We start from the raw sequence: 115,343 nt of genomic DNA on the forward strand, positions 1-115,343 counted from the left end.
TTATGAGAAACGGGATTAATGATAATTCTTTGCTTACAACTATAGTTAATTTTTTTGAAAATGAAGGTTTTACCGTGTTGCCGGCTGAATATATAGCTCAGGATATAGTGGTAAGAAGCGGCCATATTACCAAGACTAAACCAAGTAAAGAAGCTTGGGAGGATATTAAAAAGGGTACTAAAATATTAAAAGGAATTGCTGAGTTTGATGTCGGGCAGGCGCTCGTGATACAAGAAGGATTAGTACTCGGAGTTGAAGCTGCCGAAGGGACTGACCGGTTAATTGAGCGTTGCGGCGGTATTCAACAAAAAGAAGAGCATGGGGCTATTTTAATAAAAGTTTCTAAGCCCGATCAGGATAAAAGGGTAGATCTGCCGTGTATAGGAATAAATACGGTAAAAGAATTACATAAAAACGGTTTAATCGGGGTTGCAATTGAAGCAGGTTCGGCATTAATTATTGATGAAAAAGCGACTGTAAAAGAAGCGGATAGACTAGGTATATTTATATTCGGTATTTAAATTTTAATAATATAATTTATGACAGTTATTATTGCAATTGACGGCCCCTCTGCTTCAGGCAAAGGTACTTTATCCAAAGGTTTAGCGAGAAAGTTGGGCTTTGATAATTTAGATACCGGCTCTTTATACAGAATTTTAGCATATTATGCCTTAGAAGCTGAACTTGCTTCAAATGATGCAGAAAAAATAGTCGCTTTAGTCCCCGGTATTGATTTCAGCCAGCCTAAAAACTTAATCCTTACCAGTGATAAAGTAAGTAAAATGGCATCTGAAATCGCAAGCCAACCAAAAGTGCGAGAAGCCCTGAATTCTATGCAGAAAAACTTCCCTTTAGGCAAGGCGGGAGTGGTGATAGACGGTAGAGATATCGGCACCGTAATATTTCCTGATGCTGATTGTAAATTTTTTATCACAGCAGATTTAGGAGTAAGAGCTGAGAGAAGATATAAACAGTTGCAAAGCGGGAGAAAAGATATTATATTCGACCAAGTCTTGCAAAGTCTGAAGGAGCGTGATGAACTGGATAGAAATAGGGCAATAGCACCTACTTTACCTGCCGATGATGCCATCATCATTGATAATTCCGATCTTAATGCTGATGAAGTATTACAAGTAGTACTTGAAAAGACTCTGGAGACATTAAAACATAAAAATATTAATATTAACCTTTTTTAACCAGGAGTGTCATATAATATATGGCTATCAAATCAAATATAAACAAAAATGAAGAAATAAACTTTACTGAAAGTTTTGCTCAATTGTTTGAAGACTCAATTCAAAATGAAAAGAAAGAAGGTACCGTAATCAAGGGGCAGGTTGTCGGGATTGAAAGGGATGCTGTTCTTATAGATGTAGGATTAAAAAGTGAAGGCAGAGTTCCGCTTAAAGAATTTGCATTAGACGGAGAAGAGCCGAATATTAACATCGGTGATACAGTTGATGTGTTTGTTGAAAGACTTGAAGGTAAATCAGGCAGAACTGTTTTAAGTAGAGAAAAAGCTTTACGTGAAGAAGCTTGGGTGAAGTTTGAAGAATTACAAAATAAAGATGTGAATGTTGATGGTAAAGTAATCGGCAGAGTTAAAGGCGGTTTTGCCGTTGATTTAGGCGGCTTAATTGCGTTTTTACCCGGGAGCCAGGTTGATATTCGTCCCGTAAAAGATGCTTCCGTGCTTATGAATATTTCTCAACCGTTTAAAATTTTAAAAATGGATAGAGATCAAGGTAACGTGGTTGTTTCCAGAAGAGCTATTCTTGAAGAATCGAGAGCGGAAGCCAGAAATGAATTATTATCTAATATTTCAGAAGGTTCAATCCTTGAAGGTGTGGTTAAAAATATCACTGATTATGGTGCGTTCATTGACCTTGGTTCATTAGACGGCTTACTGCATATAACTGATATTTCATGGAATAAAATTTCTCATCCTTCCGAAGTATTAAGTTTAGGACAGCAAATTAAAGTAATGGTTATTAAATATAATCCGGAAACCAAAAGAGTTTCATTAGGGCTCAAGCAACTGGAATCAAATCCGTGGGATGGCCTATCTGATAAGTATCAATCGGGTATGAGATTCACCGGAAGTGTAACTACCGTTACCGACTATGGTGCGTTTGTTGAACTTGCGCAAGGTGTTGAAGGCTTAGTATATCATACTGAAATTAGCTGGAATGCTAAAAATATTCACCCGAGAAAACTATTGAAAGCCGGTGACGAGATAGAAGTAGTTGTTCTTGAAATTGATATTTCCAAGCACCGTATAAGCTTGAGTATGAAGCAATGTAAACCGAACCCGTGGCAGAAATTTACCGATGAAAATCCGATCGGTACAATTGTTGAAGGTGTAGTTAAAAATATTGCTGATTTCGGTTTATTCGTGACTGTTAACGAAGAAAATCCGGATGCTGCAATTGATGCACTGGTTCCTGCCGTTGAGCTTACCTGGAGTGATAACCCGGAGGAAGAGCTTAAAAATTATAAAAAAGGCGATATAGTTAAAGGAATCGTACTTACTTCCGATGTTGAAAGAGAAAGAGTTACTTTAGGTATCAAACAACTTTCTACGGATCACTTTACCGAAGCTGCTGATAAGCTCGATAGGAACAGTATTGTAACTTGCACGGTAACTGATGTTAAGAGCGATGGTATCGAAGTTGAAGTCTCTGAAAATATTAAAGCTTTCATTAAGAAAGGTGATATTTCCAAGCATAAAGCTGAACAAAGACCTGAAAGGTTTGCGGTTGGCGACAGGGTCGATGCTATGGTAGTTGCTGTTGATAAAAATACTCGTAAAGTTAACATCTCTATTAAGGCTTTAGAAGCTGACCAAGAGAAAAAAGCAATTGCCGAATACGGTTCAACTGATAGCGGTGCAAGCTTAGGTGATATCTTAGGTGCAGCACTTGGCCAATCACAAAACAAAGATAAAGAATAATATTCTTTATAAAGTTAATTGTAACAAGAAGCCCTTTTGCTAATGTGGAGGGGCTTTTTTAGTGTTTTGATTTGATAAACTAATTCAAAAGACATTGCGGCTTTTATACTTTTAAATGAAAGTAAGCTAAATTTTTATTAAAATACAAAATATAGTATATAAAAAATATATTTTAAAAACCTAAATGGTAATGAATAGGGTTTTAGTATCAACCATTGTCTCAGGAGTAAATAGAATGTTGGCAAAAGATAATAGCATTAATAAATTACCTACCTTAGTTATATGTAATCATCATTATGAGGTAAAGGTAATGGAATATTTGCAAACGATGTTACCTACCTTAATTAAGGCCGGTTATAAAACTTTATGTATTGAAGGGGATCTTAGTATGAAAATAGACTTTGATCTTATTAATAAAGCTGAAGTAAATTATCTTAAACAAATAGGTATGCTTGGCATTTCAATAGATACTCTTAAAAAAATGACTTTAGAAGATTTGTATAATTTTTTAAACAATAAAAATATACAATCAGATAATATGTCAGGTTTACTTCAGCAACTTATTGAGTTGCCTGCCCATCTAGAGATATACAAAATATTTAGAACTGCTTTAGAAAACCAAATGGAGATAAAACCCGTAGAAATAAATTATCATAAACTTCCTCATGATATATTAGGGGATGATGTAGTTATGAAATTCAGAGAAAATTTGATGGCCAATCAACTTGTTAATATAAGAGTAAATTCACCGGGAATTTTATTTATTGTAGGAGTTAGTCATTATAAAGGATTAAGACAAGAATTATCAAAACTTGGTGTAGAGTTAACAAATAACTATGAATTTTTATACCCTTATACAAATAGGCTTGTCCACACATCTCAAAAGGATGAAGAATGGATGGCTTATCGCTCTGATATTGATCAAGACATAAAAGCGTTTGATCTTGATAAAAAGAATCAGGTCAATAGTCTAACCTGGATTATTGAAAATAAAATAGCAGAATATTGCGCCCGGCAAACAGATCCGATAATTATAGGTAAGCCTATTAAAAGACAGCAAGTAGCAATGCTACTAAGCGCTTTGACAGGAAAATGCTTTCAAGCTTATTTAAGGGAAGGAGATAATTTTATTGTTGATGCTTTATATAAACTACCTTTAACTAAAACTGACCCTGAAAACTATATGCGATATTTATCAGAAAAAGTTAAATTACCTTTTTCTTTGTACATACAAGATGATGCTACATACTTATTAATTAAAGATATCAATAATCCTAAGGTAGCTGACCTTATTGCAGAAAGATCTAAACAACTTAAAGAGAGCGGTAGAAGTTATTAATGAATTGCTAAGATATAAATTTATATTTAGTTTTAACTTTAAAACAGTAAGCTTATATGGATCAAACATGGGAAAGAAGAAACGGATTTTATAATCTTACTATTAATCAAATTTAAAATTTGTCTAAAAAAGCTCTAAATAGGGATGATATAATTGATGCCTCTCTTGTGCGCCGATTAATTGCCGCACAATTCCCGCAGTGGGCGGATCTTCCGATTAAACTAATGCGGCCTGAAGGATGGGACAATAAAACTTTTCGCCTTGGTGATCAGATGACTATTCGCCTTCCTAAGGCTAGAGAATATTCTCACCAAGTTGAAAAAGAGCAGTATTGGTTACCAAAACTTGCGCTGCTACTGCCGCTTCCTATTCCCGCTCCCTTGGCAATGGGTAAGCCAACTAAAGAGTTCCTTGGCATTGGTCTATTTACCAATGGCTTATAGGTGAAACTGCCTCACCTGAAAGTATTATAAATTTAAATGAATTTGCCGTTGCGCTTGCGGGCTTTTTGATTTCTTTACAAAAAATTAATACTGATGGCGCACCCAAAGCAGGAATACATAACTTTTATCGCGGCAGAGATATTTCTATATATGATGCTGAAACTCGACAAGCTATTTCAATTTTGAATAATAAAATTGATGTTAAGCTAGCGACGGAAATATGGGATAAAGCTCTGACATCAAGCCGGCAAGGTTTTCCGGTTTGGGTTAACCGGGGATATCAGTATTGGTAACCTATTGCTAAAAAAACAGTCAACTAAGTGTGGTCATTGATTTGTGTATTGGTGACGCTATTTGTGATTTAGCGATTGCTTGAATTTAAAATAGTGAGAATGGAGGCTCAATTATCTTTTTATTAGAAAGAAGAATTGTAAATCTTATTTCTTAATTGCTTAGCAACAATTAAATTTCTAAGCCAAAATGTTAAAGTTAGCATGTATTTATTGCTTAAAAATAGATATAGAGGATGCGTGCAATATCTACGTATTTTATCTGGTAAAGATTTATATAATATAAATGGAAATGCGGCAAGGTGATAATGATAAAACTCTGCTAGTTCAACTTTTACTTCTTTTATTATATTTACATTCCAATATTCTTGCCAGCGTATAACAAAATTATCATTAAGTATATTATTATGAGAAATATTTAAGTTATATTCCTTAACGTACTCAGCAAGATTTATGCTGCTATTTTCTTTCTCATATAGTGCATGAAGCCTGATTGTAACTTTGTCATATAAAGTAAAAACTTGATTATCCTTAATTATTAAGTCTTTTGGTGGAATGTTGGATAATTTAAATATAAAAGGGGTTTTATCTAAATTATAAAGAGATAATGTTTGCTGAAACTTTTGACTTTTACAACGGGGATAAGCTGTGATGGATAAAACTATATTATAAAAATTAAGCCTGTCTTTCGCCTTTATATATATAGCAAAAACTATTTTGACTTCCAGGAAAGTTATAGGGTAGATAAAGACTATAATCTATATATTAACTTAATGAATGCCATTTCTTGCAAGAATTATAATAATTCCAGTAATATGCATTTGATACAATATATGCTCTTTTAAACAAAAATTCGGTAATTTTTTTCCAAGCAAATTTAATTGGGTGTATAAATATTCCTATCGGTGCATCTGCCATTCTTATTTATATGTTAATCATTAATAATCAAAGTGAGTAAGAATATAATTCTATATCATATTAAAACCAAGCAAATCTTTGTAAAATTAATCTAGAGAGCACTTTCTATGTTAATTAAAAGATGATAATACAAGTATTTAATACTTTAAGTTTTATAGATTATAAAATTTTTAATTTTAGAATGGATTAAGATTTATTTAAAGCTATATTTTTATTTAAATAAAACTTAGTTTCTGCTAAAATTCTGGTTTTTGGGTCTAATCCACCATATCGATCTGATTAATTCATAAAATAAATCTCTACTCAAGGGACGCTTTGCTAAACCATTGACTAAAAATTTATAATACGAAGAAAATGGCGGATGGAGTGGGATTCGAACCCACGGTACGCGCGAACGTACGTCGGTTTTCAAGACCGGTGCCTTAAACCGCTCGGCCATCCATCCGGGATTTGTTTTATCAAACTCCAGCCATATTAGCAAGCATAAAAATTATAATTTTAGGTAAAAATATATTATTTTGTTACCTTAGATTATCCGGTAGCCCGTTTAATTTTAGCGCCGCAAGCACTAAGCTTATCATCAAGATGTTCATAACCTCTATCAAGGTGATAAATTCTACTGATAACGGATCCTCCGTTTGCTGAAAGCGCCGCAAGCACTAAAGCCATTGAAGCTCTGAGGTCGGTTGCCATCACTTCCGCTGATTTCAGCTCCTCAACTCCTTCAACAATCGCAAGGTTACCTTCAACTAAAATCTTTGCTCCCATCCTATTGAGCTCAGGAACATGCATAAACCTGTTTTCAAAAATATTTTCTCTTACATGGGAAGTGCCTTCGGCAATTGCAAGTAGAGTCATCATCTGCGCTTGTAAATCTGTAGAAAAATTCGGGTATGGTTCAGTTTTAATATCGGTTTTATGGAATTTGCCTTCGCCTGAAATAATTACATTATGTTCACCTTCTTCAATTCCTATCCCGATTTCTTTAAAATGTACTAATTGTGAGCGAAGCATCTCCGGTTCTATACCTTTTAAGTTGATTTTTCCTCTTGTTATAGCAGCAGCAACTGCATAACTTCCGGCTTCAATCCGATCTCCGATTACTTCATGTTCCGTGCTTGAAAGATTATCCACTCCTTCTACTGTGATAATATCCGTACCTTCTCCGGAAATAATTGCTCCCATGGATTTTAAAAACTTGGCTAAATCAACAATTTCTGGTTCTCTTGCCGCATTATGCATAATAGTTTTTCCTTCAGCTAAAACCGCAGCCATCATGATGTTTTCGGTAGCACCGACAGAGACTTTATCAAAAAATATTTCAGCGCCTTTTAATTTTCCGCTTACTTTAGCTATTATATAGCCTTCTGATAATTCAACCTCAGCTCCCATTTCTTGAATAGCCTTAATATGCATATCAACCGGCCTAGTCCCGATTGCACAACCTCCAGGTAATGAAACTTTGGCTTCTCCAAACCTGGCAAGCAATGGACCTAAAACTAAAATTGATGCTCTCATTTTGCTGACAAGTTCATATGGTGCAACTAAATTAGTAATATTTTTAGCATCCAGTATTATACTTCTATTCTTACTTCCCAGCTCAATATTTGACGTTCCTTCATTTGTTACTTTAACCCCGTGCTGAGCGAGTAATGCAGTCATGCTTTCAATATCTTTCAAATCAGGGATGTTAGAAATTTTAACCTCTCTATCACACAAAATAGAAGCTGCCAGAATAGGAAGTGCAGCATTTTTAGAACCGCTTATATTAATTTCTCCGTAAAGCGGAATGCCGCCTTCAACTAAAATGATATCCATAAATGACTCAAACAATTAATTTTGCACTAAGCTAGCAAAATTATTAAAAATTATCAATCAGAGTACTTGATTAATTTGCACTTGCTAACTATTTCTTTATACAAATTAATTTTTCTTAGAATATAATGAGTAAGCAAGATTACTATCAAACTTTAGGCGTATCTAAGTCCGCAAGCAAAGAAGAACTTAAAAAAGCGTACAGAAAACTTGCGATGCAATATCACCCCGATCGCAATCAAGGTGATAAGGAGGCTGAAAAAAAATTCAAAGAAATTAATGAAGCTTATGAAATTCTAAAAGATGATGATAAAAAAGCTGCTTATGACAGATTTGGTCATTCGGCATTCCAAAACGGGGGTGGCGGAGGAGCCGGAAGCAGAGGAAATGGAGGAGGGTTTGACTATTCCGGAGACTTTTCCGATCTTAATGATTTATTCGGTGGAATATTTAATGAATTCATGGGCGGAGGCGCACGGACTGCTAGCAGAGATATCGGGCGAGGCTCCGATTTAAGATACAACTTGAGCATTTCATTAGAAGAAGCTTATTCGGGCGCTAAACAAAACATTAAATATAAAACTGCGGTTAAGTGCGAGACTTGCAGCGGCAAAGGAAGTAAGAGCGGCAATGTTGCAAACTGCTCGACTTGTAACGGAAGCGGAAGAATTAGGGCACAACAGGGCTTCTTTACGGTTGAAAGAACATGCCATACATGTTCGGGTACTGGTAAGATTATTAAAGATCCTTGCACAAGCTGTCGAGGAGAAGGAAGGGTTATTAAAGAAAAAACTATTTTAGTTAATATACCGGCAGGTGTTGAAGACGGCATGCGAATAAGAGTAGCCAACGAAGGAGAAGCCGGATTAAGGAATGCACCTTCGGGTGATCTATATATATTTGTTTCCGTAAAAAATCATAAATTCTTTGAAAGGGAAGGGTACCAATTATTTTGTTCCATACCTATAAAAATGACTACTGCAGCTCTCGGGGGCGTTTTAGAAGTACCTACTCTTGACGGCAAGTCTGCTAAGATAACTATACCGCAAGGCACTCAGAGCGGCACGCAATTCAGGTTAAAAGGCAAAGGCATGCCTATCATGAAAACTCCGGGGCATGGAGACTTGATTGTGAAAGTTATAGTAGAGATTCCGGTGAAACTTTCTAAAAAACAAAAAGAGCTATTAGAAGAATTTGAAAAAGAAAACAGTTCTGGTTGTAATCCTCAAACAGAAAGTTTTTTTGCAAAAGTTAAAGGGCTATGGGATGATTTGAAAAGCTAGTACCTTTAATATAAATTCCATAAAATTTTTAAAAATTTAAACCGAATATTACTGCTTAACCTACAGTAATATAACAGATAATATTGCTTTTTTTTAGGTGAAATGTATTTATTTATTAGTATCTTAGAGGTAAAAATATTTTTAATCGTCTGGACTCATAAAGTTGTCTGATATTAACCAAAGTCAACTATTTTATTTGCATAAAACAAAATTATATTTCTTTACCAAATCACTTTGGTAGGGCACATATATAAAACAAATTTAATCAATTTATGTTTTTTAGTTGCGGTGGAACGTTATGGGCAAATATAGCGGGGATATAGCTTTATCTAAAGCTTGGGATATTTTGACAAATAGCCCTAATTCCTTCTTAATTGATGTAAGAACAATAGAAGAGTGTATCTTCGTAGGAGCTCCATGGCTTAAGGAGATAGGTAAAGAAACTGTTCATATGCCATGGCGCTTATTTCCGAATATGGAGATTAACCCGCATTTTATTACGGGTATTACTAAAATAGTTCCGGATATTAATTCGGAATTGCTTTTTATTTGCCGTAGCGGAGCACGATCCGGAGAAGCTGCTCAAAACTTAGCGGAACACGGATATAAATATTGTTATAATATTACTGAAGGATTTGAGGGGAACTTAAATAATAAATACCAACGCGGAAACTTAAGCGGCTGGAAAGCGGCTAATCTTCCTTGGAGGCAAAATTAGTATGAAGCATACTAATCTACAAGAAAGGCTCCCTGCCTCAATAGCAGCCGACCACGAGGAATTGTGGGTATCAGTACTTGAGAATTTAAAAGATGAATATGGGCTAGCTACTTTTAATTCATGGTTTACTCATTTATCATTCCATGAAATAAAAGACAGTACATTAAAAATTACCGCTCCCAGTAAGTTTATCAGGGAATGCGTAATCAATAACTATTTCAGAAAAATTAAGCAGCTCGTTTCCGATCTTGACCCCAATATTAAAATTATTGACCTTAGGGTTAAACAAAACAGACCTTCCTTAGTAACGAAAGAGAAAAAGCCATCGCTTAATGATAATTCAGTTATAAGAGTTGAGGAATATGAGTCCTCCACCCTTGCATCAAATTTGGACAGAAAACTTATTTTTGATAATTTTGTGGTCGGTAACTCGAATAAATTAGCTTTCATGGCTTCAAAGGCAGTTGCGGAAGGCAGGAGTAATAACCCGACCAATGTACTATATATCCATGGTGCGGTCGGTATGGGAAAAACTCATTTACTTCAAGCTATCGCTGAATATATAGGTAACAATCAGCCGAATAGGAATGTGGCTTATCTAAGTGCAGAAAAATTTATGCATCAATATATTTTATCTCTTAAGAATAATTCCAGTTTGGGTTTTAGGGAGCATTTAAGAAGTTTAGACATACTGCTTATTGACGATATACAGTTCATTTGCGGCAAAAGCAGCACGCAACAGGAATTTGCCAATACTTTTAACGCTCTTGTCGAGAGCGGAAGAATGGTGGTAATTTCATGCGACAGATCCCCATATCAGTTGGAGCTTGATGGTAGAACAAAATCTCGCTTGGCGGGAGGGTTATCGGTTGAAATTAAACCTGCGGACTTTGCTCTTCGCTATGAGATTTTAAAAACTAAAGCTAATATGCTTAATTTGAATTTAAGTAAAGATATATTGGAATTTATAGCACAAAGCGTTACTTCAAGTATTAGAGAACTGGAAGGGGCTTTAAACAATTTATCCCTTTACGCTAATAACTTTGGTATAGAGCTTAACCTTCACAATATAAAAGAAATATTAAAGGATTGTATTCTTGCTCATGAAGTAAGTGTTACTGTAGATAAAATTATTGAAGTAGTAGCTAATTTTTACGGGGTTACTGCTAAAGAAATATTTTCGAAAAGCAGAGAATCAAAATATGTGCTGCCGCGGCAGGTTTCAGCTTTCATATCAAAGCAGCTTACCGATAAGAGCTTAAAAGATATTGGGCAAGCTTTAGGCAAGCGTGATCACGCGACCGTTATATACTCAATTAAAAAATTAGAAGAGAGAATGGCTAACGATAAGTCGGTTAACGAAGATATTACTAAAATTATCGATATGATCGGTGCACGATAAAATATTCTATTAGCAAAATTTCCAAAAGATTAAAATTAATCATATTTTGCTAATAAAGCTAAATTCTTTTGTTATTTTATTATTCGTAAATATTTTTTTAATATAGTTGTGATATAATTTTTTCGAATTATATTAATATAGAATTATATGAAAAGAAAAGAGCCGGATAAAAAAGGTAAAAAGGTTAGTACCAATGCTAATAACTCTCAACCTAATAAGAGACTAAATGTAGAAGAAAATAAAGATAGTGGTATAATAGCGGGCGCTTCACTTCTTATGACTCAAGAAAAGCTGTTAAGAAAAAAAGTAAATGAATCACCGTACTTTCTTGAATTAACAAAAACATATATTAATAACGAAGTGAATCTCATGCAGCTGTATCCACTATCTAAAGATTTGGTGAATACTATAAATACTGCCAAAAACATGCCGGAACCAGTACAAGGTATAAAACAATTTTTTATTCAAGAACTTAGCGCATTTTTAAATAATTTACGTAACGGACTCGAACTACAATTATCTTCTAGCAAGTTTGGTATAATAAAAATTTCAAAGCTATTACACGAAACTAATTTATCAGGCTTACCTGATATAATTCAAACTTTTAAAATTATTCTTTCTTATAGCACATTGCATGTTAATGAGATTATATCAGTATTCAGCTTATTTGAAAAAGTTAGTCCGGATGAAAAGTTTGATAGTTTTTATTCAATACAAGAAGCAATTGATCATACTATAAATGCATATATTGAGAAGAAAGATCATTACAGTTTATTAGCTTTAAGTAAATGCTATTTAGAACTGTTTAAAAACTTTCCGCAAAGAGAAGTTATTGAGACAATAAACAAGGTAATTATAGCTGTATCTAGTGAGACTAATGACCAAAATATTTTTAGTGAATTATTTAAGTTAAATGAACCATTAAAAATCTGGAATAATTTAGAATATAATGAGAATAAAGAATTAATTTTCAAGTTATTGGCTGATAAGGTAAAAATCTACGCAAACAATTATGATTTTATTAATGCTTATGAATTAGATAAAGCATATAATAATTTTAATTTCTTGTTTAATGATGAAATAACAATTAGTGAGCATGTATGTTTTGTTAATGAATGTTTAGTAAAAGCTATCGAAGAATGGGTAAAAAATGAAGATCTGACAAGTTTGAGTTTAAATCAACAAGTAATAAGTAATAAGAAATGGTTATCTGCTGATACTATTCTTACCTTGTGTCGATTTTATATGAAATCAAACTTTTTATATGAAGCAGGTGTATATATAAATAAAGCAATAAGCGAAGCTGAAGATAATATTTTTATTGAAGGTTTTGAAACTACTGATAAAGAAAATTTTTTGCTTATAGAAAAATTTTTAGAGGAAGTAGTTTATAGTGAAGATGTTGAAAGGGTAATGGGTTTATATAACGAGATAGAATCTAAAGAACTAAAGAGGAAATTTTTAGAGCTTATTAAGGATGCTTGCCATAAAAAGATAACTAATTGTATTGAAGGAAATGATTACAAAGAAGCAAACAGACTTCTTACAATAGTATCCGATAAATTGGAGTTAAATGAAGCAGTATTGCTGCTATTAATGCAATTAAACATTAATGGAAATCAATATATCGAAGCTAATAAATATTTAACGTTAATATTGGAAAGGGATTCTTATAATGAAAACATTTTGGAATCAGTTCGAGTTATTTTAGATGATACGCTTAGAAGCTACCAATTAGAGCGTGATTATGAAAATTTCAATGAGATGATTGAGCTTATCAGGAAAGCTTGGAGTGATAAAAAACTAAATTATAACCCAATTATTATTTTAATTGAAACTTGTGAAAAGCTTATAAACCCCTCTGATGAAACTCTGTATTCTATAGAAAAGTTAATTCATGAGATAACGCCTAATAATATAGGTAATATAAAAAGATTACATTATATTTGTTATGATCTTAAAAAATATGAAGAAGCTTTAGGGTACGCCCATAAAGTTGTAGCCCAAGAACCGGAAAATCAATTGTTTCAACTGAAACTAATAGAGATATATTCTAATACTAAACAATATAATTATATTATTGATAATCAGGTGGGTTTATTAGAAAAGTTTAAAGATTACGATAAATTCAAGAGAGCGAGATTAATAAACTTTATTTGTATTTCATATAATAAATTATACTTTGATTCAAATGTTACACAAATTACTCCGGAGCTAAAAGCTGAATATCTAAAAAAAATGATAGAATATATTAATCAAGCTATAGGATTATATCCTTATTTAGATTACTTATGGTCAAATGGTGCAAATTATTTTAAAAAATTTAATGAATTAAGTATATCAGGCTATGAAGCGGAAAAAGAAAAGTACAGAAGTTTAATATCTCCATTTAATACAGTTGCTGAAGAATACGAAAAGATTTTTAAAGCTGGGAATAATAAGGATACTTTGCAATGTCAAAAAGAACTTGGAGAAATATTTAGTGAATTACCATTTATAAAAAACCACTTTGCCAGACAAAAAGTAGCTGATTACTTTTATTACATTTTTCCAAATAGTTCTCAGGTATTTCAAGAGTATCTCCAATCTTTTTTAAAAGACAATAAAAATGCGGAATCATTAAAACAAGCAAGGGGGATATGTTTAAAAGAGCTAATGAAACCGTACACTGAAGGCGATAAATATGATGCCAACACGCACGTGCATATTTACAATATCGCTAAAACAGAGTTTTTTATGCTGACAATGCGAGAAATAACAATAGGAGAACCAAGAGCTCTTAGGGTGCTTGCAACTATTAAAGTGCTTGAAAATTGTAATAGCGCTGCCCTTTCTAATACTGATAATGAAATTATAAAAACAAATTTAATTGATTTAGCTAAAGAGGAAAGGAAATTTAATACTTCTCCATTTATTACTAAAAAAATTATATATCCTTTAAAAACAAATTGTGGAGATACGGTTAAAGATCGGCAGAGTGAATCAAACACTAGAAAAGTATCCAGGGGATAAAAAAAGATCCCTTTTTAAGCAATTAGGCAAAAAGCTTCACTGATAGATTAGAATTTTATTGAATACTAATTTTAAATATATTATCTTGTGCAGTAATTCACATGTAGGCTTAATATTTTGGTGTCTTAAAGATTTCGCCTACAGAGGTTTAACCAAAATTATTTATATAGGACAAAACTTATATGCAAAATTTCACTATAAGCCAGCTACTTGATGCCGGTGTACACTTCGGACATAAAAAAAACCTTTGGAACCCTAAGATGGCGCAATACATCTATGGTATCAGAAACGGGGTTCATATTGTAGATCTTCAACAAACTGCTACAATACTCGCTCATGCATTAAATGTTTTAAGAGAAGTTGCTTCTAAAAACGGAAGAATTCTTTTCGTCGGTACAAAAACTCAAGCGACCGATATTTTGGCTGAATACGCACAAAAGTGCGGCCAATATTATGTTAACCATCGTTGGTTAGGCGGAATGCTTACTAACTGGCCGACAGTTTCAGCTTCATTAAAAACTATGAGAGAATACGAAGAGTTATTAGAAAATGAAAATTTAACTCTTACTAAGAAAGAAAGACTGGATATTTCCAGAAAGCATAATAATCTGGAAAAAGTTTTAGGCGGGATTAAGAATATGGGCGGTATGCCTGATCTTTTATTTGTTATTGATACAAATAAAGAATCTCTTGCAATAAAAGAAGCGAACAAGCTTGGTATACCGATTGTGGCTATTTGTGATACAAATACTTCTCCCGACGGCATCGATTATGTGGTTCCGGGAAATGATGATGCAAGAAAAGCTATTCTTTTATATTGCCAACTTGCCAGTGATGCTATCCTTCAAGGAATGCAGGCAAGTATGTCTAAATCCGGTGTGGATATCGGTGCTTCCGCCGAAATCAACGAGAGTACTTTCTCTTTAAATAAGGAAAGTGATCAGGATGAAAGTTCAGAATCTGAAGTAACCGAATAGTAGGTAAATAATATGACAAATATTAATGCATCCAGCGTAAAAGATTTAAGAGAAAAAACCGGTGCCGGCATGATGGACTGTAAGAAGGCTCTTACCGAATGTAATGGAGATTTTGAAGCTGCCATAGATTGGCTTAGAAAAAAAGGTTTATCGGCTGCAGGTAAAAAAGCGGATAGAATTGCAGCGGAGGGTTTAATAGCTATTTATACCGAAAATACTCGCGGAACAGTTCTTGAGCTTAACTCTGAGACCGATTTTGTTGCCAGAAACGAAAAGTTTCAAAGCTTAGCAAAAAGTTTAGTACACAATGCTTTAAACTTTAAAGGAAGTGTTGAGGAATTGAAATCTTCTAAACTTGAAGGCGGCAAAACCGTAAATGAAGAAGTTATTGAGCATGTGGCGGTAATCGGTGAGAATTTAAGCTTAAGACGCTTTGAGACTTTATCGGTAAACAGCGGCGCGGTTGTAAGTTACATCCATAATGCAGTTGCAGAAGGGCTTGGAAAAATCGGGGTTTTAGTTGCATTAGAGTCTGAAGCTAAATATGAAGATTTACTTCCCGTCGGTAAACAAATTGCTATGCATATTGCAGCAGCTAAGCCTGAAGCATTAAATGTTGAGCAGTTGGATCCCGCTAAGGTAGAAAAAGAAAAAAGCATACTTAGTGAACAAGCTTTAGCTTCCGGGAAGCCTAAAGAAGTTGTTGAGAAAATGCTTGAAGGCAGAATTAGAAAATACTACGAAGAGGTAGTATTGCTTGAGCAGGTATTTATCATGGATAACAAGATGAAGATATCTCAGGTAATTGAAAATGCCGGAAGGCAAATCGGAAAACCGATTAAACTTACAGCATTTGTAAGATATGCTCTTGGTGAGGGTATCGAGAAAACGGCGGAAAATTAATTTAAGTAAAAAAGGGGCTTTAAGCCTCTTTTTTTATAACTAATTTTATTTGGATATAAGTTATAATGGTAAAGAAGTATAATAGAATATTACTAAAGCTTTCCGGGGAAGCATTAATGGGGGCGCAGAAATTCGGCCAGGATCCGGAAACAATTAGCAGAATTTGTTCTGATATAAAAGAAGTTAGAGAAGCAGGATATGAAATATGCGTAGTAGTGGGCGGCGGCAATATTTGTCGCGGTGCTGAAATATCAAAAATGGGAATTGAAAGGGCGAGTGCGGATTATATGGGAATGCTCGGCACGGTAATTAATGCTCTTGCTATTCAAAGCATACTTGAAAGCATGGGGGTTTATACGAGAGTGCAATCCGCTATCCCGATGACCACCATTTGCGAGCCACTAATCAGACGTAGAGCAATCAGGCATATGGAAAAGGGTAGGGTAGTAATTTTTGCCTCAGGAACCGGTAACCCGTATTTCACAACTGATAGCGGAGCAGCTTTAAGAGCGGCAGAAATGCATTGCGATGCTATTATTAAAGGAACGCAAATCGATGGAGTTTACTCTGCTGATCCTAAGCTTGATAAGAGTGCAACCAGGTATGATAGGATAAGCTACAAGGATGTAATAAATAATGATTTGGCAGTTATGGATATAGCAGCTATTACCCTTGCAAGAGAAAATAAAATTCCTATACTGGTATTCAACCTGCATGAAAAAGGTGCATTACTTGAAGTTTTAAAAGGAAAAGGAACATTTACAATTATTGAATAGGAGAAAATGAAATGAACACGCCGGCTGAAATAATTTCTGATGTAAAAAAAAGAATGGATGGAGGCTTAAACTCCCTAAAACATTCGTTAAACAGCTTAAGAACAGGAAGAGCGAGTATTTCATTATTAGACCCGATCAAGGCGGAAGTTTACGGTAGCTTAATGCCGCTTAACCAACTCGGTACGGTTTCAGCTCCCGAGCCCCGCTTAATTGTTGTGCAGGTTTGGGATAAAGAATCAGCTAAAGCTGTTGAAAAAGCGATTGCAAATGCAGGCCTTGGCCTTAACCCTATTGCTGAAGGAAATGTGATCAGAGTTCCGATTCCTGATTTAAGCGAAGAAAGAAGAAAGGAATTTGTGAAAAAAGCTAATGAGTATTGCGAGCAGGCAAAAATTGCGCTTAGAAATGTTAGACGTGACGGCATAGAAGTGATAAAGAAATTAGAAAAAGATAAGCAAATCTCCGAAGATGATATGAAGCATTATTCTGACGAAATCCAAAAAATAACCGATGATCATGTTAAAAAAGCTGATGAAGCTACTCAAGCTAAAGCTAAAGAAATAATGAGCGTGTAGGGAGAATTTATTTTTAAATATATCTTTATAACGCATATTTCAGTTTAATAATTTTTTATGGCTGGTATATCATCCAAGTAGTATTATGTATGCTTATATCAAAAAATAGTTGTTAAGTTAGTTGATATAGAATTAAATGGGTTTAGATGGTGAGTTACTTAAATTAAACTAAAAGCTAACTCACCTTAATAATGTCCTATTTATAAATAGCTAAATGCTCGGAATTATAGTTACTTTCATGTAAAATCGCATATGTGAATTCAAGAATTCATAATCGCATCTCTTCGTGCTCCGAAGGAGCATTCATGCTCCCCAGGCACGTGCTTACTCTTCTTCCCTATAACTATAATGTTACAAAATTGATTTTGATTATTCCTATTTACATGTCGGGTATTGTGATTAAAAACTAAATAGAGCTTATGTTTTAAATAAGCAAAAACATGCTAATCGGCATATCTCTCTTTATAAATAAAATGAAAAAAATAATAGTATATTGTCTTCGTTACCTAGTAAGGAGGGGTGCTTAGCCTTCCTTGCATGCATTTATTCTAATCTTGATTTATAAAAAAGTTGCCGTGCTTTCATAAAGCTTTATTATCATTAATACTCTTAATGCTTTTACCATATCCAATATTAGCCTGTTTATGTTGATTTAAGTTTTTTAAGGAGGCTAAAACATCCTTATATGCTTCAATTGAGGTTTTATTCAATTGATGTAAGTGATTAGTTAGCTCGCTAATCTCATTACCGAGTTCAGAAAAACAATTATGCTTGGAAATCTCTTGAAACACATTAACCAATTTTTGGTTTATGGGCTGAAAATCTTGCACTTCACCTAAATTTACATTTTGATGAAAATCTTGGATTTCCTCTTTTAGGGAAGTAATCTGCTGACGGATATGTTGCATGGTACCGCTTTATTTTTTATAATTTGTTTCAATTGCTTGGCGTGCTAGTTTATCGGCAATTTCATTATATTTATCACCGCTGTGTCCCCTCACCCAATTCCATTCTATTATAAATTTTTGTGATATGTCATCAAGCTTTTGCCATAAATCAACATTTTTAATTTTTCCGCCGTTCCATTTATTTCTTTTCCAAGTAGAAATCCAATCGGTAATTCCGCGCATTACATAAGTACTATCAGTATAAATTTTAATCTTTACAGGTCGGCTGACTTGCTTTAATGCCTCTATTGCAGCAGTAAGTTCCATTCTGTTATTAGTGCTGGTGTTCTCATAACCGGAAATTTCTTTTATACTATCACCCCAAATCAATACTGCACCCCAACCACCCGGACCCGGATTACCGCTGCACGCCCCGTCACAATAAATCACTAGAAAATTTTGCATGAATAAGTTAACTTAATCGATAAAAAATTATTATTATAATAAAGAATAATTAAAATCAAGCAAGATAGAGGTTAACATTATGGATGAAACTTTACCTAAGGTTGCAATACCTCGCTCAATTAAAGTCGAGGTAAAAGAAGGAGAAAGATGTTATTATTGCACCTGTGGTTTAAGTAAAAGCCAACCGTTTTGTGACGATTCTCACCAAGGAACCGGCTTTTCACCATTGGAGTATACGGCAGATAGCAACGGGATAGTAAGCTTCTGCGGGTGCAAGCATACTAAAAAACCCCCATTTTGTGATGGGGCACATAAAACATTAGCTTGAAAACTCTTTTTTTATTAATAAAATAAACTTTTTTGGCTAAACATATATTTATGAAAAACTCTAAAACTATTAAGCAATTCGGGAGAGTCGTAATATTTATAATAATTTTATTCATATTAGTCCCTGTTTCCTTTTCAAAAAACCAATCTGCTTTTAATATATTTTCTTCAGGCAAAGAAGACAAAAGCAATTTAAAATTTTTTAAAGAAGTATTAGATAGAGTTAAAAAAGAATATATTACTGAAGTTGATGATAAGCAATTAATTGAAAATGCGCTTGATGGTATGCTTTCTTCGCTGGATCCGCACTCGGGGTTTTTTGATCAGAAAGCTTATAAAGAGTTCAAGACCATAACTTCCGGAGAATTCGTCGGCTTAGGTATTGAAGTAATGATGGAAAATGGATTTATAAAAGTGATATCCCCTTATGATGGTAGCCCCGCCGAAAAGGCTGGTTTAAAAACCAATGATTATATTACTGCAATTGAAGGTGAGGTAGTTCGCGGTATGAAACTTAGTGAGGCGGTTGAAAAGTTAAAAGGTGCGCCTAATACTAAAGTGAATATTACGGTTTTTCGAGAATCTACCGGGCAAAATCTGCAAATGAGTATTACCAGAAAGTTAGTTCCTCTTATTCCGCTTAAAGCAAGAATTATTTCGGAAGATGTATTATATGTTAAAATTTTAAATTTTAATGAAAAAGTATCAGCTGACTTAAAATCGGAAGTCAAGAAATTAATTGGCATGAACGGAGAGATAAAAGGCGCGGTATTAGATTTAAGATCAAACCCGGGTGGCCTGCTTGATCAGGCCTGTGAAGTAAGTGATTTATTCTTAAATGAAGGGGAGATAGTCACGATAAAAGGTAGAGACCCGAGTAAGATCAAAGTATATAAAGCTCTTCCGGGAGATATTATTAATAACTTGCCAATGGTAGTTTTGATTAATGCCGGCACTGCTTCGGCTCCTGAGATTGTCGCTGGCGCATTACAAGATAATAAAAGAGCTATCATAGTTGGTGAAAAGTCGTTCGGTAAAGGTTCCGTACAAAGCACGATACCATTTTCAAACGGTACGGCAATCAAGCTAACCACTGCTAAATATTATACTCCTTCAGGTAGGTCAATTCAAGCCGAAGGAATAAAGCCTGATATTTATATTGAAGAGGCGGTGGTTAAACCGGTGGATAAAACTAATATACTATACAAATCCGAGCAATCGCTAAAAGGGCATTTACAAAATGAGCATAAAATTAATGCTGCGGAGAAAAAAGATGTTCGAAACAATACTAAAATAGAGCTGAAAATTGAAGAGGATTTTCAATTGCTTAGGGCAGTAGACCTGATTAAAGGGATGACAATATATAACCAACTAAAAAGAGTTAATCAATGAAAAACTTAAAAATAATTTTTGCTATACTACTTTTTAATCTTTTATTCTCTTTAAAAGCTTATGCTTTTGAATTAAAAGAAATTACGCCTTCACAATTTCCGGGTGTAGTAGAAAGTAAAAAGATAAGATTAATATATATATTTACTTCATGGTGTTCAGTTTGTAAGCGTGTGTTTCCTGAAGTTGTCGAGTTATATAAAGATTTTAACCCTAAGGATGTTGATATCATGTTGATTTCTTTAGATGATAATGATGAAGTGGTTAACGAAGCATTTAAGCTTTATAAAGATCAAAACTTTGTCATTTATCGAATCAGTCAGGATAGCCCGCAGGAAGTAATGCAAGGATTGTTAAAAGCAGGAATCCTCTATAAAGGCAGTGTTCCGCATTCAACAATTATTGATGAAAAAGATAATATAGTTGTTAACGGAAGCTATAAAATTCACTCACTTAAAAAAGCCGTTGAGTATTTAGTTAAGAATAAATAATCATAGCCTAATTTCATTTGTTTAAAAATTGGTATGCATTTTACTATATAATATTGATGATAAAAACCGAATATCATTTTGAAAGCAAAACATACGAAATTAATGATAACGGTAATATACCTACAGGCGCAGGAGGATCCGATAGCTTAAGCCCGGTAAGTATTCAGCAGTTAGTAAATTAAGCAACCGCTGTAGGTAATATCGGTATATTGAGTAGTGTGAGTGATGATAGATTTAAAGCGGTATTTATCGGCAATAAAAAAACAATAATTTTAGAAAAGAACAAACTAACTAAAGAAGATATTAAAGCAGATATAATATGTGGCTTCGGAAGAAAACCACTATATGGGTTGCCATTTGGTGATAATGATAATTTGCTTTCAGACAATGGTATATTGCTAAATTAGTCTCAATGTATTCTATTAAACCGTTCAGCTCTGCAACATGGCATATTAAGGCAAAATTTGAATTTTAAAATAAAATTTATACAGTTAAAAATCCATGCAAAGATAAATCTCCCTACCTGCAGGAAGAAATAAATTCTGATGAATATGCGGTTAAAAATACTGAACCTGCATTAGTTAATGAAAATTATGAATTTTAAAAAATAATAATATGTATACTACCGATTTTTTTGAAATTGGCATGTATATTGCTTAATAGATGTTATATAGATTACAGATAGGGGGAAATTATGGGTAATCAAGCTATTACAACGGCGGTAACAGGGTTATCGGCTGCTGAGAAATCGGTTTCGTTAATAAGCGGAAACATAGCTAATGAGCATACGGACGGTTATAAAGCATTCCAACAGATGCTAGGCTCAAATGCTAATGCGGACGGGAGGTCAAGCTCAGGAGTAACGGGTTATATTAGAGCAAATATTGATACACAAGGTAGCATGAAAAATACCGAAGTATCAACTGATATAGCTATAAACGGAAACGGTATGTTTGCAGTCGGTGATGCTAATGCAGGGGGCGGTAAGAATTCAATATTATTTGCACGAGCCGGCTCATTTAGAGCAGATGAAAAAGGGAATTTATCATTGCCCTCGGGAGAAGCACTGTTAGGATGGTCATTGGATGATGCCGGTAATATGCCTCCGGGTGCAGGAACAACAGATAGCTTAAGTCCTGTAAGTATTCAGCAACTAGTTTCTCAAGCGACTGCTACAAGTAATATTACATTTAAACCGAACCTTAATTCTACCGAGATAGTAACCGGTGATAGGCAAGTAACTATTGATATAGCCAATAGCGGGTCTAAAGCTTCACCTCATAATGCATTTATCAAAGCAAAAGATGTTCTTTATGCAAACCCTGCTAACTCATTAAAAGTAGGCGAAGGTTTTAGCGTTACTATGCCGGTATTGCAAAGTGACGGAAAAACATTAAAAATGACCCCGACACATTTTACTTACGGTGGATTTTCTCAAACTAACCTTTTAGGAGATGCGGGCGCGGATTTAGTAGGAACGGTAACTGATAATATAACGATTACAGTCGGGAACAATACGGCAACCCTTACTAGGGGTGCAGGAACTACTAATTTAGAAGTTATGCAAAATGTAGTTAATCAAATTAACAATATATATAACACATTTTTAAGTGCCAGAATTGTAAGTGAAGGGGGTAATTCTACAATCCTTATATCTCCGCTTGATGCTAACCAGGCGATGAATTTTTCCGGTACCGGTGATTTACAATCAAAATTAGGATTAACTACTAATACTACAGCAGGCGTTAATAGATTTGCTTCATTACAAAACATTACCGACGCATTAAATAAAATTACCGGGATTGAAGCAAAAGTAAGTAGTGGCGATAATGCGGGTATTACTATATCTTCTGCAAAAGCAATGTATCTTGATAACTATCAGCCGCTTGGAGCAGGAAGTGATTTCCTTTCGGAATTTAATATTACTCCCGGATATATTGATTCATTGTATAACCCGTATGATTTAAATAATAATATGGCTAATGGAGCATTTATTCCTGCTTATAAAGAAGATATAGTTATATATGATGCAATGGGTAATGCTTATAATTTTGTAGTAAGCTTCCTTAAGATAGGGGTTAACTCATGGGCTTCCGAGGTTTATTCTTTAGATAAAACCGTGATAAATAATGGAAGAACTGATGGTTTAGTGCAGGCCGGAATAGTGAATTTTGATAATACCGGCAAATTGCAAGGCTATGTTCAAGCTGTACAAAGCACAACCAGCACCAATATTTTAAATCCCGGTACATCACTTGGGGCAACAAACGGCCAGAATATGACCATTCAAAGCGGTACTACTACTCACGCTTTCACCTATGATGAGGCAATAGTTACCGGCGCTACCACATTAGGCGCAGGTATTACTCTTGTTGGTACGGCTACCGATACTTTAGACATCAGTGTCGGCGGAGCGACTTATAATTTTGCGAGGGGAGGCGGTGCAACCAATTTAGCCGTATTAAATAATATAGCTGCACAAATTAACTCAACTAGGGGAGAAAATGCTTTAAAAGCAACAGTTAAAAATTTAGGTGCTGGCAACTATGAATTGAATATTAGTCCAACCGATATCACTAAAGATATTACTATTGCGACAACTGCATTAGGAACTGACCTTGGTATTCTTAATACTGACAGCATATTAGCTGACCCTGCGCGATATAGTACTTTATATGAATTAGCTGAAAGGATTAATGAAACTTCGTCAACTACAGATTCTTTAAAAGCATCAGTGATTCTAAACGGCGCTGGTTCATACCAACTTAAGATAGAGCCGGTTAATCCTGCGTCTTATCTGACATTCGGCGGTACGAGTGGAGTAATTAATACTCCACTCGGAACCGGTGCAACTGATACCATATTCTCTGCTTTAGGCCTTCAAAATACAAATACTGCAAAGGAATTAGCAGCATTAGGTGAGTCAGTAACTATTAATTGGTCTGATTCTATCAAAGCTGCTCCTAATGTGGTAACCATTAATTTCGGTTTGCCCGGTGACCCTGAAGCAATAAGCCAAATTAATCAGGATTTTATTGTAAGAAAGAAAGAAAATGATGGTGCAGTAACCGGTGAACTGAGTTCTATTGAGATTGATAGGGAAGGTAACATAGTTGCTAATTTTACTAATGGAAAAGTAAGGAAAATATATAAAATAGCAATTGCTTCTTTTACTAATTATAATGGACTTACTGCAGTTTCAGATACCTTATTTACCACAAGTAAGGATTCTGGTGCGTTAGATTTAAAACAAGCAGGTGGAAATGGTGTAGGTGAAGTAAGATCAGGTACATTAGAAGGTTCAAATGTTAATGTTGCTGATGAGCTTGCTCATCTGATTCAAGCGCAAACTTGGTATCAGGCTAATGCTAAAGTAATTAATATTGCCAATAGCCTTTTTGACGAACTAATCCATAGAACTTACGCTTAATATTATACAAGAGCTTATCAATAAAAGGTAAGCTCTCTTTAAAAAAACTGCTTCTAACCTTTGCAAGTTAAAACTTTTATTAAATCCTATTTTATATAAAATATTTAAAGATAAATTATTAAGTATTTCTTATTTAATTCGTGTTTATCATAAGTATTCTCAAAATTGGTAACTTAATTTTATTAAGAATTATATGAGGTTAGGCAATGGAATATAGCGAAAGCATTTTTAAAGCTTTACGAGAACAGCTGGTATTAGATGAGTTACAAAGCCAAGGAATAAATAATCAAAATGTTTTAGATGCAATGCTTAAGGTTCCAAGACAAGAATTTGTTCCTGAGCAAGAAAAGCATTTAGCTTATATAAATACTGCATTGCCGATAGGTTATGCTCAAACGATTTCACAGCCATTTATTGTGGCAACAATGACTCAAGCGGCAAATTTAGATAAAGATTCCAAGGTACTGGAAATTGGTACCGGAAGCGGTTATCAAGCTGCAATTTTAGGTAGTATATGTAAGGAAGTTTATTCAATAGAAGTAGTTGAGCCGTTAGCAAAGCAAGCTATACAAATACTGGAAAAATTGGGATATAATAACATACATATTCGTGTTGGAGACGGATATTATGGTTGGAAGGAAAAAGCGCCGTTTGATGCTGTTATTGTTACCGCAGTTATTTCAAAAGTACCGGAGCCGCTTCTTTTGCAACTTAAAATCGGAGGTAAGCTTATCATTCCCATTGGTGAGGAATATGGTGACCAGGAATTGTTTGCAATCACTAAAACAAATAAAGGCTACAAAACTACATACCTAATGCCGGTTAAATTCGTACCTTTTACTTAAAAATAAGTTTATTAGAAACTTATTTGGCCTTCAAAACACTTAACTGCCGAACCGGTCATTAACACTTCTAAATCTTTGGTTATTTCTATTAATAATGTTCCGCCCGGTAAATCAACCTTACATTTATTATTAATTAGCTTTTTAGTATATGCAATAACAGCAGTTGCACAAGCGCCGCTTCCGCAGGCAAGGGTTATGCCTGCTCCTCTTTCATACACGGTAAGAGCAATGTGATTATTATCTAAAATATGTGCAAAGTTAACATTTACCGCTTGAGGAAATAGTTCATGGTTTTCAAAAAGCGCACCATACTTAGCAACGCTTTCAAGCTCTAATGGAATTGAAGAAAAAAATACTAAGTGAGGATTACCCATACTAAGTGCAGCTCCTTGTTGAAATCCTTCTATCTCAAAATTTAAATTTAACGGGTCAACCGGAATGGAGAGCGGAATTTTATCCCAAGCAAATTCAGGTTTACCCATATTAACCGTATACCGGGGTTCATTACTTAAAGAAGGCAGTTTCTTAAAAAATAATAATCTTTCGCCTACTTCAATTGCACCGTTATCTTTACCGGTCAAATCAGCTACACATCTTGCAGCATTTCCGCAAGTCTCCGCAGCTGAGCCGTCTGCATTATAAATAGACATTTTTATATCCGCTCTATCAGAATTAGAAAGTATTATAAGTTGATCAAAGCCGATTCCCTTGTTCCTGTTGCTCATTTTTTTAATAACTTGGGAAGAAAAGCTTATCTTTCCCTCTCGCTCATCGAAGATAGCAAAGTCATTGCCAACACCATGCATTTTTATAAAATTAAACATTACGAGTATATAAAGGTTTTATTTTTTTATATTAGCTTTTTGAGAGAGAAGCAAGGTAATAGACTTTAGTTATAAATGGTTAGAAGAAAGTATAATGCCAGCCTTTATATTGGTATTTTTAGCCGGTTAATTGTTTATTAACTAATTTATTTTAAAATTAAGAAATAATCAATACGGGAAGAGTTATGAAAGGCGGTGGAGATAAAAATAGATATGCGACAAGCTATATTGCGGGCGATGACGGTATAGCTTATGCTATAAATATGGCTTATCCAAAGGAAATAATGGAAGATGAGCTTAAAAAGCGGATTGAGCTTGGGGTAAGACCTGAAGGTCAAGATCCCATAGCATGGATGGTTAGAAACAAGATTCCGTTGGTTGTAGCAACAAACCCTAGAACTATAAAAGATCCTATAAGTTGGGCAGTCGATAATGAGATGGGAATTGATGGAAATAACCCTGTAGTTTGGGCAATTGATAATGAAGCGCAAATTGACGGAAAGGCTCCTATAGAATGGGCAATTGAAAACAAAAAGACAATTGAGAATACGGACCCTATAAAGTGGGCAATAATAAATGATAAAAAAATTAATCACCAGAGCGCTGTAATATGGGCAATAATAAATGATAAGCCGATTGAAGGCAAATCTCCTATGGAATGGGTAAGTACTCAAAAAGAGTTTCAGATAAAGTCGCTGATGGGTGAATCTGTGGAATTAGCTATAAAAGAAAGTAGAAAGATCGGAGGAAAAGATCCTGTAATTTATGCAATTGAGAATAATATTAAGATTGATTCAAAATACCCGATGGATTGGTTATTAACAAAAAATAAAAGAATTAGAGGGGAAGACATTAAAAGGGATTCTACGATTAATGGAATCGATGCCATAAAATGGGCAGTTGAAAATGATGTAAAAATTGGAAATAGATCAGCTTTATTTTGGGCAGTTAGTTATGAGCACAAAATAGAAGGAAAAGATCCTACAATTTGGGCAATTGAACAAGGAGTAAAAATAGAAGGAAAAGACCCGCTTGCTTGGGCTGCCAAAAGAGATAAGTGGATTGATAGGCAAGAACCTATTATCTGGGCGATAAAAAATAATAAAAAAATAGAAGGAAAAAACCCTATCATTTGGGCAATTGAAAATGATGTTGAATATGGGACAGCTTTAATTTGGACGGTAAATAATAACGTACTAATTAATGACCAAGACCCTGTAGAATGGGCATTAGCTAATAATCATAATATCCCGAAAGTACTAATAATATTTAATAAAATTATTAACGATGGAGTTATTGCAGATAAAGATAATGAAATATTTGTTAAAAATAATAATAAAATCCAAGGTAAAACTCTTATAGAACTGGCAATAGGAAAAAATAAAAGCATTGAAGGGAAGGAGCCCTTACAGTGGGCAGCTGAAAGGGGATTAAAGGTTAATGGAAAAGATGCTATAGAATGGGCGGTTGAAAAAAATAAAAGCATTGAAGGGAAGGAGCCCTTACAATGGGCAGCTGAAAAGGGATTAAAAATTAATGGAAAAGATGCTATAGTTTGGGCAATAGAAAAAAATAGAAAGATTGAAGAAAAGGAGCCGTTACAGTGGGCAGCTGAAAAGGGATTAAAAATTAATGGAAAAGATGCTACAGTTTGGGCAATAGAAAAAAATAAAAGCATTGAAGGGAAGGAGCCGTTACAATGGGCGGTTGAAAATGATGTAAAAATTGAACAGAAGGATGCTATAGTATGGGCTATAGGACAACCTAAAAAAATTGAAGCAAATAAATATCTAGATAATTTAGCAGAAACTGCAGTGCTAAGGGCAGTTGAAAATGATGCAAAAATTGGCGGCCAAGACCCGATAGATTGGGCGTTGAGCAATTCTATATGGCTCGAAGATAAGAACCCGATAGCATGGGCAGCTGAAAACAGAAAGCAAATTAATAATAAAAACCCGATAATATGGGTTGTTGATAACAAAAAGATGATAGAGAATAGGGATCCTATAAGATGGGCGGTTGAAAATGGTGTAAAAATTGAAGAGCAAGATGCTTTAGAGTGGGCGATTGAAAAAATACAAAGAATTGATTCCATGGATCCTATGGAGTGGGGTAAGGAATTTAAAGTAGAAAAAGGAAAAGAAGAAGCTTTAAAAAATGCTATTAGAAAAGGTAATAATGTTGATGGAAAAAATGCAATTGTTTGGGCAATGGAAAATGATCAAATAATTGCCGGGAAAGAACCTATATTATTTGCTTTAAAAGATTTACGTGATTCACCGCGCTACTATGATAAATTTATTATAGAATTTTGTGCCGCAAAAGGGTATGATTTATTATTAAAAATTGCGGAAGAGTATTCTTCAGTTAAAGCAGCGGGAAGAGAAGAAGATAAGGAATATTTAACGAAACTCAGTGATTTACATAAAATTATAGTTAGAGAAAAATCTATAAATCAAAGTGCACTAAACATAATTGATGAGGATAGTGCTTTAGGGAAAATGTTGCGTTCAAACAACCCTAAAACAATAGCAAGATTAATTGAAAAAGAAACGGCAGGTTTTAAAGAAACTGGGGGTATAACATTATCTTACGAACATATTATGGAGCACTGTAGCTTGGAATTAATTGATAAAATTAGAGAAGTTGGTGAAGTTCTGGAAAGTCGAAAAGATGGTAAGCTACAAAGTATAAAAGATGGATTAAATGCTTTTATAAATAAAGCAAAGATCTTACTCGGTATAGGGCACGGCATAAAGGATGAAGAACTGGCAGCAGCAGTTAAAGATCTGGCTGAGATAGCAAAAAGAGATATTAACCTCTCATCGGGGGAAATTAAGAATGAGAGTATGACTGAGCAAAAAGTAAAAAGTTTCGTGGATAAAGTTAGCTCATCATCTGGGCGAATAAATAGTGAAAAAAGAGAAAATCTATCTCAGGTAAGCAAATTGGAGAATTCCTCGGTTAGTACCGGGCACTGCTTATAACCCGCTTGCTTTTAATGATAAAACCTGATTTTATAGAGCATATTATCTTCAAATCAGGTTGAAAGAATATGACAACTCAATTTAAAGTAGGGGATAAGGTAAAGTGGAAATTTGTTTACGGGGAAACCGAGGGTGAAATAATAGAGGTACTTACCGAAAATCTTAAGACATCAGCTAAACCGGTAACCAGGTATAAAGTTAAAAGCTCAAAAACAGGTAAAACTGCTATCCATAAAGCCGAAGCTCTAACAAAGATTTAGAGCTTCGATTCCCTTCTGGCTGCTTTACAGCCCAAAGTAATTAGCACTATGAAACCGGTGACTAATTTGAGATCAGAAGGAGCAAACCCGATTGCAAGCGCTAAACCTTGAATTTGCTGATAGATAAGTGCTCCTATTATCGGTGCACCTACTACCTTGTGCATGGAATCAGTGCCGATCACACTTTCACCGATCATAAGTGCGGCAAGCGCATGTATAACTATCCCGATCCCCATTCCGATATCAGCATATTCCTGAATCTGTACGGTTAAACTCCCGGCTAAGCTTGCTAATGCATTGCCGGCAAATAAACCTAACATAATATATAAATTAACATTAGTACCCTGTTTCTCTGCAAATTCAGGATTTAATCCGACTGAACGAAACCGTAACCCTTTTTCAGTACTTAAAAAAAAGTAAGAAAGAGCAGCAATAATTAAGCAAATTAAGAGCAAGATGCTGATCTTAAGAAGTAGTGTTTGGGAAAAGCAGCTAAATAAACTGGGTTGATCAAATAACGCTATGTTCGGCTTACCCATAAGCCTTAAATTAACACTATAAAGCATGGTACTTAAAATTATTCCTGCTAAAAGCGTATCGATTTTAAGGCGGATATGTAAGAAAGCAGTGATTATACCTATTAATCCTCCGAATAATACCGCTGTAGCAGTCGCAAGAATCGGGTTTACTCCTAAAATAATAAGCGAGGCGTATACTGAGCCACCTAAGGTATAAGTACCTTCAGGGGTGAGATCGGCGAAATTAAGCAACCTAAAAGCAATTGCGATACCCGTTGCCACAATAGCAAGTAATAAACCTTGCTGTAATCCTGAAGGGAATAAATCTATAAAAACACTAATCATCACTTAACTCCCGTTAAAGTGTTATCTTCATAAGTGTGAAATAAGTCGAGCAGTTTAGTTATAGTTAAAGCATTCTTATCTTTATAATTAAAGTCTTCGACTATTTTTCCTCTATGCAGCATGATTAAGCGGTTGCCGTACTTTATTGCATCATTTAAATTATGGGTGATCATAAGAGTGGTAATTGCATTTTTCTCTACTAAGTTTGCCGTATAATCCATAAGAAAAGCTGAAGTTTTAGGATCAAGGGCGCTGGTGTGTTCATCAAGCAGGAGCAGGGAAGGGGGAGAAAAAGTTGCTGCGATAGTAGCAATCACTTGCTTTTGTCCACCTGATAAAGCTTCCATTTTGGTATCTAAAAACCTTTCTAAGCCTAAATTTAACTTTGTTAACTGCTCTCTAAGCTTCTTTGTTTTTCGTTTGTAAGGAAGAAGAGTGCTTGCTTTGCAACGCATCTCACTCAAAGCTAAATTCTCAAGCAATGTCATTTCTTTTACTATGCTTTTGTTAGTATCTTGAGTAATACTGTTTATAAGCTTAGCACGTTTATAAATACTCAAGTTAGTTAGCTCTCGGTTATGCAGTTTTATTGAGCCTGAATCAACTTTATAATCCCCTAGGATTACTTTAAAAAGCGTGGATTTCCCGGAGCCGTTGCTGCCAATCACTATACAAAAATCATTCTTATTTAATTTTAAATTAATCCCTTTTAATATCGGTTCGCAATCAACATTAAATGTCTTATATATATTTTTAATTTCTAACATAAAACTTACCTCAAAATCTCAACGTGCTCAATATATAGAGGTAAGGTGATACCAAGCTTATCAGCTTTTTGTTTTGATACAAAGCCGCTATGATCGTTTTTGCTCGGGTATATCGGAGCTATATTTTCAACTTTTTCTCCGGCTAGAATTCTACCTACTATTTGCGCGGTATTTATACCGACTTTAGTATAATTAACCCCGTAGCTACCCAATAATAAGTGCTTCTTTACTGCGCCCGAATCAGCATTGATAACCGGTATTTTCATTTGATCAGCTGAAGAAATAATCGCAGGCAGTGCCGGCTGAATTATCCCGCTTACCCCGACATATATAAAATCTGCCTTATCTTTAAAAGTGCGCATTCTGAAAGGGATATCCTTAGTCTGTTCAACCGGTACCAGGAGAATTTCCATATTATGAATTTTAGCAGCTTCGCTCATCATTTTAACTAATGCTAAGTCATTTGCCTCACTTGTTAAATAAAGCATCCCTACCTTTTTAGCATGGGGTAATAATTCTTCGGCAAATTTTAACATGAGCTTAAGGTCTTGCCGGTCTGATGCTCCGGTAATGTTATTCCTTGTATCAGGACTATTATTAATTAACCCTGCTTCGATCGGGTCAGTGATTCCGGTGAAGATAAGCGGGGTATCTTTAAAAGTACTTTTAGCTGCCTGAGCGACAGGAGTAGTAAGAGCTATCACTATTTTCGGGTTAGTGGCTTTTAACTTGGTTAACATCTGCATAATAAGAGTCGGCTCAAAATTTACATCTGCTATTTCAAAGTTAATCTGCTCACCTTCTTTAAAGCCAAGCCGCGATAGTTCGGTTTTTATACTTGAAATAATTTCGTGTAAAGATGAATGAGAGCCATAGTTAGCAATCGCAATAACCGGTAAGTCGGATTTTTCTCTTTGTTTGATAAATAATGAGAAGCAAATGAAGAAGATAACTATAGTAGCAGTTAGTAAATAACGTTTGGTTTTAAACATTTGAGTATCCTTTTATAAGTATGAATTTAATAAATAATCGGGTTAAACAGTTAGCTACGCCAACGCCACCATATTTTCATTAAATTATTAACTTTGAAGGACATCTTTTTAAAAATTAAATAGTATAATTATGCATATCATATCATATGTTATAGCAGGTAACAACACAATAAAATTTAGATATTGTTCTTTATATCTTTAAACCTAATCCCCACCTACACCAGGGCCTCTATCTTTGCTTTCAGTATCAGTGGTTTTATCATCGGCATGAGGGTCAACCTCTCTTTCAACTTCGGCTTCTTTAACATAAGCAGCGTATTTTTTAGTGATTGGCGGTATAATATTATTATCAGTGGTTTTAGCTTCTTTTGTTTTTTGCTCTGCCGGGTTTTTTATAATTGGGGTATTAGAAGTCATGCAGTACTCCTTTTAAATAAATAATAAATATTATTAGTTAAAAGACATGCCGCATAATATCCAGGTAAATTAAATTATATTTTAACTCGCCAATTAAATATATAAAAGGCAGTTAATCTGCTTTTGCACCTGAGCTTGCTATTTTTACTTCAATCACAGCCGGCGTTTTTTTATACTTTCTTCTTGCTTCGTACTGAATTAAATACAACCCTCCTAGGGTAATTATAAAGTAGCCGATCAACGAAAACCTATCCGGCACTTCACTAAATATAATATAACCTAGTATTCCGCCGAACACTAATCTGGTATAGTCATAAGGCATTACGGTAGAGATATCGGCATATTTAAATGCTTTAAACAATGCTGCGGAATGAATAAGATAACAAATTGCAAGAATTGCTAAATATTTAATATGCCAAAATTGAATAGGCTCCCAGGCTTGAAGAGCAAGAGGAAATGAAACTAGCGAGGAAACTAGTGTTACATAAAATAGCTGCCCTTTAGATCGCTCGGTTTTTCCTAGAACTTTTATGGTTATATTATTTCCTGCCCAAAAGAGAAGCGCCATGAAGAGATAAACATAATATCCGTTAAACTCTTGAAAGCCGGGTTTAATAATTAAAAGAGTACCTATTAAACCGCATAAGATGAATACGATTTTAGCAATATTAAGCTGTTCTTTAAAGAATATTACCCCTACGAAAACAATTAAAGCTTGCTCTAGGAAAGTAATGGCTGCTGCATCAAGTACATTTAGCTTCGATAGAGCAAAAAAGAAGCATAAAGAAGCCATGATGCTAAAGGTTCCTCTTGCAACATGAGTCCCCAATTTATTAGTTTTGAGATTTTTTTTAATCCCTCCTACAAAGCACCAGGGAATAATTGCAATAAGGATTGCAAATTTATATAGAAAAGCCACTTGGTTAGGGTGTAAAGTATGCATAAGTTTTTTAGAAACTACATACAATCCCGACATAGCGATTGCATGCACAATCATAAGCAATATTCCGGAACTTACCTTATCGTTTTTTAATTTAGTTTTTATTTTATGCATGCTCGTATTCCTCATTCAACTGCTCAATTTGATGTTGTATTTTTTTCTTCTTTCTACGTTTAGCTTCGGATCTTATCAAGATAAGACCTGAACCTACAATTAAGAGATATCCAATGTACGATACGGTTTCCGGAGTTTTGTCAAATATATAGAATTGTAAAATTCCTATGAATACAATCTTGCTGTATTCAAAAGGAATAACAGTGGATATTTCAGAGTATTTAAATGCCTTAAAGAAGGATATATTATGTATAAAGTAACAAAGCGCAATTACTGCTATGTATTTAAACAAATCAAAATCCAAGCCGATTTCTTCCAAAGTAATTAGCCTGTTCGGTGACCATATCTCTAGTCCGGCTAAGTTATTAATTCCCCATTCGATAAAAGCAAAGGGGAAAGCAAATATGCATGAGAAAAGAGTCACATAGAATAATTGAGTTTTAGTTTTCTCGGTTTTACCCATAACTTTTACTACTATACAATTCAATGTCCAGCAAGCTACCGCAAGTAAAGTAAATAAATAGAAAAAATTAAATTCTTTAAACCCGCCGTTCTTAAAGATAACCGGTATAAAATCGTCTTCAAACTTAAGCAGATCGGGATAGAGGATTATCGATGCCCCAATAAAGCTTGCAAATACGCAGAAAATCTTACTTTTAGTTGTGGTTTCTTTGAAGTAAAGCATACCGATTGCAACCAATAAAACCTGTTCTAAGTACCCCAAAGCTGTTGCATCAACCAGATCCACATATTTTAAGGCATACATATATGATAATGAGCCGCAAATGCTTAAAAATCCACGTATGAGATGAAGTTTTATTTGATCGGTAGCTATGGATTTAAATCCGTTTTTAAATATCCAAGGTAATATGGATATCAGTATAAGAAATTTATAAAAGAAAATTATCTGATTTGTGCTTATATCCTTAGATGCAAGTTTCATAACTGCGTAGAGTATTGCTAAAGCAGCCGCATTTAAGACCATAAATAAAATTCCATATATATTATTATGCTGGTTTGCTTGCATGATTCTCCTCATTTAATAGGTTGTTATGAAATAACTTTAAAGTGAAGCTAGCTAAAACTCCTTCTTCGTTATTTTGTATTGAAAGTGTGCCGCCGTGATCTTCTACGATTTTTTTAACAATTGAAAGCCCGAGGCCTGTGCCGGTAGATTTTGTGGTGATATAAGGTTCGGAAATTCTATCAATAAGCTCGAGCGGTATACCTTGGCCATTATCTTTTATAAACACTTTTACCAAGTTTAAATCCTCACTGATTTGATAATATATATGAATTTTAGGCCTGAAGGTTTGGTTTTGAGCTTTTGCTTCAATTGCTTCATTGGAATTCTTTATAAGATTAAATAAAACTTGTGTTATTTGTGCTCTGTCGCACTTTACATAACATTCTTCCAAAATATTGTCAAATTGATATTTTATATTTGGGTTAATGCTTTTTTGAGAAAAAATTACTTCGTTGATAATTTGTAGGAGATCATATCTTGCAAGTTTAGGGGAAGGAATACGCGCAAACCGGACAAATTCCTCTACCATCATACCAATATCCGAAACATGCCGGGTAATGGTATCTACATACTTTGTAAAGAGCTCAGGCTCGGATTTAATTTCTTTTAAGAATTTTCTCTTTAGCTGTTCGGCTGATAAATTAATAGGAGTAAGAGGGTTTTTAATTTCATGTGCAATTCTTCTGGCCACATCTGCCCAGGCGGCTGATCTTTGAGCCGCAATAAGTTTGGACATGTCATCTATGGTAATAATGAATCTTTCCAATTCCTGCTTAATATTAAACTCGGTTCCGATTCTAACAAACAGATAGGTTTTTTTATCTCCTCGTTCGAGGGTAATATTACCTTCAATAAGTTCTTGAGAGGAAGTAGAAGCTTTTTCCAAAAGTTCTGATATTTCGGGAAGTGAATCCTGGTAAGGTTTGTTTATAATCTTAGTTTCTTCTTTCTTTAAAAGTTTGGCAGCTGATTGGTTACAGAGTGTTATTAAACCTTTAGGGTTAATAACCAGAACGCCGCTCGAAACTTCGGTTAAAATTGCTTCTATGAACCTTCTCCTTTCATCTATAATATCTTTTGCACTGATAAGTTCATTAGTTTGCTCGGCAATTTTCTTAGTCATACTATTAAAAGCTTTGGCAAGAACGGCAGTTTCATCTCTAGCATGTTTTCTTTCGGGAACTCTGACGGAAAAGTCCCGCGCTTTAATTTTTGAAGTGGCCTCAACTAATTGGTTAATCGGGCGGGAAATAATATTTGCTAATTTTACTGCTGTAATGATTGAACCAAGGCATAGAATGATAGTGATAACAACAAAGGCAACTTCAAGCTTTACTTGAGTTCTATCTTTATCTTTAAGCATAGTTTTATAAAGATTAGCAGAACCTTTCGTTGTCGCTAAATAGTTAATAATTTCACTATCTACGTACCTTCCGACTAAAAGGTAGGTATCGATGAAGTTATCCAGCTTTATAATAGCTCTTACTTTATCTTCCTGCTCGGAGCTGATTATTATAAGTTTCCCGGTACTTGCCTCTTTTAAAGTCTCCTCAGGTAGTCTCTCAAAGGTCAAAGAAAAACTTAAATAGTTTTTACCTAATACTTGAGTAGGAGTAAAAACCATAGCTTCGGAAAGGTTCCTAAGCTCCGCTTCTTTATTTAGGAGTATGCTGAAATACTCCGGGCTTTCAGATAGTACCACCTGGTTTTTTGCAATACTGTTTGTAATGCCTAATATATCAGCTTTAATACTGTCTTTATGCTCCTTTAAATAGAGTTCCGCAATTTTAACGGTTTCCGATATTGCAAAGCCGATTTTATCATTAAATAATTTTTCTACGCCTAAAAAATAATAAATGAGTGCAAAAACTGCAACCAGAACCGTAGGTGTTATGGTAACTAAGCCACCTACTAAAAAAACTATTTTTCTTTTTAAAGTGGTATCGGAAAGTTTTCTGTAAAAGTACTTAAACACAATTTACAACATTAGTAGTTTAGGTTTTTTAGTTCTATACCACTTGGCAATTATAAGCTTTGTAAGTGAAACCGCCGTGAACATAGAGCAAAGTATACCGATTGTAAGCGTAACTGCAAACCCCTTAACCGGGCCTGTGCCAAATATATAAAGTATAATTGCAGCTAAAATTGTAGTTAAGTTTGAGTCTAAAATCGTGCTGAAAGCTAAGTTATAACCACTCTCAAGAGCAGAAAGAGGACTTTTTCCTTTTTTAACTTCTTCTTTTACTCTTTCGAAAATTAGCACATTAGCATCAACTGCCATTCCTAAAGTTAAAACCATTCCTGCAATGCCGGGGAGGGTGAGAGTAGCATTAAATAATGATAATGCGGCAATAGTCATAAGTAAGTTAAACACGAGCGCAAAATTAGCAACCATACCGAATAACCCGTAGAAAACAAACATAAGCAACATAACGAGGACGACTCCTGCAACTACGGCTTTTATTCCTGCTTCAATGGAATCGGCACCTAAGCTCGGTCCTACTGTTCTTTCTTCGATAATATTTATCGGTGCAGGCAAGGCTCCTGCTCTAAGCAGCAGTGCGAGTTCATTAGCTGATTGGATGCTGAAGTTACCGGAGATTGTTCCGCTTCCTCCTAAAATCGGCTCTCTGATTCCGGGCGCGCTGATAATTTTTCCGTCTAAAACAATAGCAAGAAGTTTGCCAGTATTTTTAGAAGTCAAATCCGCAAAAATTTTACTGCCTACACTGGTAAGTTTAAAGTGCACCACAGCTGAGCCGTTATTTACCGTAGTTTGAGCGTCGGTAAGCATATCACCGCTTAATGCCGCTCTACTTTTTACCACTAAAACACTTTTGCCGAAATTACCTCTTTCTTTTGTATCAAGAGGTAATAATTTCGAGCCGTAGGGCACTTTACCGTTTGCAGCATCTGAAAGCCTTACGCTATCATCTACTAAATGGAAGGAAAGTTTAGCTGTTTGCCCGAGTAGTCTTTTAATTTGTTCCGGATTCTCTAAGCCGGGAACTTGGAGAAGAATCTGATTATCGCCTTGCATTTGCAGATCTACTTCCTTGGTGCCGGTTTCATCAATTCTTCTTCTTATAATCTCTTGGGTCTGCGCCATTAAATTATTTTTAAGTCCGCTTTTAATAATTTGTGCTAAGGATAAAATAAGAACATTTTTATTTGTTTCAATTTGTGCGGTGTTGCCGAAAATATTATAAATTATTGTTTTAGTGTCATATACTGAGTCGGCAGAGGATAAATGGATAGTAATATAATCTTCGGTAATATCAAATTTCTCAAAGCCGATTTTTTCCATTCTCAGCTTGGTTTTTATCTGCTCTACGGTATTTTCTAGCTGCTCACTGAAATAATGTTTACTGTCAACCTCAAGTAATAATGAAGCGCCTCCTCTTAAATCTAAGCCTAAATTGACTTTATTAGCCGGAAAAGCAGACTTTAAGCTTGAATCCGCTATTTGCGGAAAAAGGGTAGGGATTGATAGATAGATACTAATAAGACAGGTAAATATAATGGTGTAAACTTTCCACTTAGGTATTGTCAGCATATTTTTTTACTTATTATCAAGCGTTGTTTTTAAAGCTTTTAATAGTAATAAGTGTTTTTATCAAGTAAGTATTTCCTTGAAGGATTGCTTTTTTTTTTCTAAGTTGTAAAAAAAATACGTTTTTACTTATGAATATCACGACTATAATACTTGCTGCGGGAAAGGGTAAGAGAATGAAAACAGCATTACCTAAGGTAATGCATAGTGTAGGCAATATGCCGCTTATTGAGCATATTATTAATTTAAGTCGGCAGATATCAACCGATATTAGGGTGGTCGCGAGCGAAACTTTAAAAGAGCATGCGGAATTCATGTTACTTGAAAATAAATATAATTTTGCTTCCTATATACAGGAAGAACAGCTGGGAACGGCGCATGCGTTGCAGTGTGCCGAGCTTGAAAATATCGGATCAGAATATATCTTAGTGTTATATGGAGATACTCCACTGGTTACCTACCAAACCTTAAACCAAATGATCGAGCGGGCAAAAAACAGTAACGCGACTATTACTGCTTTTGGTTTTTATGCGCAAAACCCTACCGGCTACGGTAGATTTATAACTGACCATGAGCAGAACTTATTAGATATAATAGAAGAAAAAGATGCCGCTCCTGAAGTTAAGCGCATTGATCTTTGCAACTCAGGCATAATGCTGATTAAAACTTCGGAAGCTATCCGGCTTATTAAAGAAATAAAAAATAATAATGCTTCGGGAGAATATTACCTTACAGATTTAATAAGAATTGCAAATGATAACGCATACTCTTGTAGTTATATTTTAGGCGATGAAGAGGAAGCCTTAGGAGTAAATGACCTAGCACAACTTGCCCGACTTGAAGAAATTTTTCAAAATAGGATGAGAAGAAAGATGATGAGTGAAGGGGTGATTCTGATTGCTCCTCATACTGTGCATTTTTCTGCTGATACCATAATTGTCGGTGGAAGCAAAATTTATCCTTATGTTTTTTTTGGGGCAGGGGTAGTGATAGAAAAAGATACAGAAATTTTCTCATTTTCTCATATTGAGCAATCAAAGATAGGAGCTAATTGCAAAATAGGTCCTTTTGCCAGGTTAAGGCCGAATAATGTTCTAAGCGGGGATAACAAGATAGGTAATTTTGTTGAGTTAAAGAATGCTAGGCTTGCGGAAGGAGCCAAAGCTTCTCATTTATCTTATATCGGGGATGCTGAAGTCGGGAAAAATTGTAACATTGGGGCAGGGACAATTTTTTGTAATTATGACGGTAAGAATAAGCATTTTTCCAAAGTAGGAAATGATGTATTTATCGGCTCCAATAGTGCTATCATTTCTCCCGTAAATATTGGGGATAATGCCTTGATCGGCGCAGGAAGTACAATTACTCAGGATGTTGAACCTAATGATCTAGCAATCGCCAGAGCCAGACAAGTTAATTTAAAGGGCAGGGGAAGGAAAAGAGGGTAGATTAGCATTAATTGCGCTAGGGGAAAAGAGTTAATCATATTTAATTAAGCAAAGTATAATTATGAAATAATAATAATAAGAAGAAGAGCAAAAAAGTAATATGAAATAATATCTTAGTAATTTTGATTAACAAGAAATATATAAATTAATTAAAAAAAATCTTGATTTTTTCTATATAATTTAATATTTATTTTTTTAATTAAATGAGAATAAAAATGAAATTGAAAAATAATAAACTTTTTATAGCTGTAATGAAGGCTACTGAAAAACCTAGAAAAGAACTTGCTGTTTACTTGCATATAACATTTTTTAATTATATAATAATGCTGCTTTCATTATTTTTTGTATTCATAGTTTATGAATATTTTCCTAAAGATATAGTGAAATATTATATTGATGTTAAGCTTGGTGTTCCTATAGTTGTACAATTTGTAATTGGATTTCTTTCAGCATATATAATGTTAACAACCATTATTCTACGGAATTTCAGGAAGTTTTTAGGCAACTTTTCTTCTAAATCATATATATTTACGCGACCTGATAGCATGTTAAACGATTTAAAATTTATCTCAACTTGGCTTGCATTCACGGGGATTGTAAACATAATTGTAAAGTTCTTTATTCAAGCACAAGGAGTATATAGCATTATCGCTGTTTACTTGGTGCAAAACTTAATTTTTTATTGGATGATAAAGAAAAATTTCTATAATTATAAAATTAGTAGAAAAGATAATTTTTAGTATTATACCCTATATTATCTGTGTTACCTTCTTTTGCTATATTAATTTTAACGCTTATTAAGTCTTCTTAAGCTGATTAACAAGCTGAGCCCTACAATCATTGAATTTAGCCCGATAAACAATGCCGAATAATAACCTGGATTATTTTGAACCAAGGAGCCTAAGATGAACCCTATACTAAGTGCTGTCGGTAAAACATATCTGAATTTTAATAATTGATATTTTTTATAATATAAATATAAAGGTAAGCCGAATACAAGTAAGCAGAAATATGAACAAGTTAAAACTATTAATAATGCCAAGAAAGCATACCCGCCTTTAATTGGTAATAATAAAAGAGAATATATTAGTGCTAACGGCCAAGGAGCTATTAAGAAAGCTGATAATGTTTCTCAGAATTTATTGGTTTTGTTCAAATTATTTATTTTCAATTCACCCTTTACTTTAAAAAGTATTAAATTCTTTATACTGCGATATACCGGGTATATTATTATTGATAAAACCTTAGATCAAAAAATAAGATGATTTTTTTGCTGAAGAGACCAATCGGAGTGCTAAGCAGAGTTAGGATATGAATAGCCTCTCTACCATAGTAAATTGATTCATCTACTTTTAACACCATGCCGTTATCAATATCCAGTCCTTTTGAGATAATCTCATTCATAAGAGTACTTGGCTTATGTGCATTTATAAAAGTTAAATTACCTATATCCTTTTTAATCTTAATCTCCGTGCAATACATTTCGCTTAAGGGGCATTCATAATCATAGATTAATCAAATATCTTTTTTAGCCGGTAAAATAGTGGTATTACTTATTTTTTAAATAATTGTATTTTTTTGGAAGAGTAGATTACTTATAGCAGTAATAATATAGTATTATTTAATTTGAACAAAATTACATGATTTTTCTATCTGGTTTGATTTATTATGCTGCTGAACTAAGCTTTTATCTTCTTTCTTTTCTTAAGTGCCGGGAAAGTTAGGATAAATTCAGTATACTTTCCTAAGCGTGACTTGCATTCAATATATCCGCCCATATCATGCATTATCATTTTGCAGAAGGCGAGACCTATACCGGTACCGCTTTTACTTTTTGAATAAAATTTATCAAATATATAAGGTATGTCCTCTTCCGATATGCCTTTACCGTTATCTCTGAAATACAGTTTATTATTTTTCGCTCTGATATTTATTATTACATTTCTTCCGCCGTACTTATATGCATTGTTAAGCAGATTAGAAAGTAAATGTTTAACATAATGCTTTGAGCCATAAAACAGGAAATTATCCGTAATGATAACCTCAATACCATCTTTCTCGGGGTTTAGAAGCTTGTATTCCAATATGCTTGCGGTAACACATTCTTCTATAGTAATATTCTTCTTATCATCGGCAATTACTGTGCTTTTAAGAGAAGCAAGAAGCCCATCAACCGTGCTTATACCCTGGGAACTAACTTTAGTTAGCATTTGAGTAAATTCTAATAAAGTATCCCCTTCTTCCTTATCAAATTTAATAGTATAAGTGTTATCTTTTACTTGTCTATTATCAAAGGCTCCCTGAAATAAATTATTTATGGTCACTGCACACATATTAAGCGTAGCAAGCGGGCTTTTTACTTCATGTGCCATAGCGCCGCCGAACATGTGCATGGTTTCTACTCTCTCTTCCTGTTCCCTCTCACGTTTACGTAGGAAAAACAGGGTAGCGAATAAGAAGAATAGGTATATGTATGCTATGCGGCCTGTAGTAGTGATCCCCTGGAATCCCTCTAAACTAAATCCGCTCTGCTTGAATAGAATGAATCCGCAAAGTGTGCCGATCGAATAGAGTAATAAGAACCTTCTTGCATCTACAAATAAGTATAAAGAAAAGGCGGATAATATACCGTTTACTACCCAGAACGGGTCATTAAACCCAATGAATAGCATATAACTTGAAACGAACGGCAAACAAAAGGTAATCAGGAAATACCAATAGTAATGCAAGTACTTTTCCAGAAATTTTTTGCTTACGATAAACTCTCTAAATAACAAAACCATGCAGAAGAAGTAGCCGATTGTTATAAGATAAGCAAATGTAACATGCCCCGGGCTTGAGGTAACATCAAGGCTATATAAAAAATAATAAGAAAGGGTAAAAGTGCAAAACTTTCTAATTTCTATTTTATGTTGCCCCGGGTTTTCTGCAAGTAACTTAATACTGGAGATTAAAAACTTATATGCATTTTTTATCGGGTCAAAAATAGCATTTGCAATCCTGCTTAGCATAGAATCTTTAATAACTTTAGGTGTTGCTTGTACTTGTAACCACCCTTTCGATACTTGATAATAATGCATACCGAATAAGCCGATAGCACTCCCTAAGATACCGAAGCTCCAACTCATAATAGCAAAATCTCCAACTATAATACCTGTAGATATAGTGAAAACAAGGGCGGTTGTTACACTTGCTAAGAATGATTTGCTATTAGTTTTAAATCCTAAAAATCCTGCTGTTGTGGGTACTAAAATTATAGGCTCCCAGAAGTTAGCAACATACCATATTAAATCTAAAATATTACTGCTTAATCTAATAATAGCTAAAGAAGAAATTGATAAAACTATAGTAGTAATACGAAGTGAAATGAGTTGTTTAGCATTACTTATGTTTGGGCGTAATACTTTAAAAACATCATTAACTAAAATAATACTCGCTGCATTAATTTTTGCTTCCGCCATAGACATAATAATTGCCATTAACCCGGATACCATTATCCCCTTAAGCACGGGAGGTAAAAGCGATATAAATTTTAGTAACGTTTCATTAGGTAATATTTCCGGATAAAAGGCTTTCATTTTATATGCAATTAAGCAAAGCGCAGCTGAAAATGGTATTGATATTAAAGCAATCATTTTTATTGCTTGAGTAAGCTGCTTGGTATCTTTTGCAATTAGACATCTTTGAATAAATGCGGGGTCTACCCCCGGTAAGAGAGAATATAACGCAAAACTAGCAAGTAAACTTATATTTTCATTAGATAACTTCACATCCAAATGAGATGCAGGTAGATAAGGAATTAACCCTTCAATCCCTCCCATTTCAGAGAAAATAACTATATATGATATTGGAATAATAAAGAAGAAGATAGCAAACTTAAAAATTTCTGTATGAATAACTGCTCTGATTCCTCCTAAAGCTGAATATACAGTAATAACCCCATAACCAATTAAGATACCATACCCTGTTTCAATGCCTAAGAAATAATTGAATACAAGACCTAATGCTAAGGCTTGTGCTGCTATGGTTCCAAAGCTATACATGGTTGATGCCAATGCCATTACCCATCTGCCAGGGGGTCCGTACAGTTTATGCATTATTTCCCCTAAAGTCATGCATTCTTTAAAACGAATTATATTACGAGCAATAACTTTAGAGGTAATTAACCAATATATAGGCCATAATAATTGTTGAATTATAAAAATTGCTCCGAATTCATAAGTTTTTCCTACTATACCTATTGTACTTCCTGCTCCTATATGAGAAGCAAAGATAGCACAAACTAATATTGTAATTGAAACACTTTTATATCCTATAGCAAATTCTTTTAAAGATTTTATTTTAGGGGATTTATATAAGCCAATTATTAAGCATATACTTAAGAAAGCTATAACAATAGATAAATCAATATAATTTAATTTTAGCATCTCATTTTCTTTATTAAGGAAAAGTTACTAAATTATAAGTCAAACGTTCATGTATTGCAAAAAATATTATGAAAACTTGAACAAAAGCAGTTAAATATTTTTAATAATATATTCTTAATATAAGTTCACTTACTTAAAACTTTATTAATTAAAAATAAATTGAAAGGGTAGACCTTCTTTATTACCCGTTCCTTTCTGGCAAAAAAGGCTGTTTTCTCCAAAGCCATTTTAATAACATTTTTAGCTACAAAAGTTTCTTGAATTGCCTTCTAATATAAAAATACACTAATAGGATGAAAATTAAAAATATTTTTTTAAATTTATTGATTAAAATATTAAATTTTTATTGTATGAATAATATTACCAATCTCTCTGACAAGAAAGGCTATTTTCCCCTAAAACTGACTCAACAACATTTTTAGCAACAAAAGTTCTTTTAGTAGCTTTTGAGGATGAGAATGCACAAACAACTAACGCTACAGCACTTAGAATAAAAGCTTTTTTAAAAATAGACATTTTGATTGCCTCACATTAATTTTGAATAAATAATAATATTATTATTACCAGTCTCTAGAGCAAGAAAGGCTATTTTTCCCTAAAACCGCTTCAATAGCATTTTTAGCTATAAAAGTTTCTTTAGTAGCTTTTGAATGAGAAAATGCACAAACAGTTAACGCAACAGCACCTAGTATAAAAGCTTTTTTAAAATTAGACATTTTGATTGCCTCATATTAATTTTGAATAAATTTTTTCTTAATTAAGAGCTTATACTTTAAATAAGATAATAATATTACCAGTTTCTCTGGCAAGAAAGGCTATTTTTCCCTAAAACCGTTTCAATAGCATTTTTAGCTACGAAAATTTCTTTAGTTGGTTTCGAATGTGAAAATGCACAAACAGTTAACGCAACAGCACCTAGTATAAAAGCTTTTTTAAAATTAGACATTTTGATTGCCTCAAAGTTATTTATTTACTTTGCAAGAGATTAAAGATTGTTAATTAATTTGACAATATGTATTTTATTAAGAATTAAATAATAAATAATTACCATTTGCTACGTTACGTCAAATAGCTATAAAAGATTAAAGTTTTGAAATATCTAATATATGTCTTACCTTATTATTATGTTAGTATAAGAGTTAAAAATTCAAAAAATAAGTAATATCCAACTTAAAAAATTTTTAACCAATGAATAAAGGTTTTTATACTATTATAAATATAATATTTTGGCTTAAGTAAGGTAAAGTAAGAAAAGATTTACTTAGATGCTATGGTCAAATATTGACGAGATACAGTAAAGTTTAAAAAATAATCTTAAAAAATATTTAAAAACATTTATTAAAAAACTCTTCATAAATATGTTTTTCTAAGATATCACATTTATTAAGAAATGAGTAATCAAAGGAAAGTTTTATATCTTTCAAAATAAAATAGATTTGTGCCCAGTTTAATATATTTCTTGTAGACATTAAAATAGTGATATCGCCGTTTATAAAACCTTGTCTTATAAGCTGAGCGAGAGTCACCATGCTTTTAAGTGTATCTTTAGGGATATCGGAAAGTTTTAATGCTAATACTTCAAGCTCTTTATCAGGGGGCATAAAATCAAGGTTGGTAATAATATTCCAGCGATCCAGCTGCGCCTGATTTATCGGGTTTGTTCCATGATAAAGGCCGGTCGGGTCGCCCAGGCCGATAGTGTTTGCGGTTGCAAAGATTCTAAAATGCTTATGTGGCTTTATTACGCTGTTTTGCTCAAGTAAAGTAAGTTTCCCGTTTGCCTCTAAAAGTTGTTGGATTACAAACATAACATCTGGTCTTCCTGCGTCATATTCATCAATGATAAGTGCGATAGGCTGTTTTAGGGCAAGAGGGATTATACCTTCCTGAAATGAAGTGATTTGTTTTCCTTCACTTAAGGTTATAGTATCACGGCCGATCAGTTCGGTTCTGGTAATGTGACCGTCAAGATTAATTCTAATACACGGCCAATTCAGTCTCGCTGCAACTTGTTCAACATGGCTTGATTTCCCGCTGCCGTGGTAACCGTTAATAAAAACTTTAAGGTTATGCTCAAAGCCCATAAGTATAGCTCTGGTTGTGTTTTCATCAAACACATAGCAATCATCTGTTTCAGGAACTAAATCGGATTTGCTGCTGAATTTATTTAATTCACCGAAATCAAAATCAAATAAACTTTTAGAATCTACTTTAATTTGTTCCATTAACTTGCATCCCTATATTGATCCAGCTTTTTCTTCAGCACCTTTATAGTTATGCCGAGAACATTAGCGGTTTTATCGTAATTTCCTTGAAATTTTTTCCAGGCATTTTCTATAGTTTCTTTTTCAGCCGCAGCTAATGTTTTTATTTCAATATTATCATTATTTACTATGGAATTATTGTAATCCGTAAGAGTTAATATTATGTCATTAGGAGAGATTTTTTCGTCTAAAGAGAGAAGTAATGCCCGGTGAATAGTATTTTCTAATTCTCTTACATTACCCGGCCAATTATAAGATAATAATTTTTCAGTTGCCTCATTCGACAGTTGCTTATAAGGGATAGAATTTAAGGCAGAAAACTTATTAAGGAAAACTTCCGCAAGGTCTAAAATATCATCTTTTCTTTCTTTTAAAGAAGGGAGCTTTAAATGAATAACGTTAAGTCTGTAAAATAAATCTTCCCTAAATCTCCCGGCTTTCACCTCCTCAGCTAAGTTTCTGTTTGAAGTAGCTAAGATTCTAATATCTAATTTTACCGGGGTACTTCCGCCGACTCTATATATTTCTCTTTCCTGTATTGCTCTAAGTAATTTTGCTTGAAGCCTTAACTCCATTTCACTTATTTCATCCAGTAGTATTGTCCCGCCCTGTGCCTCTTCAAATTTACCGATTCTGCGGTCAACGGCACCCGTAAATGCCCCCTTCTCATGCCCGAAAAGTTCCGATTCCAGTAAATTATCAGGGATAGCTGCGCAGTTAAGCGATATTAAATCTCTTTTACTACGTTTACTTCTATTGTGAATATATTTTGCTATAACTTCTTTGCCTACTCCCGATTCGCCTGTTATAAGAACGCTTGCCTCACTGGGAGAGATTTGGTCTGCTATTCTGATAGTTTCTTGAAATTCTTTTGATTTTGCAATCATCTTTGAAGGTTTATCACTTGTCGTAATCAATTCCAAAAGTGCAGAAATAATTTCTTCATCCGGTGGGAGAGAAATATATTCCTTAGCACCGGATTTAATAGCATATATAGCCTTTTCTTTATCAGCTTCGATTCCACAGGCAATCACCGGTATACTTATTCTTTCTTCTTTAAGGCTTTGGGTTAAAGATTTTATATCTTGTGAAACCTCAACCAATAATAAGTCCGCTCCCTTACCGGAGCGCAATGCCGCCAGAGCAGCTTTAATATCGGAGACATGAAAGATTTTTGCTCCACGTTTAGCCGCAATTTTACTTGCAGTAACTATCTGTTCACTCATTCCACCAATTACAATTAGTCTCATTGCTTACCGGTTCTAATGTTAGGATTATATAAAGATACTATATAAATAATTCAGATCTTTCAAATATTATAAACAACTTTAGAGTGTTTAGAAGTAGCATTGCTAATCTGAGTGTTTCCATTAGTAATCAAGATGTATTTTAACGTACTAAATATCATATAAAATGCTATGCATATTAAAATATGCAGCACAGCAGTACTACTTAACCCTAGAAATTTTATCGAAAAACCTACTTGCTCCAAACAACTGGCAAGTACTAATAAAAAAATTCCTAAAATTCCGGGTATAATTTTTTTTGATAAATTATTAGCAAAGCAAACTAAAAATATAACAAGCATATTAAAAGCAGCCATGCTGTAATAAAGAACCGCTATTACAAATTCACTACTTACTTCAACTACGGCTATAAAATAAAGTACTAAGGTTAGAATAGAAAAGATAAACATAATATAGGTAAATAATCTTGAGTTAAACATTGCCGCACACATATTCCAAGTAATGGCGACCGCTACTCCCAGGCAAACTAAATTCATATAATTCAGCGTCATTTTTAATAAATAATTTTTGCTATTAATCAGCACTCCTTCGTTTACTAAACCAAGTGAGGTTGAGATACTTATAAGTACTAAAAAAGAAATGATTAAATTTTTTAAAACCCGGTTCGTTGTTTCAATTTTATAAAAATCGATACTATAATATATGCATTGGACAACCAATACACTTAAAATTAAAATTATATCTATATACATCATAAATACTAAAAATACTTTTCCTTATTAGCAGAATTTTTTCTTTTTTTCAACGGGGCAATTACATAATTATATTATTTTTTAATATAAGGAGTTAGGTAAGATTTAAATAATTTCTTGCCTTTTTAATTTGAACGGGATTATAATTATAAAGGAAGTTAGTTGAGGGCAGCAAAGTTTGTAAATTTGGTCAGGTCTGAAAAGAAGCAGCCATAGCAAGTTAAACTGGGTCTTAGCTAGCTTCCACCTCAAATTTTATTCTCTTATAAAAAAAGTTCTATTTTGCTATCTTACTTAATTGATATTGAAAGTTGTAGAATATTGATTATTATGCTTTCAAAAGCAGATATTTAGGTTCTCCGTATGAAAATTGTTATAAAGAAGAGTAATTTACAGAAAGCTCTTAATCATGTTCAATCAATAGTAGAAAAGCGTAATGCTATTGCAATGCTCGCGAATGTTAAGATTGAAGCTAAGGATAGCCGCCTTGCTTTCACTACTACGGATATGGATATTTCAATAACTGATTTAGTTGAAGCTGAGGTTGACCAACCTTATTCAACTACTATTCCAGTGCTTACATTATATGAAATTGTTAAAAAAATCCCTGAGGATGCTGATATAACTTTCGAAGCATCAGCAGATAATATCAATCAGATTTTAGTTAAGTTTGCTTCCAGTAAATTCACTTTACCTTGTTTGCCGGCGGAAGAATTTCCTAATTTTGAACTTGGTGATACTACCCATAATTTTAAAATTAGCTCCGGTGCCTTAAAACTTTTATTAACTAAGACCCGCCATGCTATTTCCAATGAGGAAACAAGATATTATTTAAACGGAATTTATCTTCATAGTATTGAATCTGAGGGCTCTGGATTATTAAGAGCAGTTTCAACCGACGGCCATCGATTAGCAAGAGCGGAGGTAGCGCTTCCTGAAGGAGCGAAAAATATACCCGGTATCATTATTCCTAAAAAAACCGTAAATGAATTAATAAAGCTCGTGGAGGATTTTGATGATGATATAAATGTCGGTTTATCGGTTAATAAAGCAATATTTGAGATCGGTAATTCAAAATTAATTACTAAGCTGATTGATGGTAAGTTCCCGGACTATACTCGAGTTATTCCGACTAATAATGATAAGCAACTGGAAATTTCCTGTAAAGATTTGATTAAGTCCATTGAGCTTGTTATCTCAGTCTCAAGCGATAAAACAAGAGCAGTTAAGCTTGATATCGAGCCGTCAAAGGTGGTGCTTTCGGCAAGCAGCGAAATGAACGGTAATGCAAGCGGAACACAAATGCTTGCGGCTAATTATAATCTTGAACCAATTTCGATCGGTTTTAATTCAAAATATGTTTTAGATTCCTTAAATACTATGGAGGGTGACACAGTCAGATTCCTGCTTTCCAATAGTAGCGGGGCGGTAATTGCGTTAGATAGCGCTGATGATAAAAGCCTCTATATATTAATGCCTATGCAGGTTTAATCTTTGACGATATCTAAGCTTACATTAACCGGTTTTCGTAATCACATAAGCTTAAATTTAAGTCTCAACAGTAATTTTGTAGTTATTTGCGGGCAAAATGGAGTAGGAAAGACCAATGTATTGGAAGCCATATCATTCCTTGCGCCAGGGAAAGGTTTTAGAAATGCCGGCTCAGAGGATATTTTTAATAAGAATGATAACCGGCTTAATGAATGGGCGGTGAGTGCTGAGCTTGAGTGCGGTTATGATGATATCCGGATTACAACCGGTTGTAAGCTGGATACTTATCAAAATATTTCCCGAAGAATTATAAAAGTAAATGATGAGCTATCATATAAATCTTCAGAGTTGCTGAATTATCTTAAAGTAATTTGGATAACTCCTCAGACTGATAGAATATTTTTAGAATCACCGGGGGTAAGAAGGAAATTTTTAGATAGGGTAACTTATAACTTCTTTCCATTGCATGCCTCTCATATAGTCAACTATGAAAAATTGGTCAGATCCAGGTTAAAGATTATTCAACAATCTAAATTTGATGAAATTTGGGTAGCAGCACTTGAAAAACAACTCGCTACATTAAATTTTCAAATTTATCAAAATAGAACTAATTGTCTTAACATGATTAAGGAGTCGCTTAATTTAAATTCAAGTAATTTTCTTAAGCCCTCTATCGGCCTGATTGGCAGTATTGATAATTTTCTTATAGATATAAAAAATAATGAAGTTGAACAAATCCAAGAAAAGCTGAAATCTAACAGAAGAACTGATGCTTTAAGCGGTAGAACAAATTTCGGTATTCATAAAAGCGATATAGAAGCTTTTCATCCCATAAAGCACATTAAGGCAGACCAGTGTTCTACGGGCGAGCAAAAAGCTATGCTAATTTCAATTATATTAGCTCAAATCAAATCTATAAAGCAAATTAGCTCCACCCCGGTGATTTTATTGCTTGACGAAGTATTTTCTCACCTTGATATAAATTTTAGACAAAACTTAATTGAAGAATTATTTGCGCTTGAAGTTCAAGCATGGATTACTACGGCTAATGAGCATATAATTGAAGAAATTAATTATAAAAAAAATGTAGTATTAATTTAGTCTTAAAGTTTTCAGCTGTATATAACCGCATAATTTTAGAGATCTGAAGGTTTAACAGTCCTTGCAAAACTAAGTGCATGAACTTCACGTGCACCGTTTTGTTTCAGCACTTTGGCGCACTCATTTATTGTACTGCCTGTGGTAATTACATCATCAATGACTATTATTACCTTATCTCTTATAGCCTCTCTATAATTCTCATTGATTACAAAAGCGCTTTTCATATTTGCTCGCCTTAACTTTTGATTAAGACCGCTTTGTGAAGGCGTATCTTTAATTCTCTTAACTAAGTCGGGAATTAATTTTAACTTCGTATTTTTGGCAAGTTCTTTAGCAAGCACTAAAGACTGATTAAATTTTCGCTTCCTAAGTCGCATTTTATGTAAAGGTACCGGCATAAGTATATCTTAATTTCTTATCAGTTCTTCCCCGGCTATAAGCATTAATTTGGAGATGGTAAATTTAGCCTGTAAATTATCATTATATTTAAAATCATAGATTAAATGGTCTGAATGCTGATCATAAACCAAAGCAGCCCTAATTTTTGAGTAATAAGTTTTAAACTTATTACAGGGGCAGGAGCTATTTTCAAAATAAGGTATACCGCATCTATCACAAATGTTTTCAACAATAAAAGAAAGCTTTGACCAACACACTGCGCATAAGCTATTATCTTCAAAAGTTTCCGTTTTACATAATAAACATCTTGGTGAGAAAACAATCCAAGTAATTATACTTTTCAATTTTTTGAGCATAAAAATGCAAGTATCCGACTATAGCATATTTGATAGAGAATTTTATAAACTAAATATAAAAAGATGTGTAAAAAATTTTAAAAAACATGATTTTCTGGTTAACGAAGTATCCGAAAATGTGGCCGAAAGAATTAGGGAGTTTTCAAAAAGGTTTGATAATGCTTTAATCTATGGTTTGTTTGACCGATCGGTTCTAGATGAAAAGATTGATATTAAAAGAGGGTTTCCTGTTTATGAGTTCACTCAAACCTATAATCAGGGTGAATGCATTGTATTTGATGAAGAATATAATACTTGCATTGAAGATAGTTATGATCTCATCATTTCTAACCTCTCTCTTTCCTTTGTGAATGATTTGCCCGGAGCATTAATTCAATATAAAAAAATATTAAAAAAAGGAGGGGTATTTATCGCTACTCTCTTCGGCGGAGATACTCTAAAAGAATTAAAAGATGTGCTGATAAAAACCGATAGTAAGTTTTACGGTGGAAGCAGGCCGCATATAATACCTTTTATAGACATTAAAGACGGAGCTGCATTATTGCAAAGAGCAGGTTTTACGCAAGCTATCTCGGATTCATTTAATATAATTGGTAGATATTCATCTATATTCAACTTGCTTAGAGATATAAAAGGAATGGGGCAGAGCAATTGTCTAAGCGCCAGAAGTAAAATTATATTGCCTAAAAACTACTTTTCTGAAGCTGAAGAAATATATAAAAAAGACTACAATCTTGAAGCAACATTTGAAGTTATAACAATAACGGGTTTTAAAGCTTAATAAATACCTTGTTAAACTCATTGCATAATAAGTAATTTTATACTAAAAATCTCTTACAACATAATTTAAATCATCAATGTAATTTAATCATGCTTTCAAAACTTTTAGGTCTTTTTTCCTCTGATATGGCTATTGATCTCGGTACTGCTAATACTTTAGTTTATGTTCCAAAAAAAGGTATTGTTCTTAATGAGCCATCAGTGGTTGCATTGCTTAATGACAGAGGGAGTAGTATTCCTTATGCATTCGGTAGTCAAGCTAAGATGATGCTGGGAAAAACGCCGGCTGAAATTAATGCATTCAGGCCGCTTAAAGACGGCGTAATTGCTGATTTCAAAGGCGCCGAGGAAATGATTAAATACTTCATAAATGCGGTTCATAACAAACGTAGTTTCTTTGCACGTCCTCTGGTAATAGTATGTGTGCCGTCCGGTTCAACTGCTGTTGAACGCAGAGCTATTCAAGATGCTGTAGAAAGTGCTGGAGCTAGAGATGTATTTTTAATTGAAGAGCCGATGGCAGCTGCAATAGGAGCTAATTTGCCGGTTACCGAGCCGACCGGTTCTATGATAGTTGATATCGGAGGCGGCACCACGGAGGTTGCGGTAATTTCTTTAGGCGGAGTGGTTTATGCCAAGTCGGTTAGGGTCGGAGGAGACTCTTTGGATGAATCGATCATTTCATATATCAGAAGATATCATAATTTATTAATCGGTGAATCTACCGCAGAGAAAATTAAGAAAGAAATCGGTGCAGCTTGCAGGCCTGAGGGTGAGCCTAGGACTATGGAGATTAAGGGTAGGGATTTAATAAACGGTATACCTAAGGAAATCGTGCTTTCCGAAGCACAAATTTCCGATAGTTTAGAAGAGCCGGTCAAGCAAATTATTGAAGCTGTCAAGCTGGTACTGGAATCCGCTCCGCCTGAGTTATCATCCGATATAGTTGATAGAGGAATAGCGCTAACCGGAGGAGGAGCTTTACTTAGAGGGCTTGATAAAGTAATCAGAGAAGCGACCGGTCTTCCTGTTTTTGCTGCTGAGGAGCCGCTGAATTGCGTAGCTATGGGTACCGGAAAAGTTCTGGAAAACTTTGAGGAATTAAAACATGTTCTTTTTAAACAAGATTAATTGGTCTAATGAATATAAAATATAATAATGAAGACCTGCTTTTTGCCGCACTTGGCGGAGCAGGAGAAATCGGCATGAACTGTTACGTTTACTACCATAAAGGTAAATGGCTCGTGGTCGACTTAGGCATCGGATTCGCCGATGAGTCTTTGCCGGGTGTGGAGATTATCGTACCTAACATTAATTTCTTAATTAAAAATAAACATGATATTGCCGGGCTTGTGCTTACTCATGCACATGAAGATCATATAGGTGCCGTGCAATATTTATGGCCGGAACTAGAATGCCCGGTTTATACCACTAAATTTACTTCTGCTGTGCTTAAAGCAAAATTAGCGGATGTAGGATTAGAAAACGAAGTAGATATCACGGAAGTGCCTGAAAATAGTAAATTTTCTGTTGGTCCTTTTGATATAGAATTTTTTAATATTACTCACTCCATTCCTGAAATGCACGGGCTTATGCTTAGGACTGATAAGGGTAATATATTTCATACCGGAGATTGGAAACTTGATATTGACCCTATTATCGGTAATGCAACTAATGAAGAAGCATTAAAGAAATTCGGTGATGAAGGTATTCTTGCCCTTGTATGCGATTCAACCAATATATTTAACCAAGGCAGCTCAATTTCAGAAGGGGAGCTTCAAAAGAGCCTTCAAGATATCATTTGCGGATTTAAAAATAACTTGGTTATTGTTACGACTTTTGCATCTAACATTGCGAGAATTCACTCAATTGCAAAAGCTGCCGAGTCTGCGAACAGAAGAGTTGTTTTAATCGGTAGATCGCTCTGGAGAGTATATGAGGCTGCTAAACAATCCGGATATTTAGAAGATTTGCATCCTTTCTTAACCGATAGAGAAGCTAAACACTTAAAGCGTGAGGAAATGCTTGTTATCTGTACGGGTTGCCAAGGTGAGCCGCTGGCGGCCACCAATAAGATTGCAAACCATATACACCCGAGCATAAAAGCACAAAAAGGTGATGCAATAATTTTTGCTTCAAAAATTATCCCGGGCAATGAAAAGAAAATCTTTAAATTATTTAATCAATTCTGCAAACTAAGAATGGAAGTCTTAACTGAAAAAGACCATTTTGTCCATGTATCAGGGCACCCTGCAAGAGATGATGTTGCAAGGATGTATGAATTGCTTAGACCACAAATTGCCATACCTATGCACGGTGAAGCCGTTCATTTACATGAACATACGAAATTTGCACTTGAGCACGGCGCTAAACAAGCTGTGGAAGTTGAAAACGGAGATGTGATCAGTATTGAAGAAAACGGGGCTAATAAAATAGGAACCGTAACCAGCGGTAGTTTAGCGATCGACGGTAACTATATTTTGCTGCCGGATTCTAAACTGATAAAAGCCAGAAGAAAAATGCGCGATGAAGGCTTAGTAATTATTACCCTCTTAATCAACAGTAAAAGAAAGCCTTTCAGTTTACCCCTCGTGGTAGCTCCGGGAGTGCTTGACGAAAAGGATGACAGTGAGGTTATTGATGCGATTAAAGAAGAAATTTTCAATCATGTGAGTAAAGGTAAATTCCGTCATAGAATTGAAATTGAAAAATACATAGTTTCTACGGCAAAAAGGATAGTGAAGGCAGAAGCCGGCAAATATCCCGAAATAATAGTTCAAATTGAGCAAATTTAGGAAGCACATGAAGATTAGGGTGGGCACAAGAGAGAGTCAGCTTGCTCTTGCCCAAACAAATATAGTTATAAATGAAATTAAAAAACATTATCCTGAAGCAGAGTTTGAAATCATAAGGATTAAGACTACAGGGGACATGTTGTACAATAAAAATTTAGCACTGATTGGTGGTAAGGGACTATTTCTAAAAGAAATTGAGGAGAGTTTGATCGCTTCAAAAATTGATCTTGCCGTTCATTCCATGAAGGATGTACCTGCGGTTTTACCCGAATCATTAATTATTGATAGCGTGCTAGAAAGAGAAGATGTGAGAGATGCTTTTATTTCCGATAAATATAATTCCTTGGAGCAGCTTCCGTTTGGAGCCGTGGTCGGCACCTCTTCTTCCAGAAGAAAAGCGGCAATTTTGAGTAAAAGGCCTGATCTGATAGTTAAAAACTTTAGAGGAAACGTAATCACCAGGCTTGATAAGTTGGCAAAAGGTGAGGTTGATGCAACCATTCTTGCTTATGCAGGTTTAAAGAGGTTAGGACTGGAAAAGGTTGCAAAATATATTTTTGATTGTAAGGAAATGTTACCTGCAATTGCGCAAGGCGCAATCGGAATTGAAAGAAGAGTAGCTGATGAAAAAATGGCTGAAGTAATCGCAAAAGTGAACCATACGGAGACCATGACTTGTATTACGGCTGAAAGATCATTCTTATACCACCTCTCCGGGGATTGTACTACGCCTATCTCTGCTTATGCTACTTTAGCGGGTGAGCAACTAAGCCTAGTAGCGCAGCTCGCTGAAAGTGACGGCACAATATTATATTCTTCCTCGCAAACGGGTAGCAAAAAGCAGGCCTTAGAGATTGGTAAAGCTGCTGCCGATGAAATTAAGAATAAATCTGGTATTTTAAATTAATACTAAATATATTTATTAATTAGTATTAATTTATTAGCTACAAAAAAGGGGAGTAGGTAATGAGAGAAGCTAGAGTATTATATGAGCAACCGGCAAAAAGGAAATCGACTTTAGTATGCTTTGATTTTGATCAAACAATATTAAACGAGCATTCTCATAATCAAATTAAATGTAAGCAACTAAGTAATTTTAGTGAACATATTGAAGCGGATTACCTAGGAGAACTAATAAATCAAGAGCCTGATGGAGTGTTTAAAAATAGAGAAAAATTACTGGAAACTTTTAATCTCTTCTTTGAGCAGGGGCATAATATTGCAATAACTTCTTTTACTGAATATAAATCTTTGATAATTCCTGTTCTGAAGTTTTTGGGATTATCGAAAGAACAGCTTAGTAAAATTCATGTTGAAGCTTGGTTGCCGAAAACACAAGATTATATGTCCAAGTTTGGTAAAAACGGGCATATCAGAAAAGCAATGGATCATTTCAAGGTTAATGAATATCAACTTGTTATGTTAATTGATGATAGCATAAATAATATTGAAATAGCTAAGCATAACAATATCAAAACAGTATTAGTTTCTACAAAACATAATCCTGACCCGGCATATCTGGATGAATCAGTTAAGCTTGGCGAAGAGCTTATAAAGCAAGCTACCGCAAAAGATAATGAGCCGGAGGTTTTGACTTCGAAAGAAAAAAATACTTCTTGGGTTGCAAGAGAGAACGTTCGAAATTATAACCAATTGGGTTCAAATCAATTAGGTTTAAATTTATAATTAAATAATGTAAAAAATAACAGGTGATAATATATTCGAATTTTTCATATGCAGAAGCTTGATCTCAAATTTTTTGAGCGCCCAACTTTACTGGTTGCTGAAGAACTAATAGGAAAATATTTTATATTTAATGATAAAAAGCTAATTATTACCGAAACGGAGGCATACATTGGCCGAGATGATGAGGCATGTCATGCGGCAAGGGGCAAAACTAAGCGAACGGAGGTGATGTTCGGTAGAGCGGGGTGCTTATATATATATTTTATATACGGCATGTATTATTGCATGAATGTAGTTACCGAAGAGGAAGGATCGGCAGCGGCGGTTTTAATTCGTGGAGCTTTGGATATAAGTAAGCCTGAGCAGAAGCTCCTAAACGGCCCGGGTAAACTTTGTAAAAATTTATCAATTGATAAAACTTATAATACTTTAGATATAGTAGAAAACGACCGAATTTATTTCTTAGGTTCCGACTTAAAATATGAAATACAATCTACTCCGAGAATAGGGATCTCTAAAGCAAAAGATAAGCCCTGGAGGTTTATTGCAAATCTCTGAATAAAAATTTTTGCATTTGTTTCATGACGAGTGGAATTGCACTAAAATAAGGGTAGCCGTCTTTATTATATATATTAAGCCAGGATTTAGTTAAAACTTCCAAAGAAATAAGTGAATGAATATCAGTTTCCTTTTTAGTATCAATAAGATCAAAAAAGTCAGCTATTTCAGTTCCTATAATTTTTGAGGTTCCAACCACAGCATACTCTTTAATCATGGTATCTAAAAATATATTATTCTTCGGCATTAGCCATTTTTCATCATTTCTTAAAATTGCCTCACAAACCGGTTTAGAAAATTCCTCAGTAGATTTTTTTAATTGGAAGTACAGCCCACTTGAAAATATATCCATTTGCTCATGTGGAATGAAAGCATCGGGAAAAATATAAAGTTTAAGAAGTTCAAGAATATTATCAACCGAATCAATTGCTGCAGCAGAAATCCCAGCTCCGAGTTTTTTGCCGGTTATAGGAGATATATTTATACCTAAGATTGCCGCTCCGGCTGATAAGCGTGTATTTGTAATAAAGCGTTTAAACGCGATTATGTTATTAGCTTTAAATCCAAAATAATTTATTATGTCTTGGCTATTAATTTCTAATAAATCTTCTAACATCTTTATAAATATTAAACTGGAAGTCAGATGTGGATTAGAATAAACGCTAATAATGAAAAGAGTTATTGATCCTAAAGTATTTAAAGATTCATAACTTGGTAAAAAGCTTCTTATATACTCTTCACTAAGATGTGAATTTAGTTGTTCGGTTAATGAGGGAGTATTATTGGCAAAAATATCTAAATACTGATTAATGTCAGAGGAGGTAACGGTTTTATGACAATTTAAAATATTATCGTATTCTGGGGTATGAAAGTATATTTCTAATATTTCATCTTGTAATATATTATCAGTAGTTGCACTATATGCATCATCTATATTTTGATTATTTTCCATTATATCTTATAAAATCCGTTGCCGTTTTTTTATTTTATTTAAAAAATATGTATTTTATGTAATTAAAGTATTTTTTGCTCAAATGAGTTTGAGCAATTTTGCACCATGTTAGGACATGTTGTCAATAGGAAGCTTGATAAGAATTTATTTCAGTCAAACTAGGGAAAGTTTAAGCAACCAGCTTTGCAATTGAATAAGCTGCAGTTGCTGCAATGCCGCCAATGAAACAAGTATGTAGTGCTGATTTAAGTACGGATACTCCGGTACACGCACCTTTAAAAGCTCCGAATCCTAATAGTGCTATAGTTGTTGCAACTACCGAAATACTTAATGCCTTTTCAATACTACTTGTAAACATATAAGGTGATAATGGAACGAATCCTCCTATTGCATAAGCGGAACCTATTATAAACGGGCTTATTACCTCTCTGTTTTTATCAGGTTTCTCCAAATTTAATTCGAAACGCATCATAAAATCGCGCCATTTTTTCGGATCCTTTCTTAAAGAGTCCACAATAAGTTTTTTACTTTCAATCTCAGTAATCCCGAAATCTTCTATAATTGCTTCCACTTCCTTCGCCTCTATTTCCGGAACTTCTTCAATTTCTTTAGTCTCTCTGGCAAGCTCAGTCTCATAATGTTCCCTTTGAGTTTTCGCCGCCAAATATCCTCCCATCCCCATTGCTATTGTTCCCGCAGCAATCTCGGAAACCCCTGCAATCACAATGATATTCGAACAATCTATGGCACCGCTTAAGCCTGCAACAAGTGCAAAAGGGACGGTAAGACCATCTGCCATACCTAATACAAAATCCTGAAGATAGACCGAAGACTTAGAATGATGTTCTTGATGAAATTCACTATTTGATTGCAGCATACTACTAAAGTTAATAAACCTTTAAACGCTGAAGGTTAGAAATTTATAAGCATTTGTCAATAAGTAACTATGATTAAAGTTTTTTTAATAAATAAATTTTGTATAAAGATTTAGCTTGGTAAGGTTGTGCTTGACTTTAATCATCGTTTTATGTAAAAAGCTACTTTAAAGTAATTCAAATTTTTGAGATATTAATTAAATGGCAAATCATAAGTCTGCAAAAAAAGCTCATTTAACATCATTAGACAACAGAGCTAGAAATAAATCTGTGCTTAGCAGAATCAAAACTTTTATAACAAAAGTTGAAAATCTTATTACTTCAAATGATTCTAAAGAAGCTGAGCTGGCTTTAAGAAGTGCTGAATCGGAAATCATGAAAAGCGTTACAAAAGGTGTTTTAAAGCTTAATACCGCAGCTAGAAAAGTAAGTAAGCTTACTAAAAGAGTTAAATCAATGTCACAAGCTGCTTAATGAGTATTAAAAGTTGTTGAGGAAAGGTTTAAAAAATAATTCTCAACTTGCTTTTATAATTCTCTCAACGGTTTTATTAGTTTTTAGGTTATTTGCAATTAAAGTGAATAACCTTGAACTTTATGCTGATGAAGCCCAGTATTGGGTTTGGGCTCAGCACCCTGATTTCGGTTATTATTCTAAGCCTCCCCTTGTTGCATGGTTAATTGCTTTTTCTACTAAGTTGTTTGGTAATTGCGAATTTGCAATTAGGGTTTTTTCTCCCTTTCTTCATTTTATTACCGGGTTCATAGTTTATCTGATCGGGAAAAATTTTGGCAATAAAGTAGCCTTTCTGTCGGGTTGTGTATACATCACAACACCTGCTATATTCGTCTCTTCATTTATAATGTCAACTGATCCCGTTTTGATGATATTATGGGCACTTTCGTTTTACTTTTTCCTTAACGCATTAAATAGTAATAAATTTATCTATTGGGTATTATGCGGGGTGGCATCAGGCTTAGGAATGCTGGCAAAATATAATATGCTTTTCTTTTTGCTGTCTGCATTTTTATATATGTTTTATATAAGCAAATCTTTTAGATTTGTTTACTCCAAAAATTTTATAGCGGCTTTAATATCGGCTCTTCTAATTTTTAGCCCGAATTTACTCTGGAACATTAACAACATGTTTGTAAGTTTTATGCATACTGCTGATTTAGTGCAAGGGGATCCGAGTAGTAAATTCAATTTTAAAAAGTTAGCTGAATTTTTCTTCGCACAGTTCGGTGTATTCGGCATAATTACTTTCGGTTTTCTTAATGTTTCCGCCTATCTTTGGTGGAGAGGTAAACTCAATGATAACTATAAGATACTGTGCTTCTTCTCTATCCCGATTCTATCCTTTATGTTAATTATCGCCTTCATTTCCAGGGCGCATGCAAATTGGGCGGCTCCGATTTATATAACCTCTTCCGTTTTAGTAGTATTAACGGCTAAAGATTTAAATAAATTAAATTTAATAAAATTCAGCATAGGGCTACACCTTGTTGTCGGTTTGGGTATAATGTTTTATCAGCCTTTATGCCAAAAATTTGGTATGAAAATAGCGCCTAAATATGATGTTTATAAGCGCTTAAGGGGCGGAGAAGAGCTGGGGAGAAATATATTAAGAATTAAAGGAGATTATGATACTGCTATAATTGCAGTAGATACGAGAAAGGATTTATCATTGATAAATTATTATACTAAGCAAAGCAAAGTAGAAATTGTGAAGTGGAATCCTACCAAACGCATCTCGGATTATTATGCATTAACTACTGATGCAAATAAATTTATCGGTCAAGATATGTTAGTCGTGTTTCAATATTCTGATGAAGAAAGAAGGCTGAGTGATGAAAAATATTTAAGGAATTACGCAGAAAAGGTAAAGTTTATCGAGGTACTTGATAACTCTACTGCTCCTTCTCACCCTAAATACCAAATCTTTTATTTAAAAAAATTTAAAGGGTACTAATGATGTTAAATAAAATTATATTTTTAACAATATTTACTATTATAGCTATAGTGTTTTATAGAAATGGAAATATAGACTTGGCAGTTTCAGGTTATTTTTATGATCATTTACGTGGATTCTATTTAAAAGAAAGTTTGTTTGCAAAATTTACCCATAAAGTTGTGCCGTTAATTGTATGTATCTTTATTACGGGAGCAGTAATTTTGGGGACTAGAAAACTTTTAAAAGTAAAATCAGTAAACCCAAAACATTATATAAAAATTATTTATGTAATGTTAGTATGTATTACAGGTCCCGGTATAATAGTAAATATGGTGTTTAAAGAAAACTTCGGCAGGGCAAGGCCGGTCCAAGTTGAGGATTTCGGCGGAGCAGCAAAGTTTACTCCTGCATTTGTCATTGCTAATCAATGTAACACTAATTGCTCGTTCGTTTCTGGTCATGCATCAATAGGGTTTGTCTTTTTTGCTTTTGCCTTTATTAATAAGGGTAGAAAACGCATGATTTATAATATTTTAGCAATTAGCTTAGGTCTTATATTCGGTTTCGGGCGAATTATTCAAGGTGCACATTTTTTAAGTGATGTTATATTTTCAGGGGTCTTTGTATATATCACGGCATATGTTTTAGCTTTACTTATTTTGCCTAAGGAAGAAACTTCGTCTACATCTTAAAAAATTATTTTATACACTGTTAACTTTTTGTTAATAAATGCTTAAGTATACTATTTATTAAATAGGAATTAATAGTTGCATACCTGTAGTGAAAGAATTTAGTAAGAATAAAAAATTAATTATCAGCTATACAATCCCAATTATTTTAGTAATTCTAGTAGGTATTTATTACCTAAAAGAGGCCGGATACGTTGGGACTGATAACGCTTATATAAAAGCAGGAAAAATATATATCAGCTCTGAAGTAAACGGGAAAGTAGTAAACATAGCGGTTAAAGAAAATGAAAGAGTTGAAAAAGGGAGAGTTTTAATAACCATTGATGATGAGCCGTACCATATTGCTTTAAATCAGGCTAAAGCTAACCTTGATAGTACCATAAACGGTATAGAAGTATTAAAGGCACAGTATCTTGAAAATAGTGAAAGCTTAAAGCTTGCATCAATGAATAAAGATTACGCGCGGCGTGAGTTTTATAGAGCATCCGAACTTGCAAAGAAGCGTGCCGGAACTGAAGCTCAAGTAGATGCGGCCGCCAATAAACTCAATGGAACCAAGCAGCAGATTGCCATACTTGAGCAGGAGAAGAGACAATTAATAATTAATTTATCAGGTGACCCTCTAATTTCAGTTGAAAAGCACCCCAAATACATTGAAGCTAAAGCAAGCGTTGATCAGGCGGAACTAAATTTAAAGCGCACAGTATTAAGAGCTCCTAATAACGGCATAGTTAGCCAAGTTAGCACACTAAGTGTCGGAGACTATGTAGCAACCGGTTCATCTCTCTTTAGCATCGTGCTTTTGGATGATATTTGGGTTGAAGCGAACCTGAAAGAAACCGATTTAACGAATGTTAAAGCAGGACAAAAAACTAAAGTAATAATCGATACTTTTCCTAATTTGAAAGTAGAAGGTGTGGTTGAAAGTGTGGGTGCGGCAAGTGGCGCCGAATTTAGTATACTTCCTCCGCAAAATGCTACCGGAAATTGGGTGAAAATAGTGCAAAGAATACCGGTGCGTATATCAATTGAGCAGCCTGATAGCACTTTACCTTTACGTGTGGGTATGAGTGCAGTAATTGAGATTGATACTAAATCTTCGGTGGAATAAGAGATGAGAGTAGGGATACAAACACTCTTATCCAATCAGATATTAGTAACAATTTCAGTAATGCTTGCAGCTATAATGCAGACATTGGATACAACGATTGCAAACGTTGCCCTGCCTTATATGCAAAGTATATTATCCGCGACTCAGGATCAGATTACCTGGGTTTTAACTTCTTATATCGTTGCCGCGGCAATAATGACTTTGCCCACCGGTATATTAAGTATTAAGTTAGGTAGGAAGAAATATTTTATATGGTCAATAATTGGGTTCACGGTTTCTTCCATGTTATGCGGAACTGCTTTATCTTTAACTGAAATGGTTTTATTCAGGATGTTGCAAGGAGTGTTCGGTGCGGCACTGGTTCCCCTCTCTCAAGCAATTTTACTCGATAGCTATCCTAAAGAAAAGCACGGAGTTGCCATGGCTATGTGGGGTTTCGGCATTATGGTCGGTCCTATACTAGGGCCTACACTTGGGGGATATTTGACGGAATATTATAGTTGGCGTTGGGTGTTTTTTATAAATTTACCCTTTGGTATTTTAGCCTTGCTTGGAGTTATTGTTTCAGTTGCTGATGAAGCAAAATCGACTAACCAAAAATTTAATATTTCCGGGTTTTTACTTGTCAGCATAGCTGTCGGAGCACTGCAATTGATGCTGGATAGGGGGGAGATAAAAGGTTGGTTTTCTTCAACTGAAATTGTTATTGAAACTGCAATCGCATTTTTTGCATTTTATCTTTTTATCATGCATCTGTTTAACTCAAAAACACCTTTTATAACTCCCGGCCTGTTTCTTGACAGAAATTTTGTAGCAAGCGTAATCATGGTTTCAATAATAGGTATAATTTTATACGCTTCATTATCGCTACTCACACCTTTTCTGCAAAGCTTAAAAGGTTATCCCGTATTAACTACCGGCTTGGTGCTTGCGCCGAGAGGGGTAGGGACTATGGTAGCAATGATTATAGTCGGGCGTTTAATTACTAGGGTTGATACACGAATGCTTATTACCTTTGGGTTAGTTTTAATTTTATTTTCACTATGGCAAATGATAAACTTCTCGCTGGACGTTAATATCTCGCCTTTAGTTGAAAGCGGCTTAATTCAAGGCTTCGGTTTCGGCTTTGTATTTGTTCCTTTAAGTACTATTGCTTTCTCAACAATTAATTCCGCCCAAAGAACGGAAGCTGCTTCATTATATAGTTTAATGAGAAATATCGGAAGCAGTGTCGGTATATCGATATCAACCAATATTTTAGCGGAAAAAACGCAAATGATGCATGCCGTCATCTCAGAAAGTATAACACCGTTTAATCACCTTCTTCATTCTTCTTTATTCCCAAGCGCGTGGGATATCAATACTATAAAGGGACTGGCCAGTCTTAATAATGAGATTACCAAACAAGCGCAGTCAATTGCATATATTAACGACTTTGCATTCTTAATGTATATTTGTGCAGCCTCTCTGCCGCTTGTGCTTTTACTAAAAAAAACCGAGATAGAGAAGAAAGCGGATATAAGTGCAATCGCTGATTAAGACTGGCATTTCGGGCAGTAAAAGGTTGACCTGCCGGCCATTTTATTATTTAAAATTACTTCTTCACATATGTAACATTCTTGGCCTACTCTTCCATAAACCTTAAATTTATGTTGAAAGTAACCGATATCACCGCTTGACCTAACATAGTCCCTTAAAGTTGAACCGCCGGATTCTATAGCTTCAAATAAAATTATTTTAATCATTTCACAGAGAGTTGCAATTTCTCCCTCGTTTAATGATTTAGCTGCACGGAGAGGGGAAATCTTAGCTCTAAATAAGCTTTCCGCCGCATAAATATTACCTACGCCCACAATTAACGAGGCATCCATAAGCAAGGGCTTAATCGGAGCTGCTCTGTTTTTAAATATTTTATGTAAATAGCCCGGATTAAGGGCAGGGGTTAGCGGTTCGACCCCAAGGTTTTTGAATAGATTATGCGTATTGATTTCCGACCCCGGTATTACTGTATAAAGCCCGAACCTTCTTGCATCATTAAAAATTAATCTATTATCACCAGTTAAGTCAATTTCAAGGTGATTATGTTTATTATTATGAGTCTCAGTATTTAAAAGAATTTTACCGGACATTCCTAAATGAATTACTAATATATTTTCGTCCTCAAGGTGAATTAATATATATTTTGATCTTCTGGTGAGATCAGTAATTCTCTTATTTAAAAGTAAGTTGCAAAAGTTTGCGGGAGGGGTAATTCTAAACTTTTTACCTGAGGTATTAATGCTTAAAATTTTCTTACCAATTATAGGATAGAGAGAGTTTTTTACAGTTTCAACCTCAGGTAATTCAGGCATTTTATATCTCTATTTAATTAACTTTTGCTCTTCCTAATGATATATAAGTGAACCCTGAGCTACTCATTTCTTCTCTTGAATAAATATTCCTCAAATCAATTATTATCGGCTGTTGCATGCACTTCTGTAATCGGTGAAGATCAAGGGTTTTAAACTCAGCCCATTCGGTAATTATACAAAGTGCTTCCGCATTGTTTGCTGCGGTAAATAAATCATTACAATATTCGATACGATCGCCGAATATCTTCTTAGCTTCTTCCATACCTTTAGGGTCATATGCCTTAATTATAGCCCCCTTATTTTTAAGCACATTTATAATATCTATACTTGCGCTATCGCGCATATCATCAGTTTCAGCTTTAAAAGTCAGACCCAAGATTGCAATAGTCTTGCCGTTGATATCACCATTTAAGGCGGATATCACTTTACTTGCCATTTTTCGCTTACGTCTATCATTTGAATCGATGACCGCATTAATAATTAAACTTGGGATAGAAGCATCATTTGCCGTTTTCGCAAGGGCAAGAGTATCTTTCGGGAAGCATGAGCCGCCATATCCCGGACCCGGTTTTAAGAAGTGCTTACCGATTCTTTTATCTGATCCTATTCCGTTCGCAATATCTTCAATATTTCCGCCGAACTGCTCAGCTATATCGGAAATTTCATTAATAAATGCTACCTTCATAGCAAGGAATGCATTCGCGGCATATTTAATAATTTCAGCGGTGCTGTTATCTGTAAACTCAATATGTGTATCATTTGTTATGACAGGAGCATAAAGTTTTCTGGCGATTTCTTTTGATTCCTCGTCCATAGTGCCGATTACTATCCTATCAGGATAAAAGAAATCATTTACCGCCGAGCCTTCACGAAGGAATTCAGGGTTGGAAATAATACTGAATTTTAAATCCCGCCTCTTTTCTTCCAACGTTTTTTTAACCCTATTTGCGGTACCCACCGGAACGGTTGATTTTATAATGATATACTTATTATGGCTTACGTATTTTGCTATATCTTCCAACACCGAATCCAAGTAAGTCATATTAGCGTTGCCGTCTTTAGCGGCAGGAGTCCCGACTGCTATTACTAAAATATCTGCTTTATCAAGTAATGATTTATCAGTTGAAAAATGTAAGTGACCGTTTTTATTATTTTTGATTACCAGTTCTTCTAAACCCGGTTCGTAAATCGGGATTACACCTTCTTTGAGGGCATTAATTTTAGTAACATCATTATCAATGCAATTGACTTCAATACCGAAGTTGGCAAAACATGTGCCTGCAACCAACCCAACATAACCTGTGCCTATAACCGTAACTTTCATATAAAATATTTAATATAAAATTATTTTTGCAGATTAATAGATTTTTATTTTATTAGCAATTTTAGAATGATTTAAAACCATTTATTCTCTATAATTACGGATGTAAAAGATATAAACTGCTTATAAAATAATCTGCATGAAAATTAAAAGACTAACCGAAAAGACAATTAATAGAATAGCAGCGGGAGAAGTTATTGAAAGACCCCTTTCAGTGATTAAGGAGCTGGTAGAAAACTCAATAGATGCCGGTGCAAAGAATATAGTTATTGAGATTGAACGGGGAGGAAGGAACCTAATTATAATCACTGATGACGGGGAAGGGATTACTAAAGATGACCTTTTACTTGCTATTGAGCGCCATGCAACCTCAAAACTAAGTGAAGATGATATTTGCAATATAAATTTTCATGGTTTCAGAGGGGAAGCTTTGCCATCGATTGCTTCAGTTAGCAGAATGAAAATTACCAGCAGGCATATAACAAAAGACGAGGCATGGCAGATTGAAGTTTTAGGCGGTGAGGTACAGAACTTAGTTCCGGCCGGCTTAAAACAGGGTACCGTAGTAGAAGTTAGGGATTTATTTTATTTTACGCCCAATCGGCTTAAGTTTTTAAAATCCGAAAGTTCAGAAATTAGCGTATGTACTGATTTGATAAATCGTTTCGCGCTTTGCCATGCAAACATTTCTTTTAAGTTTATTTCAGACGGAAGAGTAGTATTAAATTATAAACCGAACCAAACCGACCTAAGCGGAGAGGATACCAGGGTAGGGGATATACTCGGTGCAGACTTTTTAAAAAATTCAGTAAAAGTAAGTTTTAGCCGGGATTATTTATCATTTAAAGGATACACTTCACTTCCCACCTATAGCAGAAAGACTTCAGTAAATTATTTAACCTATGTAAATAGAAGAATAATTAGGGATAAATTTTTTATAGGAGCCGTAAAAGCAGCTTATAATGGGCTAATACCACATGATAGATATCCTATGATTGCCCTATTTTTAGAAATTGACCCGTATGAAGTTGATGTTAACGTGCACCCGACTAAAGCAGAGGTACGCTTTAAGGATGAAAACTTTATTCGCGGGACTTTAATTTCCGAGATAAGAAAGGCAATTGCACAGGCAAGCGCTCCTCAGGCAAGTGGTGAAATAAATCCGTCTAAACTATATCATCCCCAGATTAATCTCTTACCACCAAGGCCGATAGTTCAGTCTTCGCTTAATATTAATCGATTTGTAGATGAAAGACCTCAGGCTAAAACTTTTAGTAATAATTTTAATCGTGAGGTTAGCACATCACAAATACATGATTCGATAACTGATAGCTTTAGGTCTGTAAACTTTGAGGTTGTGGAAAATAAATCGGTAGAAAAAGCGGAAGAGTCGAGTAGTAGTAGCGATTCTTTTCCCTTAGGTTTTGCTAAATGCCAAATCAATAATACCTTTATTATTTCGGAAAGTAAGGACGGGTTTATTATAGTTGACCAACATGCAGCACATGAGAGACTGGTGCTGGAAAAGATGAAAAAGGCAATGCAGGAAAATAGGGTAAAAAGCCAACCGTTACTCGTCCCGGAAGTGGTTGAGGTTGGGGCAGCCATGGCTGAAAAGATTCTGGAATTTTCTCTAAGCTTAAGAAAATTCGGTATTGTGATTGAAAGAAACGGGTTATCTCAGATTTTAGTCAGGGAAGTGCCGTATTTGCTTGGTAAGCTTGATATTAGAGGCTTTATCTTTGACCTGGCTGATAATATTTCGGAATATAATACAATTACAAATCTCGATGAAAAGCTTGATGAGATATGCGGCAATATTGCCTGCCATTCAAGTATAAGGGCAGGAAGAAAGCTATCCGTTGAGGAAATGAACGCAATACTAAGGGAAATGGAAAATACACCGTTCTCCTCGCAATGTAATCACGGTAGGCCAACTTTCAGGAAATTGACTCTAAAAGAACTTCATAATATGTTCGAAAGAACTTAATTATAAGTTTTAGGATAAATTTTAATATTAGCTTTAAAATTAACTTTAAGTTTTGGAAATATAATTTTAATATTTATTTACTTCTATATTTATATATAAATCTATATAATATAACAAATTAACAAATCGAATTTAATAATATGAAAAATAATACTCGGAAAAACTATTTACGTAAATTAGTAGAAGAATTTAAAGTTGTATGGATGAAAGGAGATATTAATGAGATTGATAATTTTATAGAAAATTATTCTAAATCTCTTAAAGACTTTAATTACTTTGTAGAGTGTTTAGAAAAATTACCCGAACTTTTTAAAAAAACTGTTATTTTATTATCTGATACTCATGATGGTTTGTTTTGTTATATTACAGAAAATACAGTGATAAATGGAAATTATAAATTATTGAAACTATGCTTAGAAGCTAATAAATCATTAAATCATATCAATGTGAACTATGATTATAACGGGGATGATGTAAAACCGATACTTCACCGTGCGGTTATCTCCGGTAGCATTGATTGTGTAAAGTTGCTACTTGAAGAAGGTGCAAATCCATATTTAAAAGATTATAAGGGGAGAATCCCGATCAATTATTCAAAAGATGAAGGCATAACAGAACTTTTACTTTCATGGATGAAAAAAGAACAAACTTCCAATAAACGTGATAGAGAAGACTTTGAAGGTTCTGATAAGAAAGAAGAAAACACTTCTAGTAAAAGAGTGAAAAGTGAAGAATGTTGTGAAGAGTTAGATTCTAAACAACGTGATGAGCAGATTGAAAAAAGGCGACTTGCAGCTGCTGCTGAAACACACAGTCAAGATATTACAAAATTTTTCAAGCCTCAAGATAAATCCCCGGTTGGTAAACATTCCGAAAGAATATCTAAGGAAAGTGAGGGCAAAGGTAAAGAGAAGGCTCTATAGAGTTATATGCGCTGTTTTTATACTTAATTTTTAATAAAAAGTCGGAATTTGTTTTATTGCCGACTTTTTTTATTCAGACTTTTTGCCGGTAAATGTACGAAAATTTTTCACATTAGTTAAATGCTTTTTATAAGTTTCGGAGAATTTATGGCCGCCGAGCCCGTCAGCAACAAAAAACAAATCCTTGGTATTAGCTGGGTGCAACACGGCAGCAATTGACCTAAGCCCCGGGTTCGCAATCGGGGTAGGCGGAAGCCCTTTTACTTTATACGTATTATATAATGAAGCGCTTTCCAGATCTTTATAAGTAAGACGTTTAGGAAAGGGCTCAACCCCGCCAGTCATGCCGTAAATTACTGTAGGGTCAGCTTGAAGCGGCATATTTATTTTTAAGCGATTAAGATAAACTCCGGCAACCAAAGGCTTTTCCGCATTTATACCGCTTTCCTTTTCAACAATAGAAGCTAGGGTTAAAAGTTCGTTAACATCTTTCAAAGGAATAGGTAAAGCTGAGGTAGAAATAAATAAGGTTAAGTGTTTCTCCATGCTTGAATGCATTCTTGCCAAAACGGATTCTTTTTTGGTACCGTATTTATATGAATAAGTTTCAGGTAACAAATAGCCTTCTTTATATTTCTCTTTATTTATACTGCCGCTTAAGCCATAGCTGTTATCTAATATTTTAAATACTTGGGAATTGGTTAACCCTTCGGGAATAGTAACTTTATGTATAATTACCTCCCCTCTTGTCAGCTTATGAATTACTTCTATCATCTTCATCCCGGCTTCAAACTTGTATTCTCCCGATTGTAAATATTCTTTTTTAAATGAATGTGCTTTGGAAAGTAGGATGAATAAGAGTTTGCTTTTAATTACATCTTTTTTATGAAGTAAATCAGCGATTTGATTGATTGAATAGTTCTTAGGAATTATGACAATTTTTTCTTGATGTACATGCGTTTTGTAAAACGTATTGTGATAAGAATAAACCACTGCTGTAATAAGTAGTAGTTTAAATATAAGATATATAATAAAAAATTTCTTTAACTTAGAATGCATTAAACTTTTTTAAATAATAAGCTGGCATTTGTTCCACCAAAACCAAACGAGTTTGAAAGCGCAACCTCAATTTTCTTTTCTTTTGCCGTATGGGCAACTAAATCAATATCACAACCTTCGGATGGATTATCAAGATTTAAAGTTGGAGGAATTATCCCATGCTGCATGCTAAGTATTGAAAAAATTGCTTCAACGCTTCCTGCTGCCCCAAGTAAATGTCCGATTGAGGATTTAGTTGATGACATCATCAGCTTATAAGCATGATCTTTAAACAATGTCTTAACCGCATTTAATTCGATTATATCTCCAAGCGGAGTAGAAGTGCCGTGAGCATTTATGTACCCCACTTCTTCCGGGTTAATTTCAGCTTTTTTCAATGCCATTTGCATAGATCTTAAACCGCCGTTACCGTCAGGCGCCGGAGCGGTCATATGATATGCATCACCGCTTAAACCATACCCGACCACTTCGGCATAAATCTTAGCGCCTCGCTTTTTGGCGTGCTCATATTCTTCAAGTACCACAACACCCGCACCTTCACCCATAACAAAGCCGTCACGGGCTTCATCCCAAGGTCTGGAAGCTTTTTCAGGCGTATCATTGAAATTAGTTGAAAGTGCTTTACAAGCATTAAAGCCTGCAATACCAAGCCTGCAAACTGCAGCTTCGCTTCCGCCGGCAACCATTACATCAGCATCACTTAAGGCAATAAGCCTTGCTGCATCTCCGATCGCATGTGCACCGGTGGAACATGCTGTTACAACGGCATGGTTAGGACCTTTAAATCCGTATTTTATTGAAATATGACCTGAGGCCAGGTTTATAAGGGAAGCGGGAATGAAAAAGGGACTGACTCTGCGTGCACCTTTTTCAGCTAAAATATTAGCTGTTTCCTCAATAACCGCTAACCCTCCGATACCGGAGCCAATTAATACTCCGGTCTGTTCTCTTTGCTCATCATTAGAAGGAACCCATCCCGCATCATCAACCGCTTGTGTTGCGGCCGCAATTGCATAATGAATGAATTTATCCATTTTACGAGTTTCCTTCAAAGGAATATATTTTTCCAGATCTAATCCGCATTGCTCATCTTTACCGGGAACCAGGCCGGCAATCCTGGTATTTAGGTCAGATGTATCAAATAGCTCAAGGGGAATTTTTTTAATTCCGGATTTACCGCGAATTAAATTTTCCCATGAGCTTTTTGCGTCAGCACCTAAAGGTGTAACTAAACCGATTCCCGTGATAACAATACGTCTCATAAAATGCTGCTAAGAAAAGTTAAACTTAGTTTTTTAGTTTAAGAAGCTTTATCAATTTGTGATTTTATAAAACTAACCGCATCTTCAACTTTAATGATTTTTTCCGCTGCATTGTCAGGTATTTCGATATTGAACTCTTCTTCAAATGCCATAACCAGTTCAACGGTATCCAGGCTATCTGCTCCGAGGTCATCGCTAAACCTTGCATCCGGCTTCACTTTAGACGCATCAACATCTAAATGCTCGGCAACTAATTTAATAACGCGGCTTTCGACGTCGCTCATAATTTCTCCTCTTTAGTTTCAAAAATAGCTTGAGCGCTTTAATATCATATTATTACTCAAGTTGCAAAGTTAAAATTTAAAACCGAGTTTATCAAGCATAATTTTACTTATTTTTAGGGCAGCAATGTTATATATAAATTGCGCAATTCATGAAGTTATTGTAGTAAATTATATAAGCTAATTATTTTTTATATAAAGTTATATGTTTGAAAACTTAATGTTGATTGTTGGTATTCTTGCCAAAATTTTAATCGTTGTTGTGCCGCTTATTGTTTGTGTTGCTTATCTCACCTATGCGGAAAGAAAGGTGATTGCCTCTATGCAACTTAGAGTAGGCCCTAGTGTGGTGGGGCCTTTCGGTTTATTACAGCCGCTTGCTGATGCATTAAAATTAATGTTTAAGGAACCTATTTTGCCTAAGAATGCTGATCGAGTGCTGTTTATGCTCGCGCCGATGATTACCTTCTCCCTTGCTATGCTCGGCTGGGCGGTGATCCCGGTCGGCAGTGAGTTTGTGATAGCTGATATTAATGTCGGGGTATTATACCTTCTTGCAATTTCCTCGCTTGGAGTTTACGGGGTTATCATCGCCGGGTGGGCGAGTAATTCCAAGTATGCCTTTTTAGGTGCGATAAGATCAGCCGCTCAAATGGTTTCTTATGAAGTTTCCATCGGGTTGATTATAGTTAGTGTTTTATTAGTTACTCAGTCTTTAAATTTAAGGGAAATAGTGCTGGCTCAACAAAATATGCCACTTTATTTAGAGCTGTTGTTACTACCTATGATGGTTATATTTTTCGTTTCGATTTTAGCGGAAACTAACAGGCATCCATTTGATTTGCCGGAAGCTGAAGCAGAATTGGTTGCAGGGTATAATGTTGAATATTCTTCTATGGGTTTTGCCATGTTTTTTCTGGGAGAATATGCTAATATGATTCTTATGAGTGCAATAACGGTAATTTTATTTATGGGCGGTTGGCTCCCGCCGTTTGGCATCACCTTCCTCGGTTTTGTTCCCGGAATTATTTGGTTTTGTTTAAAGATAATGTTTTGTTTATTTATCTTTATTTGGGTTAGGGCTGCATTACCGAGATACAGATATGACCAATTGATGAGATTGGGTTGGAAAGTATTCCTCCCATTAAGCCTCATTTGGGTGGTGCTTATTGCTTCGATTGTGGTTTATACGGGGTATAAGCCCGCTTAATATACCTTAAGCAGTAGTTATGGTAATAATGGAGTGAAGGAAGAGGAGAGTAAATATACTATGCACCCTCTTCTTCTTTTTACTAATAATACCTTATTAACTATATCTTGAATCTTTTGCCATACTTATTCAGATACGGCAAAACTAAATATTGGGGTATTGTAATCATTAATATCTCAGATTTTAGGAATTATCTCGGTAAGCTTGTTGCTATAAAAACAACTTAATATATACTTAATATAAGTAACTAGGGGAGAGGATATATGGATTCTATAATCTTAGGTATTATTGGTGTTGTACTAATAATATCTTATCTGTGGTATGCAAGTTTAATTTTAAAGAGAAATAATGTCAGGGGGTCTCTTTCCGGTATAGATGTGCAGTTGAAGAAAAGATCAGACTTAATTCCCAATATACTAGCCGTAGCTAAAAAGTTTATGCAACATGAAATGGAGATTATGAAAGAAATTACAGGGCTGAGAACTCAAGTAGATAAGAAATATGATCCAAATAATATTACTGAAGTAAAAAACCACTTTGCCGATTCAGAGTTACTGGCAAATAAACTTGGTCAATTCATGATGTCAGTAGAGAACTACCCTGACTTGAAATCCAATCAGGCTATGATTGAAGTGATACAATCATTAAATGAGGTTGAGGCACAACTAACCGCAGCCAGAAGGTTTTATAACTCAACAGTTACCGCACTTAATAATACTATACAAATTTTTCCGGGTAATTTAATTGCAAAACTTGCAAATATTCAGGAGCTGCCGTTTTATCAAACCGATGAGGCTTCAAAGGCACCAATTAATACAAGCGAATTTCTAAGCTAAATACCAAAAAGTAATTAACATGCTTAAAAAAATTATGCACCTTGATATAGCTACATTTATAGCATTTTTAGCAGGCAAGAAGATACCTATTTTAGACCAAGGGCAAATTCACTTCAAAACTTTCGGTGAGGAACAAAAACCCTCTATCGAACATTATAAACAATTCATTTTGCCTAATATACATAAATATGAAGAGCAACGTATTAATTTACTGAAAATATTTCGTATCCGTTGTTTTTTATTCATACCAATTTTAATTACGATCCTAACTTTGTCTACTTTATGGTATTATTTGATGGATGCTTATGGTATTACAACCGAGATTAAGAATTATACAATGGGGACAGGGCTCTTATTAGGGGTAGCCGTTCTCTGGGTATACGCGCCGGTAAGTAAGTATAAATTAGCAATTAAATCAGAAATATTTCCGCTGATATTTAGCTTCTTTAGAGGAAGCTTGATATATCAAGTGAAAAGTGATTTTCCACTCAAATCTGTTTTATCGTCCGGTATTATACCTTTATATGATTATAAGTTTATGGAAGATTCAATAAAAGGTACTTATAAGGATGTTAAATTACATCTTACTCAAGCTACATTGGAAATAGCTAATAAGGCAGGCAAAAATAATACAAGAAAAACCATATTCAAAGGAATAATTATACAACTCAGTATGAATAGATCATTTTACGGGAAAACCATAGTTAGAAAAGATGCCGGTGTTATAGGTAATCTATTTGGAAAGCAGTTTGAGACACTACAAAATGTAAAATTAGAAGACCCCGTATTTGAGAAGCAGTTTGAGGTTTATGCTAGTGATCAAATAGAGGCGCGTTATTTATTAAATCCTAGTTTTATGGAACGATTAATACAATTAGCAAAGCTATTTAATAATGAACCGATTCAATGCAGTTTTTTTGAAAATAGCCTTTTAATAACAATTTCTTCTTCAAAGGACTATTTTGAGCCCGGTTCGATTTTTGCTCCCGCCACCTTTGAAGAAGATATCAATACTGTACTTGAGCAAATGCACCTTATTTTTCAAATTATAGATATTCTAAAGTTGAATGAAAAAAACAGGTTATAAATACTTACATTGCTGTAATTCTTATAGCCGAAGTATTTTATGAAATAAAGCGAGTTATCCGGCTTAAAGACCTTATGCTAAAAATATGTAAGCTAACTTTTTTATTGCCTACCTAACTTAGCAACGTTGTTTAAGTCAGCTTCCACCCTTTTCTCAAGTAAATTTTTGGTGAAATTACCTTTAATTGTTTTACCTAATTCTTCGGAAGCTTCCTTTGCAAAGGTGGTGAATTTATCATTTCCCATAAACTTTTTGAGGAAGTCTACAAACTTATCCACTATACCCATTTTATTGATAGCATTATTTTTGCTTGCGAGGTCATCATGAAGATCAGAGGCCTTAACTTTGATGCTTTTTTCATCCTCCAGTTCAAGCTGTTTACCGGGCTCAAAGGTTTTTTTCACCTTATTAACTATTGCCTCGGCAAAATCTTCTTTTGAATTTTTATATTTTTGGAAAAGTTTGGTTATAGATAATTTCACATTAGCAGTTAATTCTTCATACTGTTTGCTGATGTTAATAAGTTCACTTTTTTCAGATGCATATTCTGAACTATTTAAGTTTTTTGCATGCTCTATTTTTGCACCGTTCATTACTAATACTTTTCTAATTTCTTGATTCGTACAAAGGCTCAAAGGTGTCTGCTGCTCGGAGTTGAAGCTATTAATTTTATCGCTATTTCTCTCAAAAAGATATTGAAGGCTAACATCACCGAATTCAGCTTTAAATGCAGGCGCCCCTTTATTTAAAGCATAAACGGCTCTATGTAATACATTATTATTATATTTATTATTTTCTACATATTTTAAATCTTCCAATGAATTAAAGCGTTCAATTTCACTAAGTGTTTTTTTGATAGCTTCGCTTCTCATTTCACTGATTAGAGGTGCGGTATATTTTTCAGGCAACCCTTCTATCTTCGGTTTTATTTCTCGCTTTACTAATAATTCAACTATGTGTTTAGGGGTGATTTCCTGTTCCTCTTTTATTGAGGAAATGAGTGAACTTGCTGCTTCACCGTTTAGGTAAGCTAATTTTGATATTGAGTCTATAGCTTTGCTTCTCTTCTCTTCAGCATTTAAACCGCTTAACTCTTGTTCAAGTTTTTCTTCGATTATTTTATAATGAGTCTTAAGACCTCTTCTTTTATATTCTTTGTTTAAGGTATCACCCGATATTCCATTTTTTTGTTGATTAAGAAATACTTCCTCAGCTTGAGCATCAGTTACTAAAACATTCCTTTTAATAGTATCTATATATTGCAGTTTTATTTCTTTATTTTCTATTTCTTTCAATGAGGCATCCAACTCTGATAGTTTGCCGGTAATATGCTCATTAAAACTTTTAATTAACTCAGATTTTTCTTGTGCAGGGATATCACCATTCTCCGCTAGTTCCAGCTCATAACGCAGCAGCTCAACTCCAATTAAAGCCTTTATATAACCATCTTTTCTGTAATTACCTGCTTTAATAGGCTCCGGGATATCATTCGGTTGTAACTTTCCGTCTTTAATGCTTTCTAAAAGTTTGGAAATAGAAAGTTTGTCGTTATTTAATTGTCCATTAATAAACCCGACATCTTTATCCGTAAAACTATTTGCATTAAAAGTGGCTGCACTTAATAAGTTTTTAACTATTTTTTGAGTTAATTCAGGATTTGTTTCTATTAACAATTCTACATTCTTAATTCCACGGTTTTCAAAAAATGATATAAGTATTTGATCTAAATCTGCTGCCAGCACAGGATCAAGAATTTTTGAAGTGTTTATCATATTTGTAAAAATGTTGCCGGGATTGCTCTTCATAAAATTATTTTATGATTTAATTATAATTTGATTATGACGCTAAATTCTTAACAAAAGGTTAATAAGGCACTTTTTAAAGCAATAAATTTATAAAGCTTATAAGATTTTAATAGTTTTGAATAAATAAACTTAAGCTAAAAAGCCGGCGAAATCATTTGCAGTGATCGAGTAAATATATACATCAATCGGTTCGCCTCTTATAATTCTATACCCGCGCATAGTGCCTTCGCGTTTAAAGCCTACTTTTTCGAGTAAACGCTGCGAAGGAATGTTGCCGAGCATGGTGCGCGCTTCAATGCGATGAAGATTCATATTTTTAAAGCCGAATATAATAGCATTGGTTAATGCTTTAGTCATAATACCTCGGTTCCAATATTCCTTCATTAAATCATAGCTGATTTCAGCTCTACGATTACTGAAATTCCATGTATTGAAACCGATAGTACCTAAAAATTCATCGGTTGAAGTATCTGAAATTGTCCAAAATACACTTTGTTTTCTATAAAATAATCCCCCCCAAAATTTTATTTCCTGCTCTGTTTGTTCCAAGCTATTGGGAACATCTTCATCGGAAAGATACTTAATAACTTCAGGCTCTGACATCATTTTAAAATATCTTTCCTTATCCGAAAGCATCAAATCTCTGAGCTTAATTGTACCAAGCTCTATAACCGGAAATTTATTAAAAAAACGGTGGTAATTAAAAATGTCTGACAAAGCCTTTTCCCTTAGCAATTTAAAAAAAACATATATTTAAATTTAAATACAACTAAGTAAACTTTTATTCAAGTTACATTTTTATTAAACTAAGAGGACGATTTTGCTACCGCTACTAACGCCGGGCGAAGCAATCTGTCTTTAATAATGTATCCTGCTTGAATAACCTGAACAATTGTTCCTTCTGGCTTTTGAGCATCGGGAACCTGTACGATTGCCTGGTGAAAATTATGATCAAACTGTTGTTCCAACGGATAGATTCTTATGATACCATACTTTTCAAAAATACTGGCAAGAGAGTTTTTAGTTAATTCAACACCTTCTAATAATGCTTTAAGAGCCGGACTGGCTTCTATTTCATTTTGCGGAATATTGTCAATAGCTCTATGCATATTTTCCTGCACTTCAATTAGGTCTCTGGCAAAGTTGGAGATTGCATATTTATGATTATCTTCGAGCTCTTTTTCATGTCTTTTACGTAAATTCTGGTTTTCCGCCTTTTCTCTTAGGATTAATTCTTTTAAAGATTTAATTTCTTCTTCCAGTTTTTTACTAACTTCCATCAAGCTGTTTTCTAGCAGGTTTTCTTCTTGGTTTTCAGTTTGTTCTTGAGCTTGGATCTCGGTATTCTCAGGGGTTTTATTTAATTCACTGGTGTTATTTTCATCATGTATAATTGACATATTATTCCTAAGGTTTTATTAATTTTATGCAATGAATTTAGTGCGTATATTAAAAATTTTCAAGATCAAAGCTCTTAATATAATTGATTTATATTATACTTTTCTAGTATTATTAAATTAATGGGATTAATGGTAACTTAAAAATAAATTCGGAGGGTATTTAAAATGTCAAAAAGACATAAAATTGCGCTTATAGGGGGCGGTAATATCGGTGGGACACTAGCACATCTTGCTGCGCTTAGGAATCTCGGGGATGTAGTAATCCTTGATAAAACAGCAGATTTTGCTCGCGGCAAGGCGCTCGATCTTGAGCAAAGCACACCGGTGGAAGGTTATGATTGTTCTATAACCGGTACTTCGGATTATAAAGATATTGAAGGCGCGGATGTAGTAATAATTACCGCTGGTATTGCCAGAAAACCTGGCATGAGTAGGGATGATCTTTTAGGTATTAACAACAGTGTAATGAAGATGGCCGGAGAAGGCGTTAAGAAGTATTGCCCGAATGCCTTTGTTATTGTGGTGACTAACCCGCTCGATGTTATGGTTTATGCATTTCAAAAAGCAAGCGGATTGCCGCATAATAAAGTGGTAGGGATGGCAGGTGTTCTTGATTCCGCAAGATTCAGATTGTTTATTGCAAGAGAACTCGGTGTATCGGTTGAAGATGTCAGCGCATTCGTTTTAGGCGGGCACGGTGATAGCATGGTACCGCTCGTAAGATATACTACCATTGCAGGTATTCCTCTTCCGGATATTATTAAAATGGGCTGGATTTCTAAAGAGAAAGTTGACCAAATCGTTCAGCGTACCAGAGAAGGCGGTGCTGAGATCGTGAAGTTATTACAAACCGGATCTGCATTTTATGCGCCGGCTACTTCTGCAATTGAAATGGCGGAATCTTATTTAAGAGATAGGAAAAGAATACTGCCTTGTGCAGCTTATTTAAACGGAGAGTACGGCGTTAAAAGTTTATATGTCGGCGTGCCTGTCGTAATCGGTAGTAAAGGGGTAGAAAAAATTGTAGAAATCCAATTAGACGGTGAAGAAAAAGAGAAGTTTAACAGCTCGGTCGGTGCGGTAAAAAGTTTGGTCGATGCACTTGATGCTTTACCGAATTAAAGTAAGATGATTTTAATAATATAAAATCTTGTAAGCCGGCTTACTTAAATTTTAAGCCGGCTTTTTAAATATAAATAATATGATAAAAAAATTTATTAATAAAATCTTACGTAACTTATTTGACTCCAGGGGAGCGGTTATAGGCCCTAGAATGAAATCCGGAGTAGATATTAAAGAAGTACGTTTATCTAAAGGTTTTAAGTTAAAAATTTATAAGCCTACCGCAAATAAATCAGGTAAAGCTTTACCGGTATTTATATATTATCACGGCGGCGGATGGACTATAGGGAGCCTAAAAGCTTATGGCCCTATGCTTAAGTATTTATGCTATCATACGGGTTTTATAGTGGTGGGAGTCGAATATAGAAAAGCTCCTGAGCACAAATTCCCTCAAGCGGCTTATGACGCATTAGAGGGCTATAATTGGGTGATTGATAATATTGAAGCTATAAACGGCGATATTAGTAAGATAATGATCGGAGGGGATAGTGCAGGGGGTAACTTAACCTGTGTAGTTTTAAATTATTTGCAGGAAAAACAACAACCGCTCCCGATAAAGCAAGTGCTGATTTACCCGGTGCTTGATGTAAGTGAAGAGGGAATAAAGCGAGCACGGGAAAGTAAAAGATGGTGGGTAGGGAAGTTAGGCAGTAAGATATTAGATTACCAGTTAAGTCTATATACTAATACTTCTGAAGACCTAAAATCACCGCTTATGTGCCCTGATATTTCAGACTTAGACTTAAGCAATACAGAAACTCTCATAATCACTGCAGAGTTTGACCCGCTATTTATCGGAGCAGGAGATTATATTGATATTTTACAAAAAAACAGCTACTCAGTAGTTCACAAGCATTATCCCAATACTTTTCACGGCTTCGTTAATTTTGCAGGCGTTTCCCCTAAAGCTCAATCTGCTTTAATGGATGTAGTTGAGTTTTTACTAAAGTAAGTTATTATTTTTATAACTCTTTGTCTTTGCCTTTTTCTTTGTCTGCTTTTATTCTATCTACGAATTCCGAAGTTTTAACTCGTTTAGCAATCGGAAAAAACCTTTTAATATCCTGGCTGTGGTCTCTTGCGACTTCTTCAAGTTTTCTTCTTTCAATCCGTTCGTCCCGTTGTTTTGAGCTCGTAGAGGTAATTTCCTTAATTGTTTCATTAAGTTCCCGTATAGCATCAACAAAATATGGCTGGGGGGTTTTAAAAGCATTTAAAACGCTTGTAACATTATCACGATCTTGTTTATAAAAAATATTGGTTGTTAAAATTCTTTCTAGATTTTGAATCATTGGGTTTAAAGGTTCATTGCTTAGAATAATTTGATGCATAAAATTTTTAAGATTGTCTTCTTTCTCTAAATCGGTTGGAAATTTCCCTGGTTGTAGATATTGAGGTAGCTCCCTATAAGAGTTTAAAGATAATTCAAATTTTCGTCTGTTATCTAATGTTTCATTTTTTGCTAACTCACTATCAAACATTAATGGAGGGCAAGGAGTAGGGAAGTTTAGTGGATATCTACTGCAAAGCATCCCGGCAATGAACGGAGATATAAATTCATTAAGTTCTTTCATGTTTTGTTCAACTTCTTTTTTTACCTCATCAAACCAGGGTTTTAATTGATCTGCTACAGGTAAGCCTTTCATGTAATCTTCCCAACCAGAAGGGACACCTTTTAACTTAAAATGAGATTTTAATATTTGCAGGACTACTGGATTTATACTTCCTATGGTTTCCGCCTCTTGATTAAATCCCATGTAATCATGGTTAAATAAAGTTTCTGCAGTGGAGCTATAATTATAAATTGTTAATACTTTATCTTGTATAGTTTTTTTCTCTATCGGTGTATCCGGGAGATTTTTAAAAGTATTATAGGGAACGATAGCTCCATTTAACGCGAGTAATTCAAACAATTCATAGTTACCCTCTAAAAATGCTATATCTATAGGAGTTTTACCTTTATCATTTTCAATATCAATACCGATCCCATAATTCAGCAATATTTCAGCAAATTCTTTCCCGGCTAAATCTTTAGCGGCATAGTGTAAAGGGGTGCATCCCTCATCATCTGTGGCATTAACATTTGCATTGTTTTTTAATAATATCTTAACCATCTCATTTCTATCTATACCTTCTAAGGTATTAATAACTCTAAGAAGGCAGATATCAAGGTTGATGTCTTGATCAATATTATCCCCGTTGTGCAAAAAAAATTCTACTATTTCTTTCTTTCCGGGAAAACTGTCTTTTGTAATAAACCAACTAAGCGGAGACTCTCTGCCTTCGCCGGTAAATTGATAATTAAGATTTGCCCCGTTTTCAATCAGTAATTTGATCATTTCTACACTTTTTGCATTATAAAGCGGAGGGCGTGCATATTCCCCAATTAAATTCACGTCAGCACCATGTGAAATGAGTAACCGCGCTATCTCAATATGATTACTTATAACTGCATTAATAAGCATTGTATCTTGTAAATAATCTTTACTGACATAATTTAAGTCAATTTCTCCTCGATTATTATCAAGGCACAGCTGCACGATTTTCAAATGCCCTTTTTCCACAGCCTTTTCTATAAACAGCTTTAAATCTTCTTTAATTGCTGCAACGAGCTCATTTTCAGGAATACTACTGATAAACTCTTCTACTTGTTCAGGAGCTTCATTCTCGATTTTTTCCAATAAAATTAGTTTCAAATTACTTTTTATATTGAGGCTTGTATTTTTTTCAATCATAGTGATGCTCTTAATTTTTTATCTATATAATTAACGGATTATATATTTTCTCATTATGTTTAGGAAGTCCTTTGCCGAAAATTTATTACTAAAATTTTTTAAAATTGTTGCTAAATTGGATAAAAAACAAAAATATGTTAAGAAAGCCTATTATTAGATATAAGTTGCTCTATTAATTTCTCTTCAGCTGTTTTTAGGTCTTTATATTTCATCAATGTATTATTAATCATGACTACAAGGGCGTATCTCGATTTTCCTTGTTTATCGTTAATAAACCCGACTAAGCAGCTTGTGTTTTCCATATATCCCGTTTTGGCGATAAGTGAACCTCGGCTTATTATTAAACTATCGATAAAGCGAGTTTTAAGTGTGCCGTTGCTTGATGATGAGGGTAGTGCAGCAAGAAGGGTTTCTTTTATTTCTCGTGGTTCATAATGAATTTTCTCAAGTAATGAGATGAAAATATCTGCTGAAATAAGGTTCTTTCGGGAAAGGCCGGAACCATCCTTCAGCTGAATTTCAAGTTCTTCATTTTTAAGTTGGTGTGCAACAAAATCATAAAGTATTTTAGTGCCCGCCTTAAAACTACCGACTTTACATTTTTTAGTAGCAATCGTTTTAAGTAAAACTTCCCCGATCAGATTATTGGAATCCTGCAAAAATGTTTTAAGTATCTCATTAAGCGGACGTGATTTAAAGCTGAAAAGCACTTTTGAAGAAGAAGGTGTCTTATTAAACTTAATATCTTGAAAAGCTATATTGCCCCTATTTAAGTAAAACTTAATTAAGTTTTGAGCCCATAATTTAGGACTTTGAATAGCAATTTTTAATATATCGGGAGAAGAGCCTTTTAGTGAGCAACCGTGAAGCATATAAATATTACTGTCATTAGATGTGAGCTCTAATTCACATTGCGGGCTTTTCTCTGATATTAATTTAACATGATTAGCAATTTTAGGATAAGGGCTATATTCGGTTAATTGAAAAGCTGACCCTTTTTCTTTAAGTTTCAGGGTAAAAAAGTTTTGATCGATCACAATTGCAGAGACGGGTGCCGAGAATGCAAAATTCTTATCTTCTATATTCCACCCGTCTGCATAATATTTATCATCAAAGCGGCTATCATCTATTATTATATTTCCCTTAATTTTTGTAATCCCTTTTTCTTTTAGCTTTATGGAGAGGGAGGCAAGGTCTTTTTGCGAGAGATCAGGATTACCGTCGAAAGTGATATATAAGTTGCCATGTAAAGTTTTGTTTACCACTTTACCTTGAGTTGAAAATTTGGTTTCAAAGCGATAATTATTCCCTAGCTCTTTTAATGCAGCATACGCGGTAATTAATTTTTGCGTGCTTGCCGGGGTCATAAGCTTTCCGGAATTATGTTCGGCAATAACTTTTGAAGTTTTTAAATCAACAAGTTTGTATGAATAAAAGTTACTTTCTTCCGCATAAAGTATTTTACTCTGTAATACTAGAAAAATAAGTAATAGACTGATTTTATACATGAAATTTTTTGTAATTATTGGGTTAGTAAAAATAGTAAGTATAATTAATCTTTTTTCAACACAAGATTTTTATTGTTATTCTAAGCTTGATGTCAAATAGACTTCTTAATTTTAATGCGTTATGTAAATAAAAATTATACTATATTTAAACCAAGCAGAAAAACAGAAGACATGAAAAACTTTGATTGCTTAACTGAATTGGAACTTTTTTGCGCATTATCTACAGATGTAGATGAGATCAAAATCACTACACTTAACTACAAGGATTTATTCTTAAAATTAGAGGAAATCTATGAGAAATTATTTCCTTATACTTTTGATCTTTTAATAACCGGTTCACATCAAATAGTTGGTAAAGAAAAAGTATTATCCTTAGAAAACCTTTTAGAAAAACTGGAAAAAACTCTTTCTTTTATTCCTCTGCCGGCGCTAGCAAATTTTTACTATGAGTTCATGCACTTAAAGCCTTTTGAATACGGAAATAGTATAGTACTGAGGACATTTGTTTTTAAGCTCGCTAAATCTATCGATATGAGTCTTGATTTTAGAGTTCTAACCGATAGAGAAGCGAAAGAATTAATGACCAATAAAAGCTTAGGCTCAATAACTAAAATATTAGAAAAAGCAGCTAACCGCAAATATCCTACTAAAGAATTGAAAATTAGGCATCCATGGCCGAAATGGCCGGAGGCCTCGTTTAAAGTCAATGATAAAAATTTCCTATGTTTTGAAGGTAAGTATTTAGTTGCAATAGACGGTACTTTGTTTCCGATTAAAAATATTAAAGAAGCATTAGAGAATGATGATTGCATAGATTCTCTTAAATATAAAAAAAAGCTTTTTTCAATCTCGACAAAAAAAGCGATTGACGGTATTCCAATTGAGCCGAGCAAGGTGCCGCTCGTGAGCTTAAATCATGATATATTAACCGGGTTAAGTATTGATAAAGAGCTACCTATCTTAGTAAATGCGATTCGTAAAAATAATATTTCCATGCCGGAGCTTCCCGGAAAAATTAATGAAATTAGGAGCAAAGAAGATAACTTAGTAACCAATATTGCTGAAAAAGCTTCCGAGCGCCTGGTGCACACCGTAAAGCTTATAAAGCATATAGCTAAAAATGCATTTTTAAACAAGCAACCGACTGAAGAACATGACTTGTTTATAACCATGGGAGGAAGCGGTTCAGGCAAAGGTTTATTAAATGAGATAGCTTTGGAAGCCTCGGATAATAACCTTGTTGAAGCCTCACTTGATAAATCCAGGTATTTTAGCTTCATATATAAATTATTAATTGCTTGTCAGCATCATAATGATGATTATAAAATTATTGCGCAGTTTGCCTATGTGCTTAGAGACACAATCCTGAATTATGCGCTTGCGGAAGGGTATAATCTATTATTTGACGGATCAGGAATTCCATACAAAGGAAGATATGACCATCTGGTTGAAATTTTTAAAAATTCTGGTTATAGAACGCATATATTAGTTGCTGAAACTCCATTTTACCTCATCCATTCAAAAAATAAGGGAATAGATTCTTACCACAAAATAATTAATCGCTTCAGATATTCAAAAGACCATAGAGCCCTACCATGGCGAATTGCAATTCAAAAACACGCTGGTCAACCACAGTCACAGCTTAATGCTGCTTGTGACAAAAATGTTAAGTCTTTTTTAATTATTGATACTTTACCAAAAAAAGAAAAAACATATATTTTAGCTTTTACTAAAGATATTAATAAAGATGCTTTAACCCATTTTTTAGAATTTAAAAATCAGCCGGAAAAACTATTGGAGTATATAATACAAAAGCAGTTGCTTCCTAAGAAGCGGATAAATAATATTATACCCGAAATGCTTGATTTCTTAATATGCACGAAACTTTCCCGTGAATCATATAGGGTGCTGATAATAACAAATAAGCAACGCTTTATTGAATCCCTAAAAAAGTGCTTGCTAAATACTGAATCAAAGGGGAAAGAAGATATATTCTTTAATCCTTTTCCTTATTTAATCCCTGCAATTGATTTTGAGTATAAGTATTAGTTGCCTTTCACTTAACTATTACTTATAAAAGTTATATCTTGCTTTTAAAAACTACATATAACAAATTTTTTCCAAATGCATATCTATCATAAGTATTTATATAAAGCCGTATTTTTGCAGTTTATTGCCGTTCTAGCCACGCTTACTGGTATAGTTTGGATTACACAATCAATGAGGATTGTCGATCTCATAGTAAATAAAGGCATTAACTTTTTAGATTTTTTAAAAATTACTATGCTCTTAGTCCCATATCTGGTTTTTATTATTATTCCTGTGGCGTTGTTTTTTTCCGGTATTTCGGTAGCTTATAAATTTCTTTTAGATAAAGAGATGATAATATTAAAAAGCATAGGTCTAAGCGATTTTCAAATTGCCAAACCTTTTCTAAATTTAGCAATTCTTATAGTTGGTTTAAGTTACATAATTTCTTGTTATGTGCTTCCGTTAAGCTATGGAAAATTTAAAGATTTACAAGTATATTTCAGGAATAACTATGCTTCGATATTGCTTGAAGAGGGGGTGTTCAGTTCCCAGGTTAACAAGCTGACATTATATGTTGATAAGAAGATAGATGAGAAAACATACGGCGGAATTGTGGTCTATGATAATAGAGAAGTCAATAACCCTAAAGTAGTGTTTGCCAAAGAAGGGAAGATTTTTAAGACACAAAATAATTCTTGGTTTGAATTATATAACGGTAGCCATCAGGAAAAGAATATTTCCGGGGATGGGCTTTCAGTGTTGTATTTTGATAAATATTCCATCAACTTCAGCCTTTTTGAAGAGGATTATATCAGAACAATCGAACCGAATGAAAAATATATTACTGAATTGTTTGATATATCTCCCGATGAAGAAAGTAAGAGAAATAAATTAATCAGCCATGGCCACTTTAGACTTTCTTGGCCTCTGAATTCGTTAGCGTTAATGATGTTGGCAACCTCAATGTTAATTACCAATAGTTATCAAAGAAAAGAGGGAGTTTATAGAAATTTAGTGGTAGGTATTTTAGGCATCGGATTTATAATTTTATCTATTTTATTTAATAACTTTACTCTACATAATTTAAACTTTGCGGTACTTATGTACTTAGCGCCAATAGTACTGATGATATTTGCTTTAATACGCTTTAAGGGGGCTAATAACCTTTGAAAATATTTAAAAGAAAAGGTTGAGTTTGTAAATCTTCGGCCAGCCCCAACCTTTTTAAACATTATTATGTTTTTTATTACCTATATCTTTCATTTTTTTCTTCGTTATTGATTCTGTCAAGAAAATTAGGTGAGTCGGGAAGGCGGGGTATTATAGCCGCAGGGTTGTTTTCACCATAGGCAATTGTGCCGGTGCTTCCTGAAATTTCAGTCTCTTCTTCTAGAAGTAAAATTTCATCCTCATCATCAGAGATTAAATTAGGAAGATTAGGAGAGAAGATCTGCTCTTCTTCTGCAAACAACTCTTTTTCAAGGTCTAAAATTTCTTCTTCAAAGGTTTTATCAGTCTTTCTACGTTTATAATTTTGCTCTTCCTCTCTATCTTCTTCATTATCAGCTTCATATTCACGTTTATTATAGGAGCTATCATGTGCACTTTTCCCTGAAAAATTACTTTGGTTATCAGTTATACATATATTATGTAGAGAAGTTAAGGTTAGAGGGAAGGCTTGCGGCATACCTTCGGTAGATAAATTAACATCTTCAAGCTTTAAAAAGCTTAGTATATAAATTATAATTTCTACGGGTAAATCTTGAAGAGTCCCAAGTTTATTAAGGTAATATAATTCTCCTATAGTTTTAGGAGCTATACCATGAAGTGAAAAATAACCGTTTCCTTTTGCATAGTTTAAAACTCCTTCTTTTATTTTCAGGTATCTTTCGTATTCTTCAGGCAAACATAATCTGATTCTATTATTTAATGCTGAAAGAAATGATTTAATATTAGATAAATTAAACTTATTAAAATATTTAAAATTATTTTTTTCCACCGCTTCACAATGGGCTTCAAAAATAAGTTTATTATTATTTAAAGTAGTATTTATTTTCTCTAACATGTTATCAGAAATTTCGTTCCCCTTAAGCCACAAGTCAATAATATAAGCTTTCTTTTGAATTACTTCTAATAATTTTAATGCTCCCTCGTTATCAATTTTGTTATTGCATAAATCAATGCTTGTTATTCGTGAGTTATTTTCTAATATTTCTAATATATACGGAATACTATCGTTGTTCAGCTTCCACCAACTTAAATTTAATATTTCTAAAGAGTCATTATTTACTATTGAATCTGCTAGAAAGGGTAAAAGAAATTGTATAGATTTACCAGAATACCCTAAATAAAAGTACTTTAAAGAATGATTTTCTTTTAAAGATCGTACTATGTTTATTAAAGAACAAATAGATATTGTTCTTTCATTAATATATAGTTCAATAGCCTCCAAAAAAGAATTATGTTTTATAATTTTTATAATATTTACATATTCAAATAGCCATACATTTCTATAATTAACTCCACTTAATGATAAATTACGTAAAAATCTATTTTTTTGTAAAGCTTTGGAAGTTATTTCATAAAATGCTTTATTGTTTACATCAAGAAAAAGATCAAGCGAGCATATTTTACTAGAGCTTAAAATTTTTATAATATTCGAAGTTTCTCCATCTTCAATAGTCGCAAAATGTGTATCCTTTATAGATAAAGACAATTTAGGTAATATTTCCTCTTCTGATACTGCTTGCAAAAATTCATCGGAATATCTTATTTGATTACCGATTAAACAAAGTTTGCAATTACGATGATTTTTAAATGCATTTATTATATATATTGCCCCGCTGTCTGATATTGAATTTTGAGACATATTAAAAAAGTGTATATTATTTTTACTACTTAAGACATTAGCTATATAAACAGCCTCCTTATCGATAAGTCTACACTGCAACCATGAGATCTGCTTTAGTTTAGGAATGGTTGCCATAGCTTCAGCTAACACTTTTATTCCAAAGCTGTCATCAGCTCTATCTAAAGCCAGACTAGTTAAGAATATTGATTCCAAAGATATCGAATCGGTTATAGCTTCTGATAATAAAATCATCTTTGCGAAATCCAGCTCAATACCATATAGGTCAATTTCCTTGCAATCTTTCAGCAAGTTTTTAAATAGATTTAATTGTTCGCCAGGATTTATTTCTTCAGATAACGTTATAAATTTTGACCAATCTACGTTGGTGAAGGTTTTCATAATTATATCATGCCATTAGTTTATGAAGCATAATATCATTATTCGGTTACAAAATTATTATAAAATAGAAAAAATAAAATTTTACCAAATAAATTTCAACCCTTCCTTATCTCCAAGAACTTTAATATTGCTATTTTCCTTAACTTCTCCGGTAAGTAATTTTTCCGCAAGCGGATTTTGGATATAATGCTGAATTACTCTCTTTAAAGGCCTTGCTCCGAACACTGGGTCATAGCCCTTATCAGCCAGCCAATCTTTAGCCGTATCATCAACTTCGAGAGTAATTTTTTTCTCTTTTAGTAAGGCTACTAAGCGCTTAAGCTGGATATCAACAATTTTATACATATGTTTGCGTGCCAGGCGGCTAAATAGAATGATTTCATCAAGCCGATTTAAAAACTCGGGCTTAAAAGCACCTCTTACTACTTCCATTACTTGGTTTCTGGCTTGCTCAACTTCTGTACCTTCTGGAAGGGCAGCAATATATTCGGAACCTAAGTTAGAGGTAAGGATAATTACCGTATTTCTAAAATCAACCGTCCTGCCTTGGCCGTCGGTTAACCTCCCTTCATCCAATACTTGGAGCAATATATTAAACACGTCCGGATGTGCTTTCTCGATTTCATCGAAAAGAACCACCTGATAGGGTCTTCTCCTCACTGCTTCGGTTAACACTCCGCCTTCTTCATAGCCGACATATCCCGGAGGGGCTCCGATTAACCTTGCCACACTATGTTTTTCCATAAATTCAGACATATCAATTCTTACCATTGCTTTCTTATCATCAAATAAGAATTGACATAAGGCTTTGGTAAGTTCGGTTTTACCGACTCCGGTAGGCCCTAAGAATAAGAAGGAGCCGATTGGTTTTTCATAATCGGCAAGGCCGGCACGTGATCTTCTCACTGCGCTTGCTATTGCTTTAACCGCGTTATCCTGACCGACCACATATTCCTTAATATGCTCTTCCATGTGTAAAAGTTTCTCTTTCTCTCCTTCAAGCATTTTATCTATCGGTATTCCCGTCCATCTGGAAACTATGGAGGCAATATCATTTTCAGTAATAGTTTCTTTTAGCATTTGCGTATCTTTTGAACTTTCGGCTTCCTGTACTTTTTTCTCCAGCTCAGGAATTATTCCGTATCTGATTTCTCCGGCTCTTTCGTAATTCCCGGATCTTTGAGCTGTTTCAAGTTCAATTTTAGCAGCATCAAGTTTTTCTTTATTCTTCTTAAGCTCGTTGATCTTGAGTTTCTCCGCTTGCCACTTACTGTTCAAATCAAAAGCTTTGGCTTCAACTTCTGCCAGATCTTTCTTCAACTTTTCAAGCCTGGTTTGTGAAGCGGGATCTTGTTCTTTTTCTAATGCTGAAATTTCTATTTTAAGCTGAATTATTTTGCGATCAAGTTCATCTAAAGCTTCCGGCTTACTATCAACTTGCATGCGAAGCCTGCTGGCCGCCTCATCAATCAGGTCAATCGCCTTATCAGGCAAAAATCTCTCAGTGATATAGCGATTAGAAAGAGTGGCAGCTGCAACAATTGCGCTATCACTAATTCTTATCCCGTGATGCATTTCATATTTTTCCTTTAGACCGCGTAAAATTGAAACGGTATCCTCGACTGTCGGCTCAGGTATGAACACCGGTTGGAAGCGCCTTGCAAGGGCTGCATCTTTTTCAATATGTTTTCTGTACTCATCAAGCGTAGTTGCGCCGATACAGTGAAGTTCTCCTCTGGCAAGGGCGGGTTTAAGCAGGTTGGAAGCGTCCATCGCTCCTTCGGCGGCTCCGGCACCCACAAGTGTGTGAAGTTCATCTATAAACAGAATAATTTCTCCTTCTGCTGCAGAAACTTCATTTAAGACGGCTTTTAGCCTTTCTTCAAATTCTCCTCTAAATTTTGCACCCGCAATTAATGCGCCTAAATCTAAAGAAAAAAGCTTTTGATTATGCAGGTTCTCAGGCACGTCACCTGCAACCATTCTTTGAGCTAACCCTTCTATGATTGCGGTTTTCCCGACTCCCGGTTCACCGATGAGCACGGGGTTATTTTTAGTCCTACGGGAGAGCACCTGCATTGTTCTTCGGATTTCTTCATCTCTTCCGATGACCGGATCAAGTTTACCTATTTCGGCAAGCTTAGTGATATCTTTGGCATATTTCTTTAACGCCTCAAAAGTAGCTTCTGCATTTGCTGAATTTGCCGTTCTGCCTTTACGCATTTTTTCAATGGCGCTACTAATCTTATTTTCGGTAATTCCGGCGCTTTTTAGAATATTAAAGCTTTCAGTATCTTTTACTTTAGCTAAGGCTTGCAGAATTCTTTCTACAGTAACAAAGCTATCATTAAATTTGTTAGCTAGGGTATTTGCTTCTTCCAATATTTTAGCCGTTTCAGGCGAGAGAAAAAGTTGACCGGCACCTGAACCGGAAATTTTCGGTAGTTTATCCAAGCATGCTTTAACTTCAGCTTCTATTAACTTAGGATTTGCATCGCAGGCGGTAAGTAGGCTTGCAATAAAATCATCATCTTCTTTTAACAATGCATACATAATATGCTCAGGCATAAATTTTTGATGATTGCTTGCAACGGCACCGGTTTGCGCGTGTTGTATTACTTCTCTGGCTCTTTCGGTAAATTTCTCAAAATTCATCTTATTACCTTTTAATTTCTCTGTTGAATAAATATGTAGTAAGGATATTTACTTTTTTAAAGAGTAGTTAATTAAGAAAATTTACATATCATTTTTTTAAAATTCAACTCAAGCATATATTTTTTTATAAAAACAGCAGGTGGGCTATGCTCTTAGCACGCATAAGTATCTTGGTATAGAATATGAATTATTCTCAATTAGTTGTGTCATAAATCCAAGGTTTTGATAAAAACTTACAGACTCGTTATCAGTTTCCGCTTCAATTATATTTAAATCATATTTTATAGGTAAGGTTTTTATTACTTTTGTGCCAATACCTTCTTTTTGGAAATCTGGCAAAATACTTATATGCTTTATAATTCCTTTATTGAGTCTTAGCTCTATACCTAAAAGACCTATTAAGTCATTGTTCTTTTCAATTCCAAGTAAATCAGTGGAATCCGTATGAAGATAATAATTAATGGTATCTTGGACTTTCTCCTCTGTGCTTGGATAAGTACATGATAATAATAGAGTTTTAATCAGATCAAAATATGAATCCTGATTTAGTGCAACCTTCAAATCAATAAGAGAAATTTCATCCATATCAAACACTTTTATAAAAAATTAATAAAATTTTCATAAATGTAACTTAAACGTTAATTAATTGGTGCAACTTATAAAGTTAATATGTTAAGTTGGCAATAGAATTATATTATTTTTTAGATAATAAAGAGATTAGGGGATAATCCTAGTGAATATTTGAAATGGTATTGAGCCATGCGTAAACACGGCTCATATATTATCATATATTAAGATTTAAGCAGTAGTTTCTTCCAGCCATTTTTTGTGTCTGCGTTCATCTTCTCTGGCATTTTTAATGAAGTCATCCGCGCTGCTTGGCCTATCTTCATGGTTAAGCATTCTTTCATAAGCAGTGTTAGTATCTTCCTCAGCAGCAAGCATTGCTTTTAAAATTGAGGCATCACCGATTAATTTTGCGATCGCTACTCTTCCGATCATAAGTACTTGCTTGCCGCTTGGACCATCGGTGAATTCTTCGCCGCTTGCCTTTAAAAGCTTTCTGATTCCTTCAATGTGACGTTCATGGTCGGCTTTAAACTCATTTAATTTAGCTTTATAGTTTTCATCATTAAGCCTATCAACTGCAGCTGTATAAGTTTCAGTTGCATCATATTCAAGTTCCAATAAATCTTTTAATGCGTCAGTAAATCTAGCTTGGGTGCCTACTAATGTAACCATAGTCATTCTCCTTTATATTTTTAACTTTTAATAATTTTATTGTTTTTAAGGATATTTCAAAGGTGAAAATAGTAAAAGTTTAACGTTGCCTAGCTTTAAAGCTTATATAATCTCTTTTTTATTAAAGAAATAAGAAAATTGAGGTCATTATGAGTAATAAACTGATAGTTATAGCAGATGCTAAAAATGCTATTTTTTATAAAGCGGTAGGCCTAAAAGTTACTGAGCAAAACAGTCAAATTAATGCTGATGATTTTAATATTGAGCACAAACATCCGCCAAGACGAGAAGGATTTAACCATGTCGGCTCTACCCCGAGCCATTTTTTTGATCCTCATTCCGAGTTTAAAAACCTTGAAAGAGATGAGTTTTGTAAAGAGGTAGTCAACCATATTGATTCAGTTTGCAACCATGAAAAATTTGATGAACTGATCATTGTAGCTGAGCCTAAAACTTTAGGAGACATACGTAGCAACCTTAACCCGAAGCTTAAAACCCTTGTTACTAGAGAAATTTCTAAGGATTTAATACATGCGGATAAAACTTCAATAGAAAATCACATCTTTAGTAATTAAATTTATTAGACTATATTGAATAAATAGTTAATATAATTTTAAAATTTAGTATAATAAAATATATAAACCATTCTTAAGAGGAAGATAATGAAATCGGGGAGGGAAAGTAGTAAAAGCCTTTTACCTAAATTGATGAGTACAGGTGAAAAGCAAAAATTCATAGATTGTTTTGACTTTTTAAGTCAGGATAATTACAAATTTTATGACAGTAATGATGAAGAGATTAGTAATACTGATGAGTTGATAAAATCAATAATTCCTAAATTAAGCTATTTTAAAGATGTCGAAGAACTTTTATTGCAAATATTGGAGATTAAAAGTAAGGAAGATGAATGTATTGAATTATTTACAGACCATAGTATAAAAGTTGAAGAGTACAATGATCAAAATAATTTTTTATTGAATGATAGCATATTTACAGCCAGCCAGAATACTACTGACGAATATTCTGAGCAGCACATTTATTCTATTTCTATAATTTTCGGAGATAATGCGGGTTATCATATTTCTTCCATGATATAATGAATCTTATTCCAATTAAAATTTTGCTAACTGAATAAAAGATTATGAAGAAAAAAGAAGAAATAACTATTAGGTTTGAAGATTTAAAGAAAGCTTTGGAAGATTCCAAAAATGCTTTTCTGGAAATCCGTGAATTAATTCCACAACTGAAAAAGACAAATGCTGAGGAATGTTATAACTTCTTGACTAATAAATATCAGCTTAAATTCTGTGATTCACTCGGTAAAGAGATTAATAATTTTAATAATTTATATAATACTTTTAAAAACAGCTTATCCGATAAAGAAATTATAATAGATGCTTTAGGGAAAGAGAGTAAAGAGGATTTAGCAAAACAATGTTTGGATATGTTTAAGAAAGAAGGAGTATATGTATTAGAAAAATTAAGCAATCTTGATATTGAAAATCTTAGTGAGTATACATTCCAGGCTAATAATGAGCTAAGTACGCTCAAAGCAGTAGAAATAGAAGGAAATCCCTCACAAAATTACAGTAATGATTTACAGGATATTGTTACGACAAGTTTAGATTTTTCCTTAAGTATAAGTGAAGAAGAAATCTATAGAGAGGAAGTATTTCAACAAGAATATCAAGAAATAAAATATACAATACCTACTTCTGAAGAATTATTAGATACTTTATTGACAGCTTTTAGTACAATTGAAAGTCAATAAAAAATATTTTTCATATAAAGGAATAGATAATGAGTGATATACACGGTCATACTCATAATAATTATGGTGATAATATAAATTTAGATAAGAATTATTTATTTAAAGCACTTTTATTAACTCTGAGTTTTATGGTTATTGAAATAATTGTAGCATTTGTTACCGGCTCTCTTACCATTCTTTCCGATGCCGGGCATATGTTTACCGATACTTTGGCTCTAGGCTTATCATGGTATTCGATAAAGTTATCCTCTAAAAAAGCTAATAATACATTTTCATATGGATACCATAGGGCTCAGATTATAGCGGCACTACTTAATGGGATTACACTATTTATACTATCAATATATATTATTATTGAAGCTATCATAAAAATACAAAATCCGGTAGAGTTGGACGGGTCTATACTTATTTGGGTAGGAGGCGCAGGCTTTATAGTTAATTTACTGGGGTTATATTTTATAACTAAAGCTTCTTACAATAATATTAATATTAGAAGTGCTCTATATCACGTGTTAAGTGATATGTTCGGATCATTAGCAGCAGTGATTGCAGGATGTATTATTATTTATACGCAATGGATGCTGATTGACCCGATTCTATCAATCTTAATTTCCATTCTTTTTATTAGAATAACTTGGAAACTTCTTACGGAATCTCTTTCCATTCTGATGGAAACTGCACCTTCCGATATTGATTATCAAAAATTGGAAAATGATATTAAAAATGTTAACTCTAAAATAATTGATCTTCACCATATCCATATTTGGTCAATTAATAAGAGTAAAAAGTTTATTACTCTGCACATTAAAGTTAAAGATTCTTCGGAAAATGACCTAATTATTACTTCATTAGAAAAGATTTTGCACAATAATTTTCATATAGAGCATTCAACTATTCAAATTGAAAACGAACTTTGTAATAATAAAGCATGCTAAAAGAAACCTAAAAGTTGAAATAACTATAATATTTTACTTTGAATTTTATTTATATTCGTTCAACTATCAGTCTTTAAAAGAAAAATATATATTAAGAGGCCGGTATGGTTAATAAACAAAGTGAAAAGCAAAACAGTTATAATTTTTCGAATGAGGAAGAATATATGTCGCCACAAATGCTTGAGTATTTTAAGCAAAAATTGCTTAATTGGCATGATGAGCTGCTTAGGAAAACAAGAGAAGAGGATAATGCGATACACCAAGGTCTTGGGAGAGAACCTGATCATGTGGATAGTGCAGTAAATGAAGTTGCTTTAGAAAATGAATTAATTCCCGGGATTAATCATGATAGAGGATTATTAGCGCAGGTTGAAGAGGCATTAAACAGGATAGAACAGGGTGACTACGGCTTTTGCAGTGTAACCGGAGAGCCGATCGGTTTTGCGCGTCTTGATGCTTGGCCGATAGCCACCCGAAGTATTGAGGCACAGGAAGAAGAGGAAAAGAATAATAAAGTACATACTAAGTTATAGTTCATCCTGACCTTTCGCCTCGGGAGTTAAATAACAATGCTGGTCATCATTAATACAATGTTGATCCTGTTCCTCGTAAGGTGAGATATTATTACCATATGAAAAAAAGCCGTCATTTTTAACATATTCTAAAGGCTCAAAAGCTTTAAAGAGTGCTTTTGCCCCAAAAACGGCAATTCCTGCTTTGCCGAAGGGAATAGCGCCCTTATAAGCAAAATATGCCATCATCAAACCTTCAGCGATCTCTGCAATATTAAAGCCTGCGGAAGTAAATTTGAAATTAATTTTTTCTAAAAACCCTTGCTCATGTTCATTGGTAGGATTTTGGAAATTACTTCTTAAGCTACTTCTTAAGCTTGAAGAAATTTTTAAAGAGTGTTCACTGATATACTTAATCAGCTGATCGGTTTCTTCTATAATAGTATTATTTTCTTTAGCAAACTGACTATCGGTAGTTACCTTCCCCAAAATTGAAGCAAGACTGCTGACTAACTGTGCAGACGGATTTTTTGCATCTGCGGAACTTATTATACCTTGAGCATATGCGCTGACTTCGGAATAGTTTAATAGTTCTACCGCTTCTAATTTGAGTAAATCGTTAATTAAACCGGCGGGCAAGTCGGTTTTATTTTTTACTATATTAGTTACCGTGGTATTTAATACTTTAATTAATTTATGAAAATCTTTTACCAGCATTTGTTGCATAATATACCCCCTAAATAACAGTTTAATAAAATTTAGAAGAATAAATATCTAATATAAATTAGAAAAATATATATTTTTAAACTTGAGTTATTGTTAATCATCTAACTCATTCTATAATGAGATATATAATATATGACTAAAAACTAGTGTTTAGCTATGCAGATAATTGAAACTTTAAAATATATAGATAAGGATTTACCGACAATTTTTATTATTAGACATGCGGAAAGATTTTACAAAGACTCCCCTGAGCATGACTTTTTTTGTTACTTAACCGAACAAGGCAAGCAGCAATCTCTACTATTGGGTAAGTATATCAAAGAAAATCTCGGTAATATTACTAAAGTTTCGAGCAGTATTGTTGAAAGATGCATTGAAACAGGAGTTAAAGTAATAGAAGGGAACGACAGCAAGATAGGTGTTAATAAGGTTGAATACCTAACCAAGGCTTTTGTTTATGACCCACAAAATGCCATGATTGAGTTTCCACAGTATACAGTCAAGGAGCTGGTTAAAATGCATTTAGCCGAGAATATGATCAGTTGTATGCGAAAGCGGGATGAAGGGATTAAAATGTTACTTTCCCCTATAATTCAGGATTTACTGGATTTAGATAACAGATCCTTATATGTAACTCATGATTATTTACTAGGCATGTTATATGCTATGTTAGTCGATTTGCCTATTGATAAAGTCGAGGAGGAATGGTTTAGCTATCTGGACGGCGTGTGTTTGCAAAAAACCAATGAAAGTAAGTTTATACTTTATCGAAAAGAAAGCGCTATAGATATTACTGAAAACCTATCCAAGTTTGAAATTAAATTTTAGAGCTGTAAAAAAACTCCCCCTTTTTAACAAGAGGGAGTTCAGATAGTTCTTATAATTAAAAAGAGGTCTGAATATTAAACGTCTTCTTTTCTGCTTGATTTTTTCCTGTCATGCGGATTGAGGTGTTTCTTTCTAATCCTTATATTCTTTGGAGTTACTTCAACAAGCTCGTCTCTATCAATATAAGAAATGACTTCCTCAAGCGTAATTTCCCTAGGAGGGGTAAGTACAATATTCTCATCAGTACCGGATGCTCTCATGTTAGTTAACTTCTTGCCTCTTACGGCATTAACTTCAAGGTCGTTATCCCTATTGTGTTCACCGATAATCATGCCCTCATATACTTTGGTTTTAGGCGGGATGAACATTGTGCCTCTATCCTCAAGATTCCAAATCGCATATGCGGTTGTTTCCCCGTCGCAATTAGAGATAAGTACACCGTTTCTTCTGCCTTCAATTTCTCCGCGATATTCCTGATATGAATGGAATAGTCTACTGAGTACTCCGGTTCCTCTGGTATCGTTTCTAAACTCACCTTGATAACCGATTAAGCTTCTTGACGGAACATGGAAGATAATTCTGATTTTATTTCCACCCGATGGACGCATATCTTTAAGCTCACCTTTTCTTTGCGATAATTTCTCAACTACCACACCGCTATAGTTTTCATCTACGTCAACTACCACCTCTTCAATCGGTTCTAAAAGCCCGTTATTTTCATCACGCTTAAATAATACTCTCGGACGTGATACGGATAACTCAAAACCTTCTCTTCTCATAGTCTCGATTAACACACCGAGTTGTAATTCTCCTCTTCCTCCGACTTCAAAGCTTTCACCTTGTTCATTGATGCTTAAAGTTATCGCCACATTAGTTTCCGCCTCGCGTTTAAGCCTGTCCAGTATCATCCTTGAGGTGACTTTAGTTCCTTCTTGGCCTGCAAAGGGAGAGTCGTTTACCCCGATAGTAATTGCCATAGTCGGCGGATCAATCGGAGTTGATTTTAAAGGTATGGTAACGGAAGCATCGCAAATAGTATCTGAAACGGTAGCCTTCTCTACTCCTGCGATCGCAATGATATCTCCGGCTTCAATCTCGGTTAAAGGTATACGTTCAATTCCTTTGAAACCGAATAGTTTAGTCAGTTTAGTCGATTCAATAAGTTCGCCGTTTAAATTCATTGATTTTACATTTAAATTTACTTTAGCGGTACCTGCATAAACTTTACCGATTAATATCCTACCCACATACGGATCATAATTAAGAATGGTAGCAAGCATTGAGAAAGGTGCGGTTCTATCAACATTCGGCTGAGGAATATGTTTAATAATCAATTGAAATAGCGGTGTTAAATCCGTTCTTTCATCTTTTAAGTCGGTAACTGCCCAGCCGTCTCTTCCGACTGCGTATAGTACAGGGAAATCTAATTGCTCTTCCGTTGCATCAAGCGCAGCAAATAAGTCAAAAATTTCATTTAATACCTCATCTATTCTGCTGTCGGGTCTATCAACCTTATTGATAACTACAATCGGTCTTAAGCCTAATTTTAAAGCTTTACTAAGTACGAATTTAGTTTGAGGCATAGGCCCTTCGGAAGCATCAACCAGGAGAACTACTCCATCTACCATAGATAGTACGCGCTCAACTTCTCCTCCAAAGTCTGCGTGCCCTGGTGTATCAACTATATTTAATTTATAATCTTCATAATGTATAGATGTGCATTTAGCAAGAATGGTTATTCCGCGTTCTTTTTCCAATTCGTTAGAGTCCATTACTCTTTCGTCAACTTGCTGATTATCGCGGAAAGTACCGCTTTGCTTAAGCATGTTATCTATAAGTGTAGTTTTGCCGTGATCTACGTGTGCAATAATTGCTAAATTTCTAATATTATTCATTTACTGATTCGTTAATTATTTATAAGCTCTAAGAGTATAATTAATTTAACGATAATTATCAAACTATATTGAGAGAATAATATGCAGGAAGTGAAAAAATATCCTTTAAGCATGCGTTTAATGCACTGGGGATTAGGTATAATAATACTTGTAATGCTCTTTGTCGGGCTATATATGGTCAATTTACCGGTCGATAATCCGTTTAAATGGGAGCTGTATAATTTACATAAATCATTCGGGGTAATTGTTTTTGTGCTGGCAATTATACGTTTAGGTATAAGAGCTGCTTCTCAAATACCACCTCTTCCGAAAGAGATATCAACTTTAGAATCCAAGTTATCGATTTTATTTACAGTCTTGCTTTACTTAAGTATGTTTATTATGCCTCTAAGCGGATATATTTCTTCAACAGCGGGAGGATTCGGAGTGAAATTCTTTTCGCTTGATATGCCGAATTTTTTCTCAGAAAAGAATTTTGATTTATCCAGAATTGCTATTACTGTTCATATATATGTAGCATATTTTATGATTGCCGTGCTTTGCCTACACCTTAGCGCACCCATAAAGCATTTATTTATAGATAAAATAAATATATTCAAAAGGATGCTTTAAAAGGTAGTTAACGGGTTGCTAATATAAGATTTTTGCTTAAACTCTCATGCAACCTTACTTCTTGTAAAGAGAGTTAAACTGATATATAAAGATTGCAAAATAAACTTAATACCTTTTTATGTTTAAGCGAATTTTAATTGCAAACCGCGGTGAAATTGCCTGCAGAATTATCAAAACTGCAAAAAAAATGGGGATTCAAACTGTTGCTGTATATTCTGAAGCCGATACCAATTCTCTACATGTTAAGCTTGCTGATAAAGCTATATATATCGGGCATTCTCCCTCTACACAAAGTTATTTAAACCAAAAAAGCATTATTAATGCGGTAAAAATATCAGGCGCCGATGCGGTACATCCCGGGTATGGATTTTTATCCGAAAATACTGACTTTGCAGCCCGCTTGGAAAAATTAGGGATTACTTTTATCGGCCCTTCTTCTTATGCGATCAAAATGATGGGTGATAAGATTGAAGCAAAGAAAATTGCTAAAAAAGCAGGAGTGAATATCGTTCCCGGGTATATGGGTGCTATAAAAAATGATAGGGATGCAGTTAGAATCGCAAGTAAAATCGGTTATCCAATAATGCTTAAAGCCGCAGCGGGAGGCGGTGGGAAAGGCATGAGAGTAGTAAGAAGTTCCGAAGAAATGAAACAAGCTTTCAGCTCGACTACCAATGAAGCTAAGAACAATTTTTCCGATGAAAGAACATTTATAGAAAAATTTATTGAAAATCCTCGACATATTGAAATTCAATTACTTGGTGATAAACACGGAAATTATGTTTGTGTAGGTGAGCGAGAATGTTCTATACAAAGGCACCATCAAAAAGTGATTGAAGAAGCTCCGAGCCCGTTTATTGATGAAAGAACCCGTAAGAAAATGTATGCTCAGGCAGTTGCACTTGCTAAAGAAGTTAAGTATTTTTCTGCCGGAACAATAGAGTATATTGTAGATCCGAAAAAGAATTTTTATTTTTTGGAAATGAATACCAGGCTTCAGGTGGAGCATCCAGTAACCGAGCTGGTTAGCGGGGTAGATTTGGTTGAGCAGATGATTAGAGTCGCAGCAGGTGAAAGATTGCAGCTTAAACAAAAAGATATAAAATTAAACGGCTGGGCATTTGAATCCAGAATTTATGCTGAAGACCCGAGCTCAGGCTTCTTGCCTTCTACGGGAAGAGTATATACTTATAAAGAACCTCAGGCAACTGAAGGGGTGAGAGTGGATACCGGGATTTATGAAGGTGGAGAGGTAAGCATGTTTTATGATGCTATGATCTCTAAACTTTGTTCATACGGTGCTGATAGAAATGAAGCGATTACTAAAATGAAGAACGCTTTAAGTCAATATGTGATTCGAGGCATCTCTCATAATATCAGTTTCCTTCAAGCTATATATAACTCTGAACGATTCGTTAAAGGAGACCTTTCAACTAACTTTATCGAAGAAGAATTTAAAGGTGGTTTTACAGGTGCAGTTTTAAATGATGAGCAAAGTGCGGTTATATTGTGTGCGACCGTGTTTATCTTCTTAACTGATGCTAAACGTGCGGCAAGCGTTTCAGGTCAACTGCGGGGAAGGTGTAGAGCGATTGGTACGCGCTGGGTAATAAACTTAGACGGCAAAAACTATCCGGTAACCGTACGACCGATTGAAGACGGCTATAAAATTACTTTTGAGAACAGAAGATTTTATATAACCAGCAAATGGGTTCTAGGAAGTAAATTGTTCCCGTGTAAAGTGAACGGTCAGCAGTATAACTTACAGGTAGAGTATGTAATGGGCGGCTTTGATCTTAGGTTTATGGGCTCCACGGTAAGGGCTGCTGTGTTTACTCCAAGGGCTGCCGAACTTACTAAATTTGTCAAAATATCCAACGGTAAAGATATTCAGCCTGATTTGATTGCTAATATTGCCGGCCTTATTGTGGATATTAAAGTTAAAGAAGGTGATAAAGTTGTGAAAGGCCAGCCACTGGTAGTAATAGAAGCAATGAAGATGGAAAACGTCTTTTTCAGCCAAATTGACGGTAGGGTTAGTAAAATACATGTTAATTCTAAGGAAGTTATTGCGAATGGTGATACCATAATCTCGATTGAAGCGGATTAAGGACGTATGCAAGACCATTTGAGTTTAATTTCAGCATAAAAAATTAAAAAGTAATGCGGCAATATGGCTATTTATATTAGGCAAAATTTCTATCCTAATTTTATTTATCATTGATTGATAAAAATTCATTATCCAACTAGATATTTTTTTAAATATATTGGAAAGTACAATAGTTCAAAATCTTTGGCTTAATAGTGAATCGAATAAGCTAAAATCGCCCGATGAGATTAGTATAACACAATATGTTCCTCTGAAGAGATAACTTACTTAGCAACTTCATTCCAAATTAGGTCAAATTGGTTTTTATATGCTAAAGCCAGATCTGCATTTTCAATTAATACTACTTTTAAACTTTGCCACATTAGATAGGCAATCTTATTATGGTAGATATAGGTTGAAATTCCGCTAAAGTATTTATTAGGTATAAACCTATCTTCAACAAAGGACTTTCTTTCTTCAACCAAGTACTCATTTTTTTTGTCCGCAACTAAGCACCTAAAAACCACATTATTTAATTCAGACAGCCGGCGGTAAAATTTAATCATGTATTCATCACCAAAATATTGGAAATATACTCTCCTATCAAGCCCTGATAATCTTACTATACCTGAATTTTCACTCATAACTTCATATATATCGTTCATCGCCTGCTCAAATGCCTGTATTCCTTCAAGCACCGTAATATTATGTGATGAGAGGGCAGGTACTAATTGTTTAACATATGCAGGTTTATTTTCCGACATGCTATTGCTTTTACTATTGTACATTTTTTATATTTAATCAGGTTTAATTGATACTATATATATTAGTTGCTATAGTAATAAAGCAATATAAATATTAATTATTTTATAAAATAATTATAAAGTTTTATTAAAATTATATTAACAAGCCTATTAATCTGCTGTTATAATTGCTTTATAGTACAAGATCTGTAGAACTAATAAATTATATAATTAAAAACTGCATTGCTGTGATCCCTAATATAGGGCAATCTATTAATATCTTTTTCAATTAAGTTGTAGAGAGAACTATCATGAGAAGTATATAGCTCCTTTTCAAAAAATAGAGCTTACCAGTTGATAAACAGAATATTGGAAGCCAATAAATAGCTCATTATTTGAAATAGGAGAAATACTCTTGTAATGAAATAGAAAATTTTTTATAAAAGATTTCCTCAAACATTATTTTTAACTAAACAAAAAATTACATTTGGAAATAATCACAGATATAGCTGGGAATTATTTTATGTCCTTTAATAAACAAATCTAAATTTGTAAAATTTTTATATATACCTTTAGAAATTAAAAGAGAATCTATACCGAAGTTTTTTGCACCTAAAATATCTGTATTTAAATTATCGCCGATAGCAAGCATTCTAGATTTATCATACTTAGAATCTTTTACAGCATACTGATACATTTCCGTATAAGGTTTTCCGTAATATCTAACTACTCCGCCGAGTGATTCATATTTATTTGCAATAAACCCTGCCGGATATCTTAGTTCATTTCCATGATAAACTACGGTATCAGGGTTAGGGCATAAAGCAACAATATTATTGCCAATGGCTTTTTTTAATATTTCGTCATGCTTATCAAGTTCATCGCTGTTTTCCAAAAATGTAAGTATAACAAGAACCTCTGCCTGCTCAATATCTTGAGTTCGGTTATAAAATTCGCTTAAATCCAAATCTCGATTATATTCGTATCCTAAAATATAAGCTGTGCTTTTGTGATTATATTTTCGAAAATTTCTCTTTAATTCTTGTAGGAATAAATCCCCTGAAGTAATGATTTTTTCATCTCCGCAAATATATCCTAAATCTGCCAGCTTTTTTCTGACTATATTTTGCGGTCGGGGAGCATTAGTAAAGAATATAATATCTTTTTGCATTTCTTTTAAGGTATTTAATGTATTTATCGCCTTAGGGTAGGCGTTGAGCCCATTATGCACCACACCGCTCATATCAATTAAGTAAGTATGATATTTTTCTGCGATTTCTCCGAGACCCTTAATATACCTTTGCATAAACTAATAACTTTGTTTACAAAAAACTATATAGGAATATCACTCTGTTTACAATCCTTTAATCCGTTTATTTCATTATAAATGATGGACTTAGTTAGTATTTCAGGTAGTATAATTCCGTTAGGGTTTTCTTTACTTACTATTATATTAAAAGGAATGCCGTGCCGGTCATATTTTTTTAAAAATCGGCTTATTAAGTCCGATTTATTAGTATAATCAGCCCTCAATAATTTTATATTCCGAGTGCTAAGAAATTTTATAATCTCATCGTGCTCTAATACATTAAATTTATTCATTTTGCATGTTAAGCACCACTCTGCGGTAATATCTATAAACACTACATAATCTTTTGCTATATACTCATTAACCTTTTCCTCGGAAAAGCTTTCCCATACATGATTTCTTAGCTCGTTATTATGGGAGTGGGAAAGGTATATAGATGCAAAATAACCAAGTATTGCAACCCCAACTAAAATAGCCCCTGCTTTAAGAGAGGAGCGGTTTTTAGTAAAAATAAGCTTGATTAGGATAATTAATGTAATAAAGAGAAAAATTTCTACAAAGTCGGCTTGGAATGAGAGTACATAAAATAACCATAAGGCAGTTAAAGCCAGCAAAACTGAAAAAATCTTCTTTAGCTTAATCATCCATGCTCCAGGCTTGGGTAAAAACCTAAGTAAGCCCGGTCTAATTAAAAGTAGAATAAATGGTAAAGCCATACCGATCCCAACAAAAATATAGATCAGTAGTAGCTTAGGAAAGCTCTGGCTTAGCCCGAATGCAATTGCAAGCGAGAGAAACGGTGCAGTACAAGGGGTTGCAAGGAGGGTTGCAAACATACCCGTAAAAAAGCTTCCTAATATATTACTTTTGGTGTGTTCCGAATAATTAAAGATTCTGTTTAAAAAGGGTGGCAATTGAATTTCGAAGCTACCCCATAGGTTGCTTGCAAATAATAACAACATAGTTATTAAGAACATGATAAATATCGGCTCTTGAAAGTGGAATCCCCAGCCTAACGAATGCCCGAAGCTTTTCAAAATTTGAGTAAGACTTGCAAGCATGATAAAAGAAAAGATGATACCTAATATGGTAAATAATAAAGAGATCTTTATGTTTCTCTGATCATTAGTTAAGTTTTTCATTACACTAAGAATTTTTAGCGAAAGGACGGGAAGTACGCATGGCATCAAGTTCAAAATAAACCCGCCTAACATCGCGAATAAAAGAATTGCAAGCAGTGAATATGAAGGATCGGGTGAGTTTTCTACATTTAAAGCTACCTGATATAGCGCATAACCTGCTTCATCAAAGTATCCGTAGGGTATATTAAACAGAATTTTTTTACTTTCTCTTATGCAACTTTCCTTACAAGCTGCGTAATCAACATGAATTACAGCAATAATTTCCTGATCGTTTTGAATAGGAATTATTTCAATTGGTATAGTTATCTCATTATTATAGTAATTAATACTAAAGCCTTCATAGATAGACGTTTTAAATTGAGGCCAAAGTATTTGGTAAGACTTAATATTATTCGCGTCTTTAAGTTTGATTTTTAAAGGGATCCCACTTTCACCGGGAATATTTGCATACATTTTCCAGTTTTCGGCAATGTTAAACTTAAGAATTACTATAGCTTTTTCTTTTTCGTAGCTAACCCTTGTTAATGAAAGACTAATCGGTAAATCATCGGTTTGAGCATAGCAGTAATTATAGAAAAAAATTCCTATAAAATAAATAATTAATAATAAATATTTGAATCCATATACAAAATTAGGCCTATATATTATTTTTTTCATAATAAAAATGTGCTAAAATATTTTATAAAGTATATTAGCAAGATAAAAGTTAATGTTAAACATAAACCCTACCTGGAATTGGAATTCTTCACTGTTTTCTCAAATTGATTTTAAAAATTCTTTATTTTTTAAGCCTACACTTGAACTGAATCCTATTGCTAATGTTGTAGGCGGGATTTTATCAATTTATACTTTCAGTAATTTTTTAGATACGTGGAATCATAAATTTTCAACCGCTGAAAAATTGAAAGAGCTTAACTTAAGAGATGTTTATCATATACTTAGCCTCTCTACGCTAATCGCTCCTCTTGCCGGTATTATCCAAAATTCTTCAGTATTTTATAAAAGTTACTCAAGCTATCTTTATAGCTCTTTGAGGGGTAATAATATATACACCCTGTTGGGAGGTTCAATTGTCCTATATAATCTTCCCAATGCTTTAAAATCAGTATATAATTTAGCAAGCCGAAAAGGAACTGCCGATGATTGGCTCACAATTGCTAAAACCGGTGCTTTGTATACAATCGGAGCCGGGTTTATATGTAACTCTAAATGGATTTTAAATGCCGTAAGTCCTTGGGTTCAAGCTATTAACACCTGGAACATTTCCGCCATGCTGCTTTTCAGATCTTTTGATATTATTAGCGGCAGAGATAGGGACGATTCCGCTTTAGAAGCTTCGTTAAGTATCATATTTACGGTAGCCGGATTTTTCACCCTAAATGGGGCTATAAAATCCGGGATTGCGTTAGCGCTCGTGTATAAATTTTCCTCATATTTAGGAACAGATGGGCAATATACAAAATTATTGCGTTATGTTGATAGGATAACCACCGTCGGAGCCGCAATTTATATGGCACCTAAAGTTATAGGCCTTGTTATGGGGGCAACTGCTTCTCCGGCTTTATCCTCTGTTGCCGGGTTTATATCTTCAATCGGTATTTCACAATTTTTATCATCTGTTGCAACTTATGTTGGTTCAACTCAAGCAGCGGCGGTGGCCGCTCCTGTTGTAACCTATTTTTCTCCGCTTTTATTACCGGCGGCTGCTTTAACGATCGGCGGATTAGCGTTTTATAAAGGCTATTCTTTTCATAAAGAACGGATGAATTCAACCTATAAAGATCCTAAGCACATACTTTATGATCCGGAAGGAAGAAGAGAATTCAAAATAACGGACATTTTAACGAATACTTTTAATATCAGCAGAAATTTTCATAATCTTGAGTTAAGGAGCGGGATAAAGATGATTCCGGCCATGGCTGCAATAGGGATAAGTTTCGGGGTTGGAACTATCTTATGCTATTCATGCGTAGCTGTGTTTGCTCCCTACCTGGCTCCGCTTGCTACTAGTGCAGCAGTTGTTATTATTCCTAAAATTGCTGCCGGCGGTCTTACGGGATATTTAGCGAGTGCCGGAATAGTTGCAGGGACTGGTGCTTTATTAGGAGGGATAAAGGGGCTATATGGAGGGAATATAGTGCAGAATACTATAAAATACGCCGGGTATGCCGGGGGTGCCTTATTATTATCCTCATTAGCATTTGGAAGTAATGCAGGCGTATTAGCCGTTGCTGCGCTTACTTCAGTGGCTCCTGTAGTAGTAGCTTTCTCTATCGGGGCTTTTGTGTCCTCTATAATTATAGCAAACATCTCTACTTTTGCTTATCAGCAGAAAAAACCAGGACATGTTGTAACTGCTGAAAGGCTACTTTCAAATATAACAGAGCTTAATAAACAACTTAAAAAAATTCCCTTTGAGGAGTATCCAAGTTTTTTCATCGGTGAGATAAACCGGGGAGCTATATATATTGAAGCTTCAAGAATTAACCTTCCTGCCGGTATAACTTCACTTGACTTATTGCAACCGGGAAACGGTGCAAATGCTTTAGTACCGGTCGAAAACCCGGGAGCTATGCCTAATGCTGGAATTAACTATTCTTATCAACCTGTTGAAAATATAGATAAAATAAATGATTTTATGAGTAACCTGCAAAAGTTAGCCGGAATAGTTTCCGAATTTTACAATTTTAATGAAAGTCAACGAAAACAATTTATCCAAGCTACGCTATTATTTAAAAAAGATATAAAATATTTTAAAAAACAAATTACAGACCATTCTATTACCAACCCTGAAGATAAAATAACATCCAAAAATATTTTATATGTCTTAAACGAATGCCAAGCAACTCTTAAATCTTTAGATAAAACAATTAACCCTGATCAGATTTATAAAGGAATCTAGATAAAAAAGGTTTTATATAATTTTGTTTTTGTTAATATAATTTTTAAAATTTTAGAAAGCTAATAATGAGCCTTGAGTTAAGTATAGTTACATTAATCGGTTGTTTCATTTTTTCTTATTTACTTTCGGGGAATTTTATTCGACTGCTTACTAAAAAGAAAATTATTGCTATCCCAAACAGTAGAAGTAACCATAAATCACCTACTCCGCTCGGGGGAGGGTTAGCTATAATTATCTCCTTCTTTATCGGCTGTATTCCCTTTCTGTTCCTCTATAATGATACAGTAAAACCTCCTCTCTATATTGCTTCCGCACTTGCACTATTATGTGTAATTTCATTTAGGGATGATATTAAGCATGTCCCGGCCGCTATAAGGCTTATAGCTCATTTTGTGGCGGCTATTATAGGTGCATTCGTAGTTAAGCATAACGGCTTAATTTTTAAAGGTATTATTGATCCGGATATTGAATATATTTTTATTGTTCTTGCGATTGTAACTTTCATTAACCTTTTTAATTTTATGGATGGCATAGACGGCATCACAGGCGCGCAAGTCATTTATTTAGGGATAGCAATTGCTTTAATTTTAAGTTTTTTGAACAATCAGAGCAGTTATATCTATATATCACTTCTGCTGGTTGCATGTACTTTCGGATTTTTAATATATAATTGGCATCCGGCACGCATTTTTATCGGGGATGCGGGAAGTATTACCATCGGTTACATTCTTTCATTATTACTATTGATTATTGCTGCTAAAGGAGCCTGGGTGCAGGCAATTATTCTTCCTATGTATTATTTCGCCGATGCAGGATATATACTGTTAAAACGAGCAATATCTTTGGAAAAAATTTGGCAGGCTCATTCGGAACATTTCTTTCAACGTGCGGTGAGGGCGGGGAGAAGTCATGCCGAGGTGGTAGTAAAAATTATTATACTAAATATTATTTTGCTTAATCTGAGTTTGGGAGCTTTGCATTTTAAGGGAGAAATCTTAATTGAATGCCTCTTTATATTATGTGCTTTGGTAGGAACTATTGTTACTATTAATATTTTACCTATCAAAATACCATTGCTGGATTTAAAAGCAAAAAGGTAACAGTAATGCAAATTAACGTTTTATTAACTATTCATCATTAAAGTATTAATAAATAATTATATTTATTTTACTTAGGTGAGAGAAAGATTTTGGAAAATAGTTAATAGCCGGCGTACAAAATCTGTAATGGAAGGTATAAAAGAGTTCTTTTTCTTTTTTCCTCAAAATTATGAACAGGATACTAAATCATCAAAACAAGATTCAGACAATTTAAAGATCAACCAAGAACAAAAAGATAAAACCGAAACAGTTCAAAATTCCGAAAAAGAAGCCGACATAGAAAAAAAAACTTCCAGAACCAGTAGAGCTTGGAACTTTACTAAGAAAGCATTTTTAGCAACTAAAGATGTAGTGACTTCTACAAGTTTCGGTAGAGTGACTTTAATTGCATCATCGGCTTTACTTTTTGCAACTGCTCCCGTGGCTCCCTGGCTTGCAGGCATCGGGCTCACTGCTGCGGTGGGGGCGGTAGCCGGCGGCTTAACGGTTGAAACCTATAGAAGATATAAACTGGGGACTTTAAAAAAAGAGGATAAATTACTAAATAAATTAACCGATGCGGAAGTTGAAAAGCACCAAACTCTTGAAAAGATGAAAGGAAGAGAGATTCCCGATGCACAGAAGGAAAATTATAAGGAATTACTTTCCTCACTTGAAAAAGGGTTATATAAATTCCCCGGCTATGATGAAAAAACCCATAAAACCAGCTTACTTAAAGCTATGGCTAAAGCCGGAATTTTTACCGGCCCTGAGAATTTTGTGAACATAGGTGTTTCTCTAATTGCTATGGAGCCGTTATCGCTTTCCGTAACCGTCGGCATCACTATTTTAGGTTATAATCAAGAAGTAAAAAAAACAAAGCGCTATAATGACGAGAAGGTTAAGCTCTTAACTGATATGGAAGCGGCTAAAAGCGTTTTAGGCATTTCATATGAAAATGGAAAGGGTTTACCTATACTTAAAGATATCGCGAACTTAAGGCTTGCCGAAAATATTGCAACCCAAGACTTAATGAATAAAGTAAATACTAAGCTTGAAAAAGGAGAAGAAATCGAACCGAAAGTGATGATGCAGGAATTTGAAAAGCTGCGTGGCACGCTTATGAGCGAGTTTACTAAAAAAGATAATATATTTGCTATGAGCGATGAAAAGGCAGCCAAAGAAGTGGAAAATAGGAGGTTAGCTTTTAGTGAAAAGGGTGATATAGAATCTTTACAAAAATTAGAGGATATAAAAGATTTACGGGAGCAACATAAAGACCTGTTAAAAGATAAAGTAGAATCTCAAGAAACTTTGCCGCAAAAAGCAGGTAATTTTTTTAAAACTATGGGTAAGGTTGCATGGTATGGTTTTTCTGTAAATAAAACTCAGGAAATGTTTTCACCCGTTAGAAAACATGAAGATTATACGGAAACCTTAAAAAGCTTAAAAGAATCCAAAGAGGTTGTAATTCAAAAAGCCAAAGAACCTGAAATTCAAAAAGATAAGCCCCAAGAGCCCTTAAAAGATGACCCGAACTTTTGGAGAAAAAGCATAAAACCGGTAATAGGAAGTCATAGGCAAAATGATAGTCATTCTCACTAAGTTTATATTTCGAATTTGTGAAATATAAGCTATACTGCCGATGCAAAAAATCGGTAATTTATGTATGTCATTAAAATATAAAGTTTTAGCTAAAGATGGAAATGCGAGATTAGGAGTCCTGGAAACAGCGCACGGTGAAGTGAGAACACCGGCATTTATGCCTGTTGGGACTGCTGCAACAGTAAAAGCAATGTTTCCGGAAGATATAAAAGCAACGGGTGCGGATATTATTTTAGGGAATACTTACCACTTAATGCTGAGAGGAGCTGCGGAAAGAATCCATAAATTCGGAGGCTTAAGGAAGTTTATGAACTGGCATGGACCTATTCTAACCGATTCCGGAGGATTCCAGGTATTATCCCTTACTAAGCTCAGAAAAATCACCGAAGAGGGGGTAACTTTCAGATCTCACCTTGACGGGACAAAATACGAACTCACTCCCGAAAGATCAATGGAGATTCAATATTTTTTAGGCAGTAACGTCACTATGATACTTGATGAGTGCCCGCCGTATCCTATCTCTTATATGAAAGCTAAAAAATCCATGGAGCTTTCATTAAGATGGGCGGAAAGATCCAAAGCAGCATTTATCAAGCGCGAAGGGCATGGAATATTCGGAATTGTACAAGGAAGCGTGTTTGAGGATTTGAGAGCAAAATCAGCACAAACTTTAGTGGATATGGATTTTGACGGTTATGCTTTAGGCGGTGTTGCAATCGGAGAAATGCAGGAACTGATGTTCCAAACTTTAGAATTTACCGTACCGCTACTACCTCAAGAAAAGCCAAGGTACTTAATGGGAATCGGAAAGCCGAAAGACATAGTCGGTTCGGTGATGAGAGGGGTTGATATGTTTGATTGCGTTCTGCCCAGCCGTTCCGGAAGAAACGGTCAGGCGTTTGTGAGGGGTGGAACCATTAATATTAAAAATGCTAAATATTCTGAGGATACAAAGCCTTTAGATGATAAATGCGAATGCTATACTTGCAAAAATTATAGCCGGGCTTATTTATATCATTTAGTCAGGTGTAAAGAAATACTTGGAGCTATGCTTGTTACCATGCATAACCTCACATATTATCAGGATCTGATGCAGGCATTGAGGAAAGCTATTGAAGAAAAAAGGTTATCAAGCTTTGAGAGTCAAGGGTTTATCTGAAAATAGAGGAGTGAAAAAGATTGGCAAAAATATATCCGCAAATAATTAAAGGTAAATTCAGATCTATAAAAGATATAACGCTGATAGGGTTGTTTTTGCTTTATTTTTGCGGATCATGGATTAGATGGGGTAGGGGTGAGAGGAGCCCGGATCAGGCTTTACTTATAGATTTACCTAACCGCCGTGCTTATCTATTCGGGATAGAAATATGGCCTGATGAAATATACTATATTACCGGCGCATTGATTCTTGCAGCTTTAGGATTATTTTTTGTTACCTCTTTACTTGGAAGAATTTGGTGCGGGTATACCTGTCCGCATACAGTTTTTACCGATATATTTTTAAAAATAGAAACCTTCTTTCAAGGGGATAGAAACAAGAGAATAAAGCTTGATAGCTCTTCATATGATATTGATAAGCTCACCCGAAAAGTCGCCACTCACATTAGTTGGTTAGGGATCGGGTTCTTATTTGCCTTCGGATGGGTAGGATATTTTTATGATGTCAAAAAACTGCTACAGGATTTAATAACATTAAAGGTAAGCGGTAATGCTACAATATGGTTATTTTCACTTACTGCCTCTACTTATTTATTCGCAGGTTTCGTAAGACAAAGAGTATGTATGTATATGTGTCCCTACGGTAGGTTTCAATCAGCAATGATTGATAAAGAGACTGTGCTTGTAACATATGATAACGAGCGGGGTGAACCGCGGGCAGGGGAAGGTGAGCAGGAGAGAGGCGATTGCATTAGCTGCAATAAATGCGTTGTCGTGTGCCCGATGGGTATTGATATAAGAGATGGATTGCAGATGGAGTGCATAAATTGCGGCTTGTGTGTGGATGCATGCAATAGTGTTATGGAAAAGATAGGCAAGCCGTTAGATCTTATCGGCTATAAAAGCAGTGTAATCTCCAACGATCAACAAAAAAGTAAAACTATTTTAAAACATATTTTTAGAGCAAAAACTATAATTTTTTCCTTAGTATTTGTTATAGTTGCAGGAGTCATGCTTTATAGTCTTACAAATAAGTCAACCTGTATACTATCCGTATCAAAAGATCATGGGGCATTATTTACTGTTATTCCTGACGGAAGTATCAGAAATACTTATGATATTAAAATATTTAATAAATCCTCACGCATCAAGAATACTGAGCTAACCATTGAAGGTATGGAGAATATAAAATTTATGGTTCAGGATATAAGTGAATATGTTGATAAATATAATCTTAAAATCAAGCCGGATGCAGAATTAGAGTATAGGGTATTTATTAAAATCCCGAATGATAATTATAATTTTAAACAAAAAGATATAAAGTTTATCTTGAAAGATCTAAATACAAATGAAATAATCGTGAAACATAATTCTTTTGTGGTTTCAAGATGAGATTCGGAAATTTACTTGCATTTCTTATATTAATCTCAGCTTTTGCGCTTGGTACGGCTAAAGTTGCTGAGATAATTTTAAAAGTACCGCCTTGTAAATTATGCTATTACCAGCGCTATATTTACGGGCTGCTAATATTCCTCTGTTCATTATTCTTTATAGGAAGATTTCATATATTAAAACTGGTTATAGTTTTGACTTTGCTTGTTTCGAGTTCAGTTTTATCATTTTACCACCTGGGAATTGAGCAAAAATGGTTTTCTTATGAATCCGAGTGCACTACAACATTTAAAAAAGCGAGCACATTTTTAGAGTATAAAAAAATGCTTAAAAATAAAGATATAGTGACATGTGATCAATCATTATTCGAATTCTTAGGAATCTCCATAGCTGCATGGAATTTTATTTACACAACTTTAATTTTGCTTATAACTTTAATTATCAGTATAAAATTTAATTGGTTTAAAGATGAAGAAACCAAGACACCTTCCGCTCCCTAATAATAAGAAAGATAGACTTGCAGAAATTATGCGTGTAGATCATGCGGGGGAGTATGGTGCTAAGCGGATATATGAAGGCCAGCTGAATATTACACGGGGCGGAGCCTTACATAAGGAAATAAAAGATATGTATGAGCAGGAATTAACCCATCTTAAATATTTTGAAACTCAATTAGCACAAAAAAGAATTAGGCCGACAATACTACAGCCCCTTTGGCATGCATTAGGATATGCACTGGGTGCTGCCACTGCTCTATGCGGAGAAAAGTCTGCAATGGCATGCACGGTTGCGGTAGAGGATGTTATCGAAGAGCATTACCAATCTCAAATTGACGAACTTTCAAATTCCAATGAAGACTCAGAACTTAAAGAAAAAATAAAGCAGTTTCGTGATGAAGAGCTTGAGCATAGAGATAGAGGAATAGCTAATAAGGCACAAGAGACTTTCGGTTATAAAACTTTATATAATATAGTGCAAACCGCGACCAAAACTGCAATACTACTTTCAAAGAAAATTTAATCAAATTGAAGAATGTTAAAGACTCTTTTTGTTTTTGATATTGAAACTGTACCTGATCTCATTTCAGCAAGGAATCTGCTTGGCAGTGATACCCCTGAAGCAGAGCTTGGGGAAGCTTTAACTCAATATCATCTTGATATAACGCAAGGAAAAAACGGTTTCATCAGGCAGCTATTTCATCAAGTGGCAGCCATAAGTTTTTTGGAAGCAGAGATACACCATGATCAAGAGGGTGGGGAGTATTATGTATTAAAAGATATAAGATCAGGCGGAAAGGCGGAATCTACTGAAAAGGAGCTTATACAAGGCGTGTTTCAGTACTTATCAACCTTAAAAGCAAGATTGGTCAGCTTTAACGGCAGAAGTTTTGACTTACCGGTGCTGAAATATCGAGCTATGCGTTATGGGGTGCAGGCTAAGTGGTTGCATCAGAGCGGTGATAAATGGAATAGTTATAATAGCAGATATAGTCATGACTGGCACTGTGATCTTTTAGATGCTCTCTCGGATTACGGTGTCTCAGCTAAGATAAAAATGTCTGAAGTCTGTGCGCTCTTAGGGTTGCCGGGGAAAATAGATGTTGACGGTTCACAAGTAAGTGAATTGTTTAATCAGAATAAAATCCGAGAAATTAGAGACTATTGTGAACTTGATGTAATTAATACTTATTTGATTTATTTAAGGCATATG

At 34.4% G+C, this 115,343-nt stretch carries 107 protein-coding genes, 1 tRNA gene and 1 other RNA gene (2 of these 109 cut by a window edge); 64 read left to right on the forward strand and 45 right to left on the reverse strand.

Going from position 1 to position 115,343, the window contains the following annotated elements:
* From NF27_RS04495 to NF27_RS11140, 6 genes are all read left to right on the forward strand, one after another.
* A protein-coding gene (locus NF27_RS04495) for an LpxI family protein (protein ID WP_039456303.1) crosses the window boundary here: on the forward strand, positions 1–521 show its 3' portion. 304 nt of this gene lie to the left of the window's left edge; the window shows 521 of its 825 coding nt (coding positions 305–825); its start codon lies beyond the left edge, outside the window; it ends in the stop codon at positions 519–521.
* 18 nt (positions 522–539) lie between these two features.
* Positions 540–1,196, forward strand: coding sequence for a (d)CMP kinase (cmk, locus tag NF27_RS04500; RefSeq protein ID WP_039456305.1), 657 nt, complete (start codon positions 540–542; stop codon positions 1,194–1,196).
* A gap of 20 nt (positions 1,197–1,216) precedes the next feature.
* On the forward strand, positions 1,217–2,953 hold the full coding sequence (locus tag NF27_RS04505) for a 30S ribosomal protein S1 (RefSeq protein ID WP_053332575.1): 1,737 nt from the start codon (positions 1,217–1,219) through the stop codon (positions 2,951–2,953).
* Positions 2,954–3,188: 235 nt separating this feature from the next.
* Entirely contained in the window at positions 3,189–4,292 is a 1,104-nt protein-coding gene (locus NF27_RS04510) for a hypothetical protein (RefSeq protein ID WP_039456306.1), read from the forward strand.
* A gap of 119 nt (positions 4,293–4,411) precedes the next feature.
* Positions 4,412–4,735 (forward strand): phosphotransferase, encoded by a 324-nt coding sequence (locus tag NF27_RS13010; RefSeq protein ID WP_053332576.1) that lies wholly within the window; start codon positions 4,412–4,414, stop codon positions 4,733–4,735.
* A gap of 65 nt (positions 4,736–4,800) precedes the next feature.
* On the forward strand, positions 4,801–5,028 hold the full coding sequence (locus NF27_RS11140) for a protein kinase family protein (RefSeq protein ID WP_053332577.1): 228 nt from the start codon (positions 4,801–4,803) through the stop codon (positions 5,026–5,028).
* Between the two features lie 1,270 nt (positions 5,029–6,298).
* Here the strand turns inward: NF27_RS11140 and NF27_RS04520 are convergent.
* A tRNA-Ser gene (locus tag NF27_RS04520) sits at positions 6,299–6,388 on the reverse strand.
* Between the two features lie 86 nt (positions 6,389–6,474).
* Entirely contained in the window at positions 6,475–7,761 is a 1,287-nt protein-coding gene (murA, locus tag NF27_RS04525) for a UDP-N-acetylglucosamine 1-carboxyvinyltransferase (RefSeq protein ID WP_039456308.1), read from the reverse strand.
* 125 nt (positions 7,762–7,886) lie between these two features.
* On the opposite strand from murA, the gene dnaJ reads away from it, so the two are divergent.
* From dnaJ to frr, 8 genes are all read left to right on the forward strand, one after another.
* A complete protein-coding gene (dnaJ, locus tag NF27_RS04530) occupies positions 7,887–9,041 on the forward strand; it encodes a molecular chaperone DnaJ (protein ID WP_039456311.1) in 1,155 nt (384 codons plus the stop codon).
* 298 nt (positions 9,042–9,339) lie between these two features.
* On the forward strand, positions 9,340–9,759 hold the full coding sequence (locus NF27_RS04535; protein ID WP_039456314.1) for a rhodanese-like domain-containing protein: 420 nt from the start codon (positions 9,340–9,342) through the stop codon (positions 9,757–9,759).
* A gap of 1 nt (position 9,760) precedes the next feature.
* Positions 9,761–11,161: a chromosomal replication initiator protein DnaA gene (gene dnaA / locus NF27_RS04540; protein ID WP_053332578.1), complete on the forward strand. Its 1,401-nt coding sequence runs from the start codon at positions 9,761–9,763 to the stop codon at positions 11,159–11,161.
* A 147-nt stretch (positions 11,162–11,308) separates the two neighbouring features.
* Entirely contained in the window at positions 11,309–14,173 is a 2,865-nt protein-coding gene (locus NF27_RS04545; RefSeq protein WP_039456317.1) for a tetratricopeptide repeat protein, read from the forward strand.
* 182 nt (positions 14,174–14,355) lie between these two features.
* Positions 14,356–15,150, forward strand: a complete 795-nt coding sequence (gene rpsB, locus NF27_RS04550) for a 30S ribosomal protein S2 (RefSeq protein ID WP_039456320.1) — start codon at positions 14,356–14,358, stop codon at positions 15,148–15,150.
* A 12-nt stretch (positions 15,151–15,162) separates the two neighbouring features.
* Positions 15,163–16,053 carry a translation elongation factor Ts gene (gene tsf, locus NF27_RS04555; RefSeq protein WP_039456323.1) on the forward strand — a complete coding sequence of 297 codons (891 nt, stop codon included), beginning with the start codon at positions 15,163–15,165 and terminating at the stop codon, positions 16,051–16,053.
* 65 nt (positions 16,054–16,118) lie between these two features.
* Positions 16,119–16,829: a UMP kinase gene (gene pyrH / locus NF27_RS04560; protein WP_039456325.1), complete on the forward strand. Its 711-nt coding sequence runs from the start codon at positions 16,119–16,121 to the stop codon at positions 16,827–16,829.
* An 11-nt stretch (positions 16,830–16,840) separates the two neighbouring features.
* Complete coding sequence (gene frr / locus NF27_RS04565; protein ID WP_039456328.1) at positions 16,841–17,404, forward strand: ribosome recycling factor; 564 nt, start codon at positions 16,841–16,843, stop codon at positions 17,402–17,404.
* Positions 17,405–17,985: 581 nt separating this feature from the next.
* Here the strand turns inward: frr and NF27_RS04570 are convergent.
* Positions 17,986–18,312, reverse strand: coding sequence for a hypothetical protein (locus NF27_RS04570; RefSeq protein WP_039456331.1), 327 nt, complete (start codon positions 18,310–18,312; stop codon positions 17,986–17,988).
* Between the two features lie 9 nt (positions 18,313–18,321).
* Positions 18,322–18,756: a ribonuclease HI gene (gene rnhA / locus NF27_RS04575; protein WP_039456333.1), complete on the reverse strand. Its 435-nt coding sequence runs from the start codon at positions 18,754–18,756 to the stop codon at positions 18,322–18,324.
* Positions 18,757–18,835: 79 nt separating this feature from the next.
* Between rnhA and NF27_RS04580 the strand changes: the two genes are divergently transcribed.
* The 7 genes from NF27_RS04580 (at position 18,836) to NF27_RS04605 (ending at position 25,238) form a co-directional block, all read left to right on the forward strand.
* Positions 18,836–19,084, forward strand: a complete 249-nt coding sequence (locus NF27_RS04580; RefSeq protein ID WP_053332579.1) for a CDGSH iron-sulfur domain-containing protein — start codon at positions 18,836–18,838, stop codon at positions 19,082–19,084.
* 50 nt (positions 19,085–19,134) lie between these two features.
* On the forward strand, positions 19,135–20,475 hold the full coding sequence (locus NF27_RS04585; RefSeq protein ID WP_053332580.1) for a S41 family peptidase: 1,341 nt from the start codon (positions 19,135–19,137) through the stop codon (positions 20,473–20,475).
* Positions 20,472–20,963 carry a TlpA family protein disulfide reductase gene (locus NF27_RS04590; RefSeq protein ID WP_039456336.1) on the forward strand — a complete coding sequence of 164 codons (492 nt, stop codon included), beginning with the start codon at positions 20,472–20,474 and terminating at the stop codon, positions 20,961–20,963. The genes NF27_RS04585 and NF27_RS04590 overlap by 4 nt, the downstream gene beginning before the upstream one ends.
* A 56-nt stretch (positions 20,964–21,019) precedes the next feature.
* Entirely contained in the window at positions 21,020–21,145 is a 126-nt protein-coding gene (locus NF27_RS13145; protein WP_275574609.1) for a hypothetical protein, read from the forward strand.
* 36 nt (positions 21,146–21,181) lie between these two features.
* On the forward strand, positions 21,182–21,370 hold the full coding sequence (locus NF27_RS04595) for a hypothetical protein (RefSeq protein ID WP_039456338.1): 189 nt from the start codon (positions 21,182–21,184) through the stop codon (positions 21,368–21,370).
* A 287-nt stretch (positions 21,371–21,657) separates the two neighbouring features.
* Positions 21,658–24,393 (forward strand): flagellar hook-basal body complex protein, encoded by a 2,736-nt coding sequence (locus tag NF27_RS04600; protein WP_039456340.1) that lies wholly within the window; start codon positions 21,658–21,660, stop codon positions 24,391–24,393.
* A gap of 206 nt (positions 24,394–24,599) precedes the next feature.
* The gene (locus NF27_RS04605; RefSeq protein ID WP_068982006.1) at positions 24,600–25,238 is read left to right on the forward strand and encodes a protein-L-isoaspartate(D-aspartate) O-methyltransferase; all 639 of its coding nucleotides are present in this window, start codon (positions 24,600–24,602) and stop codon (positions 25,236–25,238) included.
* Positions 25,239–25,249: 11 nt separating this feature from the next.
* Here the strand turns inward: NF27_RS04605 and dapF are convergent, their stop codons facing one another.
* Positions 25,250–26,044 carry a diaminopimelate epimerase gene (dapF, locus tag NF27_RS04610; RefSeq protein WP_204367866.1) on the reverse strand — a complete coding sequence of 265 codons (795 nt, stop codon included), beginning with the start codon at positions 26,042–26,044 and terminating at the stop codon, positions 25,250–25,252.
* Between the two features lie 203 nt (positions 26,045–26,247).
* On the opposite strand from dapF, the gene NF27_RS04615 reads away from it, so the two are divergent.
* Both NF27_RS04615 and NF27_RS04620 read left to right on the forward strand, forming a co-directional pair.
* Positions 26,248–29,049 (forward strand): hypothetical protein, encoded by a 2,802-nt coding sequence (locus NF27_RS04615; RefSeq protein ID WP_039456347.1) that lies wholly within the window; start codon positions 26,248–26,250, stop codon positions 29,047–29,049.
* A gap of 68 nt (positions 29,050–29,117) precedes the next feature.
* A complete protein-coding gene (locus tag NF27_RS04620; RefSeq protein ID WP_039456350.1) occupies positions 29,118–29,309 on the forward strand; it encodes a hypervirulence associated TUDOR domain-containing protein in 192 nt (63 codons plus the stop codon).
* On the opposite strand, the gene NF27_RS04625 is transcribed toward NF27_RS04620, so the two are convergent.
* The 8 genes from NF27_RS04625 to secD all read right to left on the reverse strand — a co-directional run bounded on the left by NF27_RS04625 (position 29,306) and on the right by secD (position 37,985).
* Complete coding sequence (locus tag NF27_RS04625) at positions 29,306–30,172, reverse strand: ABC transporter permease (RefSeq protein ID WP_039456352.1); 867 nt, start codon at positions 30,170–30,172, stop codon at positions 29,306–29,308. The two genes, NF27_RS04620 and NF27_RS04625, sit on opposite strands and share 4 nt — an antisense overlap.
* Positions 30,172–30,939, reverse strand: coding sequence for an ABC transporter ATP-binding protein (locus NF27_RS04630; protein ID WP_039456355.1), 768 nt, complete (start codon positions 30,937–30,939; stop codon positions 30,172–30,174). The genes NF27_RS04625 and NF27_RS04630 overlap by 1 nt, the downstream gene beginning before the upstream one ends.
* Positions 30,940–30,944: 5 nt before the next feature.
* Positions 30,945–31,931, reverse strand: a complete 987-nt coding sequence (locus NF27_RS04635) for an ABC transporter substrate-binding protein (RefSeq protein WP_039456358.1) — start codon at positions 31,929–31,931, stop codon at positions 30,945–30,947.
* Positions 31,932–32,135: 204 nt separating this feature from the next.
* Complete coding sequence (locus NF27_RS04640; RefSeq protein ID WP_039456362.1) at positions 32,136–32,348, reverse strand: hypothetical protein; 213 nt, start codon at positions 32,346–32,348, stop codon at positions 32,136–32,138.
* A gap of 112 nt (positions 32,349–32,460) precedes the next feature.
* Positions 32,461–33,402, reverse strand: a complete 942-nt coding sequence (locus tag NF27_RS04645) for a DMT family transporter (RefSeq protein ID WP_039456365.1) — start codon at positions 33,400–33,402, stop codon at positions 32,461–32,463.
* Entirely contained in the window at positions 33,395–34,429 is a 1,035-nt protein-coding gene (locus NF27_RS04650) for a DMT family transporter (protein WP_039456368.1), read from the reverse strand. Before NF27_RS04650 ends, NF27_RS04645 begins: the two co-directional genes overlap by 8 nt.
* Positions 34,410–36,404, reverse strand: a complete 1,995-nt coding sequence (locus NF27_RS04655) for an ATP-binding protein (protein ID WP_039456372.1) — start codon at positions 36,402–36,404, stop codon at positions 34,410–34,412. Before NF27_RS04655 ends, NF27_RS04650 begins: the two co-directional genes overlap by 20 nt.
* Before the next feature lie 3 nt (positions 36,405–36,407).
* The gene (gene secD, locus NF27_RS04660; RefSeq protein WP_039456374.1) at positions 36,408–37,985 is read right to left on the reverse strand and encodes a protein translocase subunit SecD; all 1,578 of its coding nucleotides are present in this window, start codon (positions 37,983–37,985) and stop codon (positions 36,408–36,410) included.
* 128 nt (positions 37,986–38,113) lie between these two features.
* On the opposite strand from secD, the gene glmU reads away from it, so the two are divergent.
* A complete protein-coding gene (gene glmU, locus NF27_RS04665; RefSeq protein WP_039456378.1) occupies positions 38,114–39,430 on the forward strand; it encodes a bifunctional UDP-N-acetylglucosamine diphosphorylase/glucosamine-1-phosphate N-acetyltransferase GlmU in 1,317 nt (438 codons plus the stop codon).
* Positions 39,431–39,645: 215 nt separating this feature from the next.
* On the forward strand, positions 39,646–40,170 hold the full coding sequence (locus NF27_RS04670; RefSeq protein WP_039456381.1) for a hypothetical protein: 525 nt from the start codon (positions 39,646–39,648) through the stop codon (positions 40,168–40,170).
* 47 nt (positions 40,171–40,217) lie between these two features.
* On the opposite strand, the gene NF27_RS12385 is transcribed toward NF27_RS04670, so the two are convergent.
* From NF27_RS12385 to NF27_RS04700, 9 genes are all read right to left on the reverse strand, one after another.
* Positions 40,218–40,472 (reverse strand): hypothetical protein, encoded by a 255-nt coding sequence (locus NF27_RS12385; RefSeq protein WP_039456382.1) that lies wholly within the window; start codon positions 40,470–40,472, stop codon positions 40,218–40,220.
* 188 nt (positions 40,473–40,660) lie between these two features.
* Entirely contained in the window at positions 40,661–40,912 is a 252-nt protein-coding gene (locus tag NF27_RS12390; protein WP_053332581.1) for a hypothetical protein, read from the reverse strand.
* Between the two features lie 197 nt (positions 40,913–41,109).
* Complete coding sequence (locus NF27_RS04685) at positions 41,110–43,857, reverse strand: sodium:solute symporter family transporter (protein WP_039456385.1); 2,748 nt, start codon at positions 43,855–43,857, stop codon at positions 41,110–41,112.
* Between the two features lie 360 nt (positions 43,858–44,217).
* Positions 44,218–44,373, reverse strand: a complete 156-nt coding sequence (locus NF27_RS12395) for a hypothetical protein (protein WP_161791801.1) — start codon at positions 44,371–44,373, stop codon at positions 44,218–44,220.
* 44 nt (positions 44,374–44,417) lie between these two features.
* A complete protein-coding gene (locus tag NF27_RS12400; protein ID WP_161791802.1) occupies positions 44,418–44,573 on the reverse strand; it encodes a hypothetical protein in 156 nt (51 codons plus the stop codon).
* A gap of 74 nt (positions 44,574–44,647) precedes the next feature.
* Positions 44,648–44,803: a hypothetical protein gene (locus NF27_RS12405; RefSeq protein ID WP_161791803.1), complete on the reverse strand. Its 156-nt coding sequence runs from the start codon at positions 44,801–44,803 to the stop codon at positions 44,648–44,650.
* 379 nt (positions 44,804–45,182) lie between these two features.
* The gene (locus tag NF27_RS04690) at positions 45,183–46,082 is read right to left on the reverse strand and encodes an AAA family ATPase (protein ID WP_039456387.1); all 900 of its coding nucleotides are present in this window, start codon (positions 46,080–46,082) and stop codon (positions 45,183–45,185) included.
* Positions 46,082–47,371, reverse strand: a complete 1,290-nt coding sequence (locus NF27_RS04695; RefSeq protein WP_039456390.1) for a sigma-54-dependent transcriptional regulator — start codon at positions 47,369–47,371, stop codon at positions 46,082–46,084. The genes NF27_RS04690 and NF27_RS04695 overlap by 1 nt, the downstream gene beginning before the upstream one ends.
* Before the next feature lie 59 nt (positions 47,372–47,430).
* Positions 47,431–48,120 (reverse strand): DUF6962 family protein, encoded by a 690-nt coding sequence (locus NF27_RS04700; protein ID WP_039456393.1) that lies wholly within the window; start codon positions 48,118–48,120, stop codon positions 47,431–47,433.
* 153 nt (positions 48,121–48,273) lie between these two features.
* On the opposite strand from NF27_RS04700, the gene ffs reads away from it, so the two are divergent.
* The 3 genes from ffs to recF all read left to right on the forward strand — a co-directional run bounded on the left by ffs (position 48,274) and on the right by recF (position 50,712).
* Positions 48,274–48,368, forward strand: an RNA gene (ffs, locus tag NF27_RS11580) — signal recognition particle sRNA small type.
* Positions 48,369–48,483: 115 nt separating this feature from the next.
* Positions 48,484–49,611 (forward strand): DNA polymerase III subunit beta, encoded by a 1,128-nt coding sequence (dnaN, locus tag NF27_RS04705; RefSeq protein ID WP_039456396.1) that lies wholly within the window; start codon positions 48,484–48,486, stop codon positions 49,609–49,611.
* Between the two features lie 3 nt (positions 49,612–49,614).
* Positions 49,615–50,712, forward strand: coding sequence for a DNA replication/repair protein RecF (gene recF / locus NF27_RS04710; RefSeq protein WP_053332582.1), 1,098 nt, complete (start codon positions 49,615–49,617; stop codon positions 50,710–50,712).
* Positions 50,713–50,747: 35 nt separating this feature from the next.
* Here recF and NF27_RS04715 read toward each other — a convergent pair whose 3' ends face one another.
* Complete coding sequence (locus tag NF27_RS04715; RefSeq protein WP_053332583.1) at positions 50,748–51,110, reverse strand: ComF family protein; 363 nt, start codon at positions 51,108–51,110, stop codon at positions 50,748–50,750.
* 9 nt (positions 51,111–51,119) lie between these two features.
* A complete protein-coding gene (locus NF27_RS11145) occupies positions 51,120–51,455 on the reverse strand; it encodes a double zinc ribbon domain-containing protein (RefSeq protein ID WP_152606844.1) in 336 nt (111 codons plus the stop codon).
* A 16-nt stretch (positions 51,456–51,471) separates the two neighbouring features.
* Here NF27_RS11145 and NF27_RS04720 point away from each other — a divergent pair, with 16 nt between their 5' ends.
* From NF27_RS04720 to NF27_RS04745, 6 genes are all read left to right on the forward strand, one after another.
* Positions 51,472–52,248, forward strand: coding sequence for a methyltransferase domain-containing protein (locus NF27_RS04720; RefSeq protein ID WP_039456398.1), 777 nt, complete (start codon positions 51,472–51,474; stop codon positions 52,246–52,248).
* 89 nt (positions 52,249–52,337) lie between these two features.
* A complete protein-coding gene (locus tag NF27_RS04725; protein WP_038537555.1) occupies positions 52,338–53,378 on the forward strand; it encodes a rod shape-determining protein in 1,041 nt (346 codons plus the stop codon).
* The gene (locus NF27_RS04730; RefSeq protein ID WP_152606845.1) at positions 53,378–55,042 is read left to right on the forward strand and encodes a ribonuclease J; all 1,665 of its coding nucleotides are present in this window, start codon (positions 53,378–53,380) and stop codon (positions 55,040–55,042) included. Before NF27_RS04725 ends, NF27_RS04730 begins: the two co-directional genes overlap by 1 nt.
* A 7-nt stretch (positions 55,043–55,049) precedes the next feature.
* The gene (gene hemC, locus NF27_RS04735) at positions 55,050–55,949 is read left to right on the forward strand and encodes a hydroxymethylbilane synthase (protein ID WP_039456405.1); all 900 of its coding nucleotides are present in this window, start codon (positions 55,050–55,052) and stop codon (positions 55,947–55,949) included.
* A 59-nt stretch (positions 55,950–56,008) separates the two neighbouring features.
* Complete coding sequence (locus tag NF27_RS04740) at positions 56,009–56,728, forward strand: HAD family hydrolase (protein ID WP_039456408.1); 720 nt, start codon at positions 56,009–56,011, stop codon at positions 56,726–56,728.
* A gap of 48 nt (positions 56,729–56,776) precedes the next feature.
* On the forward strand, positions 56,777–57,286 hold the full coding sequence (locus NF27_RS04745) for a DNA-3-methyladenine glycosylase (protein ID WP_039456411.1): 510 nt from the start codon (positions 56,777–56,779) through the stop codon (positions 57,284–57,286).
* On the opposite strand, the gene NF27_RS04750 is transcribed toward NF27_RS04745, so the two are convergent.
* Positions 57,270–58,238 (reverse strand): hypothetical protein, encoded by a 969-nt coding sequence (locus NF27_RS04750; RefSeq protein WP_039456413.1) that lies wholly within the window; start codon positions 58,236–58,238, stop codon positions 57,270–57,272. The genes NF27_RS04745 and NF27_RS04750 overlap by 17 nt on opposite strands.
* A gap of 169 nt (positions 58,239–58,407) precedes the next feature.
* Positions 58,408–59,115: a VIT1/CCC1 transporter family protein gene (locus NF27_RS04755; RefSeq protein ID WP_039456414.1), complete on the reverse strand. Its 708-nt coding sequence runs from the start codon at positions 59,113–59,115 to the stop codon at positions 58,408–58,410.
* A 199-nt stretch (positions 59,116–59,314) separates the two neighbouring features.
* Here NF27_RS04755 and rpsT point away from each other — a divergent pair, with 199 nt between their 5' ends.
* From rpsT to NF27_RS04780, 5 genes are all read left to right on the forward strand, one after another.
* Entirely contained in the window at positions 59,315–59,587 is a 273-nt protein-coding gene (gene rpsT, locus NF27_RS04760; RefSeq protein WP_039456416.1) for a 30S ribosomal protein S20, read from the forward strand.
* Between the two features lie 103 nt (positions 59,588–59,690).
* On the forward strand, positions 59,691–61,085 hold the full coding sequence (locus tag NF27_RS04765) for an ArnT family glycosyltransferase (RefSeq protein WP_161791804.1): 1,395 nt from the start codon (positions 59,691–59,693) through the stop codon (positions 61,083–61,085).
* A gap of 2 nt (positions 61,086–61,087) precedes the next feature.
* Entirely contained in the window at positions 61,088–61,759 is a 672-nt protein-coding gene (locus NF27_RS04770) for a phosphatase PAP2 family protein (protein WP_053332585.1), read from the forward strand.
* Positions 61,760–61,847: 88 nt separating this feature from the next.
* On the forward strand, positions 61,848–62,867 hold the full coding sequence (locus tag NF27_RS04775; protein ID WP_053332586.1) for an HlyD family secretion protein: 1,020 nt from the start codon (positions 61,848–61,850) through the stop codon (positions 62,865–62,867).
* Between the two features lie 3 nt (positions 62,868–62,870).
* Entirely contained in the window at positions 62,871–64,406 is a 1,536-nt protein-coding gene (locus NF27_RS04780) for a DHA2 family efflux MFS transporter permease subunit (protein ID WP_053332587.1), read from the forward strand.
* Here NF27_RS04780 and mutM read toward each other — a convergent pair.
* Together mutM and NF27_RS04790 are read right to left on the reverse strand one after the other, a co-directional pair.
* Positions 64,403–65,218, reverse strand: coding sequence for a bifunctional DNA-formamidopyrimidine glycosylase/DNA-(apurinic or apyrimidinic site) lyase (gene mutM, locus NF27_RS04785; protein WP_039456423.1), 816 nt, complete (start codon positions 65,216–65,218; stop codon positions 64,403–64,405). The genes NF27_RS04780 and mutM overlap by 4 nt on opposite strands.
* Before the next feature lie 13 nt (positions 65,219–65,231).
* Entirely contained in the window at positions 65,232–66,542 is a 1,311-nt protein-coding gene (locus NF27_RS04790; RefSeq protein ID WP_039456425.1) for a UDP-glucose dehydrogenase family protein, read from the reverse strand.
* Between the two features lie 136 nt (positions 66,543–66,678).
* Here NF27_RS04790 and mutL point away from each other — a divergent pair, with 136 nt between their 5' ends.
* Both mutL and NF27_RS04800 read left to right on the forward strand, forming a co-directional pair.
* Positions 66,679–68,529, forward strand: coding sequence for a DNA mismatch repair endonuclease MutL (gene mutL / locus NF27_RS04795; protein WP_039456427.1), 1,851 nt, complete (start codon positions 66,679–66,681; stop codon positions 68,527–68,529).
* Between the two features lie 140 nt (positions 68,530–68,669).
* Positions 68,670–69,452 (forward strand): ankyrin repeat domain-containing protein, encoded by a 783-nt coding sequence (locus NF27_RS04800; protein WP_039456429.1) that lies wholly within the window; start codon positions 68,670–68,672, stop codon positions 69,450–69,452.
* 69 nt (positions 69,453–69,521) lie between these two features.
* Here NF27_RS04800 and mltG read toward each other — a convergent pair whose 3' ends face one another.
* Genes mltG through NF27_RS04815 form a run of 3 tightly spaced genes read right to left on the reverse strand, consistent with a single transcriptional unit; the run spans position 69,522 to position 72,057 of the window.
* Positions 69,522–70,511 carry an endolytic transglycosylase MltG gene (mltG, locus tag NF27_RS04805; protein ID WP_039456430.1) on the reverse strand — a complete coding sequence of 330 codons (990 nt, stop codon included), beginning with the start codon at positions 70,509–70,511 and terminating at the stop codon, positions 69,522–69,524.
* Positions 70,511–71,773, reverse strand: a complete 1,263-nt coding sequence (gene fabF / locus NF27_RS04810) for a beta-ketoacyl-ACP synthase II (RefSeq protein ID WP_039456431.1) — start codon at positions 71,771–71,773, stop codon at positions 70,511–70,513. Before fabF ends, mltG begins: the two co-directional genes overlap by 1 nt.
* Before the next feature lie 38 nt (positions 71,774–71,811).
* Positions 71,812–72,057: an acyl carrier protein gene (locus tag NF27_RS04815; RefSeq protein ID WP_038537595.1), complete on the reverse strand. Its 246-nt coding sequence runs from the start codon at positions 72,055–72,057 to the stop codon at positions 71,812–71,814.
* Between the two features lie 202 nt (positions 72,058–72,259).
* Between NF27_RS04815 and nuoH the strand changes: the two genes are divergently transcribed.
* From nuoH to NF27_RS04830, 3 genes are all read left to right on the forward strand, one after another.
* The gene (gene nuoH, locus NF27_RS04820) at positions 72,260–73,264 is read left to right on the forward strand and encodes an NADH-quinone oxidoreductase subunit NuoH (RefSeq protein ID WP_039456432.1); all 1,005 of its coding nucleotides are present in this window, start codon (positions 72,260–72,262) and stop codon (positions 73,262–73,264) included.
* 263 nt (positions 73,265–73,527) lie between these two features.
* On the forward strand, positions 73,528–74,100 hold the full coding sequence (locus NF27_RS04825; RefSeq protein ID WP_039456434.1) for a LemA family protein: 573 nt from the start codon (positions 73,528–73,530) through the stop codon (positions 74,098–74,100).
* A gap of 19 nt (positions 74,101–74,119) precedes the next feature.
* Positions 74,120–75,187, forward strand: a complete 1,068-nt coding sequence (locus NF27_RS04830) for a DUF3137 domain-containing protein (RefSeq protein WP_039456436.1) — start codon at positions 74,120–74,122, stop codon at positions 75,185–75,187.
* A 101-nt stretch (positions 75,188–75,288) separates the two neighbouring features.
* Here the strand turns inward: NF27_RS04830 and NF27_RS04835 are convergent, their stop codons facing one another.
* The 3 genes from NF27_RS04835 to grpE form a co-directional block, all read right to left on the reverse strand.
* Positions 75,289–76,992, reverse strand: coding sequence for a hypothetical protein (locus NF27_RS04835; RefSeq protein WP_161791805.1), 1,704 nt, complete (start codon positions 76,990–76,992; stop codon positions 75,289–75,291).
* A 129-nt stretch (positions 76,993–77,121) separates the two neighbouring features.
* Positions 77,122–77,709 (reverse strand): GNAT family N-acetyltransferase, encoded by a 588-nt coding sequence (locus NF27_RS04840; RefSeq protein ID WP_039456441.1) that lies wholly within the window; start codon positions 77,707–77,709, stop codon positions 77,122–77,124.
* 89 nt (positions 77,710–77,798) lie between these two features.
* On the reverse strand, positions 77,799–78,392 hold the full coding sequence (grpE, locus tag NF27_RS04845) for a nucleotide exchange factor GrpE (protein ID WP_039456443.1): 594 nt from the start codon (positions 78,390–78,392) through the stop codon (positions 77,799–77,801).
* 165 nt (positions 78,393–78,557) lie between these two features.
* Between grpE and mdh the strand changes: the two genes are divergently transcribed.
* Together mdh and NF27_RS04855 are read left to right on the forward strand one after the other, a co-directional pair.
* Positions 78,558–79,514 carry a malate dehydrogenase gene (mdh, locus tag NF27_RS04850; protein ID WP_039456445.1) on the forward strand — a complete coding sequence of 319 codons (957 nt, stop codon included), beginning with the start codon at positions 78,558–78,560 and terminating at the stop codon, positions 79,512–79,514.
* Positions 79,515–79,593: 79 nt separating this feature from the next.
* Complete coding sequence (locus NF27_RS04855) at positions 79,594–80,466, forward strand: alpha/beta hydrolase (RefSeq protein WP_039456447.1); 873 nt, start codon at positions 79,594–79,596, stop codon at positions 80,464–80,466.
* Positions 80,467–80,476: 10 nt separating this feature from the next.
* Here the strand turns inward: NF27_RS04855 and NF27_RS11150 are convergent, their stop codons facing one another.
* Together NF27_RS11150 and dacB are read right to left on the reverse strand one after the other, a co-directional pair.
* Positions 80,477–82,249 (reverse strand): ankyrin repeat domain-containing protein, encoded by a 1,773-nt coding sequence (locus NF27_RS11150; RefSeq protein WP_053332588.1) that lies wholly within the window; start codon positions 82,247–82,249, stop codon positions 80,477–80,479.
* 137 nt (positions 82,250–82,386) lie between these two features.
* Positions 82,387–83,757 (reverse strand): D-alanyl-D-alanine carboxypeptidase/D-alanyl-D-alanine endopeptidase, encoded by a 1,371-nt coding sequence (gene dacB / locus NF27_RS04865; protein ID WP_039456449.1) that lies wholly within the window; start codon positions 83,755–83,757, stop codon positions 82,387–82,389.
* Between the two features lie 171 nt (positions 83,758–83,928).
* Between dacB and NF27_RS04870 the strand changes: the two genes are divergently transcribed.
* Both NF27_RS04870 and NF27_RS04875 read left to right on the forward strand, forming a co-directional pair.
* Positions 83,929–85,806: a zeta toxin family protein gene (locus tag NF27_RS04870; protein WP_161791806.1), complete on the forward strand. Its 1,878-nt coding sequence runs from the start codon at positions 83,929–83,931 to the stop codon at positions 85,804–85,806.
* 75 nt (positions 85,807–85,881) lie between these two features.
* On the forward strand, positions 85,882–86,958 hold the full coding sequence (locus NF27_RS04875) for an LptF/LptG family permease (protein WP_039456453.1): 1,077 nt from the start codon (positions 85,882–85,884) through the stop codon (positions 86,956–86,958).
* A gap of 76 nt (positions 86,959–87,034) precedes the next feature.
* On the opposite strand, the gene NF27_RS04880 is transcribed toward NF27_RS04875, so the two are convergent.
* The 4 genes from NF27_RS04880 to NF27_RS04895 form a co-directional block, all read right to left on the reverse strand.
* On the reverse strand, positions 87,035–89,038 hold the full coding sequence (locus NF27_RS04880) for a hypothetical protein (RefSeq protein ID WP_039456455.1): 2,004 nt from the start codon (positions 89,036–89,038) through the stop codon (positions 87,035–87,037).
* Positions 89,039–89,119: 81 nt separating this feature from the next.
* On the reverse strand, positions 89,120–91,693 hold the full coding sequence (clpB, locus tag NF27_RS04885; RefSeq protein WP_039456457.1) for an ATP-dependent chaperone ClpB: 2,574 nt from the start codon (positions 91,691–91,693) through the stop codon (positions 89,120–89,122).
* Between the two features lie 144 nt (positions 91,694–91,837).
* Entirely contained in the window at positions 91,838–92,278 is a 441-nt protein-coding gene (locus tag NF27_RS11155) for a GNAT family N-acetyltransferase (RefSeq protein ID WP_053332589.1), read from the reverse strand.
* Positions 92,279–92,491: 213 nt separating this feature from the next.
* A complete protein-coding gene (locus tag NF27_RS04895; RefSeq protein ID WP_039456458.1) occupies positions 92,492–92,935 on the reverse strand; it encodes a DUF892 family protein in 444 nt (147 codons plus the stop codon).
* Positions 92,936–93,084: 149 nt separating this feature from the next.
* On the opposite strand from NF27_RS04895, the gene NF27_RS11780 reads away from it, so the two are divergent.
* The 5 genes from NF27_RS11780 to NF27_RS04920 all read left to right on the forward strand — a co-directional run bounded on the left by NF27_RS11780 (position 93,085) and on the right by NF27_RS04920 (position 96,174).
* The gene (locus tag NF27_RS11780; RefSeq protein WP_053332590.1) at positions 93,085–93,510 is read left to right on the forward strand and encodes a host attachment protein; all 426 of its coding nucleotides are present in this window, start codon (positions 93,085–93,087) and stop codon (positions 93,508–93,510) included.
* 87 nt (positions 93,511–93,597) lie between these two features.
* Positions 93,598–94,032: a hypothetical protein gene (locus tag NF27_RS04905; RefSeq protein ID WP_039456460.1), complete on the forward strand. Its 435-nt coding sequence runs from the start codon at positions 93,598–93,600 to the stop codon at positions 94,030–94,032.
* Between the two features lie 44 nt (positions 94,033–94,076).
* The gene (locus NF27_RS04910) at positions 94,077–94,706 is read left to right on the forward strand and encodes a hypothetical protein (protein WP_039456462.1); all 630 of its coding nucleotides are present in this window, start codon (positions 94,077–94,079) and stop codon (positions 94,704–94,706) included.
* A 29-nt stretch (positions 94,707–94,735) separates the two neighbouring features.
* Positions 94,736–95,641: a cation diffusion facilitator family transporter gene (locus NF27_RS04915; protein ID WP_039456463.1), complete on the forward strand. Its 906-nt coding sequence runs from the start codon at positions 94,736–94,738 to the stop codon at positions 95,639–95,641.
* Positions 95,642–95,745: 104 nt separating this feature from the next.
* Positions 95,746–96,174 (forward strand): TraR/DksA family transcriptional regulator, encoded by a 429-nt coding sequence (locus NF27_RS04920; RefSeq protein ID WP_039456465.1) that lies wholly within the window; start codon positions 95,746–95,748, stop codon positions 96,172–96,174.
* Here the strand turns inward: NF27_RS04920 and NF27_RS04925 are convergent.
* Positions 96,169–96,879: a hypothetical protein gene (locus NF27_RS04925; RefSeq protein WP_039456466.1), complete on the reverse strand. Its 711-nt coding sequence runs from the start codon at positions 96,877–96,879 to the stop codon at positions 96,169–96,171. The two genes, NF27_RS04920 and NF27_RS04925, sit on opposite strands and share 6 nt — an antisense overlap.
* Before the next feature lie 156 nt (positions 96,880–97,035).
* On the opposite strand from NF27_RS04925, the gene NF27_RS04930 reads away from it, so the two are divergent.
* Positions 97,036–97,707, forward strand: a complete 672-nt coding sequence (locus NF27_RS04930) for a histidine phosphatase family protein (RefSeq protein ID WP_039456468.1) — start codon at positions 97,036–97,038, stop codon at positions 97,705–97,707.
* A 74-nt stretch (positions 97,708–97,781) separates the two neighbouring features.
* Here the strand turns inward: NF27_RS04930 and typA are convergent, their stop codons facing one another.
* Positions 97,782–99,602 (reverse strand): translational GTPase TypA, encoded by a 1,821-nt coding sequence (gene typA / locus NF27_RS04935; RefSeq protein ID WP_039456469.1) that lies wholly within the window; start codon positions 99,600–99,602, stop codon positions 97,782–97,784.
* 81 nt (positions 99,603–99,683) lie between these two features.
* Between typA and NF27_RS04940 the strand changes: the two genes are divergently transcribed.
* Positions 99,684–100,214, forward strand: a complete 531-nt coding sequence (locus NF27_RS04940) for a cytochrome b (RefSeq protein WP_039456470.1) — start codon at positions 99,684–99,686, stop codon at positions 100,212–100,214.
* Positions 100,215–100,332: 118 nt separating this feature from the next.
* Positions 100,333–102,324 (forward strand): acetyl-CoA carboxylase biotin carboxylase subunit, encoded by a 1,992-nt coding sequence (locus NF27_RS04945; RefSeq protein WP_039456472.1) that lies wholly within the window; start codon positions 100,333–100,335, stop codon positions 102,322–102,324.
* A gap of 263 nt (positions 102,325–102,587) precedes the next feature.
* On the opposite strand, the gene NF27_RS04950 is transcribed toward NF27_RS04945, so the two are convergent.
* The 3 genes from NF27_RS04950 to NF27_RS04960 all read right to left on the reverse strand — a co-directional run bounded on the left by NF27_RS04950 (position 102,588) and on the right by NF27_RS04960 (position 106,154).
* Positions 102,588–103,067 carry a hypothetical protein gene (locus tag NF27_RS04950; RefSeq protein WP_039456474.1) on the reverse strand — a complete coding sequence of 160 codons (480 nt, stop codon included), beginning with the start codon at positions 103,065–103,067 and terminating at the stop codon, positions 102,588–102,590.
* Between the two features lie 460 nt (positions 103,068–103,527).
* Positions 103,528–104,352: a TIGR01459 family HAD-type hydrolase gene (locus tag NF27_RS04955; protein WP_039456476.1), complete on the reverse strand. Its 825-nt coding sequence runs from the start codon at positions 104,350–104,352 to the stop codon at positions 103,528–103,530.
* Positions 104,353–104,378: 26 nt separating this feature from the next.
* The gene (locus tag NF27_RS04960; protein WP_053332591.1) at positions 104,379–106,154 is read right to left on the reverse strand and encodes a protein-disulfide reductase DsbD family protein; all 1,776 of its coding nucleotides are present in this window, start codon (positions 106,152–106,154) and stop codon (positions 104,379–104,381) included.
* Positions 106,155–106,206: 52 nt separating this feature from the next.
* Between NF27_RS04960 and NF27_RS04965 the strand changes: the two genes are divergently transcribed.
* The 8 genes from NF27_RS04965 to NF27_RS05000 form a co-directional block, all read left to right on the forward strand.
* Positions 106,207–108,399, forward strand: coding sequence for a hypothetical protein (locus NF27_RS04965; RefSeq protein ID WP_039456478.1), 2,193 nt, complete (start codon positions 106,207–106,209; stop codon positions 108,397–108,399).
* A gap of 65 nt (positions 108,400–108,464) precedes the next feature.
* Complete coding sequence (locus NF27_RS04970) at positions 108,465–109,499, forward strand: MraY family glycosyltransferase (RefSeq protein WP_053332592.1); 1,035 nt, start codon at positions 108,465–108,467, stop codon at positions 109,497–109,499.
* Between the two features lie 126 nt (positions 109,500–109,625).
* Positions 109,626–111,083, forward strand: a complete 1,458-nt coding sequence (locus tag NF27_RS04975) for a hypothetical protein (RefSeq protein WP_039456481.1) — start codon at positions 109,626–109,628, stop codon at positions 111,081–111,083.
* A gap of 64 nt (positions 111,084–111,147) precedes the next feature.
* Complete coding sequence (gene tgt / locus NF27_RS04980; protein WP_039456596.1) at positions 111,148–112,242, forward strand: tRNA guanosine(34) transglycosylase Tgt; 1,095 nt, start codon at positions 111,148–111,150, stop codon at positions 112,240–112,242.
* Between the two features lie 20 nt (positions 112,243–112,262).
* Entirely contained in the window at positions 112,263–113,633 is a 1,371-nt protein-coding gene (gene ccoG / locus NF27_RS04985; RefSeq protein WP_053332593.1) for a cytochrome c oxidase accessory protein CcoG, read from the forward strand.
* Entirely contained in the window at positions 113,630–114,133 is a 504-nt protein-coding gene (locus tag NF27_RS11165) for a disulfide bond formation protein B (protein ID WP_053332594.1), read from the forward strand. Before ccoG ends, NF27_RS11165 begins: the two co-directional genes overlap by 4 nt.
* Positions 114,102–114,653 carry a demethoxyubiquinone hydroxylase family protein gene (locus NF27_RS04995; protein WP_039456483.1) on the forward strand — a complete coding sequence of 184 codons (552 nt, stop codon included), beginning with the start codon at positions 114,102–114,104 and terminating at the stop codon, positions 114,651–114,653. The genes NF27_RS11165 and NF27_RS04995 overlap by 32 nt, the downstream gene beginning before the upstream one ends.
* 12 nt (positions 114,654–114,665) lie before the next feature.
* Positions 114,666–115,343: the 5' portion of a 3'-5' exonuclease gene (locus tag NF27_RS05000; protein WP_039456484.1), read on the forward strand. It continues 132 nt past the right edge of the window; 678 of the gene's 810 nt are visible here — the first part of the coding sequence; it begins with the start codon at positions 114,666–114,668; the stop codon falls past the right edge of the window.

This window comes from Candidatus Jidaibacter acanthamoeba, assembly GCF_000815465.1.
Taxonomy (GTDB): Bacteria; Pseudomonadota; Alphaproteobacteria; order Rickettsiales; family Midichloriaceae; genus Jidaibacter; species Jidaibacter acanthamoebae.

Bases quoted from the DNA above. Each gene is read 5' to 3' on its own strand.
- cmk (WP_039456305.1), top strand. From the start codon at position 540: ATGACAGTTATTATTGCAATTGACGGCCCCTCTGCTTCAGGCAAAGGT.
- NF27_RS04505 (WP_053332575.1), top strand. From the start codon at position 1,217: ATGGCTATCAAATCAAATATAAACAAAAATGAAGAAATAAACTTTACT.
- NF27_RS04510 (WP_039456306.1), top strand. From the start codon at position 3,189: ATGTTGGCAAAAGATAATAGCATTAATAAATTACCTACCTTAGTTATA.
- murA (WP_039456308.1), bottom strand. From the start codon at position 7,761: ATGGATATCATTTTAGTTGAAGGCGGCATTCCGCTTTACGGAGAAATT.
- dnaJ (WP_039456311.1), top strand. From the start codon at position 7,887: ATGAGTAAGCAAGATTACTATCAAACTTTAGGCGTATCTAAGTCCGCA.
- NF27_RS04535 (WP_039456314.1), top strand. From the start codon at position 9,340: ATGGGCAAATATAGCGGGGATATAGCTTTATCTAAAGCTTGGGATATT.
- dnaA (WP_053332578.1), top strand. From the start codon at position 9,761: ATGAAGCATACTAATCTACAAGAAAGGCTCCCTGCCTCAATAGCAGCC.
- NF27_RS04545 (WP_039456317.1), top strand. From the start codon at position 11,309: ATGAAAAGAAAAGAGCCGGATAAAAAAGGTAAAAAGGTTAGTACCAAT.
- rpsB (WP_039456320.1), top strand. From the start codon at position 14,356: ATGCAAAATTTCACTATAAGCCAGCTACTTGATGCCGGTGTACACTTC.
- tsf (WP_039456323.1), top strand. From the start codon at position 15,163: ATGACAAATATTAATGCATCCAGCGTAAAAGATTTAAGAGAAAAAACC.
- pyrH (WP_039456325.1), top strand. From the start codon at position 16,119: ATGGTAAAGAAGTATAATAGAATATTACTAAAGCTTTCCGGGGAAGCA.
- frr (WP_039456328.1), top strand. From the start codon at position 16,841: ATGAACACGCCGGCTGAAATAATTTCTGATGTAAAAAAAAGAATGGAT.
- NF27_RS04570 (WP_039456331.1), bottom strand. From the start codon at position 18,312: ATGCAACATATCCGTCAGCAGATTACTTCCCTAAAAGAGGAAATCCAA.
- rnhA (WP_039456333.1), bottom strand. From the start codon at position 18,756: ATGCAAAATTTTCTAGTGATTTATTGTGACGGGGCGTGCAGCGGTAAT.
- NF27_RS04580 (WP_053332579.1), top strand. From the start codon at position 18,836: ATGGATGAAACTTTACCTAAGGTTGCAATACCTCGCTCAATTAAAGTC.
- NF27_RS04585 (WP_053332580.1), top strand. From the start codon at position 19,135: ATGAAAAACTCTAAAACTATTAAGCAATTCGGGAGAGTCGTAATATTT.
- NF27_RS04590 (WP_039456336.1), top strand. From the start codon at position 20,472: ATGAAAAACTTAAAAATAATTTTTGCTATACTACTTTTTAATCTTTTA.
- NF27_RS13145 (WP_275574609.1), top strand. From the start codon at position 21,020: ATGATAAAAACCGAATATCATTTTGAAAGCAAAACATACGAAATTAAT.
- NF27_RS04600 (WP_039456340.1), top strand. From the start codon at position 21,658: ATGGGTAATCAAGCTATTACAACGGCGGTAACAGGGTTATCGGCTGCT.
- NF27_RS04605 (WP_068982006.1), top strand. From the start codon at position 24,600: ATGGAATATAGCGAAAGCATTTTTAAAGCTTTACGAGAACAGCTGGTA.
- dapF (WP_204367866.1), bottom strand. From the start codon at position 26,044: ATGCATGGTGTTGGCAATGACTTTGCTATCTTCGATGAGCGAGAGGGA.
- NF27_RS04615 (WP_039456347.1), top strand. From the start codon at position 26,248: ATGAAAGGCGGTGGAGATAAAAATAGATATGCGACAAGCTATATTGCG.
- NF27_RS04620 (WP_039456350.1), top strand. From the start codon at position 29,118: ATGACAACTCAATTTAAAGTAGGGGATAAGGTAAAGTGGAAATTTGTT.
- NF27_RS04625 (WP_039456352.1), bottom strand. From the start codon at position 30,172: ATGATTAGTGTTTTTATAGATTTATTCCCTTCAGGATTACAGCAAGGT.
- NF27_RS04630 (WP_039456355.1), bottom strand. From the start codon at position 30,939: ATGTTAGAAATTAAAAATATATATAAGACATTTAATGTTGATTGCGAA.
- NF27_RS04635 (WP_039456358.1), bottom strand. From the start codon at position 31,931: ATGTTTAAAACCAAACGTTATTTACTAACTGCTACTATAGTTATCTTC.
- NF27_RS04640 (WP_039456362.1), bottom strand. From the start codon at position 32,348: ATGACTTCTAATACCCCAATTATAAAAAACCCGGCAGAGCAAAAAACA.
- NF27_RS04645 (WP_039456365.1), bottom strand. From the start codon at position 33,402: ATGCATAAAATAAAAACTAAATTAAAAAACGATAAGGTAAGTTCCGGA.
- NF27_RS04650 (WP_039456368.1), bottom strand. From the start codon at position 34,429: ATGCAAGCAAACCAGCATAATAATATATATGGAATTTTATTTATGGTC.
- secD (WP_039456374.1), bottom strand. From the start codon at position 37,985: ATGCTGACAATACCTAAGTGGAAAGTTTACACCATTATATTTACCTGT.
- glmU (WP_039456378.1), top strand. From the start codon at position 38,114: ATGAATATCACGACTATAATACTTGCTGCGGGAAAGGGTAAGAGAATG.
- NF27_RS04670 (WP_039456381.1), top strand. From the start codon at position 39,646: ATGAAATTGAAAAATAATAAACTTTTTATAGCTGTAATGAAGGCTACT.
- NF27_RS12390 (WP_053332581.1), bottom strand. From the start codon at position 40,912: ATGTATTGCACGGAGATTAAGATTAAAAAGGATATAGGTAATTTAACT.
- NF27_RS04685 (WP_039456385.1), bottom strand. From the start codon at position 43,857: ATGCTAAAATTAAATTATATTGATTTATCTATTGTTATAGCTTTCTTA.
- NF27_RS12395 (WP_161791801.1), bottom strand. From the start codon at position 44,373: ATGTCTATTTTTAAAAAAGCTTTTATTCTAAGTGCTGTAGCGTTAGTT.
- NF27_RS12400 (WP_161791802.1), bottom strand. From the start codon at position 44,573: ATGTCTAATTTTAAAAAAGCTTTTATACTAGGTGCTGTTGCGTTAACT.
- NF27_RS12405 (WP_161791803.1), bottom strand. From the start codon at position 44,803: ATGTCTAATTTTAAAAAAGCTTTTATACTAGGTGCTGTTGCGTTAACT.
- NF27_RS04690 (WP_039456387.1), bottom strand. From the start codon at position 46,082: ATGGAACAAATTAAAGTAGATTCTAAAAGTTTATTTGATTTTGATTTC.
- NF27_RS04695 (WP_039456390.1), bottom strand. From the start codon at position 47,371: ATGAGACTAATTGTAATTGGTGGAATGAGTGAACAGATAGTTACTGCA.
- NF27_RS04700 (WP_039456393.1), bottom strand. From the start codon at position 48,120: ATGTATATAGATATAATTTTAATTTTAAGTGTATTGGTTGTCCAATGC.
- dnaN (WP_039456396.1), top strand. From the start codon at position 48,484: ATGAAAATTGTTATAAAGAAGAGTAATTTACAGAAAGCTCTTAATCAT.
- NF27_RS04715 (WP_053332583.1), bottom strand. From the start codon at position 51,110: ATGCCGGTACCTTTACATAAAATGCGACTTAGGAAGCGAAAATTTAAT.
- NF27_RS04720 (WP_039456398.1), top strand. From the start codon at position 51,472: ATGCAAGTATCCGACTATAGCATATTTGATAGAGAATTTTATAAACTA.
- NF27_RS04725 (WP_038537555.1), top strand. From the start codon at position 52,338: ATGCTTTCAAAACTTTTAGGTCTTTTTTCCTCTGATATGGCTATTGAT.
- hemC (WP_039456405.1), top strand. From the start codon at position 55,050: ATGAAGATTAGGGTGGGCACAAGAGAGAGTCAGCTTGCTCTTGCCCAA.
- NF27_RS04740 (WP_039456408.1), top strand. From the start codon at position 56,009: ATGAGAGAAGCTAGAGTATTATATGAGCAACCGGCAAAAAGGAAATCG.
- NF27_RS04745 (WP_039456411.1), top strand. From the start codon at position 56,777: ATGCAGAAGCTTGATCTCAAATTTTTTGAGCGCCCAACTTTACTGGTT.
- NF27_RS04750 (WP_039456413.1), bottom strand. From the start codon at position 58,238: ATGGAAAATAATCAAAATATAGATGATGCATATAGTGCAACTACTGAT.
- NF27_RS04755 (WP_039456414.1), bottom strand. From the start codon at position 59,115: ATGCTGCAATCAAATAGTGAATTTCATCAAGAACATCATTCTAAGTCT.
- rpsT (WP_039456416.1), top strand. From the start codon at position 59,315: ATGGCAAATCATAAGTCTGCAAAAAAAGCTCATTTAACATCATTAGAC.
- NF27_RS04770 (WP_053332585.1), top strand. From the start codon at position 61,088: ATGTTAAATAAAATTATATTTTTAACAATATTTACTATTATAGCTATA.
- NF27_RS04780 (WP_053332587.1), top strand. From the start codon at position 62,871: ATGAGAGTAGGGATACAAACACTCTTATCCAATCAGATATTAGTAACA.
- mutM (WP_039456423.1), bottom strand. From the start codon at position 65,218: ATGCCTGAATTACCTGAGGTTGAAACTGTAAAAAACTCTCTCTATCCT.
- NF27_RS04790 (WP_039456425.1), bottom strand. From the start codon at position 66,542: ATGAAAGTTACGGTTATAGGCACAGGTTATGTTGGGTTGGTTGCAGGC.
- mutL (WP_039456427.1), top strand. From the start codon at position 66,679: ATGAAAATTAAAAGACTAACCGAAAAGACAATTAATAGAATAGCAGCG.
- NF27_RS04800 (WP_039456429.1), top strand. From the start codon at position 68,670: ATGAAAAATAATACTCGGAAAAACTATTTACGTAAATTAGTAGAAGAA.
- mltG (WP_039456430.1), bottom strand. From the start codon at position 70,511: ATGCATTCTAAGTTAAAGAAATTTTTTATTATATATCTTATATTTAAA.
- fabF (WP_039456431.1), bottom strand. From the start codon at position 71,773: ATGAGACGTATTGTTATCACGGGAATCGGTTTAGTTACACCTTTAGGT.
- NF27_RS04815 (WP_038537595.1), bottom strand. From the start codon at position 72,057: ATGAGCGACGTCGAAAGCCGCGTTATTAAATTAGTTGCCGAGCATTTA.
- nuoH (WP_039456432.1), top strand. From the start codon at position 72,260: ATGTTTGAAAACTTAATGTTGATTGTTGGTATTCTTGCCAAAATTTTA.
- NF27_RS04825 (WP_039456434.1), top strand. From the start codon at position 73,528: ATGGATTCTATAATCTTAGGTATTATTGGTGTTGTACTAATAATATCT.
- NF27_RS04830 (WP_039456436.1), top strand. From the start codon at position 74,120: ATGCTTAAAAAAATTATGCACCTTGATATAGCTACATTTATAGCATTT.
- NF27_RS04835 (WP_161791805.1), bottom strand. From the start codon at position 76,992: ATGAAGAGCAATCCCGGCAACATTTTTACAAATATGATAAACACTTCA.
- grpE (WP_039456443.1), bottom strand. From the start codon at position 78,392: ATGTCAATTATACATGATGAAAATAACACCAGTGAATTAAATAAAACC.
- mdh (WP_039456445.1), top strand. From the start codon at position 78,558: ATGTCAAAAAGACATAAAATTGCGCTTATAGGGGGCGGTAATATCGGT.
- NF27_RS04855 (WP_039456447.1), top strand. From the start codon at position 79,594: ATGATAAAAAAATTTATTAATAAAATCTTACGTAACTTATTTGACTCC.
- NF27_RS11150 (WP_053332588.1), bottom strand. From the start codon at position 82,249: ATGATTGAAAAAAATACAAGCCTCAATATAAAAAGTAATTTGAAACTA.
- dacB (WP_039456449.1), bottom strand. From the start codon at position 83,757: ATGTATAAAATCAGTCTATTACTTATTTTTCTAGTATTACAGAGTAAA.
- NF27_RS04870 (WP_161791806.1), top strand. From the start codon at position 83,929: ATGAAAAACTTTGATTGCTTAACTGAATTGGAACTTTTTTGCGCATTA.
- NF27_RS04875 (WP_039456453.1), top strand. From the start codon at position 85,882: ATGCATATCTATCATAAGTATTTATATAAAGCCGTATTTTTGCAGTTT.
- NF27_RS04880 (WP_039456455.1), bottom strand. From the start codon at position 89,038: ATGAAAACCTTCACCAACGTAGATTGGTCAAAATTTATAACGTTATCT.
- clpB (WP_039456457.1), bottom strand. From the start codon at position 91,693: ATGAATTTTGAGAAATTTACCGAAAGAGCCAGAGAAGTAATACAACAC.
- NF27_RS11155 (WP_053332589.1), bottom strand. From the start codon at position 92,278: ATGGATGAAATTTCTCTTATTGATTTGAAGGTTGCACTAAATCAGGAT.
- NF27_RS04895 (WP_039456458.1), bottom strand. From the start codon at position 92,935: ATGGTTACATTAGTAGGCACCCAAGCTAGATTTACTGACGCATTAAAA.
- NF27_RS11780 (WP_053332590.1), top strand. From the start codon at position 93,085: ATGAGTAATAAACTGATAGTTATAGCAGATGCTAAAAATGCTATTTTT.
- NF27_RS04905 (WP_039456460.1), top strand. From the start codon at position 93,598: ATGAAATCGGGGAGGGAAAGTAGTAAAAGCCTTTTACCTAAATTGATG.
- NF27_RS04910 (WP_039456462.1), top strand. From the start codon at position 94,077: ATGAAGAAAAAAGAAGAAATAACTATTAGGTTTGAAGATTTAAAGAAA.
- NF27_RS04915 (WP_039456463.1), top strand. From the start codon at position 94,736: ATGAGTGATATACACGGTCATACTCATAATAATTATGGTGATAATATA.
- NF27_RS04920 (WP_039456465.1), top strand. From the start codon at position 95,746: ATGGTTAATAAACAAAGTGAAAAGCAAAACAGTTATAATTTTTCGAAT.
- NF27_RS04925 (WP_039456466.1), bottom strand. From the start codon at position 96,879: ATGCAACAAATGCTGGTAAAAGATTTTCATAAATTAATTAAAGTATTA.
- NF27_RS04930 (WP_039456468.1), top strand. From the start codon at position 97,036: ATGCAGATAATTGAAACTTTAAAATATATAGATAAGGATTTACCGACA.
- typA (WP_039456469.1), bottom strand. From the start codon at position 99,602: ATGAATAATATTAGAAATTTAGCAATTATTGCACACGTAGATCACGGC.
- NF27_RS04940 (WP_039456470.1), top strand. From the start codon at position 99,684: ATGCAGGAAGTGAAAAAATATCCTTTAAGCATGCGTTTAATGCACTGG.
- NF27_RS04945 (WP_039456472.1), top strand. From the start codon at position 100,333: ATGTTTAAGCGAATTTTAATTGCAAACCGCGGTGAAATTGCCTGCAGA.
- NF27_RS04950 (WP_039456474.1), bottom strand. From the start codon at position 103,067: ATGTCGGAAAATAAACCTGCATATGTTAAACAATTAGTACCTGCCCTC.
- NF27_RS04955 (WP_039456476.1), bottom strand. From the start codon at position 104,352: ATGCAAAGGTATATTAAGGGTCTCGGAGAAATCGCAGAAAAATATCAT.
- NF27_RS04960 (WP_053332591.1), bottom strand. From the start codon at position 106,154: ATGAAAAAAATAATATATAGGCCTAATTTTGTATATGGATTCAAATAT.
- NF27_RS04965 (WP_039456478.1), top strand. From the start codon at position 106,207: ATGTTAAACATAAACCCTACCTGGAATTGGAATTCTTCACTGTTTTCT.
- NF27_RS04970 (WP_053332592.1), top strand. From the start codon at position 108,465: ATGAGCCTTGAGTTAAGTATAGTTACATTAATCGGTTGTTTCATTTTT.
- NF27_RS04975 (WP_039456481.1), top strand. From the start codon at position 109,626: ATGGAAGGTATAAAAGAGTTCTTTTTCTTTTTTCCTCAAAATTATGAA.
- tgt (WP_039456596.1), top strand. From the start codon at position 111,148: ATGTCATTAAAATATAAAGTTTTAGCTAAAGATGGAAATGCGAGATTA.
- NF27_RS11165 (WP_053332594.1), top strand. From the start codon at position 113,630: ATGAGATTCGGAAATTTACTTGCATTTCTTATATTAATCTCAGCTTTT.
- NF27_RS04995 (WP_039456483.1), top strand. From the start codon at position 114,102: ATGAAGAAACCAAGACACCTTCCGCTCCCTAATAATAAGAAAGATAGA.